The organism is Enterobacter sp. ECC_219_Taxon_10 (assembly GCF_058354905.1).
The window spans coordinates 287,324-400,681 of record NZ_CM178005.1 but is presented as its reverse complement, the minus strand read 5'-3'; the positions used below and the strand labels follow the sequence as shown (position 1 = coordinate 400,681).

At 57.3% G+C, this 113,358-nt stretch carries 111 protein-coding genes (2 of these 111 only partly in view); 46 read left to right on the top strand and 65 right to left on the bottom strand.

The genetic code is table 11. From position 1 onward, the window contains the following. Window positions 1-686, top strand: the 3' portion of a protein-coding gene (gene kdgT, locus AC4ICF_RS01790) for a 2-keto-3-deoxygluconate transporter (RefSeq protein ID WP_080330013.1). Its footprint begins 307 nt before the window's first position; the window shows 686 of its 993 coding nt (coding positions 308-993); the start codon falls outside the window, past its left edge; the stop codon is at window positions 684-686. 54 nt (window positions 687-740) lie between these two features. Here kdgT and AC4ICF_RS01785 read toward each other — a convergent pair whose 3' ends face one another. Together AC4ICF_RS01785 and crfC are read right to left on the bottom strand one after the other, a co-directional pair. After that, window positions 741-1,616 (bottom strand): diguanylate cyclase regulator RdcB family protein, encoded by an 876-nt coding sequence (locus AC4ICF_RS01785; protein ID WP_116343883.1) that lies wholly within the window; start codon window positions 1,614-1,616, stop codon window positions 741-743. After that, the gene (crfC, locus tag AC4ICF_RS01780; protein ID WP_316380609.1) at window positions 1,613-3,967 is read right to left on the bottom strand and encodes a clamp-binding protein CrfC; all 2,355 of its coding nucleotides are present in this window, start codon (window positions 3,965-3,967) and stop codon (window positions 1,613-1,615) included. The genes AC4ICF_RS01785 and crfC overlap by 4 nt, the downstream gene beginning before the upstream one ends. A gap of 593 nt (window positions 3,968-4,560) precedes the next feature. Between crfC and AC4ICF_RS01775 the strand changes: the two genes are divergently transcribed. The 16 genes from AC4ICF_RS01775 (at window position 4,561) to phnP (ending at window position 16,274) form a co-directional block, all read left to right on the top strand. Continuing rightward, complete coding sequence (locus tag AC4ICF_RS01775; RefSeq protein ID WP_028015217.1) at window positions 4,561-4,896, top strand: zinc ribbon domain-containing protein YjdM; 336 nt, start codon at window positions 4,561-4,563, stop codon at window positions 4,894-4,896. An 80-nt stretch (window positions 4,897-4,976) separates the two neighbouring features. Next, window positions 4,977-5,414 (top strand): VOC family metalloprotein YjdN, encoded by a 438-nt coding sequence (gene yjdN, locus AC4ICF_RS01770; RefSeq protein WP_116343881.1) that lies wholly within the window; start codon window positions 4,977-4,979, stop codon window positions 5,412-5,414. Between the two features lie 136 nt (window positions 5,415-5,550). Then, on the top strand, window positions 5,551-6,339 hold the full coding sequence (phnC, locus tag AC4ICF_RS01765; protein ID WP_302220662.1) for a phosphonate ABC transporter ATP-binding protein: 789 nt from the start codon (window positions 5,551-5,553) through the stop codon (window positions 6,337-6,339). A gap of 23 nt (window positions 6,340-6,362) precedes the next feature. After that, window positions 6,363-7,379 carry a phosphonate ABC transporter substrate-binding protein gene (gene phnD, locus AC4ICF_RS01760; RefSeq protein WP_163331073.1) on the top strand — a complete coding sequence of 339 codons (1,017 nt, stop codon included), beginning with the start codon at window positions 6,363-6,365 and terminating at the stop codon, window positions 7,377-7,379. A 115-nt stretch (window positions 7,380-7,494) separates the two neighbouring features. Then, window positions 7,495-8,274, top strand: a complete 780-nt coding sequence (gene phnE, locus AC4ICF_RS01755) for a phosphonate ABC transporter, permease protein PhnE (protein WP_116343878.1) — start codon at window positions 7,495-7,497, stop codon at window positions 8,272-8,274. Window positions 8,275-8,294: 20 nt separating this feature from the next. Next, window positions 8,295-9,020 (top strand): phosphonate metabolism transcriptional regulator PhnF, encoded by a 726-nt coding sequence (phnF, locus tag AC4ICF_RS01750; protein ID WP_233003596.1) that lies wholly within the window; start codon window positions 8,295-8,297, stop codon window positions 9,018-9,020. Then, window positions 9,021-9,473 carry a phosphonate C-P lyase system protein PhnG gene (gene phnG / locus AC4ICF_RS01745; RefSeq protein WP_316380610.1) on the top strand — a complete coding sequence of 151 codons (453 nt, stop codon included), beginning with the start codon at window positions 9,021-9,023 and terminating at the stop codon, window positions 9,471-9,473. Continuing rightward, the gene (gene phnH / locus AC4ICF_RS01740; RefSeq protein ID WP_116343875.1) at window positions 9,470-10,054 is read left to right on the top strand and encodes a phosphonate C-P lyase system protein PhnH; all 585 of its coding nucleotides are present in this window, start codon (window positions 9,470-9,472) and stop codon (window positions 10,052-10,054) included. The genes phnG and phnH overlap by 4 nt, the downstream gene beginning before the upstream one ends. Beyond that, the gene (locus AC4ICF_RS01735; RefSeq protein ID WP_316380611.1) at window positions 10,054-11,118 is read left to right on the top strand and encodes a carbon-phosphorus lyase complex subunit; all 1,065 of its coding nucleotides are present in this window, start codon (window positions 10,054-10,056) and stop codon (window positions 11,116-11,118) included. The genes phnH and AC4ICF_RS01735 overlap by 1 nt, the downstream gene beginning before the upstream one ends. Then, window positions 11,111-11,956, top strand: a complete 846-nt coding sequence (gene phnJ / locus AC4ICF_RS01730; RefSeq protein ID WP_166709817.1) for an alpha-D-ribose 1-methylphosphonate 5-phosphate C-P-lyase PhnJ — start codon at window positions 11,111-11,113, stop codon at window positions 11,954-11,956. Before AC4ICF_RS01735 ends, phnJ begins: the two co-directional genes overlap by 8 nt. After that, window positions 11,953-12,708 carry a phosphonate C-P lyase system protein PhnK gene (phnK, locus tag AC4ICF_RS01725; protein ID WP_116343872.1) on the top strand — a complete coding sequence of 252 codons (756 nt, stop codon included), beginning with the start codon at window positions 11,953-11,955 and terminating at the stop codon, window positions 12,706-12,708. Before phnJ ends, phnK begins: the two co-directional genes overlap by 4 nt. Window positions 12,709-12,717: 9 nt before the next feature. Continuing rightward, the gene (gene phnL / locus AC4ICF_RS01720) at window positions 12,718-13,398 is read left to right on the top strand and encodes a phosphonate C-P lyase system protein PhnL (protein WP_320721115.1); all 681 of its coding nucleotides are present in this window, start codon (window positions 12,718-12,720) and stop codon (window positions 13,396-13,398) included. Continuing rightward, window positions 13,395-14,531: an alpha-D-ribose 1-methylphosphonate 5-triphosphate diphosphatase gene (phnM, locus tag AC4ICF_RS01715; RefSeq protein WP_163331068.1), complete on the top strand. Its 1,137-nt coding sequence runs from the start codon at window positions 13,395-13,397 to the stop codon at window positions 14,529-14,531. The genes phnL and phnM overlap by 4 nt, the downstream gene beginning before the upstream one ends. Next, complete coding sequence (gene phnN / locus AC4ICF_RS01710) at window positions 14,528-15,079, top strand: ribose 1,5-bisphosphokinase (protein ID WP_316380641.1); 552 nt, start codon at window positions 14,528-14,530, stop codon at window positions 15,077-15,079. The genes phnM and phnN overlap by 4 nt, the downstream gene beginning before the upstream one ends. Beyond that, complete coding sequence (phnO, locus tag AC4ICF_RS01705; RefSeq protein ID WP_491466143.1) at window positions 15,072-15,506, top strand: aminoalkylphosphonate N-acetyltransferase; 435 nt, start codon at window positions 15,072-15,074, stop codon at window positions 15,504-15,506. The genes phnN and phnO overlap by 8 nt, the downstream gene beginning before the upstream one ends. A gap of 9 nt (window positions 15,507-15,515) precedes the next feature. Further along, window positions 15,516-16,274: a phosphonate metabolism protein PhnP gene (gene phnP / locus AC4ICF_RS01700; RefSeq protein WP_316380613.1), complete on the top strand. Its 759-nt coding sequence runs from the start codon at window positions 15,516-15,518 to the stop codon at window positions 16,272-16,274. Between the two features lie 52 nt (window positions 16,275-16,326). Here the strand turns inward: phnP and yjdP are convergent, their stop codons facing one another. From yjdP to AC4ICF_RS01685, 3 genes are all read right to left on the bottom strand, one after another. After that, entirely contained in the window at window positions 16,327-16,650 is a 324-nt protein-coding gene (yjdP, locus tag AC4ICF_RS01695) for a DDRRRQL repeat protein YjdP (RefSeq protein WP_116343867.1), read from the bottom strand. Window positions 16,651-16,725: 75 nt separating this feature from the next. Further along, entirely contained in the window at window positions 16,726-17,352 is a 627-nt protein-coding gene (locus AC4ICF_RS01690) for a GNAT family N-acetyltransferase (protein WP_163331065.1), read from the bottom strand. 121 nt (window positions 17,353-17,473) lie between these two features. Continuing rightward, window positions 17,474-19,750: an ATP-binding protein gene (locus AC4ICF_RS01685; protein WP_316380614.1), complete on the bottom strand. Its 2,277-nt coding sequence runs from the start codon at window positions 19,748-19,750 to the stop codon at window positions 17,474-17,476. A gap of 125 nt (window positions 19,751-19,875) precedes the next feature. Here AC4ICF_RS01685 and AC4ICF_RS01680 point away from each other — a divergent pair, with 125 nt between their 5' ends. The 6 genes from AC4ICF_RS01680 (at window position 19,876) to AC4ICF_RS01655 (ending at window position 26,035) form a co-directional block, all read left to right on the top strand. Continuing rightward, a complete protein-coding gene (locus tag AC4ICF_RS01680; protein ID WP_316380615.1) occupies window positions 19,876-21,390 on the top strand; it encodes a sugar ABC transporter ATP-binding protein in 1,515 nt (504 codons plus the stop codon). Between the two features lie 2 nt (window positions 21,391-21,392). Next, window positions 21,393-22,388 carry an ABC transporter permease subunit gene (locus tag AC4ICF_RS01675; RefSeq protein ID WP_316380616.1) on the top strand — a complete coding sequence of 332 codons (996 nt, stop codon included), beginning with the start codon at window positions 21,393-21,395 and terminating at the stop codon, window positions 22,386-22,388. 30 nt (window positions 22,389-22,418) lie between these two features. Next, window positions 22,419-23,360 carry an ABC transporter substrate-binding protein gene (locus AC4ICF_RS01670; protein WP_045261060.1) on the top strand — a complete coding sequence of 314 codons (942 nt, stop codon included), beginning with the start codon at window positions 22,419-22,421 and terminating at the stop codon, window positions 23,358-23,360. Window positions 23,361-23,473: 113 nt separating this feature from the next. Continuing rightward, window positions 23,474-24,160 (top strand): D-lyxose/D-mannose isomerase, encoded by a 687-nt coding sequence (locus AC4ICF_RS01665; protein WP_116343862.1) that lies wholly within the window; start codon window positions 23,474-23,476, stop codon window positions 24,158-24,160. Window positions 24,161-24,170: 10 nt separating this feature from the next. Then, window positions 24,171-25,031 (top strand): ketose 1,6-bisphosphate aldolase, encoded by an 861-nt coding sequence (locus AC4ICF_RS01660; protein ID WP_166712662.1) that lies wholly within the window; start codon window positions 24,171-24,173, stop codon window positions 25,029-25,031. After that, complete coding sequence (locus AC4ICF_RS01655; protein WP_316380642.1) at window positions 25,028-26,035, top strand: carbohydrate kinase family protein; 1,008 nt, start codon at window positions 25,028-25,030, stop codon at window positions 26,033-26,035. The genes AC4ICF_RS01660 and AC4ICF_RS01655 overlap by 4 nt, the downstream gene beginning before the upstream one ends. Here AC4ICF_RS01655 and AC4ICF_RS01650 read toward each other — a convergent pair. Further along, on the bottom strand, window positions 26,032-26,763 hold the full coding sequence (locus AC4ICF_RS01650) for a response regulator (protein WP_302220767.1): 732 nt from the start codon (window positions 26,761-26,763) through the stop codon (window positions 26,032-26,034). The genes AC4ICF_RS01655 and AC4ICF_RS01650 overlap by 4 nt on opposite strands. 258 nt (window positions 26,764-27,021) lie before the next feature. Here AC4ICF_RS01650 and fdhF point away from each other — a divergent pair, with 258 nt between their 5' ends. The 3 genes from fdhF (at window position 27,022) to AC4ICF_RS01635 (ending at window position 30,439) form a co-directional block, all read left to right on the top strand. Further along, entirely contained in the window at window positions 27,022-29,169 is a 2,148-nt protein-coding gene (fdhF, locus tag AC4ICF_RS01645) for a formate dehydrogenase subunit alpha (RefSeq protein ID WP_316380617.1), read from the top strand. A gap of 321 nt (window positions 29,170-29,490) precedes the next feature. Further along, on the top strand, window positions 29,491-29,643 hold the full coding sequence (locus AC4ICF_RS01640; protein WP_316380618.1) for a Hok/Gef family protein: 153 nt from the start codon (window positions 29,491-29,493) through the stop codon (window positions 29,641-29,643). A 121-nt stretch (window positions 29,644-29,764) separates the two neighbouring features. Continuing rightward, window positions 29,765-30,439 carry a tetratricopeptide repeat protein gene (locus tag AC4ICF_RS01635; protein ID WP_116343857.1) on the top strand — a complete coding sequence of 225 codons (675 nt, stop codon included), beginning with the start codon at window positions 29,765-29,767 and terminating at the stop codon, window positions 30,437-30,439. An 80-nt stretch (window positions 30,440-30,519) separates the two neighbouring features. On the opposite strand, the gene gltP is transcribed toward AC4ICF_RS01635, so the two are convergent. Further along, entirely contained in the window at window positions 30,520-31,833 is a 1,314-nt protein-coding gene (gene gltP / locus AC4ICF_RS01630) for a glutamate/aspartate:proton symporter GltP (RefSeq protein WP_116343856.1), read from the bottom strand. A 423-nt stretch (window positions 31,834-32,256) separates the two neighbouring features. On the opposite strand from gltP, the gene acs reads away from it, so the two are divergent. The 3 genes from acs (at window position 32,257) to actP (ending at window position 36,305) form a co-directional block, all read left to right on the top strand. Further along, window positions 32,257-34,215, top strand: coding sequence for an acetate--CoA ligase (gene acs, locus AC4ICF_RS01625; RefSeq protein ID WP_316380620.1), 1,959 nt, complete (start codon window positions 32,257-32,259; stop codon window positions 34,213-34,215). Between the two features lie 129 nt (window positions 34,216-34,344). Continuing rightward, window positions 34,345-34,659, top strand: a complete 315-nt coding sequence (locus AC4ICF_RS01620) for a DUF485 domain-containing protein (RefSeq protein ID WP_116343854.1) — start codon at window positions 34,345-34,347, stop codon at window positions 34,657-34,659. Further along, a complete protein-coding gene (gene actP, locus AC4ICF_RS01615) occupies window positions 34,656-36,305 on the top strand; it encodes a cation/acetate symporter ActP (protein WP_116343853.1) in 1,650 nt (549 codons plus the stop codon). Before AC4ICF_RS01620 ends, actP begins: the two co-directional genes overlap by 4 nt. Before the next feature lie 32 nt (window positions 36,306-36,337). Here the strand turns inward: actP and AC4ICF_RS01610 are convergent, their stop codons facing one another. Continuing rightward, entirely contained in the window at window positions 36,338-37,027 is a 690-nt protein-coding gene (locus AC4ICF_RS01610) for an LrgB family protein (protein WP_116343852.1), read from the bottom strand. Beyond that, window positions 37,020-37,430 carry a CidA/LrgA family protein gene (locus AC4ICF_RS01605; RefSeq protein ID WP_116343851.1) on the bottom strand — a complete coding sequence of 137 codons (411 nt, stop codon included), beginning with the start codon at window positions 37,428-37,430 and terminating at the stop codon, window positions 37,020-37,022. Before AC4ICF_RS01605 ends, AC4ICF_RS01610 begins: the two co-directional genes overlap by 8 nt. Before the next feature lie 102 nt (window positions 37,431-37,532). Here AC4ICF_RS01605 and AC4ICF_RS01600 point away from each other — a divergent pair, with 102 nt between their 5' ends. Next, window positions 37,533-38,435 carry a LysR family transcriptional regulator gene (locus AC4ICF_RS01600; RefSeq protein WP_491466142.1) on the top strand — a complete coding sequence of 301 codons (903 nt, stop codon included), beginning with the start codon at window positions 37,533-37,535 and terminating at the stop codon, window positions 38,433-38,435. 66 nt (window positions 38,436-38,501) lie between these two features. Here the strand turns inward: AC4ICF_RS01600 and AC4ICF_RS01595 are convergent, their stop codons facing one another. The 4 genes from AC4ICF_RS01595 to soxR all read right to left on the bottom strand — a co-directional run bounded on the left by AC4ICF_RS01595 (window position 38,502) and on the right by soxR (window position 43,442). Then, on the bottom strand, window positions 38,502-40,148 hold the full coding sequence (locus AC4ICF_RS01595; RefSeq protein WP_116343849.1) for a Na+/H+ antiporter: 1,647 nt from the start codon (window positions 40,146-40,148) through the stop codon (window positions 38,502-38,504). Window positions 40,149-40,298: 150 nt separating this feature from the next. Next, on the bottom strand, window positions 40,299-41,648 hold the full coding sequence (gene ghxP / locus AC4ICF_RS01590) for a guanine/hypoxanthine transporter GhxP (RefSeq protein WP_028015179.1): 1,350 nt from the start codon (window positions 41,646-41,648) through the stop codon (window positions 40,299-40,301). A gap of 296 nt (window positions 41,649-41,944) precedes the next feature. Continuing rightward, complete coding sequence (locus AC4ICF_RS01585) at window positions 41,945-42,616, bottom strand: glutathione S-transferase family protein (RefSeq protein ID WP_116343848.1); 672 nt, start codon at window positions 42,614-42,616, stop codon at window positions 41,945-41,947. Window positions 42,617-42,983: 367 nt separating this feature from the next. Then, window positions 42,984-43,442 carry a redox-sensitive transcriptional activator SoxR gene (gene soxR / locus AC4ICF_RS01580; protein ID WP_023331806.1) on the bottom strand — a complete coding sequence of 153 codons (459 nt, stop codon included), beginning with the start codon at window positions 43,440-43,442 and terminating at the stop codon, window positions 42,984-42,986. Window positions 43,443-43,540: 98 nt separating this feature from the next. Here soxR and soxS point away from each other — a divergent pair, with 98 nt between their 5' ends. Next, window positions 43,541-43,867, top strand: a complete 327-nt coding sequence (soxS, locus tag AC4ICF_RS01575; RefSeq protein WP_008503387.1) for a superoxide response transcriptional regulator SoxS — start codon at window positions 43,541-43,543, stop codon at window positions 43,865-43,867. 5 nt (window positions 43,868-43,872) lie between these two features. Here the strand turns inward: soxS and AC4ICF_RS01570 are convergent, their stop codons facing one another. Beyond that, window positions 43,873-45,438 carry an EAL domain-containing protein gene (locus AC4ICF_RS01570; protein WP_166712659.1) on the bottom strand — a complete coding sequence of 522 codons (1,566 nt, stop codon included), beginning with the start codon at window positions 45,436-45,438 and terminating at the stop codon, window positions 43,873-43,875. Between the two features lie 339 nt (window positions 45,439-45,777). Next, the gene (locus AC4ICF_RS01565; RefSeq protein WP_131728597.1) at window positions 45,778-46,029 is read right to left on the bottom strand and encodes a hypothetical protein; all 252 of its coding nucleotides are present in this window, start codon (window positions 46,027-46,029) and stop codon (window positions 45,778-45,780) included. A 63-nt stretch (window positions 46,030-46,092) separates the two neighbouring features. On the opposite strand from AC4ICF_RS01565, the gene AC4ICF_RS01560 reads away from it, so the two are divergent. Further along, the gene (locus AC4ICF_RS01560; RefSeq protein ID WP_048957473.1) at window positions 46,093-46,374 is read left to right on the top strand and encodes a YjcB family protein; all 282 of its coding nucleotides are present in this window, start codon (window positions 46,093-46,095) and stop codon (window positions 46,372-46,374) included. 59 nt (window positions 46,375-46,433) lie between these two features. Here the strand turns inward: AC4ICF_RS01560 and ssb1 are convergent, their stop codons facing one another. Next, a complete protein-coding gene (gene ssb1, locus AC4ICF_RS01555) occupies window positions 46,434-46,958 on the bottom strand; it encodes a single-stranded DNA-binding protein SSB1 (RefSeq protein WP_048957472.1) in 525 nt (174 codons plus the stop codon). A 250-nt stretch (window positions 46,959-47,208) separates the two neighbouring features. On the opposite strand from ssb1, the gene uvrA reads away from it, so the two are divergent. Further along, window positions 47,209-50,031, top strand: a complete 2,823-nt coding sequence (gene uvrA / locus AC4ICF_RS01550; protein ID WP_116343846.1) for an excinuclease ABC subunit UvrA — start codon at window positions 47,209-47,211, stop codon at window positions 50,029-50,031. A gap of 2 nt (window positions 50,032-50,033) precedes the next feature. On the opposite strand, the gene AC4ICF_RS01545 is transcribed toward uvrA, so the two are convergent. The 6 genes from AC4ICF_RS01545 to dnaB all read right to left on the bottom strand — a co-directional run bounded on the left by AC4ICF_RS01545 (window position 50,034) and on the right by dnaB (window position 55,666). After that, a complete protein-coding gene (locus AC4ICF_RS01545; protein ID WP_116343845.1) occupies window positions 50,034-50,387 on the bottom strand; it encodes an MmcQ/YjbR family DNA-binding protein in 354 nt (117 codons plus the stop codon). A 2-nt stretch (window positions 50,388-50,389) separates the two neighbouring features. Next, window positions 50,390-50,806 carry a secondary thiamine-phosphate synthase enzyme YjbQ gene (locus AC4ICF_RS01540; RefSeq protein ID WP_116343844.1) on the bottom strand — a complete coding sequence of 139 codons (417 nt, stop codon included), beginning with the start codon at window positions 50,804-50,806 and terminating at the stop codon, window positions 50,390-50,392. A gap of 112 nt (window positions 50,807-50,918) precedes the next feature. Then, window positions 50,919-51,632, bottom strand: a complete 714-nt coding sequence (aphA, locus tag AC4ICF_RS01535; RefSeq protein ID WP_116343843.1) for an acid phosphatase AphA — start codon at window positions 51,630-51,632, stop codon at window positions 50,919-50,921. Between the two features lie 212 nt (window positions 51,633-51,844). Further along, window positions 51,845-53,038, bottom strand: a complete 1,194-nt coding sequence (gene tyrB / locus AC4ICF_RS01530) for an aromatic amino acid transaminase (RefSeq protein ID WP_166709796.1) — start codon at window positions 53,036-53,038, stop codon at window positions 51,845-51,847. 119 nt (window positions 53,039-53,157) lie between these two features. Then, window positions 53,158-54,237 carry an alanine racemase gene (gene alr / locus AC4ICF_RS01525; protein WP_166709794.1) on the bottom strand — a complete coding sequence of 360 codons (1,080 nt, stop codon included), beginning with the start codon at window positions 54,235-54,237 and terminating at the stop codon, window positions 53,158-53,160. Between the two features lie 16 nt (window positions 54,238-54,253). Continuing rightward, on the bottom strand, window positions 54,254-55,666 hold the full coding sequence (dnaB, locus tag AC4ICF_RS01520; protein WP_166709792.1) for a replicative DNA helicase: 1,413 nt from the start codon (window positions 55,664-55,666) through the stop codon (window positions 54,254-54,256). A 66-nt stretch (window positions 55,667-55,732) separates the two neighbouring features. On the opposite strand from dnaB, the gene AC4ICF_RS01515 reads away from it, so the two are divergent. Continuing rightward, complete coding sequence (locus tag AC4ICF_RS01515; protein WP_116343840.1) at window positions 55,733-56,716, top strand: quinone oxidoreductase; 984 nt, start codon at window positions 55,733-55,735, stop codon at window positions 56,714-56,716. Between the two features lie 184 nt (window positions 56,717-56,900). On the opposite strand, the gene pspG is transcribed toward AC4ICF_RS01515, so the two are convergent. From pspG to AC4ICF_RS01495, 4 genes are all read right to left on the bottom strand, one after another. Then, entirely contained in the window at window positions 56,901-57,143 is a 243-nt protein-coding gene (gene pspG / locus AC4ICF_RS01510) for an envelope stress response protein PspG (protein ID WP_166709790.1), read from the bottom strand. Between the two features lie 136 nt (window positions 57,144-57,279). After that, complete coding sequence (dusA, locus tag AC4ICF_RS01505) at window positions 57,280-58,275, bottom strand: tRNA dihydrouridine(20/20a) synthase DusA (RefSeq protein WP_316380621.1); 996 nt, start codon at window positions 58,273-58,275, stop codon at window positions 57,280-57,282. An 82-nt stretch (window positions 58,276-58,357) separates the two neighbouring features. Further along, window positions 58,358-59,617, bottom strand: coding sequence for a conjugal transfer protein TraF (locus AC4ICF_RS01500; protein ID WP_208327162.1), 1,260 nt, complete (start codon window positions 59,615-59,617; stop codon window positions 58,358-58,360). Window positions 59,618-59,842: 225 nt separating this feature from the next. After that, window positions 59,843-60,331 (bottom strand): cupin domain-containing protein, encoded by a 489-nt coding sequence (locus AC4ICF_RS01495; RefSeq protein WP_166709786.1) that lies wholly within the window; start codon window positions 60,329-60,331, stop codon window positions 59,843-59,845. A gap of 115 nt (window positions 60,332-60,446) precedes the next feature. Here AC4ICF_RS01495 and zur point away from each other — a divergent pair, with 115 nt between their 5' ends. After that, window positions 60,447-60,959: a zinc uptake transcriptional repressor Zur gene (gene zur, locus AC4ICF_RS01490; protein ID WP_116343836.1), complete on the top strand. Its 513-nt coding sequence runs from the start codon at window positions 60,447-60,449 to the stop codon at window positions 60,957-60,959. 48 nt (window positions 60,960-61,007) lie between these two features. On the opposite strand, the gene AC4ICF_RS01485 is transcribed toward zur, so the two are convergent. From AC4ICF_RS01485 to AC4ICF_RS01470, 4 genes are all read right to left on the bottom strand, one after another. Next, complete coding sequence (locus tag AC4ICF_RS01485) at window positions 61,008-61,217, bottom strand: CsbD family protein (protein ID WP_014882139.1); 210 nt, start codon at window positions 61,215-61,217, stop codon at window positions 61,008-61,010. Between the two features lie 120 nt (window positions 61,218-61,337). Next, complete coding sequence (gene dinF / locus AC4ICF_RS01480) at window positions 61,338-62,675, bottom strand: MATE family efflux transporter DinF (protein WP_316380622.1); 1,338 nt, start codon at window positions 62,673-62,675, stop codon at window positions 61,338-61,340. Between the two features lie 63 nt (window positions 62,676-62,738). Further along, window positions 62,739-63,347, bottom strand: a complete 609-nt coding sequence (lexA, locus tag AC4ICF_RS01475; RefSeq protein WP_028015162.1) for a transcriptional repressor LexA — start codon at window positions 63,345-63,347, stop codon at window positions 62,739-62,741. Window positions 63,348-63,455: 108 nt separating this feature from the next. After that, on the bottom strand, window positions 63,456-63,824 hold the full coding sequence (locus AC4ICF_RS01470) for a diacylglycerol kinase (protein WP_014830281.1): 369 nt from the start codon (window positions 63,822-63,824) through the stop codon (window positions 63,456-63,458). A 154-nt stretch (window positions 63,825-63,978) separates the two neighbouring features. On the opposite strand from AC4ICF_RS01470, the gene plsB reads away from it, so the two are divergent. Continuing rightward, complete coding sequence (gene plsB / locus AC4ICF_RS01465) at window positions 63,979-66,399, top strand: glycerol-3-phosphate 1-O-acyltransferase PlsB (protein WP_116343834.1); 2,421 nt, start codon at window positions 63,979-63,981, stop codon at window positions 66,397-66,399. A gap of 118 nt (window positions 66,400-66,517) precedes the next feature. Here the strand turns inward: plsB and gntU are convergent, their stop codons facing one another. The 5 genes from gntU to AC4ICF_RS01440 all read right to left on the bottom strand — a co-directional run bounded on the left by gntU (window position 66,518) and on the right by AC4ICF_RS01440 (window position 71,459). Next, window positions 66,518-67,858, bottom strand: coding sequence for a gluconate transporter (gene gntU / locus AC4ICF_RS01460; RefSeq protein WP_010436459.1), 1,341 nt, complete (start codon window positions 67,856-67,858; stop codon window positions 66,518-66,520). A 3-nt stretch (window positions 67,859-67,861) separates the two neighbouring features. Next, window positions 67,862-68,389, bottom strand: a complete 528-nt coding sequence (gene gntK, locus AC4ICF_RS01455) for a gluconokinase (protein WP_008503362.1) — start codon at window positions 68,387-68,389, stop codon at window positions 67,862-67,864. 126 nt (window positions 68,390-68,515) lie between these two features. Beyond that, a complete protein-coding gene (gntR, locus tag AC4ICF_RS01450) occupies window positions 68,516-69,511 on the bottom strand; it encodes a gluconate operon transcriptional repressor GntR (protein ID WP_021242747.1) in 996 nt (331 codons plus the stop codon). 91 nt (window positions 69,512-69,602) lie between these two features. Continuing rightward, entirely contained in the window at window positions 69,603-70,298 is a 696-nt protein-coding gene (locus AC4ICF_RS01445) for a pirin family protein (RefSeq protein ID WP_003861565.1), read from the bottom strand. Between the two features lie 123 nt (window positions 70,299-70,421). After that, window positions 70,422-71,459 carry an oxidoreductase gene (locus AC4ICF_RS01440; RefSeq protein ID WP_316380623.1) on the bottom strand — a complete coding sequence of 346 codons (1,038 nt, stop codon included), beginning with the start codon at window positions 71,457-71,459 and terminating at the stop codon, window positions 70,422-70,424. Window positions 71,460-71,768: 309 nt separating this feature from the next. On the opposite strand from AC4ICF_RS01440, the gene yhhY reads away from it, so the two are divergent. Then, window positions 71,769-72,257, top strand: a complete 489-nt coding sequence (gene yhhY / locus AC4ICF_RS01435) for an N-acetyltransferase (RefSeq protein WP_045143059.1) — start codon at window positions 71,769-71,771, stop codon at window positions 72,255-72,257. Window positions 72,258-72,345: 88 nt separating this feature from the next. Here yhhY and ggt read toward each other — a convergent pair whose 3' ends face one another. Further along, window positions 72,346-74,091, bottom strand: coding sequence for a gamma-glutamyltransferase (gene ggt, locus AC4ICF_RS01430; protein WP_316380624.1), 1,746 nt, complete (start codon window positions 74,089-74,091; stop codon window positions 72,346-72,348). Between the two features lie 123 nt (window positions 74,092-74,214). Between ggt and AC4ICF_RS01425 the strand changes: the two genes are divergently transcribed. Further along, window positions 74,215-74,592 (top strand): DUF2756 family protein, encoded by a 378-nt coding sequence (locus tag AC4ICF_RS01425; protein WP_023326493.1) that lies wholly within the window; start codon window positions 74,215-74,217, stop codon window positions 74,590-74,592. On the opposite strand, the gene ugpQ is transcribed toward AC4ICF_RS01425, so the two are convergent. The 10 genes from ugpQ to livK form a co-directional block, all read right to left on the bottom strand. After that, window positions 74,576-75,322, bottom strand: a complete 747-nt coding sequence (gene ugpQ / locus AC4ICF_RS01420; protein WP_316380625.1) for a glycerophosphodiester phosphodiesterase — start codon at window positions 75,320-75,322, stop codon at window positions 74,576-74,578. The genes AC4ICF_RS01425 and ugpQ overlap by 17 nt on opposite strands. Further along, window positions 75,319-76,389: a sn-glycerol-3-phosphate import ATP-binding protein UgpC gene (locus AC4ICF_RS01415; RefSeq protein ID WP_116343993.1), complete on the bottom strand. Its 1,071-nt coding sequence runs from the start codon at window positions 76,387-76,389 to the stop codon at window positions 75,319-75,321. Before AC4ICF_RS01415 ends, ugpQ begins: the two co-directional genes overlap by 4 nt. A gap of 1 nt (window position 76,390) precedes the next feature. Beyond that, window positions 76,391-77,236, bottom strand: coding sequence for a sn-glycerol-3-phosphate ABC transporter permease UgpE (ugpE, locus tag AC4ICF_RS01410; protein ID WP_013099125.1), 846 nt, complete (start codon window positions 77,234-77,236; stop codon window positions 76,391-76,393). After that, window positions 77,233-78,120 (bottom strand): sn-glycerol-3-phosphate ABC transporter permease UgpA, encoded by an 888-nt coding sequence (gene ugpA / locus AC4ICF_RS01405; RefSeq protein WP_166709774.1) that lies wholly within the window; start codon window positions 78,118-78,120, stop codon window positions 77,233-77,235. Before ugpA ends, ugpE begins: the two co-directional genes overlap by 4 nt. Before the next feature lie 113 nt (window positions 78,121-78,233). After that, the gene (ugpB, locus tag AC4ICF_RS01400; RefSeq protein WP_023326491.1) at window positions 78,234-79,550 is read right to left on the bottom strand and encodes a sn-glycerol-3-phosphate ABC transporter substrate-binding protein UgpB; all 1,317 of its coding nucleotides are present in this window, start codon (window positions 79,548-79,550) and stop codon (window positions 78,234-78,236) included. A 351-nt stretch (window positions 79,551-79,901) separates the two neighbouring features. Further along, a complete protein-coding gene (livF, locus tag AC4ICF_RS01395) occupies window positions 79,902-80,615 on the bottom strand; it encodes a high-affinity branched-chain amino acid ABC transporter ATP-binding protein LivF (protein WP_032650575.1) in 714 nt (237 codons plus the stop codon). A gap of 1 nt (window position 80,616) precedes the next feature. Beyond that, on the bottom strand, window positions 80,617-81,384 hold the full coding sequence (gene livG, locus AC4ICF_RS01390; protein ID WP_023310024.1) for a high-affinity branched-chain amino acid ABC transporter ATP-binding protein LivG: 768 nt from the start codon (window positions 81,382-81,384) through the stop codon (window positions 80,617-80,619). Continuing rightward, window positions 81,381-82,658 (bottom strand): high-affinity branched-chain amino acid ABC transporter permease LivM, encoded by a 1,278-nt coding sequence (locus AC4ICF_RS01385; protein ID WP_316380626.1) that lies wholly within the window; start codon window positions 82,656-82,658, stop codon window positions 81,381-81,383. The genes livG and AC4ICF_RS01385 overlap by 4 nt, the downstream gene beginning before the upstream one ends. Further along, the gene (gene livH / locus AC4ICF_RS01380; RefSeq protein WP_013099131.1) at window positions 82,655-83,581 is read right to left on the bottom strand and encodes a high-affinity branched-chain amino acid ABC transporter permease LivH; all 927 of its coding nucleotides are present in this window, start codon (window positions 83,579-83,581) and stop codon (window positions 82,655-82,657) included. The genes AC4ICF_RS01385 and livH overlap by 4 nt, the downstream gene beginning before the upstream one ends. A 46-nt stretch (window positions 83,582-83,627) precedes the next feature. Beyond that, entirely contained in the window at window positions 83,628-84,737 is a 1,110-nt protein-coding gene (gene livK / locus AC4ICF_RS01375; protein ID WP_116343990.1) for a high-affinity branched-chain amino acid ABC transporter substrate-binding protein LivK, read from the bottom strand. 424 nt (window positions 84,738-85,161) lie between these two features. On the opposite strand from livK, the gene panM reads away from it, so the two are divergent. Then, window positions 85,162-85,551, top strand: coding sequence for an aspartate 1-decarboxylase autocleavage activator PanM (panM, locus tag AC4ICF_RS01370; protein ID WP_059355744.1), 390 nt, complete (start codon window positions 85,162-85,164; stop codon window positions 85,549-85,551). 104 nt (window positions 85,552-85,655) lie between these two features. Here panM and livJ read toward each other — a convergent pair whose 3' ends face one another. From livJ to ftsY, 6 genes are all read right to left on the bottom strand, one after another. Next, window positions 85,656-86,756: a branched chain amino acid ABC transporter substrate-binding protein LivJ gene (gene livJ, locus AC4ICF_RS01365; RefSeq protein ID WP_072201786.1), complete on the bottom strand. Its 1,101-nt coding sequence runs from the start codon at window positions 86,754-86,756 to the stop codon at window positions 85,656-85,658. A gap of 197 nt (window positions 86,757-86,953) precedes the next feature. Beyond that, window positions 86,954-88,219: a 4-aminobutyrate--2-oxoglutarate transaminase gene (locus AC4ICF_RS01360; RefSeq protein WP_439210023.1), complete on the bottom strand. Its 1,266-nt coding sequence runs from the start codon at window positions 88,217-88,219 to the stop codon at window positions 86,954-86,956. A 135-nt stretch (window positions 88,220-88,354) separates the two neighbouring features. Beyond that, window positions 88,355-89,212, bottom strand: a complete 858-nt coding sequence (gene rpoH, locus AC4ICF_RS01355; protein ID WP_028015143.1) for an RNA polymerase sigma factor RpoH — start codon at window positions 89,210-89,212, stop codon at window positions 88,355-88,357. A gap of 251 nt (window positions 89,213-89,463) precedes the next feature. Then, complete coding sequence (gene ftsX / locus AC4ICF_RS01350; RefSeq protein WP_439210022.1) at window positions 89,464-90,519, bottom strand: permease-like cell division protein FtsX; 1,056 nt, start codon at window positions 90,517-90,519, stop codon at window positions 89,464-89,466. Further along, complete coding sequence (gene ftsE, locus AC4ICF_RS01345; protein ID WP_003861525.1) at window positions 90,506-91,177, bottom strand: cell division ATP-binding protein FtsE; 672 nt, start codon at window positions 91,175-91,177, stop codon at window positions 90,506-90,508. Before ftsE ends, ftsX begins: the two co-directional genes overlap by 14 nt. A gap of 2 nt (window positions 91,178-91,179) precedes the next feature. Next, window positions 91,180-92,640, bottom strand: a complete 1,461-nt coding sequence (ftsY, locus tag AC4ICF_RS01340; protein ID WP_316380628.1) for a signal recognition particle-docking protein FtsY — start codon at window positions 92,638-92,640, stop codon at window positions 91,180-91,182. Between the two features lie 127 nt (window positions 92,641-92,767). Between ftsY and rsmD the strand changes: the two genes are divergently transcribed. Further along, window positions 92,768-93,370 carry a 16S rRNA (guanine(966)-N(2))-methyltransferase gene (rsmD, locus tag AC4ICF_RS01335; RefSeq protein WP_028015140.1) on the top strand — a complete coding sequence of 201 codons (603 nt, stop codon included), beginning with the start codon at window positions 92,768-92,770 and terminating at the stop codon, window positions 93,368-93,370. Further along, window positions 93,354-93,635, top strand: coding sequence for a DUF1145 family protein (locus tag AC4ICF_RS01330; RefSeq protein ID WP_014882110.1), 282 nt, complete (start codon window positions 93,354-93,356; stop codon window positions 93,633-93,635). The genes rsmD and AC4ICF_RS01330 overlap by 17 nt, the downstream gene beginning before the upstream one ends. A 95-nt stretch (window positions 93,636-93,730) precedes the next feature. On the opposite strand, the gene AC4ICF_RS01325 is transcribed toward AC4ICF_RS01330, so the two are convergent. Next, the gene (locus AC4ICF_RS01325; RefSeq protein ID WP_116343987.1) at window positions 93,731-94,090 is read right to left on the bottom strand and encodes a DUF2500 domain-containing protein; all 360 of its coding nucleotides are present in this window, start codon (window positions 94,088-94,090) and stop codon (window positions 93,731-93,733) included. 129 nt (window positions 94,091-94,219) lie between these two features. Here AC4ICF_RS01325 and AC4ICF_RS01320 point away from each other — a divergent pair, with 129 nt between their 5' ends. Both AC4ICF_RS01320 and zntA read left to right on the top strand, forming a co-directional pair. Continuing rightward, a complete protein-coding gene (locus AC4ICF_RS01320) occupies window positions 94,220-94,846 on the top strand; it encodes a lysoplasmalogenase (RefSeq protein ID WP_316380629.1) in 627 nt (208 codons plus the stop codon). A 76-nt stretch (window positions 94,847-94,922) separates the two neighbouring features. Continuing rightward, the gene (gene zntA / locus AC4ICF_RS01315) at window positions 94,923-97,094 is read left to right on the top strand and encodes a Zn(II)/Cd(II)/Pb(II) translocating P-type ATPase ZntA (RefSeq protein WP_316380630.1); all 2,172 of its coding nucleotides are present in this window, start codon (window positions 94,923-94,925) and stop codon (window positions 97,092-97,094) included. Window positions 97,095-97,152: 58 nt separating this feature from the next. Here the strand turns inward: zntA and AC4ICF_RS01310 are convergent, their stop codons facing one another. From AC4ICF_RS01310 to malK, 8 genes are all read right to left on the bottom strand, one after another. Further along, the gene (locus AC4ICF_RS01310) at window positions 97,153-98,439 is read right to left on the bottom strand and encodes a TRAP transporter large permease (protein ID WP_116343984.1); all 1,287 of its coding nucleotides are present in this window, start codon (window positions 98,437-98,439) and stop codon (window positions 97,153-97,155) included. A gap of 10 nt (window positions 98,440-98,449) precedes the next feature. Beyond that, window positions 98,450-98,959: a TRAP transporter small permease gene (locus AC4ICF_RS01305; RefSeq protein ID WP_061099578.1), complete on the bottom strand. Its 510-nt coding sequence runs from the start codon at window positions 98,957-98,959 to the stop codon at window positions 98,450-98,452. Between the two features lie 12 nt (window positions 98,960-98,971). Continuing rightward, window positions 98,972-99,943 (bottom strand): TRAP transporter substrate-binding protein, encoded by a 972-nt coding sequence (locus AC4ICF_RS01300; RefSeq protein ID WP_192984284.1) that lies wholly within the window; start codon window positions 99,941-99,943, stop codon window positions 98,972-98,974. A gap of 200 nt (window positions 99,944-100,143) precedes the next feature. Then, window positions 100,144-101,013: a 4-hydroxybenzoate octaprenyltransferase gene (ubiA, locus tag AC4ICF_RS01295; protein ID WP_080329933.1), complete on the bottom strand. Its 870-nt coding sequence runs from the start codon at window positions 101,011-101,013 to the stop codon at window positions 100,144-100,146. Window positions 101,014-101,026: 13 nt separating this feature from the next. Next, window positions 101,027-101,524 carry a chorismate lyase gene (gene ubiC, locus AC4ICF_RS01290; RefSeq protein WP_014882105.1) on the bottom strand — a complete coding sequence of 166 codons (498 nt, stop codon included), beginning with the start codon at window positions 101,522-101,524 and terminating at the stop codon, window positions 101,027-101,029. A 180-nt stretch (window positions 101,525-101,704) separates the two neighbouring features. Further along, window positions 101,705-102,658 carry a maltose operon protein MalM gene (gene malM, locus AC4ICF_RS01285; RefSeq protein WP_316380631.1) on the bottom strand — a complete coding sequence of 318 codons (954 nt, stop codon included), beginning with the start codon at window positions 102,656-102,658 and terminating at the stop codon, window positions 101,705-101,707. Between the two features lie 113 nt (window positions 102,659-102,771). Continuing rightward, the gene (locus AC4ICF_RS01280; RefSeq protein WP_316380632.1) at window positions 102,772-104,115 is read right to left on the bottom strand and encodes a maltoporin; all 1,344 of its coding nucleotides are present in this window, start codon (window positions 104,113-104,115) and stop codon (window positions 102,772-102,774) included. A gap of 71 nt (window positions 104,116-104,186) precedes the next feature. Then, complete coding sequence (gene malK / locus AC4ICF_RS01275; protein WP_028015130.1) at window positions 104,187-105,296, bottom strand: maltose/maltodextrin ABC transporter ATP-binding protein MalK; 1,110 nt, start codon at window positions 105,294-105,296, stop codon at window positions 104,187-104,189. A gap of 370 nt (window positions 105,297-105,666) precedes the next feature. On the opposite strand from malK, the gene malE reads away from it, so the two are divergent. The 3 genes from malE (at window position 105,667) to malG (ending at window position 109,431) form a co-directional block, all read left to right on the top strand. Next, window positions 105,667-106,857 carry a maltose/maltodextrin ABC transporter substrate-binding protein MalE gene (gene malE, locus AC4ICF_RS01270; protein WP_061099581.1) on the top strand — a complete coding sequence of 397 codons (1,191 nt, stop codon included), beginning with the start codon at window positions 105,667-105,669 and terminating at the stop codon, window positions 106,855-106,857. A gap of 124 nt (window positions 106,858-106,981) precedes the next feature. Then, window positions 106,982-108,526, top strand: a complete 1,545-nt coding sequence (malF, locus tag AC4ICF_RS01265; protein WP_163330887.1) for a maltose ABC transporter permease MalF — start codon at window positions 106,982-106,984, stop codon at window positions 108,524-108,526. 14 nt (window positions 108,527-108,540) lie between these two features. Further along, entirely contained in the window at window positions 108,541-109,431 is an 891-nt protein-coding gene (gene malG, locus AC4ICF_RS01260) for a maltose ABC transporter permease MalG (protein WP_006810496.1), read from the top strand. A gap of 96 nt (window positions 109,432-109,527) precedes the next feature. Here malG and psiE read toward each other — a convergent pair whose 3' ends face one another. The 4 genes from psiE to AC4ICF_RS01240 all read right to left on the bottom strand — a co-directional run. Then, window positions 109,528-109,938 (bottom strand): phosphate-starvation-inducible protein PsiE, encoded by a 411-nt coding sequence (gene psiE / locus AC4ICF_RS01255; RefSeq protein WP_000202963.1) that lies wholly within the window; start codon window positions 109,936-109,938, stop codon window positions 109,528-109,530. A gap of 162 nt (window positions 109,939-110,100) precedes the next feature. Further along, complete coding sequence (locus tag AC4ICF_RS01250) at window positions 110,101-112,197, bottom strand: YjbH domain-containing protein (protein ID WP_028015126.1); 2,097 nt, start codon at window positions 112,195-112,197, stop codon at window positions 110,101-110,103. Continuing rightward, on the bottom strand, window positions 112,194-112,934 hold the full coding sequence (locus tag AC4ICF_RS01245) for a capsule biosynthesis GfcC family protein (protein WP_316380633.1): 741 nt from the start codon (window positions 112,932-112,934) through the stop codon (window positions 112,194-112,196). The genes AC4ICF_RS01250 and AC4ICF_RS01245 overlap by 4 nt, the downstream gene beginning before the upstream one ends. Further along, window positions 112,931-113,358, bottom strand: the 3' portion of a protein-coding gene (locus AC4ICF_RS01240; protein ID WP_316380634.1) for a YjbF family lipoprotein. It continues 211 nt past the right edge of the window; the window shows 428 of its 639 coding nt (coding positions 212-639); its start codon lies off the right edge, out of view; it ends in the stop codon at window positions 112,931-112,933. The genes AC4ICF_RS01245 and AC4ICF_RS01240 overlap by 4 nt, the downstream gene beginning before the upstream one ends.

Below are 113,358 nucleotides of genomic sequence, written 5' to 3'. Positions count from 1 at the left end.
CCGGTTTCTTCGCCGGGCTATCCGTCCTGGCGATTGTCTCGGCGATGGATATGACCAACGGCGGGCTGTATGCCAGCCTGATGAACCAGTACGGAACGAAAGAGGAGTCCGGCGCATTTGTTTTGATGTCTCTGGAATCCGGCCCGCTCATGACGATGCTGATCCTGGGGTCTGCTGGCCTGGCTTCTTTTGAGCCGCACCACTTTGTCGGCGCGATCCTGCCGTTTCTGATCGGTTTTGCCCTGGGTAATCTGGATCACGATCTGCGTGATTTCTTCAGCAAAGCTACGCCAGTGCTGATCCCGTTCTTTGGCTTTGCGCTGGGCAACACCATCAACCTGAACGTGATCCTTGATACGGGACTGCTGGGGATTGTGCTGGGTGTCGCGGTTATCATCATCACCGGTATTCCGCTGATTATTGCCGACCGCGTGATCGGGGGAGGAAACGGCACGGCGGGCGTCGCCGCCTCTTCAGCCGCAGGCGCTGCCGTCGCAAACCCGGTAATTATTGCCCAGATAAACCCGGCCTTTGAACCGGTAGCCGCTTCCGCAACGGCACTGGTTGCCGCCAGCGTGATTGTCACCGCGATCCTGGTGCCCATCATCACGGCGCTTTACGCGAAGCGCTACGGAAATGTGCAAGAGATCCAGCCTGAACCGAAACCGATTGAGATGAATCATTAACACACCGCACCCTGACCCTCTCCCCTATGGGGAGAGGGTCAGGGTGAGGGGGGTTCAACCAAAAATCTCCTCCACCATCGCATCCACCAGCCGTTTTGCCGAACACAGCCTCGGCATACCCAGCGCGACGGTCTGCCAGCTTTGCGTTACTGACCAGCTCACCGGGTGTGCATCCGCCTGACACCAGTCGCCGAGCCAGCCCAGCATGTCTTTATGATCGATTAAACCCGCCGAAGCGGGCGTAGTCAGCCACTGATGATAAAAATGGCGCGTCGTGGGAGACGCATTGATGCCCTGAGCCAGGTAGTTGGCAGCCATGCTGCGTAAATTATCCTTGAGCATTGCCGACACATCGTCGTTCGCCAGACGGCATGCATCGCCAAATGCTCCCCAGCGCAGCTCTTCGAGGACGATGAAGCAGCGCCCGGCCAAAGACCAGCCATCATAGTGGCCGGCTCGCCAGCGGGTGAAAATTTGTTCACTGTGCTCGCCCGCCTGTACCGTCAGTCCACGCTGGGTCAGCGCCTTTTCTTTATAGGCAGCACGTTGGGTAAAATGAGAGGAGAGCTGCGCGTACTGCTCAAGCAGGCCGGGGGATGGCTGAGCGCGCAAGTGGGCCTGCTGGCGCAGCGCAATCAGTTTATCGGCCATCAGCGTCAGCGCGAGATGGCCCGGATCCAGCATGCCGGCAAGTTTTTCCGCCAGCCCCAGGCGCAGGGCCGCGTTCTCATTAAGCATTCCCGCCATCGCCCAGGGCCGTAGCCGGGTGTGCGTCATGATTTCCTGAGTCAAACGCTCACGAAACTGCAACTGCTGCGGCCCCAGATGGGGATATCGCGCCGCGTCCACGCCCTGCACAAGATCGACCATAAACTTGGGATGAATACACTCCAGCGTCCGCCCGGGACCGTCCAGTAGCTGTGTTGTCATGGTTGCTCTGCCGCGAATAGTGTTTGAATATCATCGCGTAACAGTCGGGTATCTTCCTGAATCCACGCCGCAGTCGTAATGCTTTGCTTCAACAGCTGGCTGAGCGCTCGGGTCGAATGCTCATTTTGTTGACGCACTGCGAGGCTATCACGCAAGCTTTCCTGTAAGCCGGTCAGGCATAACGAAAATTCTGCAAAGAACGTCGCCATTCCGGCCGTAACAGAGACATCGACCTGAGCGGACAAAGCTTTACGTATTTGTTCACAAAACTGATCAATATGTTGCTTAAATTTGTCATGCAGCTGCGCAATGTCGATAACATAGCGCGTGCGCGTGACCACATAATCATCCCAGCCCCAGCCAGGATTATTCAGCCACCGCGAAACGGTTTCACGCATACTGCTCCCGGCGGAAGGCTGACCTGCCGGGCGGTTATCCTCCGCAATAGCATCGTTAAACAGGGACCGCGTATTGAAATTAAGCTGGTTAGCCTGAAAAGCCGGGAAGCTGATCCGCGCCCGGAAGCCGGCATGGCTCAGATGCTCTTTAATACGCGTTTCAATGGGGCGCATAGCTTCATTCAGCGAACGCGCCAGCGTAGATTCCAGCTGATCGAAGCGTAACGCCAGCTCCCTGCAGATTTTCGTCTGCGCATCCAGCATGATCAGTTCACAGGAGGAGCGAATTTTACTCAGCGCGATCTGCGCCTGCCCTTCATCATCCAGAACCAGCTGTTTCAGCTCTTGCGGTTCGTCACCGCGGTGATTCAGCCGGTCAATGCCTGCCAAATCAAGAATATTGTGAGTGCTGAAAACCTGATCAATCGACTGATGAAGCGCCGTTTTCTGGGCCCCCATAAAGTCCGCGGTAGCGTTCAGCGCCTGCTCAACTTCATGTTTCACCTCATCGCTCACCGCGCGCTGACGCGTTTGCAGCAGCGCCATATCTTCTTCAAGACGCGCGATGTTCATTTCCAGCGCCTCAAAGGCCACCGTCAGCCCCTGATAGCGGAAGTCGAGATACTCCCGGGCATTCTGCGCGTAGTTGAGCAACTTATGCGACGCCGAACGCAGCGCGAATAACGAGGCATTGGCATAGGCGGCGTAAATCAGTTTGCGTATCGGTTGTTCAAACAGCGAATCTTCCCACAGCAAATCGGCTGCGTGACGGATATGGTCAATATCGTCCAGGTCCGCCGTACGCCAGCGGCGTCCGAGGGCAGCTTCGGCAAAATCCTGCACCCAGGGCTGCTCCTGATGATCCGGCAGGCGTCCGTGGCTATTCATTTCGTAGCGCGCACGGTTCGCCAGATACGCCCACATAGATGAAACAGGGTAGATCTGGCCAGGCGAAATATTGCCTTTCATTAAGGTACCAGAGATCATCGCCCTGACCTGCTCTTCATCGTCGCTATTGCGATCCTTCTGGTCGAATTTATTCACCAGCGCATAAAGAGGCACTGATTTCCCCGCCACCGAAATAGCCTGACGGACCTCTTCATCAGAAATAGATTTAAGCTGGGTATAATCCATCACCGCCAGCACCGCCGACGCGCGGGCGAGCTGTTCGCTAAGCATTTTTTGCAGATGCGGTTGTCCAGCCTCATTGGGGCCGGGGGTATCGAGCAGCGTCAACTGCCCGAGGTGGGCATCCAGACCCGCAAGATGCACGAACTCCACTTCAATCACCGGAATATGTTCGATGGCCGCGTATTCGGAAAACGGAAACGCCACGCCCAGCGCCTGGGAGAGTCTCACCAGGTCATTGAGACTTTTCAGGCAATGAAATATTGGCTGCGCGCCCAGATGATGCTTTTCAAAGGCCTCGCCTTTCTCAATGCGTTCAAGCAGCGTATTCATGTCCTTATCAATTTCCAGATGCAGAGCCAGCTTGCCGCGATCGTAATCGCAGAGCTTTTTCTGCAGCAGGTGGATCAAATCATCAATAGGAGAGGCATGTGAGAAGTGGAGCACCGGCTCCTTCTGGCCTGGCGTATGACGGATCAGCGTAGGAAGCGCCGTCATTGGGCGGTTGCGGTTCGGCAACACTTCGGTACCTACAATGGCATTAATGGTGGTCGATTTCCCCGCTTTCATCGTGCCAACGATAGCCAGAACCATTTCCAGACGTGTTATTTTGCGTAATTCATTATTCAGCGTTGCCTGCTGTGCTTCGACGCCCCGCGCACTAAAATGCAAAGGCAGAACGTTGTTCTTTTCTCCCGTAATAGCCGCCGTCGTGTTCTCCAGCATCGCTGTCGGCATTGACCTCAGGGTATCGAGATTTTGCAGGGCGAGCTGTAACAAACGTTCAGCTTCCTGGCTTAATTCAAAAATGGTCTGTGTGTGCATGATAAAAGCCTTTCCTTAACGCAAATTTATTACTTTTATTAAGCCACTTGTTTTAATTATAATGTTCAGGCTTATATGATCACGTGTGGAAAACATGTTCACCGGAATATAACTGATTGAAGATAATCAGAAATAAATGGCTATCCCTGCATGGCGTGTAAAGCTCTCCTCAAGGCCCGGAAGCCAAAAGATAAAAAGCCTGACCCATTTTAAGAAGCTCCAGGATATATCATCATTATTTACCCACCTAAAAAGAGAGGGATAGGCCGCCGCCATAAGAAATGTATGGCAGCAAAGTTCGAAGATAAATAACAATGTGTTGCTTCACCTTATCTGAAATGAAGGTGCGTAGCAATTTGCCGTAATAAAATATTCGATATATTTAGCGACTTCTCTTTCCACCGTGTTAATGACGTTAGCATCGCTTAGCTGACTGACAGTAAGTGTCACTCACAATACATTTTCTGCGTTTTTTAAATTCACAATATCACCGACAAACGTGTGGATTTGCGCTATACTTGCCGCCTTTTTCGGCACTCTGCCGTCATTAAGCTGGCACTTTCCAGCGCGTTAACACTTTTGAGGATACCGATATGCAACTCCCACACTGTCCAAAATGCAATTCTGAATACACCTATGAAGATAATGGCATGTTCATCTGCCCGGAATGCGCACACGAATGGAATGATGCCGAGCCAGCGCAGGATGCTGATGCGCTGGTCGTCAAAGATGCGAACGGCAATCTGCTGGCGGATGGCGACAGCGTCACCGTGGTGAAAGATCTGAAGGTGAAAGGCAGCTCTTCCATGCTGAAGATTGGTACTAAAGTGAAGAATATCCGTCTGGTTGAAGGCGATCATAATATCGACTGCAAAATTGACGGCTTCGGTCCAATGAAACTGAAATCTGAGTTCGTGAAAAAGAACTGATTTACCCGCCCGGTGGCGCTTCGCTTACCGGGCTTTCGGGAACTACACTTAACGGGCTTTTCTTACGTGAGGTAAAGATTATGCCGTTAAGTCCCTACATCTCTTTCGCCGGCAACTGTGCAGAGGCTACCGCCTTCTATCAGCAGGCCGTCGGCGCAGAACTCCTCTATAAAATAACCTTCGGCGAAATGCCAAAAAGCGATAACAGCGAAGAAGGCTGTCCGTCCGGCATGCAGTTTCCGGATTCGGCTATCGCCCACTCCAATGTCCGCATTGCGGGCAGCGATATCATGATGAGCGACGGGCTGCCGCCGGGCAGCAGCGCACAGTACGCGGGCTTCACGCTGGTGCTCGACACGCAGGATGTGTCGGAAGGCAAGCGCTGGTTCGACAACCTCGCCGATGGCGGCAATATCGAAATGGCCTGGCAGGAAACCTTCTGGGCGCACGGCTTCGGTAAGGTCACCGACAAATACGGCGTGCCGTGGATGATTAACGTCGTTAAGCAACAGCACTAATTTTCGGGCGGTGGGCGGTCTGCCTCCGCCTGTCATCAAACTCCCCTCAACTCTTCAAACTCCCGCAACCTGCACTTAACCCAAATGTCATATTGATGCGCGAGCATGAGGCCACATTTATCGTGAGGCCCAGCACATGCAAACTGTTATCCGCGTCGAGAAACTGAGCAAAACCTTCAATCACAACAAGGCGCTGCATGCCGTTGATCTGACCGTCCAGCAGGGCGACATGGTGGCGCTTCTCGGGCCGTCTGGTTCGGGAAAATCCACCCTTTTACGCCACTTAAGCGGCCTCATTACCTGCGATAAAACGCCGGAAAGCCACGTCGAGCTGCTGGGCAACACCGTGCAGCGCGCAGGGCGTCTGGCGAGCGACATTCGAAAAAGCCGCGCCCGGACGGGCTACATCTTCCAGCAGTTCAACCTGGTGAACCGTCTTACGGTGCTGGAGAACGTGCTGATTGGCGCCCTCGGCAGCACCCCGTTCTGGCGCACCTGCCTGCGCTGGTTCTCCCCATCCCAGAAGCAGGAAGCCTTACAGGCGCTGACCCGCGTCGGCATGGCGCACTTCGCCCACCAGCGCGTCTCCACCCTCTCCGGTGGACAACAGCAGCGCGTCGCCATCGCCCGCGCGCTGATGCAGAAAGCGCAAATCATTCTGGCCGACGAGCCTATCGCCTCGCTGGACCCGGAATCGGCGCGCATCGTGATGGAAACCCTGCGCGACATCAACCAGAACGACGGCATTACCGTGGTGGTCACGCTGCATCAGGTGGATTACGCCCTGCGCTACTGCGAGCGCATTGTCGCCCTGCGGCAGGGGCATGTCTTCTTTGATGGCGCGAGCCATCAGTTTGATAACGAACGTTTTGATCATCTCTACCGCAGCGTAAACCGCGTCGAAGAGCGCGCGCAGGCTGCATAACGTCCCCATAACGAGGAATGGAAATGAACTATAAAGCCGTTGCCGCGCTGGCCTTTACCAGCATGTTCAGCATCAGCACCCTGTTAAGCCCGGCGTATGCGGAAGAGCAGGAAAAAGCGCTGAATTTCGGCATTATTTCGACGGAATCACAGCAGAACCTGAAGCCTCAGTGGGAACCGTTCCTGAAAGATATGGAAACCAGGCTGGGGATCAAAGTAAACGCCTTCTTCGCCCCGGACTACGCGGGTATCATCCAGGGAATGCGCTTCAACAAAGTGGACATTGCCTGGTACGGTAACCTCTCGGCGATGGAAGCGGTGGACCGCGCCAACGGCCAGGTCTTTGCCCAGACCGTTGCGGCAGATGGCTCCCCTGGCTACTGGAGCGTGCTGATCGTCAACAAAGACAGCCCGATCAACACCCTCAACGACATGATCGCCAAACGCAAAGAGCTGACTTTTGGTAACGGCGATCCGAACTCCACCTCCGGCTTCCTCGTTCCCGGCTACTACGTCTTCGCGAAAAACAACATCTCCACCAGCGACTTCAAACGCACGGTGAACGCCGGGCACGAAACCAACGCGCTGGCCGTGGCGAACAAGCAGGTGGACGTTGCCACCAACAACACAGAAAACCTCGACAAGCTGAAGACCTCCGCGCCGGACAAGCTGAAAGAGCTGAAGGTCATCTGGAAATCGCCGCTGATCCCTGGCGACCCAATCGTCTGGCGCAAAAATCTCTCCGAAAGCACCAAAGACAAGGTCTACGACTTCTTTATGAACTACGGCAAAACGCCGGAAGAGAAAGCGGTTCTGGAACGTCTGGGCTGGGCACCGTTCCGCGCGTCCAGCGATCTGCAGCTGGTCCCGATTCGCCAGCTGGCTCTGTTTAAGCAGATGCAGGCCGTGAAGGACAACAAAGGGCTCAAGGACGAGGAGAAGACCAGCAAAGTGTCTGAAATCCAGGCTCAGCTGGAAGACCTCGACCGCCTGACCGCCGCGCTCGGCGCGATGACCAGCGTGAATAAAGCGGTGCAGTAACGCAAGTCCCCTCTCCCTTGAGGGAGAGGGTTAGGGTGAGGGGGAAATGCGCACGCTGATGCCCTCACCCCGGCCCTCTCCCACAGGGAGAGGGAGAACAGATTAAGGAGTCAACATGCAAACCATCACCCTCCCGCCGCCAAAGCGCAGCTGGTTCTCGCTCATCAGCTGGGCCATTCTGCTGGCGGTGCTGGTTATCTCCTGGAAGGGCGCAGAAATGGATCCGCTGCTGCTCTTCAAAGATTCCGGCAACATGGCCACCTTCGCCGCCGATTTCTTCCCGCCGGACTTCAGCCAGTGGCAGGACTACCTCAGCGAAATGGCGGTCACTCTGCAAATCGCCGTCTGGGGTACTGCCCTTGCCGTCATTCTCTCCATTCCGTTTGGCCTGATGAGCGCTGAAAACATCGTGCCGTGGTGGGTCTACCAGCCGATGCGCCGCTTGATGGACGCCTGCCGCGCCATCAATGAAATGGTCTTTGCGATGCTGTTCGTGGTGGCCGTTGGCCTGGGTCCGTTCGCGGGCGTCATGGCGCTGTTCATCCACACCACCGGCGTGCTCTCCAAGCTACTGTCCGAAGCGGTCGAAGCCATCGAGCCCGGCCCGGTGGAAGGCATCCGCGCAACCGGCGCCAACAAAATCGAAGAGATCCTCTATGGCGTGCTGCCTCAGGTGATGCCGCTGCTCATCTCTTACTCTCTGTACCGCTTTGAGTCCAACGTCCGCTCCGCCACTGTCGTGGGTATGGTGGGCGCAGGCGGGGTTGGCGTCACCCTGTGGGAAGCGATTCGCGGTTTCCAGTTCCAGCAAACCTGCGCCCTGATGGTGCTCATCATCGTCACCGTCAGCCTGCTGGATTTCCTCTCTCAACGTTTGCGTAAGCACTTCATCTGAGAAGCGAGGCATTGATTTGTATGCACTTATCCAGACATCCGACCAGTTACCCCACCCGCTGGCAGGAGATTGCGGCAAAGCTCGAAGTGGAGCTGCGCACGCACTACCGCTGCGGGGACTACCTGCCCGCCGAGCAGCAGCTTGCCGACCGCTACGAGGTCAATCGTCATACCCTGCGCCGCGCCATTGACCAACTGGTCGAGCGCGGCTGGGTGCAGCGCCGCCAGGGCGTGGGCGTGCTGGTGCTGATGCGCCCGTTCGACTACCCGCTTAACGCCCAGGCGCGCTTTAGCCAGAACCTGCTGGATCAGGGCAGCCACCCGACCAGCGAAAAGCTGCTCTCGGTATTGCGCCCGGCCTCCGGCCACGTGGCGGACGCGCTGGGGATTCAGGAGGGTGATAACGTCATTCACCTGCGCACGCTGCGCCGGGTCAACGGCGTGGCGGTGTGCCAGATTGACCACTACTTCGCGGACCTGGCCCTCTGGCCCGTACTGCAAAACTTTACCAGCGGTTCCCTGCACGACTTTCTTCAGGATGCCACGGGCATCGCCCTCAAGCGCACCCAGACGCGCATAAGCGCCCGCCGCGCGCAGGCAAAAGAGAGCAAGGTGCTCGAAATTCCCAACATGGCCCCGCTGCTCTGCGTACGCACCCTCAACCACCGTGACGGCGAGATCAACGCGACGGAATACTCCGTCAGCCTGACCCGCGCCGACATGATTGAATTCACCATGGAGCACTGAATGCACGTCGATACCTCCACCCGACAGCGCTGGATGCGCGTGCTGGCCCATTGCCAGCCTGCCGCCCTGCGCGAGCGCATGAACGCGCTGGGCCTGGCGCCTGACTACGACACGATCCGCGCGCCGGAAATCGGCCTGGTACAAATCCAGGCGCGGATGGGCGGCACCGGCCAGCGCTTTTTTGCAGGTGACGCCACCCTCACCCGCGCGACGATCCGCCTGAACAGCGGCACGCTGGGCTACAGCTATGTGCTGGGTCGCGATAAGGCGCACGCCGAGCGCTGCGCGGTAATCGACGCCCTTTTGCAGGAACCCCCGCATTTCCAGACGTTAATGGAAACCCTTATTGCCCCGCTGGAAGCCGACCGCGCCGCACGGGTTGCCGCCCGTCAGGCCGAAGTGAACACCAGCCGGGTCGACTTCTTTACGCTCGTTCGCGGAGATAACGCATGACGCTTCAACCTGCTTTTACCCTGGCCGTCCAGGATGCCCAACAAAGTTTTCGTCGCCTGCTGAAGGCCATGAGCGAGCCGGGCGTGATTGTCTCCCTGCACCAGCTCTCCCAGGGCTGGCTGCCGCTGAACCTCGCCTCCACCAGCGTGCTGCTGACGCTGGCGGACAACGATACCCCGGTATGGCTGTCAGGTGCCCTGTCGAACGATATCGCCAGCCAGAACCTGCGTTTTCACACCAGCGCCCCGCTGGTCGATCAGCCCCAGCAGGCGGTTTTTGCCGTGGCCGATGAGCAAATCAGCCATGAACAGCTCAACGCCCTGAGCGAAGGCAGCGCCGTCGCCCCGGAGACCAGCGCCACGCTGATCCTGCAGGTCTCCAGCCTGAGCGGCGGCCGCATGCTGCGCCTGACGGGCGCAGGCATCGCCGACGAGCGCATGGTCGCGCCGCAGCTGCCGGAGTGCATCATTCACGAGCTGACCGAGCGCCCGCACCCGTTCCCGCTGGGCATTGACCTGATCCTGACCTGCGGCGAACGCCTGCTGGCGATCCCGCGAACCACCCACGTGGAGGTGTGCTGATGTACGTAGCCGTCAAAGGGGGCGAAAAGGCCATCGCCGCCGCCCATGCCTTGCAGGAACACAGACGACGGGGCGATGAACGGCTTCCCGAGCTGAGCGTCGCCCAGATTGAACAGCAGCTTAACCTCGCGGTTGACCGGGTGATGACCGAGGGCGGCATCGCCGACCGCGAGCTGGCGGCGCTGGCCCTTAAGCAGGCCAGCGGCGATAACGTGGAAGCCATCTTCCTGCTGCGCGCCTACCGCACTACCCTTGCCAAACTGGCGGTGAGCGAGCCGGTAGACACGGTGGAGATGCGCCTGGAGCGCCGCATTTCTGCCGTTTATAAAGATATCCCCGGCGGCCAGCTGCTTGGCCCTACCTACGATTACACCCATCGCCTGCTGGACTTCACCCTGCTGGCGAACGGCGAAGCCCCAACGCTTAGCACTTCAGACGCCGAACAGGAACCGTCTCCGCACGTCTTTAGCCTGCTGGCAAATCAGGGGCTGGCGAAGGCGGAAGAGGACACGGGAGCCGCGCCGGATGACATTACCCGCACGCCACCGGTTTACCCGTGCTCGCGCTCGTCCCGCCTGCAGCAGCTGATGCGAGGCGACGAAGGCTATCTGCTGGCGCTGGCCTACTCCACCCAGCGCGGCTACGGGCGCAACCACCCGTTTGCGGCGGAGATCCGCAGCGGCTATATCGACGTTGAAATCGTACCGGAAGAGCTGGGTTTTGCAGTGAACGTCGGCGAACTGCTGATGACCGAGTGTGAAATGGTGAACGGTTTCGTCGCGCCAGAGAATGAAGATCCCCACTTTACCCGCGGCTACGGGCTGGTGTTTGGCCTCGGCGAGCGCAAGGCGATGGCGATGGCGCTGGTTGACCGCGCCCTGCAGGCACCGGAGTACGGCGAGCACATCGCCGGCCCGGCGCAGGACGAAGAGTTCGTGCTGGCCCACGCGGATAACGTCGAGGCCGCTGGCTTTGTCTCGCACCTCAAGCTGCCGCACTACGTCGATTTCCAGGCCGAACTGGAACTGCTGAAACGCCTGCAACGGGAGCGCGCCAATGGCTAACTTAAGCGGCTACAACTTTGCCTATCTGGACGAGCAAACCAAACGCATGATCCGCCGCGCTATTTTAAAAGCGGTGGCTATTCCGGGCTATCAGGTGCCGTTCGGCGGCCGCGAAATGCCGATGCCCTACGGCTGGGGCACGGGCGGCATCCAGCTGACCGCCAGCGTGATCGGTGAAGCGGACGTGCTGAAGGTCATCGACCAGGGCGCGGACGACACCACCAACGCGGTGTCGATCCGCAACTTCTTTAAGCGCGTAACGGGCGTCAACACCACCGAAAAAACCGAAGACGCGACGCTGATCCAGACCCGTCACCGCATCCCGGAAACTCCGCTGACGGAAGATCAGATTCTGATTTTCCAGGTGCCGATCCCGGAACCGCTGCGCTTTATCGAGCCGCGCGAAACCGAGACCCGCACCATGCACGCGCTGGAAGAGTACGGGGTAATGCAGGTTAAACTGTATGAGGATATCGCCCGCTTCGGCCATATCGCCACCACCTACGCCTATCCGGTGAAGGTCAACGGGCGCTACGTGATGGACCCGTCACCGATCCCGAAATTCGACAACCCGAAGATGGACATGATGCCCGCCCTGCAGCTCTTTGGTGCCGGACGTGAAAAACGCATCTACGCCGTACCGCCGTATACACGTGTCGAAAGCCTGGATTTCGACGATCACCCGTTTACGGTGCAGGAGTGGGACGAGCCGTGCGCCATCTGCGGCTCCAGACACAGCTATCTCGACGAAGTGGTGCTGGACGACACGGGCAAACGAATGTTTGTCTGCTCCGACACCGATTACTGCCGCCAACAGAGCGAGGCGAACGGCCAATGAAACCGCTGCTTTCGGTTAATAACCTCACCCATCTATATGCGCCGGGCAAAGGCTTCAGCGACGTGTCGTTTGAGCTGTGGCCGGGCGAAGTGCTGGGGATCGTCGGCGAGTCCGGCTCCGGCAAAACGACCCTGCTGAAGTCCATCTCCGCGCGCCTGGCGCCGCAACACGGCGAGATCCTGTATCAGGGACGCTCCCTCTACGGCATAAGCGAGGCCGAGCGCCGCCGCCTGCTGCGCACCGAGTGGGGCGTGGTGCATCAGCACCCGATGGACGGCCTGCGCCGTCAGGTCTCTGCCGGGGGCAATATCGGCGAACGCCTGATGGCCACCGGCGCGCGCCACTACGGCAACATCCGCGCCACCGCCCGGCACTGGCTGGAGGAGGTGGAAATCCCCGCCTCGCGCATCGACGACCTGCCGACGACCTTCTCCGGTGGGATGCAGCAGCGTCTGCAGATTGCCCGCAACCTGGTCACCCATCCAAAGCTGGTGTTTATGGATGAACCCACCGGCGGGCTGGACGTCTCCGTGCAGGCGCGCCTGCTCGACCTGCTGCGCGGTCTGGTGGTGGATCTGAACCTTGCGGTGGTGATTGTCACCCACGATTTAGGCGTTGCGCGCCTGCTGGCGGACCGTCTGCTGGTGATGAAGCAGGGCCAGGTGGTGGAAAGTGGGCTGACCGACCGGGTGCTTGACGATCCGCACCATCCGTACACCCAGCTGCTGGTGTCCTCGGTATTACAGAATTAAGAGGTCAACATGATCCACGTACAAAACGTAAGTAAGACCTTTGTGCTCCACCAGCAAAACGGCGTGCGCCTGCCGGTGTTGCAAAACGCCTCGTTAGAGGTGAGTCAGGGTGAATGCGTGGTGCTGCACGGCCACTCCGGCAGCGGTAAATCCACCCTGCTGCGCTCCCTGTACGCCAACTATTTACCGGACGAAGGGCACATCCGCATTCGCCACAATGATGAATGGGTCGATCTGGTGCAGGCCCCGGCGCGCAAGGTGCTGGAAGTGCGCCGCTCGACGATCGGCTGGGTCAGCCAGTTCCTGCGGGTGATCCCGCGGATCTCCGCCCTGGACGTGGTGATGCAGCCGCTGCTGGATCTCGGCGTGCCGCGTGAAACATGCGCTGCCAGGGCCGCCAGCCTGCTGACGCGCCTCAACGTACCGGAGCGCCTGTGGCACCTCGCCCCGTCGACCTTTTCCGGCGGCGAGCAGCAGCGCGTGAATATCGCGCGCGGGTTTATCGTCGACTATCCGATCTTACTGCTGGATGAACCCACCGCCTCGCTCGACGCTAAAAACAGCGCAGCGGTGATAGCGCTGATCGAACAGGCCAAAGCGCGGGGCGCGGCGATCGTCGGGATCTTCCACGACGACGCCGTACGCACCCGCGTGGCAGACAGACTGCACCCGATGGGGACAAACGCATGATTATCAATAACGTCAGGCTGGTGCTGGAAAATGAGGTCGTGAAGGGTTCGGTTGAAATCCACGAAGGCGTCATCCGCACGTTTGCCGAAACCCAAAGCCGTTCCCCTGAAGCGATGGACGGCGACGGCGGCTGGCTGCTGCCGGGGCTGATTGAGCTACATACCGATAATCTGGATAAATTCTTCACCCCGCGCCCGAAGGTGGACTGGCCCGCCCATTCGGCGATGAGCAGCCACGACGCGCTGATGGTCGCCAGCGGCATCACCACGGTGCTGGACGCGGTGGCAATCGGCGACGTGCGCGACGGCGGCGATCGCCTGGAGAATCTGGAGAAGATGATCAACGCCGTGGAGGAGACGCAAAAGCGCGGCCTCAACCGCGCCGAGCACCGTCTGCACCTGCGCTGCGAGCTGCCGCACCACACCACGCTACCGCTGTTTGAAAAACTGGTGGGCCGCGAGCCGGTCTCGCTGGTCTCCCTGATGGACCACTCGCCGGGGCAGCGCCAGTTCGCCAACATTGAAAAGTATCGTGAATACTATCAGGGCAAATACTCGCTCAACGACGCGGAGATGGCGCGCTACGAAGAAGAGCAGCTTCAGCTTGCGGCCCAGTGGTCGCAGCCCAACCGTCTTAAGATTGCCGCGATGTGCCGGGACCGGAATATCGCGCTGGCGAGCCATGACGACGCCACGCGCGATCACGTGCGGGAATCCCACCAGCTTGGCAGCGTAATAGCCGAATTTCCCACCACGTTCGAAGCAGCTGAGGCGTCGCGCCAGCACGGCATGAACGTGCTGATGGGCGCGCCGAACATCGTGCGCGGCGGATCGCACTCCGGCAACGTGGCGGCAAGCAAACTCGCCTCCCTCGGCCTGCTGGACATTCTCTCGTCCGACTACTACCCCGCCAGCCTGCTGGATGCGGCATTCCGGGTGGCGGACGACGAGGGCAACCGCTTTACACTGCCGCAGGCAATTCGCCTGGTGACCAAAAACCCGGCCACCGCGCTCAATCTTCAGGATCGCGGTGAGATTGCCGAAGGCAAACGGGCAGACCTGGTGCTCGCCCACCGCAGGGGCGAGCACGTTCATATCGACCACGTCTGGCGTCAGGGAAAAAGGGTATTCTGATGGGAAGACTCATCTGGTTAATGGGGCCGTCCGGCTCCGGGAAAGACAGCCTGCTCTCGGCGCTGCGGCAGCGGGAACATTCACAGCTGCTGGTGGCGCACCGCTACATTACCCGCGCCGCCAACGCCGGAAACGAGAACCATATCGCTCTGAGCGAGCAGGAGTTTTTTACCCGCGCCGGGCAAAATCTGCTGGCGCTGAGCTGGCACGCCAACGGCTATTATTACGGCGTGGGCATTGAGATTGACCTCTGGCTGCACGCGGGATTCGACGTGCTGGTTAACGGCTCGCGCGCGCATCTGCCGCAGGCAAAAGCCCGGTACGAAGCGGCGCTGCTGCCGGTCTGCCTGCAGGTTTCCCCGGATATCCTGCGCAGCCGGCTGCAAAGCCGGGGACGGGAAAATGCGCGTGAGATCGACCAGCGGCTGGAACGTGCGGCGCGCTATACCCCGTCGGGCTGTCACATCCTCAATAACGACGGAAGTTTGCTACAGTCAGTCGAGACCTTTTTATCGCTTATCCGCCAGAAGGAGAAACAGCATGCCTGACTGCCAGCTTCGCCCCTCCACCGCCGACGATGCGCAGATTGTCTATGCCCTGATCTGCGAACTGAAGCAGGCAGAGTTCGACCATCAGGCGTTCCACGCCGGATTTCTTGCCAACCTTCAGGATCACAACATGCGCTACCAGCTTGCCGAGCTGGACGGACATGTCGTCGGCATGATCGGCCTGCACATGCAGTTTCACCTCCATCACGCGCGCTGGATCGGCGAGATCCAGGAGCTGGTGGTGATGCCGCAGGCGCGCGGGCTAAAGGTGGGCAGCCAGCTGCTGGCCTGGGCGGAAGAGGTGGCACGGCAGGCCGGCGCGGAGCTGACCGAGCTCTCCACCAGCGTGAAGCGCACTGACGCGCACCGTTTTTACGTTCGTGAAGGATATACGCAGAGCCATTTTCGATTCACCAAACCGCTGTAGAGGTGCGTTATGAGTCTGACCATCACGTTAACGGGAACCGGAAGTGCACAGCTCGTGCCGGTCTTTGGCTGCGACTGCGCGGCGTGTCGACGGGCGCGCCTGCAGGACAACTATCGCCGTCGCCCCTGCAGCGCGGTGGTCAAATTCAACGATGCGGTCACCCTGCTGGATGCGGGTATTCCGCACCTGATGGACGACTGGCCGGCGGGCAGCTTTCAGCAGTTTTTGCTCACGCACTATCATATGGATCACGTCCAGGGGCTGTTCCCCCTGCGCTGGGGCGTGGGCGCAACCATCCCGGTCTACGGCCCGCCGGACGACGCAGGGTGCGACGACCTGTTTAAACATCCCGGAATTCTGGATTTCAGCCACACGGTTGAGCCGTTCGTGATGTTTGAGCTGCAGGGGCTGCGGGTCACGCCGCTGCCGCTCAACCATTCAAAACTGACCTTCGGGTATCTGCTGGAATCCGCCCACAGCCGCGTGGCGTGGCTTTCTGATACCGCCGGGCTGCCGGATAAAACGGTGACGTTTCTGCTCAACAATCAGCCACAGGCGATAATCATCGACTGCAGTCATGAACCGCGCGACGAGACGCCGCGCAATCATTGCGACTTAAACACCGTGGTTGCGCTGAACGAGGTGATTGGCTGCCCGCAGGTGATCTTGACCCACATCAGCCATCAGTTTGACGTGTGGATGATGGATAATCCGCTGCCGGACGGCATTGAAGCGGGATATGACGGAATGGTTATGGTGCTGGATTAGGTTTTCTCCCTCTCCCGTGGGAGAGGGCTGGGGTGATGGCAACAGGCCGCACTTAGCCTCGATCGTAATCGTCTTCTAACCGACGCTCATCTTCTTCTAACCGACGTCTGTCGTCATCCAGCTGGCGCTGACGCTCGTCTAAGCGGCGGCGTCGGTCTTCAAGCTGCCGACGACGGTCGTCGTACTGTCGGCTGTCGATTTGACGGTTGCGGTCGTAACGATCGTCGTCATCGTCATTACGGCTGCTGCTGGGGTTATAGGCATCGTTGATCGCCTGCTGAATGTTGCCAATGGCATCATCAATCACATCGGCATGCGCCAGTTGGCTGGTGAGTGACAGCAGACCAAATAACAGAGCGGTAGAGTAACGTTTCATAAGGCCAGACTCGCAGGGGAACTGGCCTTACGGTAATCAACGGCATTGTTCCGGGGTAGCGGAGGAATCTCAAATTCAGTTGTGTCCAGGGCCTTCCATCAGCTGATTCGCACGCTGTTTATTTTCTGCAACCAGTACAATGCCATAACATTTTTGATCCGGCGAATGACTCCAGATTCGATCTTCGGGTATACACCCTCCGTCATAGATAACCTTGCTACCATCATACGGCCAAAATGCTCCCTGCTCGGTATCGAGAACAAATACAGCGATTTGGTCAGACTCGCGGGCAATTTTCTGCCAGAGCATCTTCCCACCCTCATATTGTTCAAAGTCGCTAATAAGCGTCACGCCACACTGTAATACCAAGGCTTCATACAGACGAGTTGCCAGTCCCTTGTCACGCTCGGCGGGATCAACGCATATACCTTCTACCTGAATAACATTGGTATCTTCCCAACAACGCTCGACAGCAATGATACCTTCACCCAAATGCGTTTTACGTTGTAAATCCAGGGCAGCTACAACCCGATGCCGAGGTACACCATCGAAGGTTTCGACATCCGCTTCAATAATCGCAGCTCTTGGCGTCTGGCTATCAAAAATGACATGTAACACTCGCCCGGAGAGTTCGAATTCATCAACGAGCTTGAAAGACCTTGCTACGGTCTTTGGGCTGTAAGTTGTAGGCATCACAATCATTTGTGAGTCCCCTCTTGTAAGTACCGGCATAGTTCCCTTTATATCCCAATCTGCCAAATTTTGCGCAGGTTAGCATCCCCCGGTTTACTCACGCTCTTGATGAATTCCGAAACATCAATGCTTATAAACAGACTTTCCGCAGCGCCTGCGTCAGCTGCGCCCGCGTAAATGGCTTACGCAATAACTGCACGTCCGGCAGCTGCGGGTTGTGCGCCGGGCGCAAATCCTGCCCGCTGATCAGCAGCACCGGAAGCTGCGGATAATGACTGCGCACATGGTTAATCACCTCAGCCCCGCTCAGGCCTCCGGGCAACATCAGATCGCTGATAAACATGCCAATATCCGGCGACGCCGCCAGCATGCTCAGGGCCTGCTCGCCGTTGTCCGCTTCGAGCGTCAGGTAACCAAGCTGATGCAGCTGTTCGCACAGGGTCTGACGAACGTCCGCCTCATCTTCCAGCACCAGTACAAGCCGCTCGTTATCCACGGACGTTGTGGCAGCCAGCGCTTCATCCTCCGAAACGGCGGGCAGCGTCGAGCGCGGGAGGTGCAGCCGCACGGTCGTTCCCTGCCCCGGCGCGCTTTCGATCTCAACCCGGCCCCCGGACTGGCGCACAAAACCGTAGACCATCGACAGGCCCAGCCCGCTCCCGCTTCCGGTCTGCTTGGTGGTGAAGAACGGTTCAAAAACCCGGGATTTCACCTCCTGCGACATCCCGCTGCCGCGGTCAATCACCTCCAGCGCCACCATATCCTGCCTGCGACCGTCGCTGCGGGTCACGCGCTGGTTCCAGGTACGAATTTTTATCACCCCGCTCTGCCCTTCCATCGCATCCCGGGCATTCATCACCAGGTTGATGATGGCATTTTCCAGCTGGCTGACGTCAATCCACGCGGGCCATGCCGGGGTTTGCGCTTCAATCTCCAGGGTAAGCGTGGCGGGCAAAGAGTGGCGCATCAGCTCCCGGAGGTTTTCCAGCAGGGGCAGCATCTCAACCGCATGCGGCGTCAGGGATTGTTTGCGGGAAAATGCCAGCAGGCGCTGGGTCAGCAGCGCGCCGCGTTCGGCCGCCTTGAGCGCCCGGGAGATGCGCGGCGCGTCGTTTGATTCAGGGTCGGTAAGCTCAAGGCTGCCGATGATCACCGCCAGCAGGTTATTAAAATCATGCGCCAGCCCGCCGGTCAGCTGTCCGACCGCCTTCATTTTCTGGCTGTGCAGCAGCGCCTCTTCCAGCCCCTGACGCTCGATGCGGTCAATTTCCATCTGCGTGGTTTTCTCTTTCAGCAGCCGCGTAGTGTGCTCAAGCGAGGCGGTATTGCGGGCAAAAACGTTAAACGCGCGCGCCAGCTCGCCCAGCTCGTCGCGCCGCTGCAGCGCGGGAACGGAAACATCCTGTTCACCGTGGGCAAGTCGCGACATCGCCCGGGAAATGGCAGTCAGGTTAGAGGCCAGATTGCGGTAGATATACCAGCAGGCGCACCCGGTGATGATCAGCGCAAGTACGGCGAAGATGCTGATAAACACGCTGATGGATTGCAGCTCGTGATGGCTCTGGGCCGTGCGAAGCCGGGAGGCCTGCGCCACCTGCTCAACGTACTGATTGATATCGCTATTGAGGATCGCCACCAGCGCCTTGATGTGGAACATATACCAGCTGATGGACAGATCGCTCTCTTCCAGCTGCTTCGACAGCGGGGCAAGCTGACGTAACTCGGCGTTAAAATCGGGCAGAACGTCCTCCACGACCGGCTGTAAGGCGCTCCGGGGCAGCGTGGCGGTCACAGCGTCCAGTTGCTGAACGGTCGCGCGCGGCGAAGGGGTGTCGATGGCAGCAGCAATCAGCCGATCCATCTCCATCAGCTGCTGCGCATCCGGTACGTTGCTGCCATAACGGCGGTTGATGTCCTGAAGATGACGCAAATAGCTCTGGCTTTGATAGAGCGAGCTCAACAGCGCGTTACGTTCAAGGTGCCGCTTTTGCCCGCGCTCCAGCATCCCCGTTACGCTTTGCTGTAATTCATTGCTTCTGCGAATAATCCGCGCCACCAGCGCCGGCTCCTGCTGCGCCAGCGGGGCATCGGCAAGCTGCTCCAGCGAGCGGCGCAGCGCCGTTTGCATCTGCTTTAGTCGCTCGGCTTCGCCTTTGTACTCCAGCGCCCCCACCACCTGCGAAAGCCGTACCGCCGCCGTTGCGACGTTGGCCGTGTCGCGGGCGAGATTCATGCTGCCGGTCATGTCGTCCAGCGTTTGCTGCTGCACCTGTTCCTGGATCTGGCTGGCGTGACGGAAACCGAGCACCGCTACGCCGCTCACCATCAGCGTAACGGCGACCACCAGCAGATTGAAAATCAGCAGGCGGCCTCGGGCGCTGGCGAAGAACGGGGGGCGTGAAGACATGTTGACTCCGTAAATGTGATCCACATTCGCTATTCATAACTATGACAAATATGAACGGCTTCTGACATTTTGCATTTACGCGCCTGTGATGAAGTGCAGATATCGACATTCACAGGAGGTCCGCCATGAGCAGAACCCCGGTTTTAGAGATGCGCCACATTGCCAAAACCTTTGGCAATTTCCACGCGCTCAAGGGTGTGGATTTGACGGTCTTCCCCGGTGAGATCCACGCGCTGATGGGAGAAAACGGCGCGGGAAAAAGCACGCTGATGAAGATCCTCGCGGGAGCCTATATCGCCACCAGCGGCGAGATCCTGATCGACGACCAGCCGTTTCACATTAAAGGGCCGAAAGATGCGCTGGCCGCAGGCATCACCCTGATTTACCAGGAGATGCAGCTCGCGCCCAATCTTACCGTGGCCGAAAATATCTTCCTCGGCAGCGAGCTGTCGCGCGGCGGGCTGGTCCAGCGCAAGGAGATGGCCGCCCAGGCGCAGGCGGTGATTGACCGTCTCGGCGCGCAGTTCAGCGCCACCGACCTGGTGATGAAGCTGACCATCGCCGAGCAGCAGCAGGTGGAAATCGCCCGCGCGCTGCACCGCAACAGCCGCATTCTGGTGATGGACGAACCCACCGCCGCCCTCTCCTCCCGCGAAACCCACCGCCTGTTCGAACTGATTTTGCGCCTGCGCGACGAGGGCATGGCGATTATCTATATCAGCCACCGCATGGCGGAAGTGTATGAACTCTCTGACCGCGTGAGCGTTCTGCGCGACGGGCAGTACGTCGGGAGCCTGACGCGCGATAAGCTGAACGCGTCTGAACTGGTGAAGATGATGGTGGGCCGCCCGCTAAGCGACCTGTTCAACAAGGAGCGAGATATCCCCCTCGGCAGCCCGCGCCTTAACGTGCACCACCTCACCGACGGTAAAAAAGTACAGCCGTGCAGCCTGCAGGTGCGTTCCGGCGAAATCGTCGGGCTGGCGGGGCTGGTTGGGGCCGGACGCTCCGAGCTGGCGCAGCTTATCTTTGGCGTGCGCAAAGCCACCGGCGGCATGATTGAGGTCGACGGCGAGCCGGTGGTGATCCACTCCCCGCGCGCGGCCATCGAAAACGGCATCGGTTTTCTCACCGAGAACCGCAAGGAGCAGGGGCTGTTTTTGGAGCTGGCGGCGCAGGAGAACATCACCATGGCGACGCTGGAGCGCGACGCCACCTTCGGCATGTTAAACCGCAAAAAAGCCCAGTCCATTTCCGACGACGCCATCGCCCTGCTCAACATCCGCGTGCCTCATTCTCAGGTACGCGCGGGCGGGCTTTCGGGCGGCAACCAGCAAAAGCTGCTGATCTCCCGCTGGGTGGCGATTGGCCCGCGCATTCTGATTCTGGACGAGCCGACGCGCGGCGTGGACGTCGGCGCAAAAAGCGAAATCTACCGCATCATGAACCAGATGGCGCGCAAGGGGGTGGCGATTCTGATGATCTCCAGCGAGCTGCCGGAAGTGGTAGGCATGAGCGACCGGGTCTACGTGATGCGGGAAGGCAGCATCGCGGGTGAGCTTCACGGGCACGATATCTCTCAGGAAAACATCATGACGCTGGCAACCGGCGTGAACGACACACATCATCAGGCGGTGTAATTATGACAACTCCTACCCATCCGCAGCAGGTGGCGAAATCCGCCTCCGCTAAAAAAATGCTGATGAGCGATCTGATGCAAACGATCGGGATTTTACCGATTCTGATCCTGATTGTGGCGGTATTTGGCTTTATTGCCCCGAACTTCTTCACCGAGAGTAACCTGCTCAACATCACCCGCCAGGCTTCCATCAACATCGTGCTGGCGGCCGGGATGACCTTCATCATCCTGACCGGCGGGATCGACCTCTCCGTAGGTTCGATTCTGGGCACCACGGCGGTGGCGGCGATGGTGGTCTCGCTAATCCCTGAATTTGCGATGCTCTCTATTCCGGCGGCGCTGATGCTCGGCATGGTGCTGGGATTATTCAACGGCGCGCTGGTGGCCTTTGCCGGGCTGCCGCCGTTTATCGTCACGCTCGGCACCTACACGGCGCTGCGCGGCGCGGCGTATCTGCTGGCCGATGGCACGACGGTGATTAACTCGAACATCAATTTTGAGTGGATAGGCAATAACTACCTTGGCCCCATTCCGTGGCTGGTGGTGATCGCCCTGGCGGTGATTGCGGTGTGCTGGTTCATCCTGCGCCGCACCACGCTCGGCGTTCACATCTACGCGGTGGGCGGCAACATGCAGGCGGCGCGCTTAACGGGCATTAAGGTCTGGCTGGTGCTGCTGTTTGTCTACGGCATGAGCGGCCTGCTCTCCGGGCTTGGCGGCGTCATGAGCGCCTCGCGCCTCTACAGCGCCAACGGCAACCTCGGCACGGGGTACGAGCTGGATGCGATTGCGGCGGTGATCCTCGGCGGTACCAGCTTCGTCGGCGGGATCGGCACGATCACCGGCACGCTGGTGGGCGCGCTGATCATCGCCACCCTCAACAACGGCATGACGCTGATGGGCGTCTCCTACTTCTGGCAGCTGGTGATCAAAGGGGCGGTGATCATCATAGCGGTGCTGATCGACAAATACCGTACCCGACACCATCAAAGTGCATAACAACAATACCCTACAAGCGAGGAAGACAAGATGCGTTTGAAACCCTTAGTGACCGCGCTCTGTGCTGGCGCGCTGCTTGCCGCAACGCCGTTTGCGCAGGCAAAAGATCTGAAGTCCATCGGCGTGACGGTGGGCGACCTGGCTAACCCGTTCTTCGTGCAGATCACCAAAGGTGCCGAGCTGGAAGCGCGCAAGCTGGCGGGGGATAACGTCAAGGTGACGCTGGTCTCCAGCGGTTACGACCTGGGCCAGCAGGTTTCGCAGATCGATAACTTTATCGCTGCGAAGGTGGACATGATCATCCTCAACGCTGCGGATTCCAAAGGGATCGGCCCGGCGGTGAAGCGCGCTAAAGAGGCGGGGATCGTGGTCGTCGCGGTGGACGTGGCGGCGGAAGGGGCCGATGCAACCATCACCTCCGATAACACCCAGGCGGGCGAAATGGCCTGTAAGTACATTACCGACCGCCTGAAAGGCAAAGGCAACGTGGTGATCATCAACGGACCACCGGTCTCTGCGGTGCAAAACCGCGTGGAAGGCTGCCAGACGGAATTCAAAAAACATCCGGATATCAAGGTACTCTCAGATAACCAAAACGCCAAGGGCAGCCGTGAAGGCGGTCTGGAAGTCATGACCTCCCTGCTGGCGGCCAATCCGAAGATCGACGGCGTATTCGCGATTAACGATCCGACCGCGATCGGTGCCGATCTGGCGGCGAAACAGGCCCAGCGCAACGAATTCTTTATCGTCGGTGTGGACGGTTCGCCGGACGGTGAAGAGGCGCTGAAGCGTGAAAACTCCCTGTTTGTGGCGACCCCGGCGCAAGATCCGCAGGTGATGGCGGCAAAAGCGGTGGAGATCGGCTATGACATTCTACAGGGCAAACCTGCGCCGAAAGCGCCCGTGCTGATCCCGGTGACGATGATCGATAAAAAGAACGTCGGGACCTATAAGGGGTGGACGGTTAAGTAACCCCCTCACCCTGCCCTCTCCCCATAGGGGAGAGGGTGTTCAAGTTCCCTCTCACCTATGGGGAGAGGGCTAGGGTGAGGGGTAAGGTTTTGCACATAACTCCGGGAGTCCCCATGAAACGCTCCGACATCAATGAAATTCTCGGCCACACGCGACAGTTCTTTTCCATGCACGACGTGCATCTCCCGCCTTTTGCCAGCTTTCCGCCCACAAAATGGCAGCAGCTTGAGCAGGCCGCATGGCAGGAAGTGTTTGACCTCAAGCTCGGCTGGGACGTGACGGCGTTCGGCGGTAACAATTTTGCCGCACAGGGGTTAACGCTGTTCACCCTGCGCAACGGCTCGCCCAACGGCGTGCCTTATGAAAAAAGCTATGCCGAAAAAATTATGCACGTACGCGATGGCCAGGTGACGCCGATGCATTTCCACTGGCGCAAGCGGGAAGACATCATCAACCGGGGCGGCGGGAATCTGATTGTTGAATTGTGGAATGCGGGAGCGCATGAAGAGACGGAAAACACTGACGTGACGGTCACCGTCGACGGCTGCCGCCAGACCCACGCGCCCGGCAGCCAGCTGCGCCTCACGCCTGGGGAAAGCATCTGTCTCACGCCCGGCCTGTACCACAGCTTCTGGGGCGAACGCGGCTTCGGCGACGTGCTGGTCGGGGAGGTGTCATCGGTAAACGACGACGAGCACGACAACCACTTTTTGCAGCCCGTTGCCCGCTATAACAACATCGAAGAAGACGAACCGGCGCTGCTGGTGCTGTGCAACGAGTACAACCTGTTTCGGATATAAGGGGTGAATGATGCCATTGATTTCTCTTGCCGAAGGTCTGGAGCACGCCAGAGCGCATCGCTATGCGCTGGGCGCGTTTAACGTGCTTGACTCCCACTTCCTGCGCGCGCTGTTTGCCGCCGCGAAGCAGGAACGCTCGCCGTTTATCATCAACATCGCCGAAGTGCATTTTAAGTACGTGTCGCTGGATTCGCTTGTCGAAGCGGTGAAGTTCGAAGCCGCACGTCACGATATTCCCGTGGTGCTCAACCTCGACCACGGTCTGCATTTTGAGGCGGTGGTGCGCGCCCTGCGCTTAGGGTTTAGCTCGGTGATGTTCGACGGCTCGACGCTGAGCTACGAGGAAAACATTCGCCAGACGCGGGAGGTGGTGAAGATGTGCCACGCGGTGGGCGTCTCGGTGGAGGCAGAGCTGGGCGCGGTAGGCGGTGATGAAGGCGGCGCGCTTTACGGGCATGCGGATGAAGCGTTCTTTACCGACCCTCAGTTGGCGCGGGAATTTGTCGATAAGACCGGCATCGACGCGCTGGCGGTTGCCATCGGCAACGCGCACGGCAAATACAAAGGCGAGCCGAAGCTCGATTTCCCCCGCCTGGACGCCATTCGCCAGCAGACGGGTCTGCCGCTGGTTTTACACGGCGGCTCCGGCATTAGCGATGCCGACTTCCGCCGCGCCATCGAGCTGGGCATTCATAAAATTAATTTTTATACCGGCATGTCGCAGGCCGCGCTGGATGCCGTTGATCAGCGCATGGCAAACCGCCAGCCGCTGTACGATGAGTTTGCCGAGCTGCTGCTGGGGATAGAAGAGGCCATTACCGATACGGTCGCCGAACAGATGCGCATCTTCGGCAGCGCGAGGCAGGCATAATGGAACGCAAAGGCATCATCGCCGCTGGCAATATGCTGGTGGATCATGTCCACCAGATCGTGCAGTGGCCGGAGCGCGGCTGGCTGGCGGAAATCACCCACAGCGAACGTTCCACCGGAGGCGCGCCGCTGAACGTTCTGCTGACGCTGGCGAAAATGCACGTTAGCCTGCCGCTGCAGGCTGTGGGGCTGATTGGGGAAGACGGTGACGGGGATTACATTCTGGCGATGCTCGACCAGTATCACGTTAACCGCCAGCGCGTGCAGCGCACCACCTTCGCGCCAACCTCCATGTCGCAGGTGATGACCGACCCCAGCGGGCAGCGCACCTTTTTCCACTCGCCGGGCGCCAACCGCCTGCTGGATCTCCCCGCTTTCGATCGTCTCGACGGATCGATGAAGATCTTCCATCTCGGCTACCTGCTGCTGCTCGACAGCCTGGATATGCCGGATGACGAATTTGGCACCCGCAGCGCGCGGCTGCTGGCGCAAATGCGCGAGCAAGGGTATGAAACCTCGCTCGATCTGGTCTCCCGCAAGGGCGACCCGCGCTATCAGCCGCTGGTACTCCCTGCCCTGCGCCATCTCGATTACCTGGTGATTAACGAGCTGGAAGCCGGCGAATTTAGCGGGCTGGAGATGCGCGACGCCGACGATGCGCTGAACATCGCCCATATCGCCGATGCCGCGGCGCAGCTGCTGGCGGCAGGCGTTCGTCAGCGGGTGGTAATCCACTGCCCGGAAGGGGCATGGGGTGAAACACCGGGAGAAGCGGGCCGATGGGTTCCGTCGTGGAAGCTGGAGCAAAACGAGATTATCGGCAGCGTCGGCGCGGGCGACGCGTTTTGCGCGGGCTTTTTATACGGCTGTCATGAATCGCTGACGCTAACGGAGAGTATTCATCTGGCGCACGCCTGCGCGCGGGCCAGCCTGCTGGCGGCCAATGCGATTGACGGCGCGAAAACGCTGGCCGAACTGCAGCTGTTTATTAAAGAGAATACTTAGGCCGCTTTCTCGCTATGCGACACATCGGCGGCAAAAACGTAGCCCAGCCCGCGTATGGTTTTAATCAGCGCAGGCTGATGCGGGTTAGCTTCAATTTTCCGGCGCAGGCGCATGATCAACACGTCAATTGTGCGGTCGAACACCTCGGTACTTTCGCTGTGGGTGAGCTCAAGGAGTTGCTCGCGGCTAAGTACCCGACGGGCATTCTGCGTGAGCGCCAGCAGCAGGCCATATTCCCCCTGGGTCAAGGGCACGACGTTACGCTGCGGATCAATCAGCTCACAGCGGGTGGTATCCAGCGTCCAGTCGTTAAAGGTTATCCCCGCCACGCGTGGCATCGGCGCTTCTGCCGCCAGCGCCCCGGTACGGCGCAGCACGGCTTTAACCCGGGCCACCACCACCCGCGGATTAAACGGCTTACCAATATAATCGTCGGCCCCCATCTCCAGCCCTACCACCACGTCTGATTCACTGCCCAGCCCGGTTAACATGATTACCGGTAGCGCCGGGTGCTGCTTTTGCAGCTGCTGCAAAACCTGCAGGCCATTGATATCCGGCAGCATCATGTCCAGCAGAACAAGGGCGATATCCTGCTCCTGCTGCACCCGTCTCAGCGCGTCCTGGCCGTTATGACAGACAAGCACCGTAAAGACGTGCTCACTCAGCACGTCCTGCAGCAGTTCGCAGACCGCCATATCGTCATCAACCACCAGAATCGCCGGTTTCATCATATGCTTCCGTCAGGGGATTATGTTAAGTCTGAACCATTCTGCCGCCGGCTCCAGTGAAATGGTTTTTTCCATGACGGAAATTCAACCCATGTCACATCCGCTGCCCATTCGACACGTCAATTTTGACGATTGTCGGCCTTTCGTCAGGGTTTTCACCAGAAAAGCGCCCATAAAGCCCAGGAGTAACCACATCAAAAACATGGCATAGATGCTGCATTAGTGGGTGCGAAAGATTTGATTAACTGGAGCAGACTGATGAAAAAAGTCGTCACGGTTTGCCCTTATTGTGCCTCAGGTTGCAAGATCCACCTGGTGGTCGATAACGGCAAAATCGTCCGGGCGGAGGCCGCGCAGGGGAAAACCAACCAGGGCACGCTGTGCCTGAAAGGGTATTACGGCTGGGATTTTATTAACGATACCCAAATCCTCACCCCGCGCCTGAAAACCCCTATGATCCGCCGCGAGCGCGGCGGCAAGCTGGAAGCCGTCTCCTGGAGCGAGGCGCTGGATTACGTCGCTACGCGCCTTAGCGCCATCAAGGCCAAATATGGCCCGGATGCGATTCAGACCACCGGCTCTTCACGCGGGACCGGGAATGAAACCAACTATGTGATGCAAAAATTCGCGCGCGCCGTTATTGGAACCAATAACGTCGACTGCTGCGCTCGCGTCTGACACGGCCCATCGGTTGCAGGTCTGCACCAGTCGGTCGGTAACGGCGCAATGAGTAATGCCATCAACGAGATAGATAATACCGATCTCGTATTCATCTTTGGCTATAACCCGGCGGATTCTCACCCTATCGTCGCGAATCACGTTATTCGCGCTAAACAGAACGGGGCGAAAATCATCGTCTGCGATCCGCGCAAAATCGAAACCGCGCGCATTGCGGATATGCACATCGCGTTGAAAAACGGCTCGAACATCGCGCTGTTGAACGCAATGGGGCACGTCATTATTGAGGAGAATCTTTACGACCAGGCGTTTGTCGCGAGCCGTACAGAAGGCTTTGAAGAATATAGGAAAATCGTCGAAGGCTACACGCCGGAGTCGGTAGAGGCAATAACCGGCGTCAGCGCGCAGGAGATCCGCCAGGCGGCGCGGATGTACGCCGGGGCGAAAACCGCCGCCATTCTCTGGGGCATGGGCGTGACCCAGTTCTACCAGGGCGTGGAAACCGTGCGTTCCCTGACAAGCCTCGCGATGCTAACGGGAAACCTGGGCAAGGCGCATGTGGGCGTGAACCCGGTGCGCGGCCAGAATAACGTCCAGGGCGCGTGCGACATGGGGGCGCTGCCGGACACCTATCCGGGCTACCAGTACGTCAAGTTCCCGGAACACCGCGAGAAATTCGCAAAAGCCTGGGGCGTCGAGAGCCTGCCGGAACACACCGGCTATCGCATCAGCGAGCTGCCGCACCGCGCGGCGCACGGCGAAGTGCGTGCGGCCTACATCATGGGTGAAGATCCGCTCCAGACCGACGCCGAGCTCTCTGCGGTGCGCAAAGGGTTTGAGGATCTGGAGCTGGTGATTGTCCAGGATATCTTCATGACCAAAACTGCAGCGGCGGCGGATGTCATTTTACCGTCGACCTCCTGGGGCGAGCATGAAGGCGTCTACACGGCGGCGGATCGCGGCTTCCAGCGCTTCTTTAAGGCGGTCGAGCCGAAGTGGGATCTGAAAACCGACTGGCAGATCATCAGCGAAATCGCCACCCGCATGGGCTACCCGATGCACTACAACAACACTCAGGAAATCTGGGACGAGTTGCGCAGTCTGTGTCCGGACTTCTACGGCGCCACCTATGAAAAAATGGGTGAGCTGGGGTATATCCAGTGGCCGTGCCGCGATGAGTCCGAAGCTGACCAGGGGACGTCGTACCTCTTTAAAGAGAAGTTCGACACCCCGAACGGGCTGGCGCAGTTCTTCACCTGCGACTGGGTCGCGCCGATCGATAAGCTTACCGAGGAGTTTCCGATGGTGCTCTCCACCGTGCGTGAAGTGGGTCACTACTCCTGTCGCTCGATGACCGGCAACTGCGCCGCGCTGGCGGCGCTGGCGGATGAGCCGGGCTACGCGCAGATCAACACCGCCGACGCGGAGCGCCTCGGCATTGAGGATGAAGCGCTGGTGTGGGTGAACTCGCGCAAAGGCCGCATCATCACCCGCGCGCAGGTCAGCGATCGTCCAAACAAGGGGGCGGTCTATATGACCTACCAGTGGTGGATTGGTGCCTGTAACGAGCTGGTGACGGAGAACCTAAGCCCGATAACCAAAACGCCGGAGTATAAATACTGCGCCGTCAACGTGGAGCCGATTGCGGATCAACGCGCGGCGGAACAGTATGTGATCGACGAATATAACAAGCTGAAAGCACGGCTGCGTGAAAGCGCAATGGGCTGAAGCCGTTATTTAATCGTTGAATAAAGGGAGTGATATATTCACTCCCTTTTTATTTCCGCTTAGCACATTAAAAATATCAATTATTATTCTGGAAAGCGGCTCGCAAAAATAATGTAATTCGCGCTGAACAGAATTACATCTTTGCATTTTAATTCAGAGAGATAAGATGTGCGGCGGGTGCTTAAGACTTTCTGTCTTGAGCATTGTTGAGGGACAGAAAGTGGAAAGCCCCGGGAAATTTTCATTCACCCGAGGCTACCCCTCAACAACCAACAGGTTGAGAGTAGCCTCTTATTCTTTTTTTGACAAGGAGTAAAAGGCATGACGCCATTAAAAACTGCGTTAGGCATCGTCTTTATTGTTTGCCTGACGATAGTGATTTTTACCTTTATTACTCGCGGTAAGCTCTGCGAGTTTTCAATAAAGGGTGAACATCAGGAGGTGGCGGCGAAATTAGCCTGCGTTGCAGGCTAACCTCTTCGGGCGGAACCATGGTTCCGCCCGGCTTGTAGGATGCTGAGGTCTTAATGCACCCATTTTTTTCTTTTGCTACCGCGATTATACTGCGCGGCGTGTACCCAGATGATAAGAATCCATGAAAGCCATTTTTCTGTTGTTGTTATTTTTAACATCGTTCGCCCGCGCGGATGAGATAGGCAGCCAGTATCAGAAGCAGGCGGAAGCCGGCGATGCCCGCGCCCAGTATTATCTCGCCGATACCTACTTCAGCTCCGGTGACAGAAAGCAGGCAGCGCTGTGGGCAGAGAAAGCCGCAAAAGGCGGCGATGTTGATGCCATGGCGCTGTTGTCACAAATCCTCTTCACGCAGGGCGATTACGCCCAGGCCAAAGCCCTGGCACAGCAGGCCAACATCGCGGGCAGCAAACGCGGCGCGATCATGCTGGCGCGCGTGCTGGTCAACACGCAGGCGGGTAAGACCGACTATCCTCAGGCCATCAAGCTCCTGCAAACAGCGACCGAAGATATCGACAACGACTCGGCGGTCGATGCGCAGCTGCTGCTGGGGCTGATTTATGCCAACGGCGTAGAAGTGGCGCAGGACGACGTCCAGGCGGCGTCATGGTTTAAGCGCAGCTCGTCTCTGTCACGCACGGGCTACGCCGAATACTGGGCAGGAATGCTGTTCCAGCAAGGTGAGAAAGGCTTTATTACGCCCAATAAACAGAAAGCACTCTATTGGTTAAACCTGAGCTGTACGGAAGGGTTTGATACGGGGTGTGAAGAGTTTGATGCATTGAGCGGAGAATAAAGTGCCGGGTGGCGGCTTCGCCTTACCCGGCCTACAAAACCTGTAGGCCCGGTAAGCGCAGCGCCACCGGGCTTAGGATGTTACTGGTCGGCCGTCTTATCAAAACGTCCCAGCACCTCGCGTTCATACGCCAGCGCTTTTTTACGGTCGAATTTGTGTTCCCACTTGGCGATAACCAGCACCGCCAGGGCATTCCCCACCACGTTCAGCGCCGTACGCGCCATGTCGAGAATACGGTCCACACCGGCGATAAACGCCAGACCTTCCAGCGGAATACCGACGCTGCCAAGCGTAGCCAGCAGCACCACGAAGGAGACGCCCGGCACGCCAGCGATGCCTTTGGACGTCACCATCAGCGTCAGCACCAGCACGATCTCCTGCCACAGCGACAGGTCAATGCCGTACAGCTGCGCAATAAAGATAGCGGCGATACTCTGGTACAGCGTTGAGCCATCCAGGTTAAAGGAGTAGCCGGTCGGCACCACGAAGCTGGTGATAGACGCTGGAGCACCGTAGGCTTCCATCTTCTCAATAATGCGCGGCAGCACGCTCTCAGAGCTTGCCGTCGAGTAGGCCAGAATCAGCTCATCCTTCAGGATACGAATCAGGATCCAGATGCTCAGCCCGCACAGGCGCGCCACAATCCCCAGCACCACCAACGCGAAGAACAGGATCGCGAAGTGCACCAGGATCACCAGCTTCGCCAGCGGCCACAGGGAGGCAAAACCGAAGTTCGCCACGGTCACTGCGATAAGCGCGAACACCCCGACCGGCGCGTAACGCATCACCATGTGGGTCACTTTGAACATGGTTTCGGAGACAGATCGGAACACGGTGACCAGCGGTTCACGGTGCGTTGCGGGCAGAGAGGAGAGCCCCAGGCCAAACAGCACCGAGAAGAAGATGATCGGCAGCATCTCGCCTTTCGCCATGGAAGCAATGATGTTGGTCGGCACCAGCGACAGGATAGTCCCCATCAGACCGTGGGAATGGCTCTGCACGTCAGCAGTGGTGCTTTGGTATTTCGAAATATCCACCGTCGCCAGCTGCGACATATCGATCCCGGATCCTGGCTGGAACACGTTCGCCAGCGTAATGCCGAGGATAATCGCAACCGTAGTGATCACTTCGAAATAGAGAATAGTTTTCGCGCCGATACGGCCTAACTGCTTCGCATCACCGACGCCCGCGATACCGACCACCAGCGTCGAGATCACAATCGGCACCACTATCATCTTAATCAGATGAATAAAAATATCGCCTGCCGGAGAGAGCAGGTTCGCAATCAGCCATTCGCGGCTGTCGCTGTGATAGTGGAGGTAACTGCCCAGCAGAATGCCCAGCACAAGGGCGATTAAGATCTGCCAGGCCAGGCTGACTTTAACGTTTTTCATAGAAACTGACTTCCTCAATGAAGCGCCTTATTCACGTAAACTGCATGAATATGGAGACATACTGAAAGGGTATGAATTGTGTTGCGTTGGTTTATGGGATTTTTTAACGCGGCGTATGAGTATCATTTGCGCGACCTGTTGCGCAAGCCTTAAAGAACGACGCGTTTCACTCACAAAAGCGACGATGACGGGAGTTTATTCTAATTCTTATAAATAACCTTTTGTTATAAAAACGCTTTTTTAAACGAAAATGTGAATAATAGTTATCGTAAATTATTTCCCTTCAAAGTTTCATTCGCTCGTTTTTCATACTCTTCAGACAATGCGTGATCTGCCGCCCAAATAATAAACAAAGCTTGTAAAGCCCCTACTATTAACGTTTTTGCGACATATTATTAACATCTTACAAGGAGAAAAAAAGCCATGAGCCAAATACACAAACACGACATTCCCGCAAACATTGCGGACCGTTGCCTGATCAGCCCGGAGCAGTACCGCGAGAAATATCAGCAATCTGTTACCAACCCGGACGCCTTCTGGGGCGAGCAGGGCCATATCCTTGACTGGATCAAACCTTACCAGAAGGTGAAGAACACCTCCTTTGCGCCAGGCAACGTCTCCATTAAATGGTATGAAGATGGCACGCTGAACCTGGCGGCGAACTGCCTGGACCGCCATCTTGCCGAACGCGGGAATGAAACCGCCATTATCTGGGAAGGCGACGATGCCTCTCAGAGCAAACACATTACCTATAAAGAACTGCACCGCGACGTCTGCCGCTTCGCCAACGTCCTGCTGGATAAAGGCATCAAAAAGGGAGACGTGGTCGCCATCTACATGCCGATGGTGCCGGAAGCGGCGGTGGCCATGCTGGCTTGCGCGCGCATCGGCGCGATCCACTCCGTTATCTTCGGCGGCTTCTCCCCTGAGGCGGTTGCCGGGCGTATTGTCGACTCAAACTCGAAGCTGGTGATCACCGCCGACGAAGGTGTGCGTGCGGGCCGCGGTATCCCGCTGAAGAAAAACGTCGATGAGGCGCTGAAAAACCCGAACGTCAAAACGGTCAGTAACGTCATCGTCCTTAAGCGTACCGGCGGCAGGATCGACTGGAACGAGGGGCGTGACCTGTGGTGGAGCGACCTGATTGAGAACGCGAGCGACCAGCATCAGCCGGAAGAGATGAACGCGGAAGATCCGCTGTTCATTCTTTATACCTCCGGCTCCACCGGTAAGCCGAAAGGCGTGCTGCACACCACCGGCGGCTATCTGGTTTATGCGGCTACCACCTTCAAATACGTCTTCGACTACCATCCGGGCGACATCTACTGGTGTACTGCCGACGTGGGCTGGGTCACCGGGCACAGCTATCTGCTATACGGCCCGCTGGCATGCGGCGCAACCACGCTGATGTTTGAAGGCGTACCGAACTGGCCGACCCCGGCGCGCATGTGTCAGGTGGTCGATAAGCACCAGGTCAACATTCTCTACACCGCGCCAACGGCCATCCGCGCGTTAATGGCGGAAGGTGATAAAGCCATTGAGGGCACTGACCGTTCTTCATTGCGCATCCTCGGTTCCGTGGGCGAGCCCATCAACCCGGAAGCCTGGGAGTGGTACTGGAAAAAGATCGGCAACGAGAAGTGCCCGGTGATGGACACCTGGTGGCAGACCGAAACCGGCGGCTTTATGATCACCCCGATGCCGGGCGCGACGCAGTTGAAGGCTGGCTCGGCAACCCGTCCGTTCTTCGGCGTGCAGCCTGCGCTGGTGGATAACGAAGGTAATCCGCAGGAAGGGGCCACCGAGGGCAACCTGGTGATCGTCGATTCCTGGCCGGGCCAGGCGCGCACCCTGTTCGGTGACCACGAGCGCTTCGAGCAGACCTACTTCTCGACCTTTAAAAACATGTACTTCAGCGGCGACGGCGCGCGCCGCGACGAAGACGGCTATTACTGGATCACCGGACGCGTGGACGACGTGCTGAACGTCTCCGGCCACCGTCTGGGCACGGCGGAGATTGAATCGGCGCTGGTATCGCATCCGAAGATTGCCGAAGCGGCGGTTGTCGGGATCCCTCACAACATCAAAGGCCAGGCGATTTACGCCTATGTCACCCTGAACCACGGCGAAGAGCCGTCGCCGGAGCTGTACGCCGAAGTGCGCAACTGGGTACGTAAAGAGATTGGCCCGCTGGCCACGCCGGACGTGCTGCACTGGACCGACTCGCTGCCGAAAACCCGTTCCGGCAAAATCATGCGTCGTATCTTGCGCAAAATCGCGGCGGGGGACACCAGCAACCTCGGTGATACCTCAACGCTCGCGGATCCTGGCGTGGTGGAAAAACTGCTCGAAGAGAAGCAGGCCATCGCAATGCCTTCCTAGTGTTTTCTCCCTCTCCCCGTGGGAGAGGGCCGGGGTGAGGGCATCAGACCGCACCTTCCTACCCTAACCCTCTCCCCATAGGGGAGAGGGGATAAAAACAAACCAACCTTACCTTTGGAGAACTCTGTGATGAATAACGATATTTGTCAGCAGATAGAGAATAGTGCGCACTACAGGGAGCTCGTCGATAAGCGGCAACGGTTTGCCTTCATTCTTTCCATCATCATGCTGGTTATCTACGTCGGCTTTATTATGCTGATCGCCTTTGCGCCGCACTGGCTGGGCACCCCGCTGCATGAGGGTACCAGCGTCACACGCGGCATTCCGATTGGCATTGGCGTGATTGTGATTTCATTCTTGCTCACGGGCGTGTACGTCTGGCGCGCCAACGGTGAATTCGATCGTCTCAATAAAGCGGTACTGCAAGAGGTAAAAGCATCATGAAGCGAGTTCTGACGGCGCTAGCCGCCACACTTCCCTTTGCTGCCGATGCGGCAGATGCCATTACCGGTGAGGTACAGCGCCAGCCAACCAACTGGCAGGCGATTGTGATGTTCCTGATTTTCGTGGTGCTGACGCTGTACATTACGTACTGGGCGTCGAAACGCGTGCGCTCCCGTAATGATTACTACACCGCGGGCGGCAACATTACCGGCTTCCAGAACGGGCTGGCGATTGCGGGTGATTTTATGTCTGCCGCCTCGTTCCTTGGGATCTCCGCGCTGGTCTACACCTCCGGCTATGACGGGTTGATCTACTCCCTCGGCTTCCTCGTCGGCTGGCCGATCATTCTGTTCCTGATTGCCGAGCGCCTGCGTAACCTCGGTCGCTATACCTTTGCCGACGTGGCCTCATACCGCCTGAAACAGGGCCCTATCCGCATGCTCTCAGCCTGCGGCTCGCTGGTGGTCGTGGCCCTTTACCTGATTGCCCAGATGGTGGGGGCAGGCAAGCTGATCGAGCTGCTGTTCGGCCTGAACTACCACGTCGCAGTGGTGCTGGTGGGCGTCCTGATGGTGATGTACGTCCTGTTCGGCGGCATGCTGGCAACCACCTGGGTGCAGATCATCAAAGCCGTGCTGCTGCTGTTCGGCGCCAGCTTTATGGCCTTTATGGTGATGAAGCACGTCGGCTTTAGTTTCAATAATCTGTTTACCGAAGCGATGGCGGTCCACCCGAAAGGGGAAGCGATCATGAGCCCTGGCGGGCTGGTGAAAGACCCGATCTCCGCACTCTCTCTCGGTCTCGGGCTGATGTTCGGTACCGCTGGCCTGCCGCATATCCTGATGCGCTTCTTTACCGTGAGCGATGCGCGTGAAGCGCGCAAGAGCGTCTTCTACGCCACCGGCTTTATGGGTTACTTCTACATCCTGACCTTTATCATCGGCTTCGGCGCAATCATGCTGGTGGGGGCGAACCCGGCGTTTAAAGACGCGGCGGGCGCGCTGATCGGCGGTAACAACATGGCGGCGGTGCATCTGGCCGACGCGGTGGGCGGCAACCTGTTCCTCGGCTTTATCTCCGCCGTGGCCTTCGCCACCATTCTTGCGGTGGTGGCAGGGCTGACGCTGGCGGGCGCGTCTGCGGTATCGCACGATCTCTACGCCAACGTCTTCCGCAAAGGCGCGAGCGAGCGCGATGAGCTGAAGGTCTCTAAGATCACCGTGCTGGTGCTGGGCGTGGTCGCCATTCTGCTGGGGATTTTGTTCGAGAAGCAGAATATCGCGTTTATGGTGGGGCTGGCCTTCTCGATTGCCGCAAGCTGTAACTTCCCGATCATCCTGCTCTCCATGTACTGGTCAAAACTGACCACCCGTGGGGCGATGATTGGCGGCTGGCTGGGCCTGCTGACGGCGGTGATCCTGATGATTCTGGGCCCGACAATCTGGGTGCAGATCCTCGGTCACGAAAGCGCTATCTTCCCGTACGAGTACCCGGCGCTGTTCTCCATTGCCGTGGCGTTTATCGGTATCTGGGTCTTCTCGGCTACCGACAACTCGCCGGAGGGTAACCTGGAGCGTGAGAAATTCCGCGCCCAGTTTATCCGTTCACAGACCGGCCTGGGCGTTGAGCAGGGCCGCGCTCACTAAGCCTTTCTCCCCGGTCATGCTGGCCGGGGAGTTCAAAACATCACCCACGCCACCAGCGGCGCAATCAGCACCATCGTCACGCCCGAGAGCATCATCACCAGGCTTGCGACAACCCCCTCCTGCTGACCGAGTTCATACGAACGCGCCGTCCCCGCGCCGTGCGACGCCGCGCCAAATCCTGCCCCCTTCGCCATGCCTTCCCGGATAGAGAGCCGCAGGAACAGCACATCCCCCACCGCCATACCAAAGACGCCCGTGACCACCACAAACAGCGCCACCAGATCCGGCTGCCCGCCGAGCGGTTTAGCCGCTGCCAGCGCAAACGGCGTCGTGACCGATCGCACGGCCAGGCTGCGCTGAATTTCATCAGGCAGGGTAAACAGCCGCGCCAGCCAGACCGAGCTGCACACCGCCACCACCGTCGCGGTAATGACGCCCGCGCTGAGCGACATCCAGTGGCGTTTAATAATCTTCAGGTTGTCATAGACAGGGACGGCAAAGGCGATGGTCGCCGGGCCGAGCAGCCACAGCAGCCAGTGGGACTCACCAATGTAGTTCTGCCAAGAGATATGGCCGAATACCAGCATCAGCACCAGCAGGATGGGCGTGAAGACCAGCGGCATCAGCGGCAGCGCGCGGAAGCGGCGGTACAGGCGCTTGTTGGCAAAGTAGATGACGACTGTCGCAATCAGGCACAGCACGCTTATCTGAAAGTTAGTCATGCTTCTGCCTGCTGATTTCAAACCGATACACGTTATCCACCACCCAGGCGGTAGCGCCCAACACCATCAGCGTGCTCAGAGCGATAACCGCGAAGATGCGCCAGCCGTCGACCATCAGCAGCTGTGCATAGTTCACCACGGCTACCACGGCCGGAACGAAGAACAGCAGCATCTCCGCCAGCAGCCAGCGCGCGCCGGCCCGCACCCAGCTAAGGGGTAACGCACGTGAGAGGATCAGCGTCAGCATCAGCACCATCCCCACCAGGTTGGCGGGTAAAGGCAGGTGCAGCCAGTCAACAAGATATTCCGCAAAAACAAACAGTCCCGCGTAGAGCAGTACCTGAACCGGTACCTGGAGTCGTTGCACAACGGCAGGCGTAACACGGCTTAACGCCACGGCCATGGGGGTTTTCCTCAGAAATGAGACGAGGCGCCAGTATAGTGAGCGTACGTCATCGACTGAAATGAATTAAAATCATCGAAGGTATAGTTTCGAGGAATAATCATGGACATAAGAACGCTGCGCTATTTTGTCGAGGTGGTTCGCCAGCAAAGTTTTACCCGCGCAGCGGAGAAGTTGTTCGTTACCCAGCCGACCATCAGCAAAATGCTGAAAAACCTCGAAGATGAGCTGAACTGTACCCTGCTGATCCGCGATGGGCGCAAGCTACTGCTGACCGATACCGGACGCGTGGTGTTCGAGCGCGGGCTGGCGATCCTGGGCGAGTTCCGCCAGCTTGAGGCCGAGCTTGCGGACATCAACCACCTGACTAAAGGTCTGTTACGTCTCGGCATTCCGCCAATGGTCGGCATGATGATGGCCGGGCCGATTAGCCTGTTCCGCCAGCGCTACCCCGGCGTTGAGCTTAAAATTTCTGAATTTGGCGGCCTGACCGTGCAGCAGGCGGTGATCAACGGCGAGCTGGACGTGGCGATGACGGCCCTTCCCGTGGAGGAGGAGAGTGGTCTGGCGACGCTCCCGCTCTTTAGCCACCCGCTGTGCGTGCTGGTGCCCCGCTCCGGCGACTGGCTAACGATAGACTCGGTGAAGCCCGAGCTGCTTGGCGAGCATCCCCTGCTGATCTACAACGAAGACTTCGCCTTAAGCCGCCAGCTGATGACCCTGTTTAACCACCATAACGTGAAGCCGCGCATTGCGGTGCGCAGCGGCCAGTGGGATTTCCTGGCGGCGATGGTGCAGGCGGGCGTGGGGATTGCCATTCTGCCGCAGCCGATCTGCGAGCGGCTGGATAAAAACACGCTGCGCTGGATCCCGCTGGAGAGCGATCTCCACTGGCAGTTAGGGATGATTTGGCGTGAAGGGGTGTATTTGTCGCACAGCGCGCAGGCGTGGTTGCAATGTTGTGAGGGGTTTTGGGTCCCCCCACCCCAACCCCTCTCCCCATAGGGGCGAGGGGCTCGATCGGTTCCCTCTCCCCTATGGGGAGAGGGTTAGGGTGAGGGGCAAAGCGCGCTACTGATTCTCTATCAACAGCGCTTCCAGCAGGTCCAGATCGTGCAGCAGTTTTTGCAGCGTCTCGTTGCTGATCTGGCGCGTGGCGCGCAGGTGATACAGCTCGGCGCGCTCGGAGCGCAGCGCCGCCAGGCGGAACCGACGCTCCAGGTTCTCCTCCTGCAGCGAGCTTTCCACGTCGTTACGCCCGTCGGCGCGGCGGCGCAGGTTACCTATCACCCGCGAGCTGACTTCCTTCAGCAGCTGGTTATCAATGTTCTCTTCGGCGTCGGCGGCCAGACGCTCCTCCATCTTCTCAATGGCTACAATCGCCACTTCCGCCGTGGCCGCGCGGGCAATCCGCTCCTCTTTGTGCTGTTGGGTCGAGTCACCGGCATCAATGTGCTGGAGTAAAATCGGCAGCATAATCACGCCGACAAACAGCGAGAAGAGGATCACGCCCGCCGCCAGGAACACCAGCTCGTAGCGCGCCGGGAAGACGTCCCCCGTTGGCAGCAGCAGCGGAATGGAGAGTACACCGGCAAGGGTAATCGCCCCGCGGACGCCCGCGAAGGAGGCAATCAGCAGCTCGCGTGTGGTCCAGGAGCCGAACTCCATCGGCTTTTTCGTCAGGAAGCGCACGCTGAATCTTTTCATCGTCCAGAGCCAGCCGAAACGCACCAGCATCAGCGCCATGTAGATCAGCACGATATCGGTAAACAGCATCCAGACTTCAACGTTCGGATCGGCCTCTGCTGCGATGAGCGAGGACTCCATAATGCCCGGCAGCTGCAGGCCCAACAGCAGGAATACCATGCCGTTGAACACAAATTCCAGCATTGCCCAGGTGCTGTTGGCGCGCAGGCGCATCGCCAGCGGCGCGCGGCGCATTACGCCGGAGCGGGTGATGGTCATCCCCGCCGCCACCGCCGCCAGAATGCCCGATACGCCGATATGTTCGGCAATCAGATAAGAGGCAAACGGCAGCAGGAACAGCAGCACGATCTGCGTTGCCGGTTCATCGCCGCCCCAGCGGCTGAGGAAGCGTAGCGAGCGGCCATACAGCCAGCTAACCACGAAGCCTGCGAGGATACCGCCAATCGCCACCTTGAAGAATTCCAGGGTCGCACCACCCACGGTAAAGACCATCGTTCCCATGGCAACCGCCACGGCAAACTTCAGGGCGACCAGGCCGGAGGCGTCGTTCATCAGCGCCTCCCCCTGTAAAATGCCCATGATTTTCTTCGGAATGCGGCCTTCGCCCACAATGCCGGAAAGCGCTACGGCATCGGTTGGCGACAGCACGGCGGCCAGCGCAAAGGCGGGAATTAACGGGATACCCGGTACGGTCCAGTAGATCAGGAAACCAATCCCGACGACGGTGACCACCACCAGCGCCAGCGCCAGGCCGAGGATCTCTCGTCCATGCTCAAGAAATTCGCGCGTGGGGGTTTTCCAGCCATCGGCAAACAGCAGCGGCGGGATAAACAGCACGAGGAACAGTTCCGGATCGAATTCCACGTGCAGACCGAACGTCGGCCACGCCAGCAGCGCACCGATAGCTATTTGCATTAAAGGCAGGGGGACCTGGAAGGGCAGTACGCGTGTAACCACCCCGGATAACGAGACCACAAGGGTCATGATGAGTATTGTGAAGAAGATTTCCATGCGTTCCCTGTTTGCTGTGTTACTTATGTACTACGGAAGGCGTCGTGCCTTTTATTCTATCTTCCCCAGAGTAACGCAAAAGGCAACGGGATGAGTCCTGAAAATAAAAACGGGCGGCCTGAGCCACCCGTTTTCGCATCAATGGATAACTCAGATTGCCCAGCCGCCCGCGTAGAACGCCACCAGCGCAACGGCGATCACCACGGTGCCGATGTTCAGCTTGCGCCATTCACCGGAAACCAGACGGCCAATCACCAGTGAGGCGAAACCGATCATGATACCGGTCACGATGTTACAGGTCAGGACGATAAACACTGCGGTAATCAGGCCGGACATCGCATCCACGAAGTCCGCAAAGTCGATTTTCGCCACGTTGCTCAGCATCAGCAGGCCGACGTACATCAGCGCTGGCGCGGTCGCGTAGGCCGGGACCAGGTAAGAGAGCGGAGAGAGGAACAGGATCAGCAGGAACAGCACGCCGACGGTGATCGCCGTCAGGCCGGTTTTACCGCCTGCTGCCGTACCCGCTGCAGATTCGATGTACACCGCCGCAGGTGCCGCGCCGACCAGACCAGAGAAGACGCTGCTCAGGGAGTCGGTGGTTAGCGCTTTGCCGCCATCGATAATCTGGCCGTCTTTATCCAGCAGGTTGGCCTGACCGGCCACCGCGCGAATGGTACCGGTCGCGTCAAATACCGCGGTCATCACCAGCGCCAGCACGCTTGGCAGGATCACCGGGTTCAGCGCGCCCACGATATCCAGGCTGCCGATCAGGGAGTTGCCTTTGTCATCGCTCAGCGACGGCATGGCGAAAATACCGGAGAAGTGGACGGTCGGATCGAAAATCAGGCCGACGATGGAAATGCCGATAATGGTCAGCAGGATGCCGCCCGGTACCTTCAGTTTCTCCAGGCCGATAATCACCGCCAGACCGATCAGCGACATAATGACCGGGAAGCTCGCAAAATGACCCAGCGCCACCGGCAGGCCGTCCAGTGGGTTCTTGATCACCAGGCCAACACCGTTGGCGGCGATCAGCAGCAGGAACAGGCCGATACCGATACCGGTGCCGTGCGCCACGCCCTGCGGCAGGTTGCGCAAAATCCAGCTACGGATGCCGGTGGCGGAAATGACGGTAAACAGTACGCCCATCAGGAATACGGCGCCGAGGGCAACCGGTACGCTGATCTGCTGGCCCAGCACCAGGCTGAATGCGGTAAAGGCGGTCAGAGAGATGGCGCAACCAATCGCCAGCGGCAGGTTCGCCCACAACCCCATGACGATGGAACCCACGCCAGCCACCAGGCAGGTGGCGACGAAGACAGCCGCTGGCGGGAAGCCCGCTTTGCCCAGCATTCCCGGTACCACGATAACGGAGTAAACCATCGCCAGAAACGTTGTCAGACCGGCAACGACTTCCTGGCGCACGGTGCTGCCGCGAGCCGAAATTTTAAACATGGCGTCAAGTGAACCGCCGGTACGCGCAGATGGCGTAGACATAGAAACATCCCCTGAGAGTTTTTATAGAACGTCCATAAGCGTGGTGGAGACACCGCTGCCAGCTAAAACGTCAAATCCGTGTGTTGCGTTTGCGACGAAAGGGCGTCACAAAAAAAGCAAACGTTTAGCTCCGCGCTTATAAAACGGGTAGTCAAATTAAGGCAAACGATTATCCAGCCTAATCCACGCCCTTTTCAACTGAACTTTGTCGATTTTCGCTAAAATTCACTTATGACGATGAAGAAATAGACAGAGGATGCGCAAACGTTATCGTCTATGCGCAATTTATTTACATCTCAATCCTCGCCCGGGATAGATAACGGGCCACCTTGTTGCAGAGTTCTTTGCCAGCCAGGGCTGCTTTCCACCTTTTGCTTCCATGCCTGAATGTGCGGCAGATTATCAATGCCACCGCGCGCCAGCAGGGCAAAGAGTGGAAAGCTCATCTGAATGTCGGCCATACTGAACGCTTCTCCGGCAAACCAGCTGTTTTTAGCAAGATGTGAATCTATAAAGCGCGCATGGGTTTCCAGCTGGGGGTTGAGATATGCTTTCTGCACCCCCTGCCCCAGCGCCTTGCCCAGAGTTCGGATGCCAAACGGCACGGGCGGCTTGCCGAGGCTGCTGAAGACTAGCTTCATTAACAGCAGCGGCATCAGCGACCCTTCCGCGTAATGCAGCCAGAAGCGATATTGCACCTTGTGCGCGGGGTCCAAAGGTTTCAGCCGCGATTCGGCATCATAGGTTTCCTGCAGATACTCCAGAATGGCGCCTGACTCCGCAAGGATCAGCCCGTTATCTTCAATGACCGGGGATTTGCCCAACGGATGCACCTTTTTGAGGGACTCGGGTGCCAGCATGTTCTTTTCGCGCTGGTAGTGAACGATCTCATAAGGCAGGGCGAGTTCTTCCAGCGCCCAGATCACGCGGTGCGAGCGCGACTGGTTCAGGTGATGTACCGTGAGCATGATTTTCTCCTGTTATTCATACTTTTTAACTATAGAAAATCGAACAACACCGCGAAAAAATTTCGTCTAAAAAACGGCTCGCGCGGCTGGCGATAAAACGGGTCTTGCATAGAATTAAAGTGTCAGCACAATCCGGAACCTCCCCAACCAGCTCGACACGAGGGGTGCTGATGTCGGGGGAAACCCTCCCGTGAACCAGCGGGATAGAGAGAAAGACAAAGACCGGGAAAAACTAAAGCGCCCTTTGTGGCGCTTTAGTTCTTTATGATGCTTTTTGCCGGGTGGCGCTTCGCTTACCCGGCCTACGTTCTCAGTTTTGTAGGCCGGGTAAGGCGCAGCCGCCACCCGGCAAACAGGCCGCACGGACTCAATCCTCCTCCAGCAGCCGTGCCCCCGTCCCCTGCTCGCCCAGCCTGTCGCCGGGGTTACGCAGCGGGCAGTCGCTACGGGACAGGCAGCCGCAGCCGATGCAGCCGTCCAGCTCGTCACGCAGCGCGACCAGCGTGTGGATACGTCTGTCCAGCTCTTCACGCCACTGGGACGAAAGTTCTTTCCACTCTTTCGGGCTAAGCGTATGCCCTTCCGGCAACACGCCAAATGCCTCACCGATCGTCGCCAGGGGTATGCCGATGCGTTGCGCAATTTTGATAATCGCCACGTAGCGGAGCACGTCGCGGGTATAGCGGCGCTGATTTCCGCCGTTACGGATGCTTTTAATTAACCCTTTGCTTTCATAGAAGTGGAGCGCCGATACCGCAACGCCGCTTCGCTTTGCCACTTCGCCGGGGGTTAAAAGCGCTTTAATACGCGGCAATCTCTTTTCCATAAAACCTCTTTACCTCAAGTTAACTTGAGGAATTATACTCCCCCGCAGAGAAAACGACGAATCAACCGAGAAAGTTGTATCTACAGAGGGGCAACCTTATGTCGCATCAGCAGATTATTCAGACACTTATTGAATGGATTGACGATCATATCGACCAACCGTTGAACATTGATGTGGTCGCTAAAAAGTCGGGCTATTCGAAATGGTATTTACAGAGGATGTTCCGCACGGTCATGCACCAGACGCTGGGTGAGTACATTCGTCAGCGCAGGCTGCTGCTGGCGGCGCAGGCGTTACGCTCAACGCAGCGGCCGATTTTTGATATCGCGATGGATCTTGGCTATGTGTCGCAACAAACCTTTTCCCGTGTGTTTCGCCGCGAGTTTGACCGTACGCCAAGCGATTACCGCCACCAGTTGAATTAATCCCGTCATTGCAAAGGTTGCTGCTGCCAGGTCATAAATTCCTGGGGCGGCATCGCTTTCGCGAAGTGCCATCCCTGACAGAACTGAACGCCGCGCTTCAACAACCAGCTCACCTGCTCAGCCGTCTCAACCCCTTCGGCAATGGTTTTAAGCCGCAGGCTTTGCGCCATCTCGATAATATGCTCGGCGATCAGGTGGCTGGTACTGTTGGTGGTTAAGGTGTCGATAAACGATTTGTCGATTTTCAAAATATCGACGTTCAGCGAGTAGAGGTTGTGCAGGTTGGAGTAACCGGTTCCGAAATCATCGATCGCCACTTCATAGCCCGCCTGACGGAAGGCCTGAATCACCGGCGTGGTTTTTGGGACATCGATAAAACCGCGTTCCGTCACTTCAATTTTAATTTGCTGGGCGCGTACGGCGTAGTGCCGGGCCTTGTCAGAAATCATGGCGATCAGCCGCGAAGAGTGGAAGTCCGTGGCCGACAGGTTAATCGAAATATAGAGATGCGGATGCGCCGCCAGGAAATTGCCCAGATCGCTGAACACCTCCTCAACAACATAATCCGTAATTCGCTCGCTCATTCCCTCTTTTTCAGCCAGCGGAATAAATTCAGCCGGGCTCATCACCTGCCCGTTGAAACCAGGCCAGCGCAACAGCGCCTCTGCCCCCACGCACTGGTTATTCTTGATATCAATAATCGGCTGATAGTGCAGACAAAGCTGACGTTTGTTCAGCGCCCGGTGCAGTAGCCGCCCCGGCGAATTAAGCTCACGATGGGTGCGGGACCACACCAGCAAAATAATAATGCTGCAGATCATTCCCAGCGGCAGCGTCAACGTCGCCTGGTGATAGAGCGTTTCATAAAAACGTTTATCTGACGTCGACACGATAGCGGCAATAGGTCGTTTTGGCGATTTCACGACGGTATAGAAACGGTTATCTTTTTGAAATACCGATTCCTTATCCTGAATCATCGAATTTAATAAAGTCGCATTGGCTTTCTGACTGACGGAAAAGAAGGCATTGGTTACCGTATCGTATACCCCCCATGCGAGGGAATGATCGGTAGACATCACTTCACTGTAAGAAAGCGGATTGACCACCACGACATAATTTCCGCGCTGCATATATGTCATTTTATAGCCAGTATAAAATGGCGTATCGCGAAAATAATAGATCGCAACGTCAGGTTTACGCGTGTAATTAGCAACCGGAATGACATAGGGTTGATCCGGTGTAAAAACGGTCGAACAAAGAAAATTCTGACCTTCAGCATAAATTAAATCGGCGACAAACAGGCGGCCACGAACAACGTTCAACATATATTGACGATGTTCCGGCGTACAATGTTCACCCTGATATTTTTCTGCCTCGTCCCTGGCCAGGTCAACTTGTTGAATTACCAGTTCAGTTTTGTCTAAAGCCAGTTCAGCAAATGTACGTAGCTGAGCGCTCGTTTCCGACTCGGCTCTCAGCTGGGCAAACCATAGAGCAAGCATCACCGGCAGCATAACTACCATGATGATTCCTACCACCCTGAGTATTTTGCGCCGCGCGCTACGATTCATTTCCCGCCCTATATCCCTGCATGTTGTACGCCTGTAGTAATGAAGGCCGGATGCTTTGTTAAACAGGTGATTACGTTGCATGAATCATGCGAAGTTAGCAACTGACTTTTAGTATTAAAAATCTTAAATTTCGTTATGACGATAATATTTTCCCGTAAGCTAAACTGTAAGTATTCGTTCCGTTTCAATTAAGGAAAATAATTATCCACCACGCCTGGGTGGTTTTGAGAGAACACCACAGAGGATCGCTGATTAAGCCAAACTTCTGGCGGCATGAAAAAAGCACAACGCCAACGTGACGTTTTATCCTATTTATGCGGGTGTATTTTGTTCGTTGATTTATAAATAATCAGACATCATCACAATATTATCAGAAAATAATGCTTCTCCTAAAAACGGCACGGCTGGACGTCTCTTTGCCTCCAGATGCTCTTCCCCGCTTGCCCGGCGGGCATTACCCCGCACGTTGTGGGTCCGCATCCCTTTGTACGAAGGCAGTCCCGTACCGCACACTCTTTTTCCGGCTAATAAAATCCCCTTTTTGGCTACGCAGACACTGGCGAATAAATCAACAAATGTGATATAGTTCACACATATTGTGTAACGAGAAACACTGTTTCATTCAGTTCGTCTGTTTTGTAGAGGATGGGTTTTATGGCAACCATTACTACCAGCATGGTTCTCCTGCGCTGGCCCTTGTTGAGTGCGTTTTTGATGTTTTTAGCCAGCACGCTGAACATTCAGTTTCGTAAATCCGACTACGCGGGTCTTGCCGTCATCAGTACCCTGCTAGGGCTTGGCGCGGCTTGCTGGTTCGCAACGGGCCTGCTGGGCATCACCCTGCTGGATATGGCCGCCGTCTGGGAAAATATTAAAGTAGTGATGGTTGAGGCGATGAGCCACACGCCACCAGACTGGCCGATGGTCATTACCTGATCTCTTCAGCAACAAAAAACCCAGACGATGTCTGGGTTTTTTGTTTTAGCATCCGTTGATCAGAACGGGATGTCGTCGTCGAAGTCCATTGGCGGTTCGTTAGACGGGGCAGGAGCAGACTGCTGCTGCGGACGAGACTGCGCGCCGCCGCTGAACTGGTTGCCGCCCTGTGGCTGCTGAGGCTGACCCCAACCGCCCTGCTGCTGGCTGCCACCGGCTGGTGCGCCGCCGCCCTGACGGCCACCCAGCATCTGCATGGTGCCGCCAACGTTCACCACCACTTCCGTGGTGTACTTCTCAGCGCCGGACTGATCGGTCCATTTGCGGGTACGCAACTGGCCTTCGATATAGACCTGAGAACCTTTACGCAGATACTCACCGGCTACTTCTGCCAGTTTGCCAAACAGCACAACGCGGTGCCATTCGGTCTGCTCTTTCATTTCACCGGTCGCTTTATCACGCCAGGATTCGGAAGTAGCCAGCGTAATGTTGGCAACTGCGCCACCACTCGGCATGTAGCGTACTTCCGGGTCCTGGCCCAGATTACCGACGAGAATCACCTTGTTTACGCCTCTGCTGGCCATGTTCGTGTCTCCTGAATACGTTTCTTAATAGTGTAAACGCGCGAGTGTACCATTTCCATGCTGCACTTTGATAGTTGCGTAGCACGTTCCAGAGTTCTCTCGCCACTCAACATTGTTACACAGCGAATCAGAAAATGCATTCCAATACTGTATATTCAAACAGGTTAAATTGTGTCATAATTAGCCGTTTCTGACAGCCGTTTGTCCTTCAAACAAACCAGGCAATCCGTGTTCCAACCGGGAAAGGTGAATGGATAAGATCGAAGTTCGGGGCGCCCGCACCCACAATCTCAAGAATATCAACCTCATAATCCCTCGCGACAAACTCATCGTCGTGACCGGGCTTTCGGGGTCTGGCAAATCCTCACTGGCCTTCGACACTTTGTATGCCGAAGGACAGCGTCGTTACGTTGAATCACTCTCTGCGTACGCGCGTCAGTTCCTGTCGCTGATGGAAAAACCGGATGTCGATCATATTGAAGGGTTATCGCCTGCTATCTCCATTGAGCAGAAGTCGACCTCGCATAACCCGCGTTCAACGGTCGGTACCATCACTGAAATTCACGACTACCTGCGTCTGCTGTATGCCCGCGTGGGTGAGCCGCGCTGCCCGGACCACGACGTCCCGCTGGCGGCACAGACCGTCAGCCAGATGGTCGACAACGTGCTGTCGCAGCCGGAAGGCAAACGCCTGATGCTGCTGGCGCCTATCATTAAAGAGCGAAAAGGCGAACACACTAAAACGCTGGAAAACCTGGCAAGCCAGGGCTATATCCGCGCCCGCATCGACGGCGAGGTGTGTGACCTGTCGGATCCGCCAAAGCTGGAGCTGCAGAAGAAGCACACCATTGAGGTGGTGATTGACCGCTTTAAGGTGCGTGACGATCTCGCCACGCGTCTGGCGGAATCTTTCGAAACGGCGCTGGAACTCTCTGGCGGCACGGCCGTGGTCTCCGACATGGACGACCCGAAAGCGGAAGAGTTGCTCTTCTCCGCCAACTTCGCCTGCCCGATTTGCGGCTACAGCATGCGCGAGCTGGAACCGCGCCTGTTCTCGTTCAACAACCCGGCGGGCGCGTGCCCGACCTGTGACGGCCTGGGCGTGCAGCAGTATTTCGATCCGGATCGCGTGATCCAGAACCCCGAGCTGTCGCTCGCGGGCGGTGCGATTCGCGGCTGGGATAAGCGCAACTTCTACTACTTCCAGATGCTGAAGTCGCTGGCGGAGCACTACAAGTTCGACGTTGAAGCCCCGTGGGCAAGCCTGAGCCCGAACGTGCACAAAGTGATCCTGTTCGGTTCCGGCAAAGAGAACATCGAGTTCAAATATATGAACGACCGTGGCGACACCTCCGTGCGTCGTCACCCGTTCGAAGGGGTGCTTCACAATATGGAGCGCCGCTACAAAGAGACCGAATCCAGCGCGGTGCGCGAAGAGCTGGCGAAGTTCATCAGCAACCGCTCCTGCGCCACCTGCGAGGGCACGCGTCTGCGTCGCGAAGCGCGCCACGTATTTGTTGAAAATACGGCGCTGCCGACCATCTCAGACATGAGCATCGGCCACGCGATGGACTTCTTCAACAACCTGAAGCTCTCCGGCCAGCGCGCAAAAATCGCCGAAAAAGTGCTGAAAGAGATCGGCGATCGCCTGAAGTTCCTGGTGAACGTTGGCCTGAACTACCTGACGCTTTCCCGCTCGGCAGAAACGCTCTCCGGCGGTGAAGCCCAGCGTATCCGTCTGGCGAGCCAGATTGGCGCGGGCTTAGTGGGCGTGATGTACGTGCTGGATGAACCATCTATCGGCCTGCACCAGCGCGACAACGAACGCCTGCTCGGGACGCTGGTCCACCTGCGCAATCTCGGCAACACGGTAATCGTGGTCGAGCACGACGAAGATGCGATCCGCGCGGCTGACCACGTGATCGATATCGGTCCTGGCGCGGGCGTACACGGCGGCCAGGTGGTCGCAGAAGGGACGCTGAAAGATATCATGGCGGTGCCCGAGTCGCTGACCGGCCAGTACATGAGCGGCAAGCGCAAGATTGAAGTGCCGAAACAGCGCGTCGCGGCGAACCCGGAAAAAGTGCTTAAGCTCACCGGGGCGCGCGGCAACAACCTGAAGGACGTCACCCTGACGCTGCCAGTTGGCCTGTTTACCTGCATTACCGGCGTGTCCGGTTCCGGTAAATCGACGCTGATCAACGATACGCTGTTCCCGATTGCGCAGACGGCGCTGAACGGCGCGACGCTCGCCGAACCTGCGCCGTATCGCGACATTCAGGGGCTGGAGCATTTCGACAAGGTTATCGACATCGACCAGAGCCCGATTGGCCGTACGCCGCGTTCCAACCCGGCAACCTATACCGGCGTCTTCACGCCTGTACGTGAACTCTTCGCCGGCGTACCGGAAGCGCGTTCGCGCGGTTATACCCCTGGACGTTTCAGCTTTAACGTGCGCGGCGGCCGCTGTGAAGCGTGTCAGGGCGACGGCGTGATCAAGGTTGAGATGCACTTCCTGCCGGATATCTACGTGCCGTGCGATCAGTGCAAAGGCAAGCGCTATAATCGCGAAACGCTGGAGATTAAGTACAAAGGCAAGACCATCCACGAAGTACTGGACATGACCATCGAGGAGGCGCGCGAGTTCTTTGACGCCGTCCCTGCGCTGGCGCGTAAGCTGCAGACGCTGATGGACGTAGGGTTGACCTATATTCGTCTGGGGCAGTCCGCCACCACGCTGTCAGGCGGTGAAGCCCAGCGCGTGAAGCTGGCGCGCGAGCTCTCCAAACGCGGTACGGGCCAGACGCTGTACATTCTGGACGAGCCGACCACCGGGCTGCACTTTGCCGATATCCAGCAGCTGCTGGAGGTTCTGCATCAGCTGCGCGATCAGGGCAACACGATTGTGGTTATCGAACATAACCTGGACGTGATTAAAACCGCGGACTGGATTGTCGATCTTGGCCCGGAAGGCGGCAGCGGCGGCGGTGAAATCCTCGTCTCCGGTACGCCAGAGACCGTTGCAGAGTGCGAAGCCTCGCACACCGCGCGCTTCCTTAAACCGTTGCTGTAATCTCAGACGGAGAGCTGCTGCCGGGTCGTTTCCGGCAGCAGCTCAACCGCCTGCTTATAAGACGCATCCACCAGATAGTAAATTTGCGAGCCAGGCAGCGAACCGTCCAGATAGACGGTGCTCCAGTGCGCTTTATTGAGGTGCTGGCTCGGCCTCACATCATCATGCTGCTGACGTAACAGATCCGCCAGTTCCGGGCTGGTTTTCAGCGACGCCGCCGGGCGCCCCTCCACCTCTTTCACCATCGCAAACAGCACGTCTCCCACTTTAATCTGCGTGGCTTTCCAGTCGCTATGAACGCTCTGCTCTGCGCCAGGTTTACTCATGCAGTACTGAAGTAGCTCCGAAATTGTCATCTTTATTCCCCTTGTAGCGTTGCGATGATTTTACGCGAACCACCGTGAATGCGATGTTCTCCCAGCCAGATCCCCTGCCACGTTCCCAGCAGTAGCCGCCCGTTGTGTACCGGCAACATCAGCGATACGCCCAGCAGAGAAGATTTGATATGCGAAGGCATGTCATCCTGGCCTTCATAATCGTGCTCGTAGGGGGCGTTGTCCGGAACTGTCTTCAGGAAATGGTGTTCCATATCTGACCGGACGGTAGGATCGCAATTTTCATTAAGCGTGAGAGAGGCTGACGTGTGCTGAAGCAGCAGATGCAGTAAACCCGTTTTGACGCGCGACAGATCGCGGATTTGCCCGATGACTTCCTCCGTCACAAGGTGAAACCCGCGGGGTTTAGCGCTTAAGGTCAGGGTCTGTTGATACCACATGTGCTGCTCCGTTAAGAAAGATGGATCTTTCTAAGTGTGCAGCAAGAAGGCGAAAGGTAAAACCCGCAGCGGCGGATTTGTTCAAAAAAGAATCAAACTCGCCGCGCGCGTGCTAATACTCGGAGTTCACAATCACCTCTTCGCCAAACTTGCCTGCCATTGGCAGCGGTCGATAGGTCGAGTTAGAGGCACGCAGCACCCGGATCGCTCTGGCCCCCACATCCTGCGCCGCGGTAATGTCGTTATCCGAATCACCGTAGAACACTTTGATGTTTTTCTGCTCCAGCCACTGGGTTTTGGTGTTTTGTCCCTCTTTATCACCCGCAAAAATGACCGGGTTCATGCTGGCTGCCGGGATCTGAAAATCGTCCTGCAGGGTTTTGGAGACGGTCTCGGTTTTGGTCTGGCTACGACCGGTAACGAAGTAAATGCTGTCGCCGCGCTTAACGTGCATAGCAATTACCGCCCGGGCGACCTCTTTCGGGATGCTGTACTCGTCCCAACCGTTATTCATTTTTTCCCAGAACTCCGGGTTCTTCAGATACGCTTCGCTGTCGGGCGAATACATTTTCTTGCCACGCCAGAACCCCGGGCTGGAGAAGAGAACGGTATCGTCAATGTCGAAGCCCACGGCCATTGGCGGACGGCCCACCAGGCTGTTTTCGATTTGTGCCACGGAAACCCAGTGAATGGGTGCCTGTTCGGCCAGCATGGCGGCGGTGGTGCCGGTGTAGAGCGGCGTCGGTGCAGAAGCTCGCGCCACAACAGCACTATTAAGCGAGAACAATAAGCAGGCGGCGCTGAGCGCCAGTGTGATCTTGCGCATGTTTTCCCCTGAATATTCAGTTTGTTATCGTTTTATTTTGAGTGGATGGTCAAAAAACTATCCGACCATAACCCCAGCGGGAGGTGAAGGAAAGGAGTTTTTGCTTATGAAGCGGAATAAAAAGAAGAGGATCACAAAAGGCCGGACAACCTTTTTGTGCGGCCTGATGGCCTCACCCAACCCTCTCCCACGGGGAGAGGGTTGGTAAGTACTTACATCACAGCAGCAAACGCCTGCGCCACGCGATGAACGTTGCTGGCATTCAAACCCGCCACGCACATACGGCCGCTGGCGATCAGGTAGACGCCGAACTCTTCACGCAGGCGATCGACCTGCGCCGCGCTCAGTCCGGTGTAGCTGAACATCCCGCGCTGCTTGAGCAGATAATCAAAGTTATGCCCCGGTACGGCCTCTTTCAGGACGTTAACCAGCTCCTGACGCATTGACAGGATGCGCTTACGCATCGCTTCCACTTCGGCAAGCCAGGACGCTTTCAGCTGTTCGTCACCGAGTACCGTCGCCACCACCTGCGCACCAAAGTTTGGCGGGCTGGAGTAAATGCGGCGCACCGTCGCCTTCAGTTGACCCAGCACGCGGCCCGCCGCTTCGGCGTCTTCACACACCACGGACAGACCGCCAACGCGCTCGCCGTAAAGTGAGAAGATTTTTGAGAAGGAGTTGCTGACCAGCGCTGGCAGCCCGGCGCTGGCAACGGCGCGGATGGCGTAAGCATCTTCTTCCATGCCCGCGCCAAAGCCCTGGTAGGCGATATCGAGGAACGGGATCAAATTGCGGGCCTTCAGCACCTCTATCACCGCATCCCACTGAGCATTGGTGAGGTCCGCACCGGTCGGGTTATGGCAGCATGGATGCAGCAATACGATACTGCGCTCCGGCAGTGTGTTCAGTTTTTCCAGCAACGCTTCGACGCGCACGCCGTTGGTTTCGCTGTCGAACCACGGATAGGTCTCGACCTTAAAGCCTGCCCCCTCGAAGATCGCAACGTGGTTTTCCCACGTCGGGTCGCTGACCCACACGCCGGAATCCGGGAAGTACTTTTTAAGGAAATCTGCACCCACTTTCAGCGCCCCTGAGCCGCCCAGCGTCTGGATGGTCGCCACGCGTTTCTGCGCGAGTACCGCGTGATCGGCCCCAAACAGCAGAGGCGCGATGGTGTTGCGGTAGGAGTTAAGCCCTTCCATCGGCAGATAAAGAGACGCACCGTGCGTAACAGCGTTAAGGCGCGCTTCGGCTTCAGCAACGGCTTTTAATTGCGGGATGATGCCATCCTCGTTGTAATACAAGCCAATGCTGAGGTTCACTTTGTCGCTGCGAGGATCTTCTTTGAAACGCTCCATTAAGGAGAGGATAGGGTCGCCGGCATAGGCGTCAACTTTCTGAAACACGCGATGGTTCTCCGGAATTCGATGAGGCAGGAATTTCAACAATAAACCGGAAGTGGGAGAAGGTCGAGAGGATGTTAATAAAGTTGGAGTGAGGTTAAATCCCTCACTCCACTGGCGGTTCAATCAATGTATTTCATTGCCACCCGCGACGTCAGGCGCGTGATAAGTTCGTAAGCACTCACTTTCGTAATTTCAGCAATGCGTTCAACGGGCAGACCATCGCCCCACATCACCACATCGTCGCCCGCTTTATCCTGGGCTTCAGGTCCCAGATCTACGCAAATCATATCCATCGCCACGCGGCCGACAATCTTCACTTCACGACCGTTGACCAGCACCGGCGTACCCGTTGGCGCAGCGCGCGGATAGCCGTCGCCGTAGCCCATCGCCACCACGCCGAGACGCGTGTCGCGCTCGCTGGTCCAGGTGCCGCCGTAACCCACCGGCTCTCCCGCTTTGTGCTCACGCACGGCAATCAGCTTTGAAACCAGCGACATCACCGGCTTAAAGCCTAAGTCCGGCCCCCAGGGTTTGTTCTCCAGCGGTGAAACGCCATAAAGGATGATGCCCGGACGCGCCCAGTCGAAGTGCGACTGCGGCCACAGCAGGATCCCGCCGGAGGCCGCAATCGAGCGCATCCCCGGCTTGCCTTCGCAGAAGGTGTTAAAGATATCGAGCTGCTGCTCGGTTGCCCCGCACTCGGGCTCATCGGCACGGGCAAAATGGCTGACGATATTCACCGGCTGGCGCACGTTTTTGCACTGGCTCAGACGCTGATAAAACGCTTCTGCGTTTTCCGGACGCACACCCAGCCTGTGCATGCCCGTGTCGAGCTTCATCCAGACGGTCACCGGCTCGCTCAGTGTGGCAGTTTCCAGCGCGGCCAGCTGCTCTTCGTTGTGTACCGCCGTGTGCAGACGCTGGTCGGCAATGGTTGGCAGATCCGAGGCTTCAAAAAAGCCTTCAAGGAGCAGAATAGGTTGAGTAATGCCGCCTGCGCGCAGACGGAGAGCTTCTTCAAGACGGGCGACGCCAAAGGCGTCGGCATCGGGGAGCGTTCGCGCGGTCTCAAGAAGACCGTGTCCGTAAGCGTTCGCTTTCACGACTGCAACGAGCCTGCTGGCGGGCGCCAGTTCACGCAGACGTTGCAGGTTGTGTCGCAGAGCGCGGCGGTTAATCACAACAGTTGCCGCTTGCATTTGAATTCCTTAGAAATTACTCATCATCATATTGAGGACCGGCATAGTTGTCGAAACGCGACCACTGTCCGTTAAAGGTCAGACGCACCGTCCCGATCGGGCCGTTACGTTGCTTACCAATGATAATTTCGGCGATCCCCTTCAGGTCGCTGTTCTCGTGATAAACCTCATCACGGTAGATAAACATGATTAAGTCGGCATCCTGCTCAATGGAGCCGGACTCACGCAGGTCGGAGTTGACCGGGCGCTTGTCGGCACGTTGTTCCAGGGAGCGGTTCAGCTGCGACAGCGCCACTACCGGCACGTGCAGCTCTTTGGCTAACGCCTTGAGCGAGCGGGAAATCTCCGCAATTTCCAGCGTACGGTTGTCGGAGAGCGACGGGACGCGCATCAGCTGAAGGTAGTCGATCATGATAAGGCCGATGCCGCCGTGTTCACGGGCGATACGGCGCGCGCGGGAACGGACCTCAGTCGGCGTCAGGCCGGAGGAGTCATCAATATAGATGTTCCGTTTTTCCAGCAGAATGCCCATGGTGCCGGAGATACGCGCCCAGTCCTCATCGTCGAGCTGGCCGGTACGAATGCGGGTCTGATCCACGCGCGACAGCGACGCCAGAGAACGCATCATGATCTGTTCGGAGGGCATCTCAAGGCTGAAAATCAGTACGGGTTTATCCTGCAACATCGCCGCATTTTCGACGAGGTTCATCGCAAAAGTTGTTTTACCCATCGACGGACGCGCCGCGACGATGATCAAATCCGACGGCTGCAAACCGGCAGTTTTCTTGTTCAAATCGTCATAACCGGTGTTCACCCCGGTTACACCGTCGTGCGGCTGCTGGAACAGCTGCTCAATACGCGCCACGGTAGCGTCGAGCACATCGGCGATGTTTTTTGGGCCTTCGTCTTTGTTCGCACGGCTTTCGGCGATTTTGAAGACGCGGGACTCGGCAAGGTCAAGCAGGTCTTCGCTGGTGCGGCCCTGCGGGTCAAAACCGGCCTCGGCAATCTCATTCGCCACCGAGATCATCTCGCGAACGACGGCACGTTCGCGCACGATATCGGCGTAAGCGCTGATGTTCGCCGCGCTTGGGGTGTTTTTTGACAGTTCTGCCAGGTAGGCAAACCCACCGACGCTGTCCAGCTGCCCCTGACGCTCAAGCGATTCCGCGAGCGTGATCAGGTCAATCGGGCTGCCGGACTCCTGCAGGCGCGCCATTTCGGTAAAGATGTGGCGGTGCGGACGGGTGTAGAAATCTTCAGACACCACGCGCTCGGCAACGTCGTCCCAGCGTTCGTTATCCAGCATTAAACCGCCCAACACCGACTGTTCCGCTTCAATCGAGTGCGGCGGGACTTTTAACCCTGCGACCTGGAAATCACGCTCGCGAGGTTCAGCCTGTTTGTTGAAGGGTTTGTTTCCTGCCATAGTGAATGGAGTTACCGAGATAAAGAGTGGGTCGAAAGATTACCATATTTTTCTTACGGAGGGAGCATGGCAACGCGCATTGAGTTCCAGAAACACGGCGGTCCTGAAGTGCTGAAAGCGGTGGAGTTTACCCCCGCTGCGCCTGGGGAGAACGAAATCCAGGTTGAAAACAAAGCTATCGGCATTAACTACATCGATACCTATATTCGCGGCGGCCTCTACCCGCCTCCGTCAATGCCGAGCGGCCTGGGCACTGAAGCGGCCGGCATCGTCAGCAAAGTGGGCAGTGCGGTTAAACATATCAAAGAAGGCGATCGTGTGGTGTATGCGCAGTCTGCCCTGGGCGCTTACAGCTCCGTCCACAACGTCCCGGCGGACAAAGCCGCTCTGCTACCGAACGCCATCTCCTTTGAGCAGGCGGCCGCCTCATTCCTGAAAGGGCTGACGGTTTATTACCTGCTGCGCAAAACCTACGAAATTAAGCCCGATGAGCAGTTCCTGTTCCACGCTGCCGCCGGTGGTGTGGGGCTGATTGCCTGCCAGTGGGCGAAAGCCTTAGGCGCGAAACTCATCGGCACCACAGGCAGTGCGCAAAAAGCGCAGCGTGCGCTGGACGCGGGCGCGTGGCAGGTGATCAACTACCGGGAAGAGAGCGTCGTCGAGCGGCTAAAAGAGATCACTGGCGGCAAAAAAGTACGCGTGGTGTATGACTCGGTGGGGAAAGATACCTGGGAGGCGTCGCTGGACTGCCTTCAGCGTCGTGGGCTGATGGTGAGCTTCGGTAACGCCTCAGGCGCTGTAACCGGCGTTAATCTGGGCATTCTGAACCAGAAAGGGTCTCTGTACGTGACGCGCCCTTCTTTGCAGGGTTACATCACCAACCGGGAAGAGCTGGAGGAAGCCAGCAACGAGCTGTTCTCGCTGATCGCCAGCGGCGTGATTAAGGTGGATGTGGCAGATGCGCAGAAATACCCGCTAACCGATGCACGGCGTGCTCATGAGGTGCTGGAAAGCCGGGCGACGCAGGGTTCAAGTTTGTTAATTCCCTGACCCCTAAAAAGAAATTGGGCTTCCCGTGGGAAGCCCTTTCTTTTTTTAGTTCGGCTGTATGTAGGGTACAGCTCGATGAATTCTGTAGCGGCAGTCATAGTGACAGATTCGATAAGTAAATCCTATTCTGTTCTAAGCCATGCCGCCGGAAAAGTTACAAGTATGTGACGAACCCCTCAATACCTTAGTAACGGAAGCGGTTATTGCGCTGATAAGTCGGCAATTTTGGCGCTTTAATCGCCCGTATTACCCACACCACGGCGATAGCCAGCAGCAGCCACGGCAGCAGTTTGATCGTCAGGGCAAATAACCCGCCGATAAACATTACCACTGTCGCCACAACGAGCGCGGCCAGAATGCCGAGCAGCGACACGCCTGTGGCTAACAGCATGACAAAAAAGCCAATGATAAAAAGTAGTTCCAGCATGGTGCTCTCCCACGAGTTCCCGAATGTTGCTGCAATCATTACAAGAATCATGCCAAAGCTAACGCATTGTTCTTAAAGCAAAACGCCCCGCGAGAATTCGCAGGGCGTGGTGAATTTGACGAACTTTTAGCGAAAGTTATCGCTTGTCTGCCACCAGTCGCAGTGCATGTTCCAGCACCTCAATATCGGCACCGGCTTTATGCGCATTCTCGCTCAGGTAGCGACGCCACTGACGCGCGCCCGGAATACCCTGGAACAGGCCAAGCATATGGCGAGTGATATGGCCAAGATAAGTGCCATTACTCAACTCGCGCTCAATGTAAGGGTACATCGCACGCACGACGGCAACCGGATCGGTGTCCGCGCCTTCGATGCCAAAGATTTCGCGGTCGACCGTCGCCAGAATGCCCGGATTCTGATACGCCTCGCGCCCGACCATCACGCCATCCATATGTTCAAGGTGCGCTTTGGCCTCTTCCAGCGACTTGATACCGCCGTTAATTGACATCGTGAGGTGCGGGAAATCACGTTTCAGTTGATACACGCGCGGATAATCCAGCGGCGGGATCTCACGGTTCTCTTTCGGGCTGAGGCCGGAGAGCCAGGCTTTACGGGCGTGAATGATAAACATCTCGCACTCGCCTTTCCCGGATACCGTGTTGATGAAATTGCACAGGAATTCGTAGCTGTCCTGGTCATCAATTCCGATACGGGTTTTGACCGTTACCGGTATGGAGACCACATCACGCATCGCCTTGATACAGTTCGCCACAAGCTGTGCATTGCCCATCAGACAGGCGCCGAACATGCCGTTTTGCACTCGGTCGGAAGGACAGCCAACGTTGAGGTTAATCTCGTCGTAGCCGCGTTCTTCCGCCAGCCTCGCGCACTGCGCCAGCGCGGCCGGATCGCTGCCCCCCAGCTGCAGGGCAACCGGATGCTCTTCTTCGCTGTATGCCAGGTAGTCGCCCTTCCCGTGAATGATTGCGCCCGTGGTCACCATTTCCGTGTACAGCAGCGTATGGCGGGAGAGCTGACGCAGGAAATAGCGGCAGTGTCTGTCCGTCCAGTCGAGCATCGGCGCAATAGAGAAACGGTGTGCAGGGAAAGCGGTCTGGTATTCTGACAACATGACGAAGTTTTAAGCATCTGGTGGAAAAGGGGCGCTACTATAGCACAAAGAAAAGCCGGAGGCGCATCGCCTCCGGTAGACTTTAGAACGTCATACTCAGCTGGGCCCCTGCGCCCCAGGTTTCGTCTTCACCGTACAGGCCCATCAGGTCAACATGAACGGTACTGAACGGCGCGAAACCAACACCGCCGGTAAAGACGTTGCTGTCGTTACCTTTCATGTCCGCGCGATAACCGGCGCGCACCGCCAGCCAGCTCAGCGGAGTCACTTCAGCACCGACCCCAACATACTGCGACGTATCTTCGCTCTTGAAGCCTTTGGTTTCGGTCAGATCGCCATCGGCGGTCAGGGTCACCAGATCGTTGTGCCAGGCGGCGCCCGCGGTCACCAGCGGACGGATCTGGTAGGTGTCTTTATAGCTCACCACTTCCCCCGTACGCCCGTTGCGGATGCGGATATCTTTGGTGTCGATATCGCGCGACATCAGGTTTTGCCCGCTCACGCCGACCGTCCAGTGTTCGCCAAAATCAGCGGCAATACCGGCATCGACGTTAAAGCCGGTATCGTCTGTACGGTAGCGGCTGTCGTTCCACTTATTACTGTCGTAATCGTAGATTGAGGTGGTGTAGTTATAGATCCAGGTTTTTTGCAGTTTTGGCGTCACGCCCACGGAAACCGGAACACCGCCAAGGTCAAACTGGCGGGCAACGGCAACGCCATAGTCAGACACAATCGCCGCCCGACCGGACGCCGTTGAGTTGAGGTTTTTAGTGATCTGATCCGTGCCGTTCAGCGCAGCGTCCAGGGCAACACCGGCAGCCACCACATTGCTTCTTTGAATACTGCGCAGATAATCAATATCCTGCTGATCGATAGACGAACTGACCCGACCATGGGCATAGCCTTTCGCCATAAAGGCCACGGAAAGCACATCGTTAGGGATACTCACGGCAAGCCCTGCCCCTGCCGTCGCGCGTGCGGTTTTACCCTTGAGATAGTCCAGCTCATCGGCCAGATCTTTGGCCGCGCCCTGGAACTGATTAATCGAGCCTAGCGGATTGGTGATGACCTGAATTGGCGTAAGGTTATCAACCACATCTTTATAATGATTGATTTTGTCGTTGATGGTATCAATTTCGTCCTGAAGATTGTCTTCATCCGTCACCTGCACCCCAACGGACGGCAAAATGACCGTCACATCATCGTCCGGTTTTGCCTTTGCAAGCAGCGCGGGGTTAATTAATGCCCCGCTGCCATAACTGCCAGAAGCAACGCCGGTCCCCCCCATCGCGTCGCTACGTGATTCTGTCCAGGTATTGGCTGCTCCCGCCTGATTTGCCATAAACAAGGAGACAGCGATGCTAACCACCGAAAATTTAAAATGTTTTTTCACAGTATGCCCGTCTTATAGTCTGTTATGAAATAACGCCTGTCTGTTATCCCCCAAACAGGCGCGAACTATTGCTGTGAATAAAGATAAAAAGACCCGCTAATTCACTCCCTAAGTAAAACTCCCTTACGGCCTGTTGTAATTTGTGACGGCCCTCAATATTTATAGAAGAGGAAATTATTTTTTCACAGGTTTTCCATCATGTGGGCCAAAGAATTGAGGGGGATGATCTACCCAGCGGTCCTCTCGCGTGGCGGCATAGACCGGGTTGAGCGGATAGTAGATGCGGTTTTGCTTCTTGTTGGCCTCACCCACCACCAGTAACCGAACCTCTTCGTCCGTATTGTTGATAAAGGTGTGGCACACGCCCGTTCCGGCGGGAAAGCCCACGCTGTCACCGGGTTCAAGCTTCCACAAGTAGCCATTAATCCAGGCTTCGGGATAGCCCTCAAGCACGTAGATAAACTCTTCTTCGTCACTTTCCGCATGGGGATAGGACGTCCGACGTCCTGGCGGTAAACGCTCATGATGGATGCCTATGCGCCTGAGGCCCAGGCTGCGAGCCAGCGGTGCACCGATGGAAAAAAGCTCGTTACTGTCGGGGTAGGTGGCGTCATCTGGCCCTTCTACGTCGCGCCAGTGCGTAATACAGTCTGGTTTTTTCATGGTTACATTTCCGGTTTGCGATGCGTCAGGTATAGCACAGCCTGGCGGATATCGGTGTTTTTGCCATAACATGGTAAAGTGAGGGTTTTACATCCCAGAACATCCGAGGTGCTAAATGGATAAGTCCACAAAAGAGCTGTTAGCGCAGGCCGAAAAGCTGTGCGCGCAACGCAATGTGCGCCTGACCCCTCAGCGCCTTGAAGTCTTGCGCCTGATGAGCCTGCAACAGGGGGCAATCAGCGCCTACGATCTGCTCGACCTGCTCCGTGAAAGCGAGCCGCAGGCTAAACCGCCCACGGTGTATCGCGCGCTGGATTTCCTGCTGGAACAAGGGTTTGTGCATAAAGTCGAATCCACAAACAGCTATGTGCTGTGCCATCTTTTCGATCAGCCAACCCACACATCGGCGATGTTTATTTGCGACCGTTGCGGCGTGGTAAAAGAAGAAGGCGCAGAGGGCGTAGAGGACATTATGCACACGCTGGCGGCAAGGATGGGTTTTGCCCTGCGTCATAACGTGATTGAAGCACACGGGTTGTGTTCAGCATGCGTAGAGGTGGAAGCCTGTCGGCATCAGGATGCATGTCAGCACGACCACTCAATTCTGGTGAAGAAAAAGCCGCGTTAACGGCAAAAGAAAAGGCGGCCTGAAGCCGCCTGTGTGGGTTATTCAGCGTTACCAACGATAGTCGTTACGGGTTTCCCAGTCTTTGACTTCGTTTTCCGCCTGATCTTTCGCGTAGCCGTAACGTTCCTGAATTTTACCGACAAGCTGATCGCGTTTACCTTCAATGACGGTCATATCGTCATCTGTCAGCTTACCCCACTGTTCTTTCGCTTTACCTTTGAACTGCTTCCAGTTGCCGCCGATTTCGTCTTTATTCATCATCGTGTCCTCTTAGTTAAGCGTCGGGTCGTAACGTCCGTTACGTTCTTTTCTGCTGGACGTGATAATTATTGTAGTTAAGGATTCGGCGGTTGGTTTCATATTCGGAATCTTTAACCGTCACGATATATCATGGCGGGAGGGAAGCCAGGTATTATTTTGCCAGTGACGGTGCCAGATAAAGGCAAGCGACAGGCCGCGCAGAGAGAGGAAGACCGCAAGCGCCAGCCACAAACCGTGATTACCCAGCCAGGGTAGCGTCAGCAGCGTCAGACCAAACCCCGCCGCCGCGACCGCCATACTGTTGCGCATTTCCGCCCCGCGCGTCGCGCCGATAAACATGCCGTCCAGCAGATAGCACCAGACACCTACTACCGGCAAAATAACCTGCCAGACGATGTAGCGGTCCGCCAGTTCGCGTAAAGCCGGTAACGAAGTGAGCAATGCAATAATGTCACGGCCAAAACAGGCGTAAATCAGTGCGAATGCCAGCGCGACCAGGCCCGACTGGCGGCAGGCCGCACGCCAGACATTCCGAAGCTGCCCACTTTCCCGCGCGCCGTACGCCTGCCCGGAATGCGCCTCAACGGCATAGGCGAAGCCGTCCAGCGCGTAGGCGGTGAACGTCAGCAATGTCATCAGGACTGCATTCACCGCAACGATTTCTGGCCCCAGTCGAGCCCCAAAGACCGTCAGAGCGCCGAAACAGATCTGAAGCAGCAGCGAACGCAGCATGATGTCACGGTTGAGCGCCAGCAGCCTGCGGATATTGCCGCGCCATGCTGTTTTGAGCAGCGCAAGGGAGATCCCGCGCATCGCCAGCACGCGCCAGACCATCCACAAGCCAATGAAAAAGGTCCCGTATTCTGCAATCGCCGTCGCCAGTGCCGCCCCGCGTACGTCCATATGCAGGCCCATCACCAGCCAGAGATCGAGCACAATGTTGAGAAGGTTTCCCACGACCAGCAAAATCACTGGCGCACGGGCATATTGCACGCCCAGTAACCAACCCAGCAGAACAAGGTTTGCCAGCGAAGCGGGCGCGCTAAGCCAGCGAATTTCCAGGAAGCGACGCGCCTGCTCCAGTACCGCCTCGTTGCCGCCAACGACCTGGAGTGCAAGGTCGATCAGGGGCGTGCGCAGTAAAACAATCAACATTCCCGCGCCCAGCGCCAGGATCAGCGGCTGCACCAGCGCACGCGCCAGACGTAACGGGTCTTTCGCACCGTACGCCTGTGCCGTGAGCCCGGTAGTACTCATACGTAAAAAGAGCATCAGCATAAACAGGAAGCTGGTTGCCGTCGCCCCAATCGCCACGCCGCCAAGATAAACAGGGGAATCGAGATGACCAATAACGGCCGTGTCGACCAGACCCAACAAGGGCACGGTGATATTGGAGAAAATCATCGGCAGGGCAAGACGCCACAATGCCTTATCTGAAGCCGTCAGCAGTGACATGGGAAATACCGGGAATGGAAGACGAAGCAGGCTACAGCGAAAGCGTAGCCTGTCAGGAAGAGATTACAGCCATTCGCCGTTGCGAATCACGCCTACTGCCAGACCTTCAATAGAGAAGCTCTGTTCGCGGAGGTCGACCACAATCGGGGTGAACTCGTTGTTTTCAGGCAACAGCTGGACGGTGTTACCCTGTTTTTTCAGGCGCTTAACGGTCACTTCGTCATCAATGCGCGCAACCACCACCTGGCCGTTCCGCACATCCTGCGTTTTGTGAACGGCCAGCAGGTCGCCATCAAGAATGCCGATGTCTTTCATCGACATCCCGCTAACGCGCAGCAGGAAATCAGCGCTCGGCTTGAACATACCAGGATCGACCTGGTAGTGGCCTTCTATATGCTGTTGTGCCAGCAGCGGTTCACCTGCGGCAACGCGGCCTATCAGAGGAATGCCCGTCTCTTCTTCCACCAGCAGGCGGATACCGCGCGACGCGCCTGACACAATCTCAATTACACCCTTACGCGCCAGCGCTTTCAGGTGTTCCTCGGCAGCATTCGGAGAACGGAAGCCCAGACGCTGCGCGATTTCCGCACGCGTGGGTGGCATACCCGTCTGGCCGATATGATCCCGAATGAGATCAAACACCTCTTGCTGCCTGGTCGTTAATGCTTTCATTCCGCCCCCTGGGTGTATATACAGTTATGCTGTGAGTATATACAGTCAAAGGCGATTTTGGAACCAAAAACTGCACAAAAAACCAGGGACTTAATTATTCCTGGAGGCTCATCGGAAATGTGACCAAAGCAGCGTGACCCAGGTAATGGCTGCAGTGATAATTGCCAGCAGCACAGCGGCAGAGCCCATATCTTTCGCCCGGCCAGAAAGCTCGTGGAAATCTGAGCCGATCCGGTCAACAACGGCCTCAATAGCGCTATTGAGAATTTCCACTATCATCACCAGAAGTACGGAACCGATGAGAAGCACGCGGGTAATAGCATCTACATCAAGGAAACAGGCGATGATAACCGCGACGATAGCGGCGACACCTTCCTGGCGAAAAGCAGCTTCATTAACCCACGCGGCACGGAAACCTTTCCATGAATAGCCAGCGGCTTTGATGATACGCGTTAACCCAGTGGTATTATTGGCCATTAAAAGAACCTTTTTTAAAAAAGAGCGTCAGTAACAGGAGCAGCAGCGCGTTTCGCTGCCGCCTGAAGTATGACGGGTAACAACAGAAATTTTGCGCGCTTTCTGTTATCCTTGCGCCGCAATTGCATTATTAACCAGAGGCTTTACATCGTTTATGTCCGGCTGGCCACGAATTTACTACAAATTACTTAATTTACCATTAAGCATCCTGGTAAAAAGCAAGTCTATCCCAGCAGAACCCGCGCTGGAACTGGGGCTCGATACGTCGCGCCCTATTATGTACGTTTTGCCTTATAACTCGAAGGCAGACCTGCTGACGCTTCGCGCCCAGTGTCTGGCGCATGATTTACCCGACCCGCTTGAACCGCTGGAAGTTGACGGCACTTTGCTGCCGCGCTACGTGTTCATCCACGGCGGGCCGCGCGTGTTTACCTATTACACGCCGAAAGAAGAGTCCATCAAGCTGTTCCACGACTATCTCGACCTGCACCGCAGCAATCCTGACCTGGATGTGCAGATGGTGCCGGTATCGGTAATGTTTGGTCGCCGCCCGGGCCGTGAAAAAGGTGAAGAGAACCCACCGCTGCGCATGCTTAACGGCATTCAGAAGTTCTTCGCGGTCTCCTGGCTGGGACGCGACAGCTTTGTGCGATTCTCCCCTTCCGTCTCCCTTCGCCGGATGGCGGACGAGCACGGCACTGACAAGATCATCGCGCAAAAACTGGCGCGCGTGGCGCGTATGCACTTCGCCCGTCAGCGCCTGGCGGCTGTAGGGCCACGCCTCCCGGCGCGTCAGGACCTGTTCAACAAGCTGCTGGCCTCTAAAGCGATTGCCCGCGCCGTTGAAGACGAAGCGCGCAGCAAGAAAATTTCGCATGAGAAAGCCCAGCAGAACGCCATTGCGCTGATGGAGGAGATCGCAGCGAACTTCTCTTACGAGATGATTCGCCTGTCCGATCGTATTCTCGGCTTTACCTGGAACCGCCTGTATCAGGGCATCAACGTTCATAACGCCGAACGTGTGCGGCAGCTGGCGCACGATGGCCATGAGATTGTCTATGTCCCCTGCCACCGCAGCCACATGGACTATCTGCTTCTCTCCTACGTGCTCTATCACCAGGGGCTGGTACCGCCGCACATTGCCGCTGGTATTAACCTGAACTTCTGGCCAGCAGGCCCGATTTTCCGCCGTCTGGGTGCATTCTTTATTCGTCGTACCTTCAAGGGCAACAAGCTCTACTCCACCGTGTTCCGCGAGTATCTCGGCGAGCTGTTCAGCCGCGGCTACTCCGTGGAGTACTTCGTGGAGGGCGGTCGTTCCCGTACCGGTCGCCTGCTCGATCCGAAGACCGGCACGCTCTCGATGACCATTCAGGCGATGCTGCGCGGAGGAACCCGTCCGATCACGCTGGTGCCAATTTACATTGGCTATGAGCACGTGATGGAAGTGGGCACGTACGCCAAAGAGCTGCGTGGTGCGACCAAAGAGAAAGAGAGCCTGCCGCAGATGCTGCGCGGCCTGAGCAAGTTACGCAATCTGGGTCAGGGCTACGTAAACTTTGGCGAACCGATGCCGCTGATGACGTATCTGAACCATCATGTTCCGGAGTGGCGCGAGTCTATCGATCCTATTGAAGCGGTTCGTCCGGCCTGGCTGACGCCAACGGTGAACGGTATCGCGTCCGAGCTGATGGTGCGCATTAACAACGCCGGTGCAGCCAATGCCATGAACCTGTGCTGTACGGCGCTGCTGGCTTCCCGTCAGCGCTCCCTGACTCGTGAACAGCTCACGGAGCAGCTGGACTGCTACCTGGACATGATGCGCAACGTGCCGTACTCGGTTGATTCGACGGCCCCTTCTGCTACCGCCAGCGAGCTTATCGATCACGCGCTGCAGATGAACAAGTTCGAAGTCGAGAAAGACACGATCGGCGACATCATCATTCTGCCGCGCGAGCAGGCGGTGCTGATGACGTACTACCGCAACAACATCGCTCATATGCTGATGCTGCCGTCGCTCATGGCGGCCATTATCACCCAGCATCGCCGCATCTCACGCCAGGAGCTGTTGCGCCACGTTGAGACGCTCTACCCGATGCTGAAAGCGGAGCTGTTCCTGCGCTGGAGTAAGGAAGAGCTGGCCGTTGAGCTGGATAAACTGACGGAAGAGCTGCGCCGTCAGGGGCTGATTACCGTTGCAAACGACGAACTGCACATCAATCCGTCACGCTCCCGTACCCTGCAACTGCTGGCGGCCGGTGCGCGTGAAACGCTCCAGCGCTACGCCATTACGTTCTGGCTGCTGAGCGCGAATCCGTCGATCAACCGCGGCACGCTGGAGAAAGAGAGCCGGACACTGGCACAGCGTCTGTCCGTTCTGCACGGCATTAACGCCCCTGAATTCTTCGACAAAGCGGTCTTTAGCTCCCTGGTGCTGACGCTGCGTGACGAAGGCTTCATCAGCGATACGGGCGATGCCGAGCCGGAAGAGACGCTGAAGGTTTACCAGATGCTGGCTGAGCTGATTACCTCGGACGTGCGCCTGACGATCGAGAGCGCCACGCAGGGCGAGTGATGTGAAAAAGCCGGGTGGTGGCTTCACCTGACCCGGCCTGGCGTTCTGCATAATATAAAGGCCCGGTAAGCGCTAACGCTACCGGGCCTTATTTTTGAGCCTTCTTAAATCACCGCATTCAGCTCAGCAGCGTAAAGGCAATCATCCCGACAATCGCACCCGTCGTGCCGAGGATGGTTTCCATCAGCGTCCAGGTTTTCAGGGTTTGCGCTTCGGTCGCGCCGGTAAACTTACCGAACAGCCAGAAGCCTGCGTCGTTAACGTGCGAGACCACAATCGAACCGCCCGCGATACAGATAGACAGCGCGGCCATCTGCGCACCGGAGTAGTTCAGCTGTTCAATCACCGGCATCACCAGACCCACGGCGGTTAAGCACGCCACGGTTGCAGAACCCTGAATGATACGCACCGCCGCAGCCAGCACGAAGCAGGTTACCGCAATCGGCAGACCCATCCCGGTCAGCGCTTCACCCAGAGCCGGGCCCACGCCGGAATCCACCAGCACCTGCTTGAACACGCCACCGGCACCGATTACCAGCAGGATAATCCCCGCAGGCTGCAGAGCCGCACCGCAGATCTCCATCACGCGGTCTTTTGGCATCCCCTGGCGCATCGCCAGGCCGTAAATCGCCACCAGACAGGCCACCAGGATCGCCGTGAACGGGTGACCGATGAACTCAAACCACTCGTAGGCAGAAGAACCTACCGGAACGAAACGTGCAGCGATGGTTTTCAGACCCACGAGAACCAGCGGGAGCAGGATCAGCGACAGGCTGAAGCCGAAGGATGGCATTTTGCCTTCGCCCAGGTGCGGCTCGGTGATGTCGTCCGGAATGTGCAGCTCAACGTAACGGCTGATGAAATTGCCCCACAGCGGGCCGGCAATAATCATCCCCGGGATTGCCGCGCACAGGCCAATCAGGATCATCCAGCCAAAGTCAGCGTGCATCTGGGACGCCAACAGCATCGGCGCAGGCCCAGGCAGCAGAAACGCTGCGGCTGCCGCCACGCCCGCAAACAGCGGAATGACCAGCTTGACGAGGTTAGTGCCGGTATGGCGCGCCATAGAAAACGCGACGCTGATGAGCAGCACAACGGCCACTTCAAAGAACAGGGGCAGTGCGCAAATCAGACCGGCCAGGCCAATCGCGTAGTGCGCGCGGCTGTGACCGAACGATTTCAGCATCTTGACGGCAATCTGGTCGACCGCGCCCGTCTCGTGCAGAATCTTGCCAAACATCGCGCCCAGCGCGACCACAATCGCCAGGAAGCCCAGCGTACCGCCCATCCCTTTTTCCATCGTCGCGGCGATCTTGTCGAGCGGCATGCCGGAAAAGAGACCTGCACCTATAGAAACCACCATCAAAGCAACGAAGGCGTGCATACGCGCCTTCATCACTAAAAACAGCAGCAGCAATACCGAACCCACTGCTGTCAAAACTAGCGTTAATGTACTCAAAACTTACTGCCTTTTGTTAATGACCTCGATGGTGCTGGCTACAACACCCTCCAGTGACTGATCGATATCAACCACTAAGACGTCTTTTTCATCTTCACCCGGCTCCTGAAGCGCTTCGAACTGCGTCACCAGCATCTGGGTTTTAAAGAAGTGGCCTTTACGCGCCTTCAGACGGCTTTCAATCACCTCAAAATCCCCTTTCAGGTAGATGAAAGAGAGGTTCGGGTTGCCGTCGCGCAGCAGGTCGCGGTAGGTTTTTTTCAGCGCGGAGCAGACGATCAGGGAAACTTTATTGGTGCGCTGCATCGCGAACGCGGCGTCATTCAGGGCCTGCAACCACGGTTTGCGGTCGTCATCGTTCAGCGGCTCGCCGGAGGCCATTTTCATAATGTTGCTGCGCGGATGGAGGAAGTCACCATCAAGAAACGCAGCCTGAAGTTGATGCGCCACTTCGCTCGCCACGGCAGATTTACCGCTACCGGACACGCCCATCAGGACGTAAACGTGGTGATCGTGATTAGTCGTGCTCAAAGGGTGTCCCTCAGTCAATTGTTACGGGTAACAGTTATCGGTAACATTGTCCTGCCGGGGCAAAAGAGAAGCAATATCCAAACGTGCGCGAAGTGAATAAGTGTGAGCTACTTCAAATTTGTCAGTTCAAATAGATCCACCCGGTGACAAGGTGAAACCTAAATCTAACATTTTCGGGGTAACCGTCTCGCCACGAATGCGCGCCAGCAGGCGTTCTGCGCCAATGCGGCCCATACGTTCACGCGGGGTCAGGACGCTCGCCAGACGCGGCTCCATCACCTGGCCGATGTCGTGGCCGTGGAAACCGGCGATCGCCATATCATCAGGGATCTTCAGCCCCAGACGCTGACACTCAAACGCCGCGCCGACCGCCAGGTCATCGTTGGTACAGAAAATACCGTCCAGTTGCGGATACTCGCGTCGCGCCTGACGCATCAGCTCAATACCCGAGGTGTAAGATGAGGACTGCTCCACCATCACGCTGTAGGGGGTTAAGTTCGCGTCGAGCATCGCCTGCTCGTATCCCTTCTGTTTGATGATAGTACGTTCATCAAGACGCGCACCCAGATAGGCGATATGACGATGCCCACGGGCGATGATGGCCGCCGTCATCTGGCGCGCCGCTTCGAAGTTATCGAACCCAACGGCGATGTCGAGGCACGGAGACTGGCTGTCCATCAGCTCTACCACCGGGATACCGGCCACTTCAATCATTTTGAGCGTGCGGGCAGTATGGGTACGTTCGGTTAAAATCAGGCCGTCAATGTTCCAGGAAAGCATCGATTCAAGACGTTCCTCTTCCAGTTCCGGCTTGTACCCGTAGTGGGCGAGCATGGTCTGATAGCCAAAAGCATCGGTGACGCTTTCGATACCGCGCAGAACTTCAGCGAAAACCTGGTTGGTTAAGGAAGGAAGCAGGACGCCCACCGCACGGCTGGTCGCATTTGAGAGAATATCGGGTGCGCGGTTGGGGATATAACCCAGTTCATCAAGGGCGGCGGCAATCTTGCCACGCAACGCCACGGAAACCTGTTCCGGGTTACGTAAAAAACGGCTGACCGTCATTTTGGTCACACCGACGCGATCGGCGACATCCTGAAGTACGGGGCGTTTCTTTTTCATCGTCCTGAGAAATCTTGAAGTGAGAGATTTGCTCAGTTTATCACGGACAAAGCTCAACCTTCCCCGTTTAAAGGGAAGGTTGAGAAATTATTTAGACCGGAGGCAGGTCAAACAGCAGGATTTCACTTTCGCTGTCGGCATGTACGGAGAGCGCCTGCTCATCCCAGACGGCCAGACCATCGGCGGTGGTGGCTTTGGTGCCGTTAATGGACACTTCACCTTTCACCACCTGGATCCAGACGCGGCGGTTGGCGGCAATCTGGTGCACAGACTGTTCGTCTTTTGCCAGCGCCCAGCGGTAAAGCTCCATATCCTGATGCACCTTCAGGGAACCTTCACGCGCGTCCGGGGACAGCACCAGCTGTTTGCCCTGTTTCGCGTCAAAGCGGCGCTGCTCGTAGCGCGGCGTGATGCCGGTCTCTTCTGGAATGATCCAGATTTGATACAGGTGCAGTTTTTCCGTTTTACTCGGGTTGTACTCGGAATGACGCACCCCGGTACCCGCGCTCATAATCTGGAACTCTCCCGCCGGAACCTGTTCTTTGTTGCCCATGCTGTCCTGGTGCTCAACCGCCCCTTCCAGCACATAGGTCAGAATTTCCATGTCTTTGTGCGGGTGGGTACCGAAGCCCTGGCCTGCATCAATCACGTCGTCGTTAATCACGCGCAGTGCGGAGAAGCCCATGAAGTTCGGGTCGTAGTAGTCGGCAAACGAGAATGAATGCCATGAGTCCAGCCAGCCATGATTTGCGTGACCACGTTCGTTTGCTTTGCGTAAGTAGATCATTGTTTTCACCCTCAGTTCGTTTCGATGGAGTAAGTGTGGACGCAAACGGCCGGGGATCATAGAGGGTGAAAATTGACTCCTCTGTTCAAAAATTATGAAAAAGCGTAGAGGAGCCGTTTTTGCTTATTTCGCGAGGGTTATCGTGGCAGGAGAGGCCTGCTCGAAGGCCCGCTCAAGGATTTCCAGGTTGGTCAGAACGTCAGATTCCTTGACGTAATTCGCCGTGCCGTTTGTGAGGGTCTCAAACAGCGCATCGTAGACGCGGCCATAGTCGCCGGTTTCCGGTTTCAGCGTTTCTTTGACCGTCACGCCCTCGTCGTTCACATACTCCAGCACGCCCACGGAATCGTCCGCCGCAAAGCCAGGCTCACCGGGCATGATATTGGCCTTCAGGCTGGTCTCCTGCTGGTCGATACCGTATTTGATAAACGAACCTTTGGTACCGTGAACGATAAATTTCGGGTAGTCGATTTTCACCAGATGGCTGGTTTTGACGATGGCTTTCAGGTCGCCGTAGAACAGCTGCGCTTCAAAGGTGTCGTCCGGGTTGGCTTTATTACGCAGGCTGCGGATGTCATACGCCACGTGGTCCGGGCGGCCAAACAGGGAGATGATCTGGTCCATGGTGTGCACGCCCAGACCATAGAACGAGCCGTCCTGCGGCAGGCCGGGCTGGGATTCCGCCACCGGACGGTAGTAATCGAAGTGGCTTTCAATTTCCACAATGTCGCCCAACCTGCCGCTTCCAATCGCTTTTTTCGCCGTCAGGAAGCAGCTGTCAAAGCGGCGGTTCTGATACGGCATCACGGTCAGCCCTTTGCTTTTCGCCAGCGCGAACAGTTCCTTCGCTTCGGCAATGGTCGGGGTGAACGGCTTTTCCACCAGCACGTTTTTGCCCGCTTCCAGCGCGCGTTTCGCATACTCAAAATGACTGTCGGCGTGGGTGCAGACGACCACCAGCTTTACCTGCGGGTCATTCAATACCTCGTTCAGATCGCTGGTAAAATGAATATGGGAATACTGCGGAGATTGCTCTTCCGGCTTCGCGCTGCGACGGTAGATATGGGCCACATGCCAGGTATCTTTACGGTGGAGGACATACGGAAGGTGGTAGCGGGTCGTACTTTTACCAAATCCAATAAATGCGCAATGTAGTGTCATAGCTCAGTCCTTTTGGAAGGTTACTGGGTTTTACCATAGCGCATGTTTTGCCCTCACCCCAGCCCTCTCCCACGGGGAGAGGGAGAAAAAGGGCAAAAAAAAGCCAGCGAGAAGCTGGCTAAAGTAATACTGGAAGCAATGTGAGCAATGTCGTGCTTTCAGGTTCCCGTAGGGGTCTTCCTGAATGCAAAGCAATAATAATCATTCTCATTCGCACTTGTCCAATACTTTTTGCAAAAAATAGCGGTTGACTCAAATTTTAAAGTCATTGATGTTGGAGGGGACTTTTAACTGACTGAGGAACAAGGAATGAGTGAGATAGTGATACGCCACGCGGAACCGAAAGATTATGACGCCATTCGTCAGATCCACGCCCAGCCGGAGGTGTACCACAACACGCTACAGGTTCCTCATCCCTCTGAGCAAATGTGGCAGGAGCGGCTATCCGACCAGCCTGGCATTAAGCAGCTCGTCGCCTGCATAGACGGTCACGTCGCCGGCCATCTGTGCATCGTCGTCGCGCAACGCCCGCGCCGCAGCCATGTGGCTGATTTTGGGATTTGTGTGGGCGCACAGTGGCAAAACCGGGGCGTTGCCAGCGCGCTGATGCGCACCATGATTGATATGTGCGATAACTGGCTGCGCGTTGACCGCATTGAGCTAACGGTGTTTGTCGATAACGAACCAGCGATTGCGGTGTACAAAAAACACGGGTTCGAAATTGAAGGCACCGGCAAACGCTATGCCCTGCGCAACGGTGAATATGTGGATGCGTATTATATGGCGCGGATGAAGTAGTTTGTTGCCCTCACCCTAACCCTCTCCCACAGGGAGAGGGAATGAAACACGTAGGCCGGGTAAGGCGAAGCCGCCACCCGGCAACATATCAATACCCCGCCGTCAAATCATCCACCGACCGCGGATCCGACGCCCCGAACAGCGCCCCATCCGGCCCGACCATAATGCTCTGGGTGCTGCCCATCGCCTCTTTCACCGCCACCTTCTGTCCGCGCTGCTCCAGCAGCTTGATGGTGTCCGGGCTAAAGCCCTTCTCCACGCGCAGTTCGTCCGGAAGCCACTGATGATGGAAACGCGGGGCGTTGGTGGCTTCGGCAATGTTCATCCCAAAGTCGATGCTGTTCACCACCATCTGCAGCACGGTAGTGATAATCCGGCTGCCGCCAGGACTGCCGGTCACCAGCCAGGTTTTACCGTCTTTCACAACGATTGTGGGCGACATGGACGACAGCGGACGTTTCTTCGGCCCAACCGCATTCGCATCGCCGCCAACCAGCCCGTAGACGTTCGGCACGCCCGGCTTGGCGGAGAAGTCATCCATCTCGTTGTTCAGCAGAATGCCACTGTTGCCCGCCACAATCCCGGTGCCGAAGGTGGTGTTGAGCGTGTACGTCACCGCCACCGCATTACCGTCTTTATCCACCACCGAGAAGTGCGTCGTCTGGTTGCTTTCATACGGCGCCAGCTTGCCGGGGCGGATCTCGCTCGACGGTTTGGCCTTGTTGATGTCGATCTGTTCCGCAATGGATTTGGCATACGCCTTGTTGGTCAGCGCCTGCCACGGCACCTTCACGAAGTCCGGATCGCCGAGATATTCCGAGCGGTCAGCGTAGGCGCGTTTTTCCGCTTCCGCCATCACCTGCATGGCGTCCGCGCTGCCGAAGCCGAACTTGTGCATATCGAAGTTTTCAAGAATATTGAGGATCTGCACGATGTGGATCCCGCCGGAAGACGGCGGCGGCATGGAGAAGACCTCGTACCCGCGATAGGTGCCGCTAATCGGCTCGCGCTCCACCGCCCTGTATTCCGCCAGATCCGCTTTGGTGATGAGCCCGCCGTTCTTCTGCATCTCTTGTGCAATCTGATCGGCAATCGCCCCTTTATAGAACGCGTCCGGACCGTGCTCCGCAATCAGCTCCAGGCTTTTGGCGAGGTTCTTCTGCACCAGCTTATCGCCCTTCTTCAGCGGCTCGCCGTCTTTCCAGAAGATGGCCTTGCTGTTTTCATGATTGGGAATAACTTCGCTGCCGTAGGTCTTGAGATCGTCCGCCAGGGCATCATTCACCACAAAGCCGTCGCGCGCCAGCTTGATGGCAGGCTGCACCACTTTATTCAGCGGCATCGTGCCGTATTTTTCCAGCGCCAGCGAGAAGCCCGCAACGGTGCCCGGCGTGCCGGAGGCGAGATGGGAGGTCAGGGATTTTTTGCTGTCAGGGTTACCCTGGTCGTCGAGGAACATATCCCGGGACGCCTGAGAAGGCGCCATTTCGCGGAAGTCGATGGCGGTGGTTTTCCCGTCTTTGGTGCGCAGCATCATAAAGCCGCCGCCGCCCAGGTTCCCCGCCTGCGGGTGCGTCACCGCCAGCGCATAGCCGACGGCGACCGCAGCATCCACCGCGTTACCGCCCTGTTTGAGAATATCGACACCCACGCGGGTTGCCAGCGCATCCACCGATGCCACCATGCCATGGGTTGCCCGCACGGGATGGAAAACATCTTCCTCCACGCCGTAAGAGACCGGAGGCGCCGCCGGCGGGTTGGCCGCCACGCTAAATGTACCGCCTGCCATCAGCGCGGCGATGGCGACCCAGCGCAAGAAGGTTGGTTTCATCATTATTGTTCTCCAGGTGAAGGGATCCATATTCCCCGCTTAAGCCTGGTTCACAACTCCTAAAAAATCATCGTCATGGTGAAATCAGGGTAAACTTAAGAGAGGCCTCAAGAGGAGGAAATGACAATGAAACGCTTGATGATTCTTACGGCGCTGATCCCGTTTGCCGCGCTCGCACAGCCGCTCAACACCATGAATAACCCGAACCAGCAGGGGTATGTTATCCCGAGCCAGCAGCGTATGCAGACCGAGATGATGAGCCAGCAACAGCAGCAGAAAGGGATGCTGAATCAGCAGCTGAGAACGCAGACCCAGATGCAGCAGCAGAGCCTGCAAAACCAGATGAACGCCAACACCCAGCGCGTGCAGCAGGGACAAGTGCGCGAGCAGCCGCTGCCGAATAAAAACGGCGGGATGTTAGGGGGGATGACGTCGTCAGGCAGCGGACAGCAGCATATGCTGCCGCCGCAGTCGAACGGCAGTATGCTTAATCCGCAGAACTAAAGTCCGGGCCGATCAGGTCGATTGCATCGGTACAGATGCTGTCCACGCCCCAGCGCAGCAGCTCGGCTGCACGCTGGGGTTTGTTAACGGTGTAGACCAGAATATGCAGACCCGCGTCCTTCAGCATCTTCACTCGCGCCTCATCCAGCAGCTTATGATTAAGATGAATAGAAACACACGCTAAGCGCATCGTCAGCTCGCGCCAGTCCTCGCGCCACTCGTCAAGCAGCAGCCCGCGCGGCAGCTCCGGCACGGCTGCCTGTGCCGCTTCCAGCGCGTTAATTTCAAACGAGGAGAGCAGCGGCGCGGTCATTCCTTCCCACAGCTCACGCGCGGCAAGGGCAATCACTTTGCCCGTCAGCGGCCCGGTGCCGGTGGTCGGTTTGATTTCGATATTGGCCATCATACCGTGCTGGCGACAGCGGTCCGCCACTTCCGCCAGCAGCGGCAGCGGTTCGCCTTTGAATTCGCCGCTGTACCAGCTTCCGGCGTCCACCTTCAGCAGATCGCGCCACGGCAGCTCGCCCGCCACGCCCCAGCCGTTGCTGGTGCGTTCGAGGTTATCGTCATGCAGCAGGAAAATCTCGCCGTCTTTCGACAGCTTGGCGTCGAACTCGATCATCGTGTGACCGTAGCGCGCGCCAACATCAATCGCCGCCAGGGTGTTCTCCGGCGCCAGCTTACCGCCGCCCCGGTGGGCGACGACGTGGGGATAAGGCCAGTTGCTCATACTCGTTGTCCTGTTTCACCGTCAAACAGGTGCAGATGGTTTTCCGGCAGGTGCAGCCACAGCGTGCTACCCGCTTTCGGGCGTTCCTGATGCGCCAGGCGCACCACCATTTTTTGATCCCCCCAGCGCCCGTGCGCCAGGTTATCTGCACCCAACATCTCCAGCGTGTCCATCACCAGCGGCACGCCGCCGTCCGCCTGAGAGGTTAAAGCAATATGCTCCGGGCGGATACCGAGCGTCATCTTACGCCCGGCGTAGCCACGATAGTACCAGTTGATCGGCAATGCCATCCCGCTTTCCAGCTCAAAATGCGTGCCCGCGCTGCTGATACGCCCTTCCAGCAGGTTCATCGCCGGGCTGCCGATAAAGCTCGCCACAAAGCGGGTGGCCGGTTTCTCGTACACTTCCACCGGGGTGCCAATCTGCTCGGCGATGCCTTTGTTCATCACCATTACGCGCTGCGCGAGCGTCATGGCTTCGACCTGATCGTGGGTCACATACAGGGAGGTGGTTTTCAGACGACGGTGCAGCTGCTGTAGCTCAAGACGCATCTGCACGCGCAGCTTGGCGTCAAGGTTGGAGAGCGGCTCGTCAAAGAGGAATACCGCCGGATCGCGCACGATGGCGCGCCCCATCGCCACGCGCTGGCGCTGGCCACCGGAGAGCTCGCGCGGGCGGCGCTTGAGCAGGCCATCGAGTTCCAGAATGCGCGCCGCCTCTTTCACGCGCTCGTCGATATGGCCTTTGCCCATGCCGCGGATTTTCAGCCCCCAGGCCATGTTCTCTTCAACGCTCATGTGCGGATAGAGGGCGTAGTTCTGGAACACCATCGCAATGCCTCTGTCTTTCGGCTCCATTTCGGTGACGCGCTGGCGGTCAATCCAGATATCCCCGGAGGTCACGCGCTCCAGCCCCGCCACCATGCGCAGCAGCGTGGATTTGCCACAGCCGGACGGGCCGACCATCACGATGAATTCCCCGTCCGCCACGTCGAGCGTTAACGGCTGAATAACCTGGGTTTTGCCGTCCCAGCTTTTGGTTACTGCCTGAAGTTTTAAACCTGCCATCTTATTTCTCGCTATCGACCAGGCCACGGACAAACGCACGCTGCATGGCTAAAACAATGACTACGGGTGGGATAAGGGTGAGCAGCATCGCCGCCATCACCTGGTTCCAGAGGGTGGTGCCTTCGCCGGTGGCGATCATGCCCTTAATGCCCGCCACGGCGGTGCCGAGGTTGACGTCCTGAATAATCAGCAGCGGCCACAGGTACTGGTTCCAGCCGTAGATAAAGGTGATCACAAACAGCGCCGCAAGGTTGGTTTTCGACAGCGGCAGCACGATGTCGCGGAAGAAACGCATCGGCGACGCGCCGTCGATGCGCGCCGCTTCGATCAGCTCGTCCGGCAGGGTCATAAAGAACTGGCGGAACAGGAAGGTGGCGGTCGCCGAGGCCATCAGCGGCAGCGTTAAGCCCGCGTAGCTGTCGAGCATCTTCAGGTTGGCGATCACTTCCACCGTCGGGAAGATACGCACCTCCACCGGCAGCATCAGGGTGATGAAAATCATCCAGAAAAAGAGGTTCCGCAGCGGAAAGCGGAACCAGACAATGGCGAAGGCCGAGAGCATCGATACCGTGATTTTGCCGACCGTAATGCCAAACGCCATGATGAAGCTGTTGAGCATCATCAGCCAGAACGGCGCGCTGTTGGCGCCCACGCCCTGGGTCCAGATGGTCTTCATGTTCTCGAAAAGATGTGTGCCTGGGATCAGCGTCATCGGCGTGTCGAACACCGCTTTGGTGTCCAGCGTGGCGGCGACAAAGGCCACGTACAGCGGGAAGAGGATGACGATAATCCCTAAAATCAGCATGGTATGGCTGAAAATCGTCAGCCCGCGACGGTTCTCAATCATTGGTAGCGCACCTTACTTTCAACGTAGCGGAACTGCACCACCGTGAGGATGATGACGAGGAACATCAGCACGACGGACTGTGCGGCAGAGGCGGAGAGATCCAGCCCGGCAAAGCCTTCGCGGTAAATTTTGTAAATCAGCGTGGTGGTCGCCTGTACCGGACCGCCTGCGGTGGCCGCGTCGATCACCGGGAAGGTGTCGAAGAAGGCGTACACGAGGTTAACCACCAGCAGGAAGAAGCTCACCGGGGCGATCAGCGGCAGCGACAGCCTGAAGAAGCGGCGAATGGGCCCTGCGCCGTCAATTGCCGCCGCTTCCACCAGCGAGCGCGGGATGGACTGCAGCGCGGCAAAGAAGAACAGGAAGTTGTAGCTGATCTGCTTCCACACCGAGGCGAACACCACCAGGAACATCGCCTGGCCGCTGTTCTGGGCGTGGTTCCAGTCGTAGCCCAGTTCGGCCAGAAAATGGGTAATCAACCCGCGTCCCGGGTTAAACAGGAAGATCCACAGCACGGCGGCGACGGCGGGCGCTACGGCATAAGGCAGCAGCATCAGGGTCTGATACAGGCGGCTGCCGCGCACCACGTAATCCACCAGCGCGGCGAAAAACAGCGAGGCAACCAGGCCGCTGACGGTGACCAGCGCGCTGAACTTCATCGTCGTCCAGAAGGAGTCCAGGTAGTAGCTGTCATGGAACAGCGCGGTGAAGTTGTCCAGGCCAACAAACTGGCTGGAAAGCCCGAACGGATCGACGCTTTGTACCGAGTACCACAGCGCTTCGCCCGCAGGCCAGATAAAGAAAATAACGGTGATGGCCAGCTGCGGCGCGACCAGCAGGTACGGCAGCCAGCGGGAACGGAACACCGGACGGGATGATGACATAGGTTTGCTCAGGTTGGTTTCCCCTCACCCTAACCCTCTCCCCAAAGGGGAGAGGGGAAGATTACACCCTCGCCCCTTTGGGAAGAGGGCCGGGGTGAGGGGATTAGTTTTAATTACGATTTAGTCGACTGCTCAAAGCGACGCAGCAGCTGATTCCCGCGCTCTACCGCCGAATCCAGCGCCTGCTGTGGCGTTTTCTTACCGGTCCACACGCTTTCCAGCTCTTCATCCACGATGGTGCGGATCTGCGGCATGTTGCCCAGACGCAGCCCTTTGGTGAACGGCAACGGCGGCTTGTTCAGCATCTGACGCGTCGCGATATCCGCGCCCGGGTTCTTACTGTAGAAGCCCTGCTCGCGGGTCAGGTCATACGCGGCTTTGGTGATGGGCAGGTAGCCGGTCTTCTGGTGCCACTCGGCGGCGTTTTCAGGCTTGGCCAGGAAGTCCAGGAATTCGGCGACGCCTTTGTAGGTGCCCTTATCTTTACCCTGCATCACCCACAGGCTCGCCCCGCCGATGATGGCGTTCTGCGGCGCGCCCTTCACGTCTGCGTCGTATGGCATCATGCCCACGCCGTAATTGAATTTGGCGTAGTGACGAATATCCGCCAGCGAGCCGGACGAGGCGGTGGTAATGGCGCAGTCGCCGTTGTAGAACTTCTCGGTGGATTCGTCTTTACGCCCGAAGTAGCTGAAGTCGCCCTTCTTGTTCAGTGCTTCCAGCAGCGCAATGTGCTTCACCTGCTCCGGCTTGTTGAACTCCAGTACCGCGTCGGTGCCGTCGAAGCCGTTGTTTTTGGTCGCAACCGGCAGGCCGTGCCAGGCGCTGAAGTTTTCAATCTGGATCCAGCCCTGCCAGCCGCTGGCGTAGCCGCACTTCATCCCCGCCGCTTTCAGCTTCGCGGTGTACTCCGCCAGGTCCTGCCAGGTTTTTGGCGGCTGCTCCGGGTCTAAACCGGCTTTTTTGAAGGCGTCTTTGTTGTAGTACAGCACCGGTGTGGAGCTGTTAAACGGCTGGGACAGCAGGTGCCCGGTTTTGGAATCCGTGTAGTAACCCGCTACGGTCGGCACGAACTGGGATTCGTCGAAGTTGATGCCCGCTTCTTTGAACACTTCATACACCGGCTTGATGGCTTTGGAGGCCATCATGGTGGCGGTACCCACTTCATAAACCTGTAACAGGGCCGGTGCGTTGCCGGTACGGAAGGCGGCGATGCCCGCGCTCAGGCTCTGCTCGTAGTTGCCTTTGTACACCGGCACAATTTTGTAATCCGGATGGGTGTCGTTGAAACGCTGCGCCAGGGAGTCAACCTCTTTACCCAACTCCCCTTCCATGGAATGCCAGAACGGAATGGTGGTGACAGCCATTGCGTTCGTCGCAAAAGCCAGACCCAGTGCCAGACCCAAAGCTGTGTGTCGTAACGATGTCATTGTCATCTCTCTTATTGTGCCGGATGCGCGATATCACGCGTTTTATGCTCGCGAGGTAACATGCCATGCTCGAATGACAGAAAAATAACTGTTTGTTTACAGATAAGTGACAGCCAGGCGTCAGGGTGATGATGGTTGTGTGAAGGGGTTGGGGGTGTTGGATTGGGTGCGGTCTGGTGCCCTCACCCCGCCCCTCTCCCACAGGGAGAGGGAGAAAACACTAAAAAAGGCAACTTGCGTTGCCTTTTTGCTTTTACCTCGTGCGGTCTGGTGCCATCACCCCGGCCCTCTCCCACAGGGAGAGGGAGCAAACACTAAAAAAGGCAACTTACGTTGCCTTTTTGCTTTTACCTATCCGCCCAGGTAAGCGCTCCGCACCGCTTCGTTAGCCAGCAGCGCGTCGCCGGTATCCTCCAGCACCACGCGGCCGTTCTCCAGCACGTAACCACGGTCAGCGAGCTTCAGCGCCTGGTTGGCGTTCTGCTCGACGAGGAAGATGGTCATCCCCTCTTTACGCAGCTGCTCAATGGTGTCGAAAATCTGCTGAATGATGATCGGTGCCAGACCGAGCGACGGTTCGTCCAGCAGCAACAGGCGCGGCTGGCTCATCAGCGCGCGGCCAATCGCCAGCATCTGCTGCTCACCGCCGGACATGGTACCCGCACGCTGAATGCGGCGCTCCCACAGGCGCGGGAAAAGCTCGTATACCCACTTGATGCGGGTCTGGTATTCATCGCGGTGAGCGAAGAAGCCGCCCATCGCCAGGTTCTCTTCCACCGTCATGCGTGAGAACACGCGACGCCCTTCCGGAACAATCGCCACCGCCTCGCGCATGATTCTGGCGGTCTGCCAGTCGGTAATGTCTTTACCATCGAACACTATCTGCCCGCTGGTTGCGCGCGGGTCGCCGCACAGGGTGCCGAGCAGCGTGGTTTTGCCCGCGCCGTTGGCGCCTATCAGAGTGACGATTTCACCCTGATTGATGTGCAGGCTGACGTCGTGCAGCGCCTGGATCTTGCCGTAGTGCGCGTTGACCTTGTCGAACGTTAACATCGCTTTTTCCATCTTATGCCTCACCAAGGTATGCGCGGATCACGTCCGGGTTGTTGCGGATCTCTTCCGGCGTGCCGTTCGCCAGCGGCGTACCCTGGTTTACCACGTAGATACGGTCCGAAATGCCCATCACCAGCTTCATGTCATGCTCAATCAGCAGGATGGTGGTGTCGTGACTATCGCGCAGCTCGGCAATCAGCTCGTCCAGCTCTTTGGTCTCTTTCGGGTTGAGCCCTGCCGCCGGTTCGTCGAGCATCAGGATTTCCGGCTGGGTGACCATGCAGCGCACAATCTCCAGGCGACGCTGATCGCCATAGGCCAGATTGCTCGCCTGACGGTTGGCGTGCTGCAGCAGGCCAATTCGGTCCAGCCAGGTGGCGGCGCGATCGAGCGCTTCATCCTGCGCGCGGCGAAAGGCCGGGGTTTTCAGCAGGCCGGAGAACAGCCCGGTTTTCAGCTGCTGATGCTGCGCCACCAGCAGGTTCTCAATCACCGTCATCTCGCGGAACAGACGCACGTGCTGGAAGGTACGCACCACGCCCATGCGGGCAATCTGCTGGCCCGGCAGCCCTTCAAGGTGCTGATCGCGCAGCATGATGGTGCCGCCCGTCGGCTTGTAGAAGCCGGTCAGGCAGTTGAAGACCGTGGTTTTCCCCGCCCCGTTCGGGCCAATCAGGGAGACAATCTCTTTCTTGTGCAGGTCAAGATTCACGTTGTTGACTGCCAGCAGGCCGCCAAAACGCATCATCAGACCGTTAACGGATAATAATGGCTGACTCATGCCTGCTCTCCTTTCGCTTGCCCGTTCTTCAGCTTCAGCTGTGGACGGGTCATCGGCAGTAAGCCCTGCGGACGCCAGATCATCATCAGCACCATCAAACCACCCAGCATCAGCATGCTGTATTCGTTAAAGTCGCGCATCAGCTCGCGCGAGACCACCAGCAGGATGGCCGCGAGGATAACGGCAAACTGCGAGCCCATCCCGCCAAGCACCACAATCGCCAGCACAAAGGCAGATTCGGCAAAGGTGAACGATTCCGGGCTGACGAAGCCCTGACGCGCGGCAAACAGCGTTCCGGCGAAACCGGCAAACGCGGCGCTGATGGTGAACGCGGTCAGCTTGATGCGGGTCGGGTTCAGGCCCAGAGAGCGGCAGGCGATCTCATCTTCACGCAGCGCTTCCCACGCGCGGCCCAGTGGCATGCGCAGCAGACGGTTGATCACGAACAGGGTAATCACCACCAGCAGCAGCGCCACCAGGTAAAGCCAGATCACGCGGTCGGACGGGTCATACTTGATGCCAAAGAAGTTGCTGAAGGTGTCCCAGCCGCCTTCGCGGGCGGTACGGCTAAATTCCAGTCCGAAGAAGGTCGGTTTCGGGATCTGGCTGATGCCGTTCGGGCCGCCGGTCACTTCGGTGTTATTCAGCAGCAGGATACGGACGATTTCTCCGAAGCCTAAGGTCACAATCGCCAGGTAGTCACCACGCAGGCGCAGCACCGGGAAGCCGAGCAGGAAGCCCGCGGCGGCAGAGACCAGCCCCGCCAGCGGCAGGCAGGTCCAGAAGCCGAGGCCGTAGTAGTGGTTCAGCAGCGCGAAGGTGTAGGCGCCGATGGCGTAAAAGCCGCCGTAGCCCAGCACCAGCAGGCCAGAGAGCCCCACCACCACGTTCAGACCGAGACCGAGAATTACGTAGATCATGGTCAGGGTGGCGATATCCACGGTGCCACGCGACACCACAAACGGCCACGCCACGGCGGCCACCAGCAGCGCCACGAGGAACAGCTTCTGCTTAATGGTAGAGCCGTCGATTGCCGGCAGCACGAATTTCGGTCCGGAGATATTTTTCAGCGTCTTCTGGAACAGCGGGCGCAGCAGCTGGAACAGGAATACCACGGCAGTGCCGATAAATACCCACTGCCAGCGAATATCAGCCGCGGTATCGACAACGAGTTTGGTGCCATTCAGCTCAAGCTGGACGCCCATAAAGACGCTGGCCAGCACGAAGAACATAGCGGCAGAGAGCAGCGCCATTGCAAAATGCATCGGTTTCATACTTTCTCTACCTCCGGACGGCCCAGAATACCGGTAGGCATCACCAGCAGAACCAGAATCAGCAGGGCAAACGACACCACGTCTTTATATTCCGTGCTCAGGTACGCCGAGGAGAGCGCTTCCGCCACGCCCAGGATCAGGCCACCGATCATCGCGCCCGGAATACTGCCGATACCGCCCAGTACCGCCGCGGTGAAGGCTTTCATCCCGGCCATAAAACCGATGTACGGGTTAATCACGCCGTAGAACTGGCCGAGCAGGACACCCGCCACCGCCGCCATCGCCGCGCCAATCACGAAGGTCAGGGCAATCACGCGGTCAGTGTTGATGCCGAGCAGGCTCGCCATCTTCAGGTCTTCCGCGCAGGCGCGGCAGGCGCGTCCCATGCGTGAGTAGCGAATGAACAGGGTCAGGGCGAGCATGGCGATAAAGGTCACGACCCAGATAACCAGCTGCATGGTGGTGATAGAGGCCGAGAAGTTTTCGCTGGCCCCTACAATCCACTGGCCGTTAAACAGGCTTGGCAGCGCCACGTCACGCGAGCCTTCGGTCAGGCTGACGTAGTTTTGCAGGAAGATGGACATCCCGATCGCGGAGATCAGCGCAATCAGACGCTTGGAGCTGCGCACCGGCCGGTAGGCCACGCGCTCAATGCTCCAGCCGTAGGCGCTGGCAATCACAATCGCGCCGACAAACCCGGCGGCGACCAGCAGCCAGCTGCTGTCGATGCCCATCATCATCAGCGCGGCAATGATCATAAAGGAGACGTAGCTACCGATCATGTACACCTCGCCGTGGGCGAAGTTGATCATACCGATAATGCCGTAAACCATCGTGTAACCGATGGCGATCAGCGCGTAGGTGCTTCCCAGCGTGACGCCGTTAAACATCTGCTGCAGGAAATAGAGAAACTGCTCGGACATATGCAAACCTTTTTATACCCGCCCGGTGAGCCGGGCGGTGGGATAATTATTTGGCGGCCGAGGACGAACCGTCGGCGTGCCACTTAAAGACACCAAACTCAAATCCCTTCAGATCGCCTTTCTCATCCCAGTTCAGCGGCCCAATCACGGTGTTCGCCCCGTGCGCTTTTAAATCTTTCACCAGATCCAGCGGTTCTTTGCTGCCGGTACGATCCAGGGCCGTCGCCAGAGACTGCACGGCCGCGTAGGTGATCCAGACGTATGGACCGCTCGGATCCTTCTTCTGCGCCTTGAGCGCATCCACGATAGCCTTGTTGGCCGGATCCTGGTCATAGCGTTTTGGCATCGTCACCAGCATGCCTTCGGCAGAATCCCCCGCGATGTTTGACAGGGAGGCGTTGCCCACGCCCTCTGGCCCCATAAATTGGGTTTTCAGACCGGTGGCGCGCGCCTGGCGCAGCATTTGACCCATCTCCGGGTAGTAGCCGCCGTAGTAAACGAAGTCGATATTCTCTTTTTGCAGACGGGCGATCAGCGCGGAGAAGTCTTTCTCACCGGCGGTAATGCCGTCGAAGAAGACGATGTTCGCGCCGCCTTTTTTCAGGCCGTCCTGAACGGAGCGCGCCAGGCCTTCGCCGTACTGCTGTTTGTCATGAATGATAGCAATACGCTTTGGCTTAACGGTGTCGAGAATGTATTTCGCCGCGGTGGGCCCCTGCGAGGAGTCCAGACCGGCGGTACGCATAATGTGCTGGTATCCGCGCTGGGTCAGCTCAGGGTTAGTTGCTCCAGGGGTGATCATCAGGATGCCTTCGTCTTCGTAGATATCAGACGCCGGCTGGGTGGAAGATGAACACAGGTGGCCGATCACGTACTGGATACCGTCGTTGACGATTTTGTTGGCGACCGCGACGGCCTGTTTCGGATCGCACGCGTCGTCATATTCCACGCCCACCAGCTTGTCGCCCTTGATGCCGCCCTTAGCGTTGATGTCTTTAATGGCCTGGCGCGCGCCGTTGAACTCCATGTCACCCCACTGGGCAACAGGGCCGGACATCGCACCCACTACCGCAACTTTAATGTCCTCCGCCATAGCGGCATGCGAGATCGACAGTGCGACCATCCCCGCGATTAACGTCTTCGCGTTCCTTTTCATCTCTGAATCCCCATTCGTGATATCGTGTTTATATTTTGTTTTATTATGGTTAAAAAGCATTCTGTACTTTTAATGAACAACGCTATTTTTACCAGTGCCTTTAATGGTTTAGCGCAGGTTTTTATCAAAAACCAGACTAAAATCTCTATTTTTCAGGCGATTAAGCAAAGATAATATTCTGAAATCAGGCAGAGATAAACAAATAAAAGTGCAGTTTGCAGCATAAAATAACGGTACAAAGCGCCGAATAAAACACTGCCTTTCAGGTTAAAATTCTGCTTATTTTTCGATCCATGTGTTTTCACACTGCCCATTGCATTGCTAAAAAACTAATCACCTGGTTAATGAGAATAAAAAGAGGAAGCCGCTGAGTGAATAAATTGAGTACACTGCCCCTACTCAATTTGATTTGGACAAGTAGCTAATGAAACTGACTATCGTGCGTCTGGTGACCTTTAGCGACCAGGATCATATCGACCTGGGCAAGATCTGGCCGGAATATTCCCCTTCGTCACTGCATGTCGACGAGAACCATCGCATTTATGCCGCGCGCTTTAACGAGCGCTTGCTGGCTGCGGTTCGCGTGACCCTGAGCGGCACGGAGGGGGCGCTGGACTCGCTGCGCGTACGTGACGTGACCCGTCGTCGCGGTGTGGGACAGTATTTAATTGAAGAAGTGATCCGCGAAAACCCGAACGTGAACTCATGGTGGATGGCCGACGTGGGCGTGGAAGACCGCGGCGTGATGGCGGCGTTTATGCAGGCGTTAGGGTTTACGGCGCAGGAGAGCGGGTGGGAGAAGCGCCAGAGTTGATTTGTGCGGCCTGATCTGTGCGGCCTGATGCCCTCACCCCGGCCCTCTCCCACGGGGAGAGGGAGAAAACATTAAAAAAGGCAACTTACGTTGCCTTTTTGCTTTTATTTGGCGTCTGTCGCCGTGCCGTTCGCATGCCAGTCAAACACGCCGAACTCGAAGCCCTTCAGATCGCCCTTCGCATCCCAGGACAGCGGCCCCATGACGGTTTCGACCGTGTTCGCTTTCAGCCAGGTAGCAATCTCAGCCGGATCGGCTGACTGGTTCAGACCCGCCTGCAGGGACTGCAGCGCAGCGTAGGTAGTCCAGACGAACGCGCCGCTTGGATCCTGTTTCTTCGCCTTGATGGCATCCACGATAGGTTTGTTCGCTGGCACCTGGTCGTAGTTCTTCGGCTTGGTTACCAGCAGGCCTTCGGCTGATTCACCCGCGATGTTAGACAAAGACACGTTCGCCACGCCTTCCGGCCCCATGAACTGGGTTTTCAGACCCGCCGCACGCGCCTGACGCAGGATCTGGCCCATTTCAGGGTGGTAGCCGCCGTAGTAAACGAAATCAATATTCTCTTTCTTCAGACGCGCCACCAACGTGGAGAAGTCTTTCTCACCGGCGGTGATCCCGTCAAAGAAGACCACGTTGGCATTGCCTTTTTTCAGACCGTCCTGCACCGCACGGGCCAGACCTTCACCATACTGCTGTTTGTCGTGAACAATCGCGATACGCTGCGGCTTCACTTTTTCCAGAATGTACTTAGCCGCCGTTGGGCCCTGATCGGAGTCCAGACCCGTGGTGCGCAGGGTCAGCTTATAGCCTCGCGCGGTCAGCTCTGGTGCAGTTGCAGCCGGAGTGATCATCAGAATACCTTCGTCTTCGTAGATGTCAGACGCTGGCTGAGTAGAGGAGGAGCAGAGGTGACCGATAACGTATTTGATCCCGTCGTTCACCACTTTGTTCGCCACCGCGACCGCTTGCTTCGGGTCACAGGCATCGTCGTATTTTACGATCTGCAGTTTTTCTCCCTTGATGCCGCCCTTAGCATTAATGTCTGCAACCGCCTGTTCAGCGCCTGTAAACTCCTGGTCGCCGTACTGTGCTACCGGACCGGACATTGCGCCCACAACAGCCACTTTTATATCTGCCTGTGCCATGGTGCTGAATGCCAACGCGATACATCCTGCCAGTAACGCTTTACCCTTCATGTTCATCCTGAGATTCCCCATTATTATGGTTATTACGATTGTTGTGATGTTGTTGTGCAGCGCTTTATTTCAGTTATTGGTGTGCTGTTCGCGCTTTTTCAGCATACTCTGCTAAAACATACCCCATTTTTATGATTTTGGAATAGCTAATTTGAAATGAATATATGATAAGCCCGACAGGATTTACCGCCGGGCTTGTGGCTTTAACGTGTCAGCGACGCGGAGATAATATCCAGCGCTTTACGGAACTGCGCTTCTGGGATGGTAAGCGGATAGAGGAAGCGGATAACGTTGCCGTACACGCCGCAGCTCAGCAGAAGCAGCCCTTCGTTCAACGCGCGTTCCTGCACCTGGCGGGTGAATTCCGGCGAAGGCTGCCCGGATTGCGGATCGTTAAACTCTACCGCCACCATCGAGCCCTGTGCGCGAATGTCAGCGATATATGGGCAGTGTTCCTTGGCTTTATTGAGCACTTCCACCAGGTGATGACCGAGATGCGCCGAGCGCGTGCAGAGATCTTCCTCATCAATCACGTCCAGCACCGCGTGCGCTGCGGCAATCGCCAGCGGATTACCCGCGTAGGTGCCGCCCAGCCCGCCCGGCGCAGGCGCGTCCATCACGTCGGCACGGCCCGATACCGCTGAAAGCGGCATCCCGCCCGCCAGGCTTTTTGCCATGGTGATCAGGTCCGGCTTCACGCAGTGGTGTTCCATCGAGAAAAGCTTGCCGGTGCGGGCGAAGCCGCTTTGTACCTCGTCAGCAATCAGCAAAATGCCGTGGGTATCGCACAGGGCGCGAAGGGCCTGCATAAAATCAGCGGGCGCGATGTTGAAACCGCCCTCCCCCTGAACCGGTTCGAGAATAATGGCCGCGACCTGGTCAGGAGCGATATCCGCTTTGAAGATGCGTTCCAGGCTTTTCAACGCTTCCGCCGTGCTGACGCCGTGCAGCTCGTTCGGATACTGCGCGTGATACACCGAGCCGGGGAACGGGCCGAAGCCGAGCTTGTACGGCGCGACTTTACCGGTCAGCGCCATGGTCATAAAAGTGCGGCCGTGGAACGCGCCGCCGAAGGTGATAAGGCCAGGGCGCCTGGTGTACGCGCGGGCAATTTTGACCGCGTTTTCGACTGCCTCAGCCCCCGTCGAGAAGAACGCGATTTTGGCCGGACCGTCAATCGGCACGCGCTGGTTGATGCGCTCGGCAAGCGCCACGTAGCCTTCGTACGGCACAATCTGGTAGGCCGTGTGGGTAAACGCGTGGAGTTGTTTTTCTATAGCGGAGATGACTTTGGGATGGCGATGGCCGGTATTCAGCACCGCGATCCCGGCGGCGAAGTCGATGTACTCATTGCCTTCCACGTCCCACACCGTGGCGTTTTCGGCTTTGTCGGCATAGAAGTTACACATGACGCCGATGCCGCGCGGCGTCGCGTGTAAACGCCGGTCGTTCAGTTCGTTATTTTTCACCCTGTCCCCCTGAGAAGTCGCCTGCTTAGCGCATCAGTAAGTGTTTGCCAGGGGGAGGGAATTCGCCAGAGCGGGCGCTAAAAAAACAAAACCCCCAGACTCTCATCCAGGGGTTCTCGGTGTTATTCGCGGTAATTACGCTTCGATAGCGGCGCGAAGTTTTTTCATGGCGTTCTTTTCAAGCTGACGAACACGTTCCGCAGAAACGCCGTAGCGGTCGGCCAGCTCCTGCAGCGTGGACTTGTTGTCTTCGTCCAGCCAGCGGGCGCGGATAATGTCCTGGCTACGTTCGTCGAGGCCTTCCATCGCATGGGTCAGCTTGTTCGCGGCCTGATCTTCCCAGTTATCCTCTTCGATGCCGTCGGCAAAGTTAGAGGTTTTATCCTGCAGATACAGAACCGGTGCCATCGGCTGGCTGTCAGATGCGTCGTCGTCGGAGGACATATCGAAAGTCATGTCCTGAGCGGCCATACGGGATTCCATCTCACGCACGTCTTTGCTGGATACGCCCAGCTCACGCGCCACCATTTCCACTTCATCCTGATTGAACCAGCCCAGACGCTGCTTGGTTTTACGCAGGTTGAAGAACAGCTTACGTTGCGCTTTTGTCGTGGCGACCTTCACGATACGCCAGTTGCGCAGCACGTATTCATGAATTTCTGCTTTGATCCAGTGCACGGCGAAGGAGACCAGTCGCACGCCCACTTCCGGGTTAAAGCGACGTACAGCCTTCATCAGGCCGATGTTACCTTCCTGAATCAAGTCCGCCTGCGGCAGGCCATAGCCCGCATAGTTACGAGCAATGTGAACAACAAAGCGCAGGTGAGACAGGATCAGCTTCTTCGCTGCTTCCAGATCGCCCTGGTAATGCAGCTTTTCAGCAAGCTCCTTTTCTTCCTCGGCCGTTAACATCGGCCAGGTGTTCGCAGCCCGGATATAGGATTCCAGGTTACCAACAGGGGCTAAAGCTAAAGTTTGCATTTCTTTGGTCATTCATTCCTCTCAATGTTTCTTCTGGTCCAGGCTGTCCCCGTCAGGCAACAACCATGCCAAAGCGTTTGAGCAACGAGATTAGCATTCACTCTTTTATCAGACAGTGATTTTATCCACAAGTTCCAGGTGCAACGGTGAATAAATTACGCACAAAATGTGACATGGAGATGATAACAGGGGAAGAGACAACAGGGACGCTTTCCCTGCAGAGCGAACATCTCGGTGCAGGGAAAGATTATATCACGCTTTTATTAGTCGGGAGTAAAGTGGCGTAAATGTTGAACCGTTGCCAGCCATGCGGCAATCCAGCCGATCATGGAGCACACCAGCAGCAACAGCAGGCACTCATCGAAGCCTAACCCACTGATATCAAACTTAGTTCCGAAAACCTGCGCCACTTCAGTGACGGCAGACGAAAGCCGCATCACCAAAATTTCTGACAATATCAGTGAAAGAAATGCGCCGGAAAAACCGAGCAGCGCGCCGCCGTAAAGGAACGGACGCAGGATGAAACCGTCCGTTGCGCCAATCAGTTTCTGTACGTTGATGGTATCACGGCGCGCGAAGATGCTCAGACGCACGCTGTTACCGATGACGAGGAACACCGCCGCCACCATCAGCACGCCGATCATCGCCGACACGCGTCCCACCAGCCCGGTCAGAGCCGCAAGACGGGCAAACCAGCTGTCGTCCATGCGTACTTCATCAATCCCGTTGATGCGGGTGATGCGGTCGCGCAGGGTATTCAGCGAATCGGTTCCCTGGAAATCAAGCTTCGGGATCACCACCGCCACAGCAGGCAGCGGGTTCTCTTCGAGCATATCCAGCGCGCCGCCAAAGCCTGACCAGTTACGGAACTCGCCCAGCGCTTCTTCACGGGAAAGATAATTGACCTTTTCCACGCCCTGCTCGGCCTGGATTTGCCCGACCACCTGCGCCGCCGCGTTATCGTCGAGCGCTTTATCCAGATAAACGGTGATCTGCGGTGACGGATAATACTGCGACGCCGCCTGGTTGACGTTCTTATAGACCATGTAGCAGACGCTTGGCAGCGTCAGGGAGATGGCAATCACCATCACCGTCAGGAACGTCGCCAGCGGTTTGCTTTTCAGGTCCTGCAGCGCGCCGTGGAAGGCGTAACGCACCTGCTCGTTAAACACGTTGGTCTTGCGGGAGGCCGGCTTCGGCGCCGCTTTCTGGCGCTTAGGCGCATTACGATTGCCGTCACCGCCGCCCTGCGGCTTATGGAAACGGTCAAACCGGTTCCCGAACTGCCGAATCTGGTTCATTGCATCACGCTTGTTCACCGTGGCCTCCGTGCAAATGCCCGTCGCTCAGGGTCAGCATGCGGTACGAACGACGAGAAATGAGTCCCATATCGTGCGTCGCCATCAGTACCGTTACCCCTACGCGGTTGAATTCCTCAAACAGACGCAAAATCCCTTCGGACAGGGCATCGTCCAGGTTACCGGTCGGTTCATCCGCCAGCAGTACCGCAGGCTTGTTCACCACCGCGCGGGCGATGCCGACGCGCTGCTGTTCACCGCCGGAGAGCTGGATCGGGAAGTTCTTCGCTTTGTCCAGCAGCCCGACCTTATCCAGCGCCGCAGAGACGCGACGACGGATATCGTCATAGCTGGCGCCGGCAATAATCAGCGGGATCGCCACGTTATCGAAAACGGTGCGATCCATCAGCAGGTGGTGATCCTGGAAAATCATGCCGATCTGACGACGCAGAAACGGCACTTCGCGGTTTTTCAGACGGCTAATTTCGTGGCCGCTGAACCAGATTTTCCCGGCGCTTGGCCGTTCTATCCCACAGATAAGCTTGAGCAGGGTACTTTTCCCCGCGCCGGAATGGCCGGTCAGGAATGCCATCTCGCCCGGCTGCAGGTGGAACGTCACCCCCTGCAGCGCTTGTCTCCCACCGAGATAGGCCTTGCTGACGTGTTCAAAGCGAATCATTGTTAGTCCTCTCGGGCAAATAATGCCTCAATAAAGTCGTCCGCCTTAAACGGACGCAAATCCTCAATACGCTCGCCCACACCGATGTAGCGGATAGGAATGCCGAACTGGTCGGCCACGGAGAAGATCACCCCGCCTTTCGCGGTGCCGTCCAGCTTGGTCAGCGCGATCCCCGTCAGTCCTACCGCTTCATGGAACAGCTTCGCCTGGCTAATGGCGTTCTGCCCGGTGCTGGCGTCGATAGTCAGCATAATTTCATGCGGTGCATCTTCGTCCAGCTTCTTCATGACGCGGACGATTTTCTTCAACTCTTCCATCAGGTGCGATTTGTTCTGCAAACGCCCTGCGGTGTCGGCAATCAGCACGTCCACGTTGCGCGACTTCGCCGCCTGGATGGCGTCGAAAATCACGGACGCGGAATCCGCGCCGGTGTGCTGGGCAATCACCGGAATGTTGTTGCGCTGGCCCCACACCTGGAGCTGTTCAACCGCTGCCGCACGGAAGGTATCGCCCGCCGCCAGCATCACCGATTTGCCCTGCTGCTCAAACTGACGCGCCAGCTTGCCGATGGTGGTGGTTTTACCCACGCCGTTGACGCCAACCATCAGAATAACAAATGGCGTTTTGCCTTCAATATTAAGCGGTTCGTCAACTTTTGCGAGAATTTCACCCATCTCGTCTTTCAGCAGGCCGTACAGCGCCTCGGCGTCGCGCAACTGTTTGCGGCTCGCCCCTTCGGTCAGGTTGGTGATGATCTTACGGGTAGTTTCCACGCCCACGTCCGCAATCAGCAGTTGCTCTTCCAGCTCTTCAAACAGATCGTCGTCGATCTTCTTGCCGCGGAACAGACTGATAAATCCGGAACCTAAGTTTTCTTTGGTTTTGAGCAGGCTGCGCTTCAGGCGCGCGAAGAAACCTTCTTTGGTCGGTTTTTCCTGCTCCTGCACGATCTCTTCTTCGGCCTGCTCTTCCACCGGCACAACGATGACTGACTCTTCCGCGGCTTCCGCCGCCAGCGCCTGGGCTTCCAGCTCTTCGTCGGTCAGATCTGGCTCAAGTGCCGCCTCTTCTTCCACCGCCTCAACGATTTCAACGGTTTCCGCTTCGGCCTGCCACTCTTCGGCAGACATCTCTTCGGCGTTGACCTCTTCCGGTAGCGGCAGCTCTTCATGTTCTGTTGCGGCCTGAGGCGCATCGGCAACGGTCTCGATGACGACCGGCTCTGGCTTCTCGCTCTCCTGAACCTGTTCAGTAACCTCAACCACCTCTTCAGCAAAGGATTCAATCTCTTCTTTGCTGTGGGCAGGCTCTTCCGCTTCGACAACCGCAGCGGTTTCTACTGGCGTTTCAGGCTGTGACTGCTCTTCTGCAACCTGTTGTTCTTCGGTTTTCTGTTCTGTTTCTTGCTCTTTTTCACCGAAACCCAACCAGGAAAAGAAGCCACGTTTTTTTTGTTTTGCCATCTGCGACTACACTCCTCGCGGCGCTATATACAGGGAAGCTAAAAAAATGATGAAATAGTCTAACACTTTACTTAATTGACATCACCGCCCGCAATCGCAGGGCAATGGTTAACAGAGCTTTCCAGAGATGAAGAAACCCACCCGCGCCCCGGCCGGTCAAATTCGCATTATCGGCGGCCAGTGGCGAGGCCGGAAATTACCGGTGCCGGACAGCCCCGGTTTACGCCCCACCACCGACCGCGTTCGCGAGACGCTGTTTAACTGGCTTGCCCCGTCAATGGTAGACGCCCATTGCCTGGACTGCTTCGCCGGAAGCGGTGCCTTAGGGCTGGAGGCACTGTCGCGCTATGCTGCCAGCGCCACGCTGCTGGAGATGGAGCGCGGCGTCGCGCAGACCCTGCAGCAAAATCTGGCGACGCTGAAGGCGACGAATGCGAAAGTGGTAAATACCAATACGCTAAGCTTCCTCGCGCAACAGGGCACGCCGCATAATGTCGTGTTTGTTGACCCGCCGTTCCGCAAGGGGCTACTGGAAGAGACGTTATCCCTGCTGGAGCACAATGGCTGGCTGGCGGATGACGCGCTAATTTATGTAGAAAGCGAAGTGGAAAACGGCCTGCCACCCGTTCCCGTTCACTGGGATCTGCACCGCGAAAAGGTCGCAGGCCAGGTGGCTTATCGTCTTTATCACCGTCAGGCACAAGGAGGATCCGATGCCGGTACTGATTAACCTGGGACGCTTGCTGATGCTGGGCGTCTGGGCATTTTTGATTTTGAATCTGGTGCACCCGTTCCCGCGCCCGTTGAATATCTTCGTTAACGTGGCGCTGATTTTCACCTCGTTCATGCACGCCCTGCAGATGGTGATGCTGAAAAACGGTCTGCCAAAAGATGGCCCGCCGATGACCGGCTGGCAGCAGCTGCGGGTGTTTATTTTTGGCGTGTTTGAACTGCTGGTGTGGATGAAGAAGTTTAAGGCGCAGGTGAAGAAGTAAGGTGCGGCCTGATGCCCTCACCCTAACCCTCTCCCAGAGGGAGAGGGGACGATTACACCCTCTCCCTCTGGGAGAGGGCCGGGGTGAGGGGAAAATTACCGCTCCGGTTCAAACCCTTCAAACCGCGACCCTTTGTAGCTCAGCGTTCCTTTCTCTCCCACCGTCAGCCGATGGTACTGCTGCGCCTCCAGGCGGAAGGTCATCTCCAGGCCGCCCGTTTCTGGCTTAAAGCTCGCTTCATAGCGCATTGTTGTGCCCGCAGGCGTCACCTGCTGCTGGCGCGAGCGGCGGTCGTTGAGCGGCTTCTCACGTTTGTTGGTCACCACCACGCGCTTTTGCATCAGCGGTGCGGCATCGTTATCCGCCTTCTCGCGGCGCTGTTGCACGAAGCGGAACGAGGCGGCAATGACGATAATCGCCACCACGATAATGAAAAACAGCGGCATCTTGCTCATTAAAACATCCCATCAGATTATGCGGAATTCAGGATACCTCGCCTGCCCCGGCATTGCCAAACGCCCGCCCGCGTCACTACACTGGATCAGAAACTGATTATTCAGCCTCAACAGTTACAGGGAGTTAATATGCTTTGGTCATTTATCGCTGTCTGTTTTTCCGCATGGCTTTACGTCGATGCGTCCTATCGCGGTCCAGCCTGGCAGCGCTGGTTGTTTAAACCCGTTACGCTGCTGTTGCTTCTGCTTTTAGCCTGGCAAGCCCCGATGTTTAACGCCATTAGCTATCTGGTGCTCGCCGGGCTGTGTGCCTCCCTGATTGGCGATGCCTTAACCCTGCTGCCGCGCCAGCGCCTGCTGTACGCCGTGGGGGCGTTCTTCCTGTCGCATCTGCTGTATACCATCTACTTTGCCAGCCAGATGACGCTCTCCTTCTTCTGGCCGCTGCCGCTGGTGCTGCTGGTGATTGGCGCCCTGCTGATAGCAGTCATTTGGTCGCGTCTGGAAGAGATGCGTCTGCCGGTCTGTACGTTTATCGCTATGACGCTGGTGATGGTGTGGCTGGCCGGGGAGCTATGGTTCTTCCGTCCAACCGCCCCGGCGATGTCCGCCTTCTTCGGTGCGGCGCTGCTGTTTCTCGGCAATATCGTCTGGCTGGGCAGCCACTATCGCCGCCGCTTCCGTGCGGATAACGCGATTGCATCCGCCTGCTACTTTGCCGGGCATTTCCTGATTGTGCGTTCGCTGTATATTTAAATAAGCCTTGACTCTGGAGTCGACTCCAGAGTGTATGCTGCGGTTAATGAGAAAATTATCATTACCGGAGACTGCCATGTCGACTCCAGAAACATCTAAAAAAGTTCCACAATTTTCGGCACTTAAGCTCAGTCCGGTTCCGCCGAAAGACGACTGCTGCTGCGAAGGTGCGTGCGAAACGCAAACTCAGGCGCCTCCTGAAAGCGGCAACCGCTACAGCTGGATGGTCAGCGGCATGGACTGCGCGGCCTGCGCCCGCAAAGTGGAAAATGCAGTGAAGCAGGTGCCGGGCGTGAACTACGTTCAGGTGCTGTTTGCCACCGAAAAGCTGCTGGTCAGCGCCGATAGCGACGTCATGAAGCAGGTTGAAGCTGCCGTCAGCAAGGCGGGCTATACCCTGCGCAGCGAAACGGCTCCCGCTGAAAAAAACTCCCCGTTAAAAGAAAACCTGCCCCTTATCACGCTCATCATCATGATGGCGGTCAGCTGGGGTCTGGAGCAGATTAACCACCCGTTCGGTAACATGGCGTTTATCGCCACTACCCTGGTCGGGCTCTTCCCGATAGCCCGTCAGGCTCTGCGCCTGATAAGAAGCGGCAGCTGGTTCGCCATCGAAACGCTGATGAGCGTGGCGGCCATCGGCGCGCTGTTTATCGGCGCGACGGCGGAAGCGGCGATGGTCCTGCTGCTGTTCTTAATCGGCGAACGGCTTGAGGGCTGGGCGGCGAGCCGGGCGCGCAAAGGGGTAAGCGCGCTGATGGCGCTGAAGCCCGAAACCGCCACGCGGGTTAATGAAGGCAAACGTGAAACTGTCGCCATCAGCACGCTGCGACCGGGCGATGTGATTGAAGTGGCCGCGGGCGGACGCCTGCCAGCCGACGGTACGCTGCTCACCGCCACCGCAAGCTTTGACGAAAGCGCCCTGACCGGAGAATCCATTCCGGTAGAGCGTGCCGCAGGCGAAAAAGTCCCTGCCGGTGCCACCAGCGTTGACCGCCTGGTACAGCTCAAAGTCCTGTCCGAACCGGGCGATAGCGCCATCGACCGCATCCTGAAGCTGATTGAAGAAGCCGAAGAACGCCGCGCGCCCGTCGAGCGTTTCATCGACCGCTTCAGCCGGATTTACACCCCCGCTATCATGCTGGTTGCCCTGCTGGTTACCGTGATTCCACCGCTGTTTTTCGGCGCGCCGTGGGAGGGCTGGATTTATAAAGGGCTGACCCTGCTGCTGATCGGCTGCCCGTGCGCGCTGGTGATCTCCACGCCGGCGGCGATTACCTCGGGACTGGCGGCGGCGGCCCGTCGCGGGGCGCTGATTAAGGGCGGCGCGGCGCTGGAACAGCTCAGTCAGATCCGGCATATCGCCTTCGATAAAACGGGTACGCTGACCGTCGGCAAGCCGCAGGTGACGGGCGTCTACCCGCAGGCGATCGATGAAGACGAACTGCTGGCGCTGGCCGCCGCAGTGGAGCAGGGCTCGGCTCACCCGCTGGCGCAGGCGATTGTGCGTGAAGCGCAGGGACGCGGGCTGAATATCCCTTCGGCAACCGCCCAGCGGGCGCTGGTCGGGTCAGGAATTGAGGCCGTCGTCGACGGTAAAAAGGTACTGATTGTTGCGGCGGGCACATTATCTCATCCACAGGTTGAGGCATTAGAGCAGGCCGGTCAGACGGTCGTTGCCGTGATGCAGGACGGCGCGCCGCTGGGCATGCTGGCACTGCGCGATACCCTGCGCGATGATGCCAAAGACGCCGTGGCGGAGCTGCATCAACTAGGCGTACAGGGCGTGATCCTGACCGGTGATAACCCGCGCGCGGCGGCAGCGATTGCCGGCGAGCTGGGGCTCGAGTTTAAGGCCGGGTTGCTGCCTGCGGATAAGGTCAGCGCGGTAACCGAGCTAAACAGCCGCGCGCCGCTGGCGATGGTGGGTGACGGAATTAACGATGCCCCGGCGATGAAGGCCGCAACCCTCGGTATTGCGATGGGCAGCGGTACCGATGTGGCGCTGGAAACGGCCGATGCGGCGCTGACCCATAACCGCCTGACCGGGCTGGCGCAGATGATTAGCCTGGCGCGGGCGACGCGCGCCAATATCCGCCAGAACATCGGCATTGCGCTGGGTCTGAAGGGGATATTTCTCGTCACCACGCTGCTCGGTATGACCGGGCTGTGGCTGGCGGTGCTGGCGGACACCGGGGCGACGGTGCTGGTGACGGCGAACGCGCTGCGGCTGTTGCGTCGGAAATAAAATCGTTATCGAACCGCAGGCCGGGTAAGGCGTAGCCGCCACCCGGCATAAAACGGCATCACTGCATCCCTAACACCCCCGGCAACCATAATGAAATCGCCGGGATGTACGTCACCATCCCCAGCACTACCAGCAGCATGCCGTAAAACGGCAGCATCGCCCGCACAACGTGCTCGATCTTCTGCTTGCTCACCGCGCTCGCCACGAACAGCACCGACCCGACCGGCGGGGTGATCAGCCCGATCCCCAAATTGACCATCATGATCATCCCGAAATGCACCGGGTCAATCCCCAGCGAGTTGGTCACCGGCAGCAGCACCGGGGTCAGGATCAGGATGATCGGCGCCATGTCCATCAGCGTGCCGATCAGCAGCAGCATAATGTTGAGGTACATCAGGATCACGTACTTGTTATCGGACAGCGACGTGAAGAACTCGGTGATGCGCATCGGCAGCTGCATGTAGGTCATCACCGCGCCAAACGCTGCGGCAAAGCCAATCAAAATCATCACGATGGTGACCGTTTTGACTGTGCGGCACATCAGCTTCGGCAGTTCGTTCCACTGGTAGTCGCGGTAGATGAACATGGTGACGAAGAACGCCCACAGGCAGGCCACGGCGGCGGATTCGGTGGCGGTAAATATCCCGGACAGGATCCCGCCGAGGATAATCACCACCGTCATCAGCCCCCACAACGCGTCGAGCATGATTTTCAGCGCCTGTTTGAGAGGGATTTTGTCCCCTTTCGGATAGCCGCGCTTGCGGGCGAAGCACAGGCAGAGCACCATCAGACTCACGCCAAGCAGCAGGCCCGGCAGGACGCCCGCAATGAACAGCGTGGCGATGGAGACCGTGCCACCCGCCGCCAGCGAGTAAATCACCGAGTTGTGGCTGGGCGGGATGAGAATCGCCTGCACCGACCCACTCGCCGTGACCGCCGCCGCGTATTCGCGCGGATAGCCCTTCTTCTCCATTTCCGGGATCATCACGCTGCCGATGGACGCCGTATCCGCCACCGACGAACCGGAAATCGCGCCGAAGAACGTCGAGGCGACGATGTTCACCAACGACAGCCCGCCGCGAATGAAGCCGACAAAAACGTAGGCAAAGTTGACCAGCCGTCGGGCAATGCCCCCTTCCGCCATGATCGCCCCGGCAAGGATAAAGAACGGGATCGCCAGCAGGGTAAATTTGTTCACCCCGCTGGTTATCTGGATCATCAGCGCCTCCAGAGGCAGGTCAATCCACAATGCCCCCGCTACGGCGCTTAAGCCCACGGCAAAGGCCACCGGCATTCCCAGCGCCAGCAAAATGGCGAGGGTGAATAACAAAACAAAAGCATCCATCGTTCACCCCTTAACTGTGATTGCCGATCAGCACGACCGGACGGTTTTCCTGTGAGCCAAACAGCAGGCGTTCAAGCACAAACAGGATCAAAATCGCCGACCCAATCGGCAGCGGAAGATAGCTTTCGCCGGAGGTCAGGATGGGGAACTCCGCCACCGGCTGCTCCCACAGTTCGACGCACAGCCAGTAGCTGTACCAGCACATCAGGCCGGAGATCAGCAGCATCAGCAGATCAACCACCCGCGCGCACAGCCGTTGCAGCGACGCGGGCAAACGGTCGGTCAGCATGTTGACCGCGATATGCGATCCGGCGCGGTAGCTCACCGCCGCGCCGATGAAGGTGAACGTCACCATGCAGATAATGGCGATCGGCTCCGGCCAGGATTCGCCGCGATTGAGCACGTAGCGTGAAAAGATGCCGATGGGGATGACAATCGTCATCACCAGCAGCGAAATCCCCGCCACCGCCATGGCGAGCAGATACAGACGGTCCATCCACTTCAGGTAGAGTTCGGACATACGTACTCCGGCTTACTGGACGTCAGCGATGGCTTTCATCAGATCCTGATGCTTGTCGCCATACTGCGCGCGCACCGGCTCTGTGGCCTTGATGAATACCGTCTTATCGATATCGTGGAACTGCACGCCGCCCGCCTTCATTTTCGCCAGCGCCTGGTCGTTATACGCATTCCACAGCTTGCGCTGTTCGAACTGCGCTTCACGGGCCAGCGTCAGGATTTTTTGCTGTTCGTCAGCGCTCAGCTTGTCCCATTTCACTTTCGAATAGAGCAGCATTTCGGGGGTGATAAAGTGGCCGCTAAGAGTGTAGTTTTTAGCAACCGGCATGTAGTTGTGAGCGATAAAGGTGGGCGGGTTGTTCTCCGCGCCGTCAATCACGCCGGTCTGCATACCGCTGTAAACCTCGCTAACGCCCATCGCCACCGAGTTCGCCCCCATATCCTTCAGCGTGGCGAGCGCTACCGGGCTACCCTGCACGCGGATTTTCTTCCCTTTCAGATCTTCCGGCTTCACGATCGGCTCTTTGGTGATGAGGTTACGGGTGCCGGAATCCATCCAGCCGAGGAAGACCAGCTTCGATTTCGGGTTCGCGGTCAGCTTGTCGCCGATCTGCTTGCCGATATCCCCGTCGATCACCTTGTGCATGTGGTCCTCATCGCGGAAGACGTACGGCAGCGTGAAGACTTCAATATCCGGCAGGATAGCGGCAACCGGCGCCATGGAGACGCGGATCATGTCAATCGCCCCCATCTGCGCCTGCTCTATCATCTGCTTTTCATCCCCCAGCACGCCGCCCGGGAAAACCTTAATCTCCAGCTTGCCGTCGGTTTGCTGTTTGAGTTTTTCACCCATGTGCTGAACCGCGACCACGTTCGGGTAGCCTTCAGGATGCACATCGGCAGCTTTGATGGTTTGGGCAGAAACGGTGCAGGCAAAAGCAGACAGGCACAGCGCGGCCAGTAACGGCTTGAGGGTCGTTTTCATTGAGTCAGCTCCAGGGTAGTGATGTCAGCGTTAAAACAGTGTTTTATTTTTTTACGCTTAGAAAATAGACCAGCCCGGGAGAAGCGTAGGTGAAGCGCCTCACAAAAGCGCGAATTTATGAAACGACGGTTTAAATTTGTGAGGGCGGTAATGCCGGATGATGATGCGGTCATACCCGGCAGGGCACGACCGCGCGTCGATCAGGAAAAATAGCTCATGACCAGCCCTAAAAACAGCACCAGACCGACATAGTTATTGTTCATAAACGCCTTAAAACAGGCTTCGCGTTCGCGTTTTGCAATCAGCTTCTGCTGGTAGGCAAACAGCAATCCCGCCACCAGTATCGACCAGTAAAATTCCCAGTTCAGCCCGTTCAGGCGCGCAATCGCGACCATCAGCGCCAGTACCGCAACCTGCAGAATGCCAATAATGAGTTTGTCCTGACGACCAAAGAGGATGGCGGTCGATTTAATGCCTATTTTCAGGTCATCGTCGCGGTCAACCATCGCATATTGCGTGTCATACGCTACGGCCCAGAGAATATTTGCCAGGAACATCAGCCAGCAGCTAAGCGGTAAGGACTCACTAACCGCTGCAAACGCCATCGGAATCGACCAGCCAAACGCCGCCCCCAGCACCACCTGAGGCAGGTGGGTATAGCGCTTCATAAAGGGATAGACCCAGGCCAGAGCCAGCGCTGCGACGGACAGCAGAATCGTCATGGTGTTCAGGGTTAACACCAGCAGGAAAGAGAGCAGCACCAGAACGATGAACAGCACGCGGGCTTCTTTTCCGGTCACCTGGCCGCTGGGTAGCGGGCGGTTGGCAGTACGCTTTACGTGGCCGTCAAATTTACGATCGGCATAGTCATTCACCACGCAGCCCGCCGCGCGCATCAGCCAGACGCCGGCAACAAACACGCCCAGGATCCACAGCGGCGGCACGCCCGGCGTGGCCACCCACAGCGCCCATAAGGTCGGCCACAGCAGCAGCAGCGCGCCAATGGGTTTATCGGTACGCATTAAGCGGTGATACGCCAACAGCTTATTCTGCGTCAGGCTCCACTCCATTTTTTTCTTCCTCTTAGTACAACGGTGATGCCGGTAAAAAAAGCTCCGTCAGGATTAACGGCTTACCGCTCAGGCGAAGGCGGGAACGGCGCCCCCACAGTTCGGCATCACGACCAATCTCAATAAAATCACGGGTCAGCTCAGATGAGGTGAAGAGATAACGTCCCAGCGGCGTTTTCCCCAGCCGCTGCAGCGCCAGCTCAGGCCCGGAAAGCGTTGATTCGGGCACCACCGTGCGCCCGGCAAGCCAGGGTTCGCCATCGGCACAGAGCAAAATTTCGCGCAGCCAGTAGCGTTCCTCCTGCGGCAGCAGCGGCAGCTCGCTGGCGATCTCATCGCCAGAGACAAACCCTTCCTGAATCAGGGTCACCGTGACCGTTTTACCCTGTTGCTCAAAACGTTTCGTCATGGAATCTTCCAGCAACAACCAGTCCAGTTGCTGCGGATCAAGCGCAGGTATTTGGTCGAAATAGCGCAGCGCACGCAGTTGCGTTAGCGCAGGGTGTGACATGCCAGACTCTCCGATACATAACGTAATGGCATTGTATCGCAGAAACACAGATTGAGGGGGGCCAAACGTTATTTAACGATCATGATCGCAACATGGGCGCAACAGCATGGCGGATACGAAAAAAAGTGCGCCCACTCAGGCGCACTAAACTACTAACAAATCAGCACTGTGGGGAAATGGTTACCCCTTGCCTTTTACACTGCTGATAAAGGTGGAACGGGCAGTGGTTGAACCTAAACGTTCGGCTTCATCAAGCAGCTTCAGCGCTTTATCGACATCGCCGCGCTTCACCGCCTGCTTAATGGCGTTGTTGAAGTACTCTTCGGTGTCGTTCAGTACCGGCTCCGCTTTCTTCGCCGGGGCTGGCGCTGCGGCGGCGACCGGTGCGGCTGCCGTGGCAGCAGGTGCGGTGTAAGCAGGTGCTGCGGTATTGCCCACGGTCACAGGGCCGTTACCGGAGGAGCCAAACAGTGGGCCGACCAGCACGCTGGAACCGCTGTTCGTTTTCACCTTCAGCTTTAACGTTCCGTCGGTGACGTGACGTGCGATCGGGTCCGGAATGTCCGGAACCGCGTTACCGGTGCCTTTTGCGTAGGCTTTAGCCGGATCGAGCAGCGTGGTGGTCTTCTGGAGATCCTGCTCGGTGGTAAAGACCAGCACGTAGAGTTTTTGCTGGCCCAGCGCAGGCGTCAGGCGCATGACGCCTTCCAGACGATCGGCGCTCATTACGCCGGGTTCCTGATAGGTAAAGTATTCGCTTGGGAAAAAGGCAGATGGCGTCATGTTCTGATCGAGAATCAGCACGTTAGGCGCAAATACTCTCGTCTGCTTGTTAACTTCACTGGTCAGGGTAATGGCCAGCTCACCGATATTGGCGGGTACGCTATACGCAGCGACCGGGCCGGTAATACCCGGAACATTAAGCGACTGGCCGCCCGTTGAGAGCTGGGTGGTCTGGGTTTTAGACTGATCGACAGGGGTCCAGACAAGCTGTTGCAGTGCCGCTGTCGGAATAGCTGGCGCAGATGTTGTGTTTTGCGGAACGAAGTTGACGTTAGCGAGCGTTACGGCAGGCGCGCTTGCCAGCAGCCCTGCGGATAAACAAAGGGCAAGGAGAGTTTTGTTCATTTTCATTGTTATCACCTCAAAATGCACAGGTTCAGCGGTAGCCAGGCAATAGCGCGCCGTCCCAAGGATTGAGGGGCTTGCGCCCCTCAGTTTGGTCATTACGTCAGGTTAAGACGGGATTACCACCAGATTTCCATCTGGGCGCCGAAGGACCACTCGTCGTTGTCGCCACGACCGAAGGAGCTTCCATTGAAACCATCTTTGAACGCTTTACCGTAGTTAGCGTTGTTAGATGGGTTACCGTTGTAGTCATAACCCCACTTCTCATCCCACTTGGCGTAGGTTGCGAATACACGGATTGCCGGGCGAGACCAAATGCTGTCGCCTGCCTGCCACTGTTGTGCCAGGGTGATTTTGTACTGGTTGTTGGTTTCGTCAGCGCTTTGCGATTTCACGTTGTCGTAACCCACTTCCAGCAAGGTGCTCATGATAGGCGTCCATTTGAACATCGGACGTACACCCACGGTCCACCACTTGGTCCCGTTGTTGTTATCCCAGTCGATGTCCTGGTACATACCGACATACATCAGGTCCCAGCGATCGCCCAGAGAGATTGCACCGTGGTCGAGAATACGCAGCAGGCTACCGTTGTTGTTAATGTCGTAGGCATAACCCGAGTTAGAATCGATGCCTACACCAGTACCTTGAGACAAGCCTTTACCCTGAGACGTCATTGAGTCAGTGGCATACTGAACCACAAACTTGTTATAGCCCTTCAGCATGCTCTGGGTGTGCTCAGCGGTGAACATCCAACCATCTTTTGAAGCACCATCAACCAGGCGATAATCATCACGCGGGTTAGCACGACCGTAATCAACACCCAGTTCTAGAGTGCCGCCTGGGTTGATTTCCATCTGTGCCAGGCGCACGTCAAAGACATCGTTCGCTGTACGAGTGGTGTAATCATAAATACTGTTGCTGGCGAAAGAGGATGAACCGCCTGCTTCGGAAGAACGGGTTGCTGCCAGAGAGAGCTTACCAAAACCGACATCGATGTTTTCCAGACCCGCACCAGGACCAGAGATATCCCAGTAGTAGAAGTCGATCATATGTACGTCATGACGCTGATAGAAACGCTTACCGGCCCAGATGGTAGAGCCTGGCAGCCATTCGATCAGGTTTTTACCCTGCACGTTAGCTTCACGGAACGCCGGGTCAGTGGCTTCCCAGTCGTTCTGCTGCGCCACGGAGTACGCTACGTTGGTGTCGAAGTAGAAGCTCTTGTCGCCTTCTTTCCACACTTCCTGGCCCAGCTTCAGTTCCGCATAGGTTTCACATTCGTTACCAAGACGGTATTTACTTTGGGCACCGGTTGCCTGGAAGCACTGTTGTTCGCCGCCACTACCCGTCCAGCCGATACCGGAACGAGCATAACCATGGAAATCCACGGCCAGCGCCTGAGCAGACATTACGCCCGCTGCGACGGCAACTGCCAGAGGAAGTTTGCGCAGAGTAATCATCATTCTATCTCCTGAGATCATTGCTTTTCTTTGAACACTTCACCTGTCGGTTTCGTGTCTTCTTTTGGGATTGCTTAAACGCCTGGCTCTTTATGCAACCGACGACATGCAGTGCCATCCTCACGGAACAGATGGCAGCGCTCTGGCGGCAAGCCGATAGCGAATGTGGCACCCTCTTCTACCAACACCACGTCATTCTGGCGGTAGACCAGGTTCTGACGGATGGCGGGGATCTGGATATGAATCTGTGTTTCGTGACCAAGCTGTTCGACGACCTGAACTTCACCTTCCAGCGTCACATCCGCAATGTGGCTTGGCAGCAGATGCTCAGGACGGATACCGAGGGACATATTTGCCCCGACCTGTACGTTGGCGCTGTCGACCGGCAGCCAGACTTGCTGGCGGTTTGGCAGCTCCACCTGTACCTGTTCAATCGCCGTCGCCGTCACTTTAACAGGCAGGAAGTTCATCTTTGGCGAGCCAATAAAGCCCGCAACAAAGCGGTCTGCCGGGTAGTGATAGAGCTCCAGCGGTTTGCCCACCTGCGCCACGCGACCGGCGTCCAGCACCACGATTTTGTCAGCCAGGGTCATCGCTTCGACCTGATCGTGGGTGACGTAAATCATCGTGCGGCCAAGGCGCTTGTGCAGACGGGAGATTTCGATACGCATCTGGACGCGCAGCGCGGCATCCAGGTTAGAGAGAGGTTCATCGAGCAGGAACACGCGCGGCTCGGCCACCAGCGTACGGCCAATCGCCACGCGCTGACGCTGACCACCGGAAAGCGCTTTCGGTTTACGCTCCAGCAGGTGCGCCAGCTGTAACACTTCCGCCACCTGCGTAACGCGCTGGTTAATGACCTCTTTTTTTGCCCCGGCCAGCTTCAGGCCAAAAGACATGTTCTCGGCAACGGAAAGATGGGGATAAAGTGCATAAGACTGGAACACCATGCCTACGCCACGTTCGGCAGGCGGGATGTCATTCATTCGGGTATCACCGATCAGCAAATCGCCGCTGGTGATGGTTTCAAGACCGGCAATCATGCGCAGCAGAGTAGATTTACCACAGCCTGATGGGCCCACAAACACCACAAACTCGCCTTCAGTGATGTCCAGATTGATGTCTTTCGACACCACTACGTCGCCCCAGGCTTTCGTTACATTACGCAGCTGTACGCTCGCCATGCCCTTCTCCCTTCGTTACAACCTGTCACCGACAGAAACATTCAAGATAAGTTCACTATGGGGTATCCATTACTTTCGTGAATCCTCCACCCCCCGGCTTTTTTATGGGGGAGGAGGCGGGAGGATGAGAGAGCAGGCTCTGCGACCGCAGCCGGGGGGCTGAGGCGAAATTCGTGAAGCCGCCTGCAAAATTCGGTGGGTTTTTATGTGCGCCAGCACTCATAACTTAAATTTATGCAACGGAGATCACACAAACAGGGGGTGGGGCGTAGGGGTTGGGAGGATGGAAAGAGGATGTCAAATAAGGAGACTGAGTCACGTTGAACCACCTTATGTATCCACGAGCACATCACCAAAAAGGATGGCAGATATGAATATCAAGACTGGCGCACGTGTTTTCGCATTGTCCGCCCTTGCAGCAATGATGATTTCCGCCCCAGCGCTCGCCAAAATTGAAGAAGGCAAGCTGGTTATCTGGATTAACGGCGACAAGGGCTATAACGGCCTGGCCGAAGTGGGCAAAAAATTCGAAAAAGACACCGGTATCAAAGTTACCGTAGAACACCCGGACAAGCTGGAAGAGAAGTTCCCGCAGGTTGCAGCAACCGGTGACGGCCCGGACATCATCTTCTGGGCGCACGACCGTTTCGGCGGTTACGCGCAGTCTGGCCTGCTGGCTGAAGTCACCCCGGACAAAGCTTTCCAGGACAAACTGTTCCCGTTCACCTGGGACGCCGTTCGCTACAACGGCAAGCTGATCGCTTACCCAATCGCAGTTGAAGCCCTGTCTCTGATTTACAACAAAGACCTGGTGCCAAACCCGCCGAAAACCTGGGAAGAGATCCCGAAACTGGATAAAGAGCTGAAGGCGAAGGGTAAATCCGCCCTGATGTTCAACCTGCAAGAACCGTACTTCACCTGGCCGCTGATTGCTGCCGACGGCGGTTACGCGTTCAAGTTTGAAAACGGCAAATATGACGTGAAAGACGTGGGTGTGGATAACGCGGGCGCGAAAAAAGGCCTGACCTTCCTGGTTGACCTGATTAAGAACAAACACATGAACGCGGATACCGACTACTCCATCGCGGAAGCGGCGTTCAACAAAGGCGAAACTGCGATGACCATCAACGGTCCGTGGGCCTGGACCAACATCGACAAGAGCAAAATCAACTACGGCGTGACGCTGCTGCCAACCTTCAACGGCAAGCCGTCTAAACCGTTCGTGGGCGTGCTGAGCGCGGGCATCAACGCCGCCAGCCCGAACAAAGAGCTGGCGAAAGAGTTCCTGGAAAACTATCTGCTCACCGATCAGGGCCTGGGTGAAGTGAACAAGGACAAACCGCTGGGTGCCGTGGCGCTGAAATCCTTCCAGGATCAGCTGGCGAAAGATCCACGCATCGCGGCCACCATGGATAACGCCCAGAAAGGCGAAATCATGCCGAACATCCCGCAGATGGCTGCGTTCTGGTACGCCACCCGTACTGCGGTCATCAACGCTGCAAGCGGTCGTCAGACTGTCGATGCCGCACTGAAAGATGCGCAGGGTCGTATTACTAAGTAATGCCGTAGTCCCCTCTCCCGGTGGGAGAGGGTTAGGGTGAGGGTTGTCGCTATCCGCACGCCCTCACCCCGGCCCTCTCCCCAGGAGAGGGAGAAAAGATCAAACGTTGTAGAGGAAGAACCCCATGGATGTCATTAAAAAGAAGCACTGGTGGCAAAGCGACGCGCTGAAGTGGTCAGCGATCGGTCTGCTGTGTCTGCTGGTGGGTTACCTTGTTGTTTTAATGTACGTACAAGGGGAATATCTGTTTGCCATCATGACGCTGATCCTGAGCTCTGCTGGCCTGTATATTTTCGCCAACCGTAAAGCCTATGCCTGGCGTTATGTTTACCCGGGCGTGGCCGGGATGGGGCTGTTTGTCCTGTTCCCACTGATCTGCACCATCGCCATTGCGTTCACCAACTACAGCAGCACCAACCAGCTTGCGCAAGAACGCGCACAGCAGGTGCTTCTTGATCGCTCTTATCAGGCGGGTAAAACCTTTAACTTCGGCCTGTATCCTGCGGGTGACGAGTGGAAGTTAGCGCTTACCGACGGTGAGAGCGGCAAAAACTATATTTCCGACGCGTTCAAATTTGGCGGCGAGCAGAAGCTGGCCTTAAAAGAGGCTGCGGCCCTGCCGGAAGGTGAACGTGCCAACCTGCGTATCATCACCCAGAACCGTCAGGCGCTGACCCAGCTCACCGCCGTGCTGCCAGACGAAAGCAAAGTCACCATGAGCTCGCTGCGCCAGTTCTCCGGCACGCAGCCGCTTTATACCCTGGCGGATGACGGTACGCTGACCAACAACCAGAGCGGCGTGAAGTACCGTCCGAATAACGACATTGGTTTCTATCAATCCATTACCGCCGACGGAAAATGGGGTGATGACAAGCTCAGCCCGGGCTATACCGTCACCATCGGCTGGGACAACTTTACCCGCGTGTTTACCGACGAAGGCATCCAGAAACCGTTCTTTGCCATCTTCGTCTGGACGGTGGTGTTCTCGGTGCTGACGGTGATCCTGACCGTGGCCGTGGGCATGGTGCTGGCCTGTCTCGTGCAGTGGGAGTCGCTGAAAGGCAAAGCGATTTACCGCGTGCTGCTGATTCTGCCCTACGCCGTACCGTCGTTTATCTCGATTCTGATTTTCAAAGGACTGTTTAACCAGAGCTTCGGTGAAATCAACATGATGCTGAGCGCGCTGTTCGGTATCAAACCGGCCTGGTTCAGCGACCCGACCACCGCCCGTTCGATGATTATCATCGTGAACACCTGGCTGGGTTATCCGTACATGATGATCCTGTGCATGGGCCTGCTGAAGGCTATCCCGGACGATCTGTATGAAGCCTCGGCGATGGATGGCGCAGGTCCGTTCCAGAATTTCTTTAAAATTACGCTGCCGCTGCTCATTAAGCCGCTGACGCCGCTGATGATTGCCAGCTTCGCCTTTAACTTTAACAACTTCGTGCTGATTCAGCTGTTGACCAACGGTGGTCCGGACCGCCTTGGCACCACGACGCCGGCAGGCTATACCGACCTGCTCGTGAGCTACACCTACCGTATCGCCTTCGAGGGCGGCGGCGGTCAGGACTTCGGCCTGGCGGCGGCGATTGCCACCCTGATCTTCCTGCTGGTTGGCGCCCTGGCGATTGTGAACCTGAAAGCCACACGTATGAAATTTGACTAAGGAGGGCACTGAACATGGCAATGGTACAACCCAAATCTCAGAAACTGCGCCTTCTGGCGACGCACCTGGGCCTGCTGATTTTCATCGCGGCGATCATGTTCCCGCTGCTGATGGTCATCGCCATCTCCCTGCGTTCGGGCAACTTCGCCACCGGGAGCCTGATCCCGGATGAAATCTCCTGGGAGCACTGGAAGCTCGCGTTGGGCTTCAGCGTGGAGCACGCGGATGGCCGCGTCACGCCGCCGCCGTTCCCGGTGCTGCTGTGGCTGTGGAACTCGGTGAAGGTGGCGACCATCACCGCGATCGGCATCGTGACGCTCTCCACCACCTGTGCTTATGCCTTTGCCCGCATGCGTTTCCCGGGCAAAGCGACGCTGCTAAAAGGCATGCTGATTTTCCAGATGTTCCCGGCCGTGCTGTCTCTGGTCGCGTTGTATGCTCTGTTTGACCGTCTCGGCCAGTACGTACCGTTTATCGGCCTGAATACCCACGGCGGCGTGATCTTCGCCTATCTCGGCGGTATTGCCCTGCACGTGTGGACCATCAAAGGCTATTTCGAAACCATCGACGGCTCGCTGGAAGAAGCGGCGTCGCTGGACGGTGCCACCCCGTGGCAGGCGTTCCGTCTGGTGCTGCTGCCGCTGTCCGTGCCGATTCTGGCGGTGGTGTTTATCCTGTCGTTTATCGCGGCGATAACCGAAGTACCGGTTGCCTCACTGTTACTGCGCGATGTGAACAGCTACACCCTGGCCGTAGGCATGCAGCAATACCTCAATCCGCAAAACTACCTGTGGGGCGATTTTGCCGCGGCGGCCGTACTCTCCGCCATCCCGATTACCGTGGTGTTCCTGCTGGCCCAGCGCTGGCTGGTCAACGGCCTGACGGCGGGCGGCGTGAAAGGTTAAGTTTCATCTGTTATGCCACTGCAACCCTCAACTTTAGACGTATTGTATTGACCCAACTTGTGACTGTTATTCGGCGGCCTTCGGGCCGCCATTTTTTTACTCCCGTTTCAGCCGCTTCGAATTGCACAGCCAGAGGGTGATCACCAGCAGCAGGATCGCCGCCGAGTAGATCAGCACATCGAGCGGAGACTTATGATCGACGATGATCAGCCGCACAATCGCAGTGATGCCAATGTAGACAAAATAGCGCAGCGGGAAGTGAAAGCCGGACTGAAAGTACTTCACAATCAGGGCGATAAATTCAAAGTAGAGAAAGTAGACCACCAGGCCTTCCACCAGCGCATATTTGCTGGTTTGTTCAGGGGCGAACAGCACATCCGCCAGATGCACCGTCTCTTTACCGAGAAAGACGACCAGGATCAGGCCAAGGCTCAACAGACCGAGGTTCAGCACGGTCTGGAGGATGGTTGAGATAAACTCAACGCGCGGGCGAGTCAGGGATGTCATACAGCACCTCATTCTCCAGGGCGGGATTCCTGTATAACGCAAAAATGTGACGGGGATCTATATTTTTTGTTTATGTTTGGCGCATTCGCCCTGTGGCGCTGCGCTTACCGGGCCTACAAAAACCGTAGGCCGGGCAAACGCAGTGCCGCCCGGCGTGAAGCATCAGCGGAAGTTAATGTTCTTATCGCTGGTCATGTCATACAGCTGGAACTTACGCCCAAGCTGCTGGCCCCCGTCACGCGTCAGCGGCGTCCAGCCCACCGCCGCGCGGCTGCGGGTCGGACCTGACGAGAAGAGATCCAGCGGAATCGACACGTAGACCCCTTTGGTGAAGTCCCCTTCCCCGTATTCGTCCGGCGAGACGTTGGTGATGGTGGCGTAGCCGCCCACCACGACGCCGCTGTCGAAGTGTTTGGAGATATCCAGCGTGCCGCCCTTATCGCCCGCCAGATACTGGCCGACGCTGGCTTTCACCAGTACGTCCTGCGCGAACGACGGCGTCCAGTAGGCGGTCAGGTGGCCGGTTTTGACGCTGTAGTCGGTGAACTTCATCATGTCCTGCGCGCTGCGCCAGTCACGCTGCTTAACGTAGTTGGCATCAATCCCGAACGCCCAGTTGCTGTCGACGGGACGATACAGCACCTCCGCCCCCGCGCCGCCGAACATAGTCTCCAGGTAGCCCCCGTAAACCTGGCCGTAGAAGCCGTTGCCGAAGTACTGGAAGTAGTTGGCCTGCAGGTTATTCACATAGACATCGTTCTGCACGTATTCACGCACGCGGGTACGCACGCGCGGCAGCTTCGAGTCGTTCGGCGGGTTGGTGTAGTTAAACTTGTCGTAGTTGTTCGCGATGTTGCCGAACAGGCTACCGGTGGTCAACAGGTGATCGGTGACCCACAGATCCGCCGTCGCCATCGCACCCAGTTGATACATGTAGAAGTTTTCCGGCCCGCCGACGGACTGGTTCAGCACCGGATCGATATGGAAATCAAAGCGTGATTTGTCGATATACCAGCCCTGCTCGGTGGTTTCCGGCACGATCGGCTCTACGCGTTTTTGCACCAGCTCGGTTTCATGCCCGAGCGGTTCTCCTTCCAGGTGGCGCTTGAGGCTGGCGACATCGGTTTCGGTTGTAACCTGAGGCAGATTCAGGCGGTTCTCCGTCACGCGGATCGTGCGGATCCCGTCCGGGAGATCGTTCATCACGATCCGGTTGGCGCGTTCGATCCCTTCCCGCGAGTCGCGGTATTTCACCTGCTCGCCGGTGACGTACAGCGTATCGCCTTTCACCTGAATTTTCGGATCGGCCAGACCGGCGTTGTATTTCAACAGCGTCAGCTGGTTTGCCACCACGGAGTGCTGCAGAATCGCATCCTGCGGCTCCGGCCGGTAGGCAGGCCGCGCGTTATCGTTGTAGTGCGGCCGCATGTCGTTAAAGTTAGTGCGCAGCGTGAAGCCAAACATCACCGTGTTGCCGCGCTCGTAGCTGAGGTTAACGTCGGCCCAGTCGGTGACGCGATAAATGGCGCCGACGTTAAACTTGCTCTTCTGCTCAATCTTCCCGGCGAAGTCCTGCGAGTAGTCGTTCCCTTCGTACTCCAGCTTCAGGCGCAGCGGCTGCCACGGTGTCTGGTATTCCACGCCGCCGAACAGCGAGGCCGGACCATGGAACATCTGATCGCCGTTGATGGAGCCCGCTTTCTTGTAGCTGTTATCGCGATAGCAGTATTTATCGCTGTAGGTACAGAACGGGTTTTTGACGTTGCCGCTGGTGCCGAGATAACCCCAGCCAAGCCCCAGAGAGAAGTCAAACGGCCCCCAGGCTTTGCTGGCCACGATGTATTCCGCATCAAACAGGCCGGTCCCGCCGATATCTTTTGCACCCACGGAGACCTGCGGCATCCAGTAGCTCTCTTCCCACAGGCGCAGCTTGACGTCGAAGGCTTTATCTTTGTAGGTCTGATCGCCGGAGAAGGCGTCGACGCTGCTGTACTGTTTCGTACGCACGTCGGTGTAGCGCAGCGTGGTTTCGAGCCACGGGAAAAGCTGTACGGAGGCGGAATAGTAGCGATACTGGTCGTTATCGCGGTAGTTCAGGCTAATTTCCCCTTCACGCGCCATGCGCGCGGTAGGCGTTTGCAGTAAACCGACGCCGCCGAAGTCTGACTGAGACGGGCCAACAGGTGCCGGATACGTTTCTGCATGGCAGGCGGCGCTTACGCAGAGCGCCAGCATGCTGTAGAGATAGGTTCTTTTCATTCTTCCGGTATCCGCTGTGTCAGGGAGTGAAGGATATCGGCGTTAAGCCCGTCATATGCCTTCGTCCAGAAATGGTCGGCAAAACCGACAAAAATGATGCTGCCCGGCATGGGTTCGATATGGCGTTTATTCCAGTACGCCACCGGCGCTTTTTGCGTATGCCCGTCGGGATAAATAATCCATGCGTAGCTGTTATCCGCGCCGCTCAGCAGGCTTTGTTCGTCAAGATAGCTCGCCACGTCGCGGCCGGGCGTAAAGGGCTTTTTACCCGGGCTGCTGATAAGCCCCATCACGGTCACCGTCGTCGGCTTCACCGGCAGCCAGAGGGTGTACTCCCCTTGAAGCGTGGGGTTGCCCTTTTCCGTGACGCGCACTTCATCTGGATCAAGATTGACTTTCTGGCGGCCTGTCACCTTCAGCGCCTGAAGCTGCTGGCGAACGCTGTTAATGGCTGCGGCATCGTCGCCGTCTTCCTGCTCCGCCAGACCCGTCAGTCGGGCCAGCAAGGCAAGGTGTTCCTGCTCCGCCTTAACCGTCGCCTGATGCTCGCCAATCACCGCTCCCGGCCACCAGCTGTTGGCAAGCCTCGGCTGCCCGACGAGATCGAGCAGATGCTCGGCGTTGGTTAAGGTTTTGGGTTTTTCACTGTCCGGCGTGTAGACCTTTACCGTTCCTGCGGACCATGCCAGCGGCGCGGCAAGACTGGCGACAAGCGCAGCGTGGATGAGCGTTTTCATGATTTCGCCGCCTTGATCAGGGTGGTTTTCACCGGGAAGAAACCGGCGCCGAGATACTGTAAGGACTGACGGATCTGCCCTTCCTCGTCAATCCAGAAGCGGTTATGCCAGGTGGCCTGGTCGGTTGTCACCTTCTCATCCAGCACGCGAACCTGCGTTTCGTCGCTGCCCATTTTCACGCTATCCGTACCGTCCCAGCGGAAGGTGGAGCGGGCCGTGGCGTAGCGCACCTGCTTGTGCTCGGTCCAGCCCATGGTGCGCGTCCAGCCTGCGCCGTCGACGATCTGATTTGGCTTGATGAGCGGGTCTTCGGCGAGATTATTCACCTCAAGCAGGTTATCGCCGCCGAGCAGCGTTTTCACAATACGACCATGCTGCGTCACGATGGTGGCCTGATCCTGCGTCACCCATTTCTGCTGCCCGT

Bases quoted from the DNA above. Each gene is read 5' to 3' on its own strand.
- AC4ICF_RS01785 (WP_116343883.1), bottom strand. From the start codon at position 1,616: ATGACAACACAGCTACTGGACGGTCCCGGGCGGACGCTGGAGTGTATT.
- crfC (WP_316380609.1), bottom strand. From the start codon at position 3,967: ATGCACACACAGACCATTTTTGAATTAAGCCAGGAAGCTGAACGTTTG.
- AC4ICF_RS01775 (WP_028015217.1), top strand. From the start codon at position 4,561: ATGCAACTCCCACACTGTCCAAAATGCAATTCTGAATACACCTATGAA.
- yjdN (WP_116343881.1), top strand. From the start codon at position 4,977: ATGCCGTTAAGTCCCTACATCTCTTTCGCCGGCAACTGTGCAGAGGCT.
- phnC (WP_302220662.1), top strand. From the start codon at position 5,551: ATGCAAACTGTTATCCGCGTCGAGAAACTGAGCAAAACCTTCAATCAC.
- phnD (WP_163331073.1), top strand. From the start codon at position 6,363: ATGAACTATAAAGCCGTTGCCGCGCTGGCCTTTACCAGCATGTTCAGC.
- phnE (WP_116343878.1), top strand. From the start codon at position 7,495: ATGCAAACCATCACCCTCCCGCCGCCAAAGCGCAGCTGGTTCTCGCTC.
- phnF (WP_233003596.1), top strand. From the start codon at position 8,295: ATGCACTTATCCAGACATCCGACCAGTTACCCCACCCGCTGGCAGGAG.
- phnG (WP_316380610.1), top strand. From the start codon at position 9,021: ATGCACGTCGATACCTCCACCCGACAGCGCTGGATGCGCGTGCTGGCC.
- phnH (WP_116343875.1), top strand. From the start codon at position 9,470: ATGACGCTTCAACCTGCTTTTACCCTGGCCGTCCAGGATGCCCAACAA.
- AC4ICF_RS01735 (WP_316380611.1), top strand. From the start codon at position 10,054: ATGTACGTAGCCGTCAAAGGGGGCGAAAAGGCCATCGCCGCCGCCCAT.
- phnJ (WP_166709817.1), top strand. From the start codon at position 11,111: ATGGCTAACTTAAGCGGCTACAACTTTGCCTATCTGGACGAGCAAACC.
- phnK (WP_116343872.1), top strand. From the start codon at position 11,953: ATGAAACCGCTGCTTTCGGTTAATAACCTCACCCATCTATATGCGCCG.
- phnL (WP_320721115.1), top strand. From the start codon at position 12,718: ATGATCCACGTACAAAACGTAAGTAAGACCTTTGTGCTCCACCAGCAA.
- phnM (WP_163331068.1), top strand. From the start codon at position 13,395: ATGATTATCAATAACGTCAGGCTGGTGCTGGAAAATGAGGTCGTGAAG.
- phnO (WP_491466143.1), top strand. From the start codon at position 15,072: ATGCCTGACTGCCAGCTTCGCCCCTCCACCGCCGACGATGCGCAGATT.
- phnP (WP_316380613.1), top strand. From the start codon at position 15,516: ATGAGTCTGACCATCACGTTAACGGGAACCGGAAGTGCACAGCTCGTG.
- yjdP (WP_116343867.1), bottom strand. From the start codon at position 16,650: ATGAAACGTTACTCTACCGCTCTGTTATTTGGTCTGCTGTCACTCACC.
- AC4ICF_RS01690 (WP_163331065.1), bottom strand. From the start codon at position 17,352: ATGATTGTGATGCCTACAACTTACAGCCCAAAGACCGTAGCAAGGTCT.
- AC4ICF_RS01685 (WP_316380614.1), bottom strand. From the start codon at position 19,750: ATGTCTTCACGCCCCCCGTTCTTCGCCAGCGCCCGAGGCCGCCTGCTG.
- AC4ICF_RS01680 (WP_316380615.1), top strand. From the start codon at position 19,876: ATGAGCAGAACCCCGGTTTTAGAGATGCGCCACATTGCCAAAACCTTT.
- AC4ICF_RS01675 (WP_316380616.1), top strand. From the start codon at position 21,393: ATGACAACTCCTACCCATCCGCAGCAGGTGGCGAAATCCGCCTCCGCT.
- AC4ICF_RS01670 (WP_045261060.1), top strand. From the start codon at position 22,419: ATGCGTTTGAAACCCTTAGTGACCGCGCTCTGTGCTGGCGCGCTGCTT.
- AC4ICF_RS01665 (WP_116343862.1), top strand. From the start codon at position 23,474: ATGAAACGCTCCGACATCAATGAAATTCTCGGCCACACGCGACAGTTC.
- AC4ICF_RS01660 (WP_166712662.1), top strand. From the start codon at position 24,171: ATGCCATTGATTTCTCTTGCCGAAGGTCTGGAGCACGCCAGAGCGCAT.
- AC4ICF_RS01650 (WP_302220767.1), bottom strand. From the start codon at position 26,763: ATGAAACCGGCGATTCTGGTGGTTGATGACGATATGGCGGTCTGCGAA.
- AC4ICF_RS01640 (WP_316380618.1), top strand. From the start codon at position 29,491: ATGACGCCATTAAAAACTGCGTTAGGCATCGTCTTTATTGTTTGCCTG.
- AC4ICF_RS01635 (WP_116343857.1), top strand. From the start codon at position 29,765: ATGAAAGCCATTTTTCTGTTGTTGTTATTTTTAACATCGTTCGCCCGC.
- gltP (WP_116343856.1), bottom strand. From the start codon at position 31,833: ATGAAAAACGTTAAAGTCAGCCTGGCCTGGCAGATCTTAATCGCCCTT.
- acs (WP_316380620.1), top strand. From the start codon at position 32,257: ATGAGCCAAATACACAAACACGACATTCCCGCAAACATTGCGGACCGT.
- AC4ICF_RS01620 (WP_116343854.1), top strand. From the start codon at position 34,345: ATGAATAACGATATTTGTCAGCAGATAGAGAATAGTGCGCACTACAGG.
- actP (WP_116343853.1), top strand. From the start codon at position 34,656: ATGAAGCGAGTTCTGACGGCGCTAGCCGCCACACTTCCCTTTGCTGCC.
- AC4ICF_RS01610 (WP_116343852.1), bottom strand. From the start codon at position 37,027: ATGACTAACTTTCAGATAAGCGTGCTGTGCCTGATTGCGACAGTCGTC.
- AC4ICF_RS01605 (WP_116343851.1), bottom strand. From the start codon at position 37,430: ATGGCCGTGGCGTTAAGCCGTGTTACGCCTGCCGTTGTGCAACGACTC.
- AC4ICF_RS01600 (WP_491466142.1), top strand. From the start codon at position 37,533: ATGGACATAAGAACGCTGCGCTATTTTGTCGAGGTGGTTCGCCAGCAA.
- AC4ICF_RS01595 (WP_116343849.1), bottom strand. From the start codon at position 40,148: ATGGAAATCTTCTTCACAATACTCATCATGACCCTTGTGGTCTCGTTA.
- ghxP (WP_028015179.1), bottom strand. From the start codon at position 41,648: ATGTCTACGCCATCTGCGCGTACCGGCGGTTCACTTGACGCCATGTTT.
- AC4ICF_RS01585 (WP_116343848.1), bottom strand. From the start codon at position 42,616: ATGCTCACGGTACATCACCTGAACCAGTCGCGCTCGCACCGCGTGATC.
- soxR (WP_023331806.1), bottom strand. From the start codon at position 43,442: ATGGAAAAGAGATTGCCGCGTATTAAAGCGCTTTTAACCCCCGGCGAA.
- soxS (WP_008503387.1), top strand. From the start codon at position 43,541: ATGTCGCATCAGCAGATTATTCAGACACTTATTGAATGGATTGACGAT.
- AC4ICF_RS01570 (WP_166712659.1), bottom strand. From the start codon at position 45,438: ATGAATCGTAGCGCGCGGCGCAAAATACTCAGGGTGGTAGGAATCATC.
- AC4ICF_RS01560 (WP_048957473.1), top strand. From the start codon at position 46,093: ATGGCAACCATTACTACCAGCATGGTTCTCCTGCGCTGGCCCTTGTTG.
- ssb1 (WP_048957472.1), bottom strand. From the start codon at position 46,958: ATGGCCAGCAGAGGCGTAAACAAGGTGATTCTCGTCGGTAATCTGGGC.
- uvrA (WP_116343846.1), top strand. From the start codon at position 47,209: ATGGATAAGATCGAAGTTCGGGGCGCCCGCACCCACAATCTCAAGAAT.
- AC4ICF_RS01545 (WP_116343845.1), bottom strand. From the start codon at position 50,387: ATGACAATTTCGGAGCTACTTCAGTACTGCATGAGTAAACCTGGCGCA.
- AC4ICF_RS01540 (WP_116343844.1), bottom strand. From the start codon at position 50,806: ATGTGGTATCAACAGACCCTGACCTTAAGCGCTAAACCCCGCGGGTTT.
- aphA (WP_116343843.1), bottom strand. From the start codon at position 51,632: ATGCGCAAGATCACACTGGCGCTCAGCGCCGCCTGCTTATTGTTCTCG.
- alr (WP_166709794.1), bottom strand. From the start codon at position 54,237: ATGCAAGCGGCAACTGTTGTGATTAACCGCCGCGCTCTGCGACACAAC.
- dnaB (WP_166709792.1), bottom strand. From the start codon at position 55,666: ATGGCAGGAAACAAACCCTTCAACAAACAGGCTGAACCTCGCGAGCGT.
- AC4ICF_RS01515 (WP_116343840.1), top strand. From the start codon at position 55,733: ATGGCAACGCGCATTGAGTTCCAGAAACACGGCGGTCCTGAAGTGCTG.
- pspG (WP_166709790.1), bottom strand. From the start codon at position 57,143: ATGCTGGAACTACTTTTTATCATTGGCTTTTTTGTCATGCTGTTAGCC.
- dusA (WP_316380621.1), bottom strand. From the start codon at position 58,275: ATGTTGTCAGAATACCAGACCGCTTTCCCTGCACACCGTTTCTCTATT.
- AC4ICF_RS01500 (WP_208327162.1), bottom strand. From the start codon at position 59,617: ATGGCAAATCAGGCGGGAGCAGCCAATACCTGGACAGAATCACGTAGC.
- AC4ICF_RS01495 (WP_166709786.1), bottom strand. From the start codon at position 60,331: ATGAAAAAACCAGACTGTATTACGCACTGGCGCGACGTAGAAGGGCCA.
- zur (WP_116343836.1), top strand. From the start codon at position 60,447: ATGGATAAGTCCACAAAAGAGCTGTTAGCGCAGGCCGAAAAGCTGTGC.
- AC4ICF_RS01485 (WP_014882139.1), bottom strand. From the start codon at position 61,217: ATGAATAAAGACGAAATCGGCGGCAACTGGAAGCAGTTCAAAGGTAAA.
- dinF (WP_316380622.1), bottom strand. From the start codon at position 62,675: ATGTCACTGCTGACGGCTTCAGATAAGGCATTGTGGCGTCTTGCCCTG.
- lexA (WP_028015162.1), bottom strand. From the start codon at position 63,347: ATGAAAGCATTAACGACCAGGCAGCAAGAGGTGTTTGATCTCATTCGG.
- AC4ICF_RS01470 (WP_014830281.1), bottom strand. From the start codon at position 63,824: ATGGCCAATAATACCACTGGGTTAACGCGTATCATCAAAGCCGCTGGC.
- plsB (WP_116343834.1), top strand. From the start codon at position 63,979: ATGTCCGGCTGGCCACGAATTTACTACAAATTACTTAATTTACCATTA.
- gntR (WP_021242747.1), bottom strand. From the start codon at position 69,511: ATGAAAAAGAAACGCCCCGTACTTCAGGATGTCGCCGATCGCGTCGGT.
- AC4ICF_RS01445 (WP_003861565.1), bottom strand. From the start codon at position 70,298: ATGATCTACTTACGCAAAGCAAACGAACGTGGTCACGCAAATCATGGC.
- AC4ICF_RS01440 (WP_316380623.1), bottom strand. From the start codon at position 71,459: ATGACACTACATTGCGCATTTATTGGATTTGGTAAAAGTACGACCCGC.
- yhhY (WP_045143059.1), top strand. From the start codon at position 71,769: ATGAGTGAGATAGTGATACGCCACGCGGAACCGAAAGATTATGACGCC.
- ggt (WP_316380624.1), bottom strand. From the start codon at position 74,091: ATGATGAAACCAACCTTCTTGCGCTGGGTCGCCATCGCCGCGCTGATG.
- AC4ICF_RS01425 (WP_023326493.1), top strand. From the start codon at position 74,215: ATGAAACGCTTGATGATTCTTACGGCGCTGATCCCGTTTGCCGCGCTC.
- ugpQ (WP_316380625.1), bottom strand. From the start codon at position 75,322: ATGAGCAACTGGCCTTATCCCCACGTCGTCGCCCACCGGGGCGGCGGT.
- AC4ICF_RS01415 (WP_116343993.1), bottom strand. From the start codon at position 76,389: ATGGCAGGTTTAAAACTTCAGGCAGTAACCAAAAGCTGGGACGGCAAA.
- ugpE (WP_013099125.1), bottom strand. From the start codon at position 77,236: ATGATTGAGAACCGTCGCGGGCTGACGATTTTCAGCCATACCATGCTG.
- ugpA (WP_166709774.1), bottom strand. From the start codon at position 78,120: ATGTCATCATCCCGTCCGGTGTTCCGTTCCCGCTGGCTGCCGTACCTG.
- ugpB (WP_023326491.1), bottom strand. From the start codon at position 79,550: ATGACATCGTTACGACACACAGCTTTGGGTCTGGCACTGGGTCTGGCT.
- livF (WP_032650575.1), bottom strand. From the start codon at position 80,615: ATGGAAAAAGCGATGTTAACGTTCGACAAGGTCAACGCGCACTACGGC.
- livG (WP_023310024.1), bottom strand. From the start codon at position 81,384: ATGAGTCAGCCATTATTATCCGTTAACGGTCTGATGATGCGTTTTGGC.
- AC4ICF_RS01385 (WP_316380626.1), bottom strand. From the start codon at position 82,658: ATGAAACCGATGCATTTTGCAATGGCGCTGCTCTCTGCCGCTATGTTC.
- livH (WP_013099131.1), bottom strand. From the start codon at position 83,581: ATGTCCGAGCAGTTTCTCTATTTCCTGCAGCAGATGTTTAACGGCGTC.
- livK (WP_116343990.1), bottom strand. From the start codon at position 84,737: ATGAAAAGGAACGCGAAGACGTTAATCGCGGGGATGGTCGCACTGTCG.
- panM (WP_059355744.1), top strand. From the start codon at position 85,162: ATGAAACTGACTATCGTGCGTCTGGTGACCTTTAGCGACCAGGATCAT.
- livJ (WP_072201786.1), bottom strand. From the start codon at position 86,756: ATGAACATGAAGGGTAAAGCGTTACTGGCAGGATGTATCGCGTTGGCA.
- rpoH (WP_028015143.1), bottom strand. From the start codon at position 89,212: ATGACCAAAGAAATGCAAACTTTAGCTTTAGCCCCTGTTGGTAACCTG.
- ftsE (WP_003861525.1), bottom strand. From the start codon at position 91,177: ATGATTCGCTTTGAACACGTCAGCAAGGCCTATCTCGGTGGGAGACAA.
- ftsY (WP_316380628.1), bottom strand. From the start codon at position 92,640: ATGGCAAAACAAAAAAAACGTGGCTTCTTTTCCTGGTTGGGTTTCGGT.
- rsmD (WP_028015140.1), top strand. From the start codon at position 92,768: ATGAAGAAACCCACCCGCGCCCCGGCCGGTCAAATTCGCATTATCGGC.
- AC4ICF_RS01330 (WP_014882110.1), top strand. From the start codon at position 93,354: ATGCCGGTACTGATTAACCTGGGACGCTTGCTGATGCTGGGCGTCTGG.
- AC4ICF_RS01325 (WP_116343987.1), bottom strand. From the start codon at position 94,090: ATGAGCAAGATGCCGCTGTTTTTCATTATCGTGGTGGCGATTATCGTC.
- AC4ICF_RS01320 (WP_316380629.1), top strand. From the start codon at position 94,220: ATGCTTTGGTCATTTATCGCTGTCTGTTTTTCCGCATGGCTTTACGTC.
- zntA (WP_316380630.1), top strand. From the start codon at position 94,923: ATGTCGACTCCAGAAACATCTAAAAAAGTTCCACAATTTTCGGCACTT.
- AC4ICF_RS01310 (WP_116343984.1), bottom strand. From the start codon at position 98,439: ATGGATGCTTTTGTTTTGTTATTCACCCTCGCCATTTTGCTGGCGCTG.
- AC4ICF_RS01305 (WP_061099578.1), bottom strand. From the start codon at position 98,959: ATGTCCGAACTCTACCTGAAGTGGATGGACCGTCTGTATCTGCTCGCC.
- AC4ICF_RS01300 (WP_192984284.1), bottom strand. From the start codon at position 99,943: ATGAAAACGACCCTCAAGCCGTTACTGGCCGCGCTGTGCCTGTCTGCT.
- ubiA (WP_080329933.1), bottom strand. From the start codon at position 101,013: ATGGAGTGGAGCCTGACGCAGAATAAGCTGTTGGCGTATCACCGCTTA.
- ubiC (WP_014882105.1), bottom strand. From the start codon at position 101,524: ATGTCACACCCTGCGCTAACGCAACTGCGTGCGCTGCGCTATTTCGAC.
- malM (WP_316380631.1), bottom strand. From the start codon at position 102,658: ATGAAAATGAACAAAACTCTCCTTGCCCTTTGTTTATCCGCAGGGCTG.
- AC4ICF_RS01280 (WP_316380632.1), bottom strand. From the start codon at position 104,115: ATGATGATTACTCTGCGCAAACTTCCTCTGGCAGTTGCCGTCGCAGCG.
- malK (WP_028015130.1), bottom strand. From the start codon at position 105,296: ATGGCGAGCGTACAGCTGCGTAATGTAACGAAAGCCTGGGGCGACGTA.
- malE (WP_061099581.1), top strand. From the start codon at position 105,667: ATGAATATCAAGACTGGCGCACGTGTTTTCGCATTGTCCGCCCTTGCA.
- malF (WP_163330887.1), top strand. From the start codon at position 106,982: ATGGATGTCATTAAAAAGAAGCACTGGTGGCAAAGCGACGCGCTGAAG.
- malG (WP_006810496.1), top strand. From the start codon at position 108,541: ATGGCAATGGTACAACCCAAATCTCAGAAACTGCGCCTTCTGGCGACG.
- psiE (WP_000202963.1), bottom strand. From the start codon at position 109,938: ATGACATCCCTGACTCGCCCGCGCGTTGAGTTTATCTCAACCATCCTC.
- AC4ICF_RS01250 (WP_028015126.1), bottom strand. From the start codon at position 112,197: ATGAAAAGAACCTATCTCTACAGCATGCTGGCGCTCTGCGTAAGCGCC.
- AC4ICF_RS01245 (WP_316380633.1), bottom strand. From the start codon at position 112,934: ATGAAAACGCTCATCCACGCTGCGCTTGTCGCCAGTCTTGCCGCGCCG.